The organism is Methanoregula sp. (genome assembly GCF_023227875.1).
GTDB lineage: Archaea > Halobacteriota > Methanomicrobia > Methanomicrobiales > Methanospirillaceae > Methanoregula.
Window position 1 is genome coordinate 1 of the sequence record NZ_JALOCH010000008.1, and the last position, 114,812, is coordinate 114,812.

Here is a 114,812-nt window from a genome sequence, read left to right on the forward strand (position 1 = left end):
CGAGTTCCCCACATGCGTGGGGATGAACCGAGACTTGATGAGATGAGCGCACGACTGAAAATGAGTTCCCCACATGCGTGGGGATGAACCGAAACAGGCGACCGTTGCGAAGCAGACCACGCAGAGTTCCCCACATGCGTGGGGATGAACCGTTCCGGGAGGGAATTACCACGTCCAGTTCGGTGAGTTCCCCACATGCGTGGGGATGAACCGAGCACATCCTCGACGACCTAACGATCGGAGAGGAGTTCCCCACATGCGTGGGGATGAACCGGACAAACGCTGTCGGTGTATCAAGCGGCAAACGAGTTCCCCACATGCGTGGGGATGAACCGGCCTTGGTAAACCATTGGGTTGGTATACCATGGAGTTCCCCACATGCGTGGGGATGAACCGTTTTCACTCCACAGACGGAAAACGAAAACGGAGAGTTCCCCACATGCGTGGGGATGAACCGGCCCCCAGAGATCGGGTCTCACGGCCCTTACAGAGTTCCCCACATGCGTGGGGATGAACCGGCCAGCAGCTGGCTGGGACGGCTGCATCCCCGGAGTTCCCCACATGCGTGGGGATGAACCGGCCGGGGTCGAGTTCGCCATTACGGGTATTCTGAGTTCCCCACATGCGTGGGGATGAACCGGTATATCGGGGACAACTCCACTGGTATCAGGCGAGTTCCCCACATGCGTGGGGATGAACCGATCATTGCGAATATGACAACAGACATGGCGATGAGTTCCCCACATGCGTGGGGATGAACCGGGATATATTCACTTTGTAACCCCTGCTTTATCGAGTTCCCCACATGCGTGGGGATGAACCGCCACCAATTAACGGTGATTGGGTACGAGGAAAGAGTTCCCCACATGCGTGGGGATGAACCGGTCAACGAGAAAGACCTCTCCGCTGCGCAGATGAGTTCCCCACATGCGTGGGGATGAACCGGTTTCGCGAAAAACCCGGCTCCGTGGCACCTGGAGTTCCCCACATGCGTGGGGATGAACCGGAAGACCCTGAACTGTTTGCGTGGGTCAACGAGAGTTCCCCACATGCGTGGGGATGAACCGCGTTATTATTTGCATTCCGTTGTGCTAAATTTGAGTTCCCCACATGCGTGGGGATGAACCGGTAATCCACCGCTTCGTTGCATCGCTCATCTTGAGTTCCCCACATGCGTGGGGATGAACCGGCCATCCGAGACATGGCCCCGATCCAGCTCAAGAGTTCCCCACATGCGTGGGGATGAACCGTTGACCTTGAACGCAGGGTGAACACCGGGACTGAGTTCCCCACATGCGTGGGGATGAACCGTAGGGACCGGCCGGCTCAAGTTCCACACAATGAGAGTTCCCCACACACGTGGGGGCGTGAACTTGAAGACTGCCTTTTCTACCGGTTTCATGTTTTATTTCTGTGTCCGAAAAATTAGTGTTCGCGATAATTTAGTGCCTTGAACTTTTTTTCATCAATCATTGCCGGTCCCCGGCACTGATCAGCTGTTCGTCCACCATCGCACTGACAACCGGCGGCAGATCTCCCCACCGGACCGTCTCGCTGCCCATCAGCGTAAAGATCCCGTCAACTTCATCCGGGTTCACGCGGTCGAACACGCCCCGGTCATCCGGCCGGATCTGGTTGCACACGGACGTTGCCCACGCGTCAGCAAGCGCGACATCGTGCGAGAAAATTGTTACGGCATCCGCGACACCAAACGAGATCGAAGGGCCGACCGTTGCCGATGATGTACAGATGCCAAGCACCCGGTCCTGCGGAGGAACGACAAACGCGATCCGGTTGGAGAGTGCCGCCTCTCCTGCATGGACGCCAACCCTGACCGGCCGGTCCGCGATGAGAGCGATATCGCCGCCGTTGTCAATCACACCAAACAATGCACCGGCTTCCTGCATTGCCTCGACACCGGCCCACGCGATCGTACCGGCGACTGCGGCCATTGGTCCGACGCCAGCCTTTCGCGTTGCGTCCGCCATGCGAACAATTACCTGGTCATTCGAATCCGGAACATACGGACTGAACGTGGCGGCAAAAAACGGATCGCGGGCGATATATGCCTCAAGCACCTGCCGTGCGGCAAGTATCCCGGCCTTTGCGGCGTTTACGTGCACCTGGTCGTCTGCGAGAATTGTCGCAAACGTTTCCCGGAAATGGAACGGTTCCCGGATCATAGCGGCAGGGTCAGCGCCCGGTGCGGGCAGGCATCAATGCACTTCCCGCAGAGGATGCACTTCTCCTCTTCATGCCGGAGTTTCCATGCCGGATCGAACGAGAAGACCTCGCGGGGGCAGACACTGATGCACGCCCCGCAGTCCACGCACTCGCTCTCGTTATAGCTGATACCACGGTCCAGGAGCCGCACCCGGGCACCGAGACTGGTCATGGAGTCCCGGACGAGCTGGCACTGGTCATCGGGGACATCGATCAGCGCTTCACCTTCCGATGAGTCAATGTTTGCCCGTTCTACATTGATCAGGACCCCGGTGTCACGGACCACCTGGGCGATGATCGGTTTCCGGCCCTTGCCCCTCGAGAAGTTCACGAGAAGTTTCATTTCAGCCACCTCCCGCCAAGGAGCTTCCCCAGGTCCATTGCCGTGAGGAGCGCGATGACATGGTGGTCTTTGTCGATAACCGGCAGGGCGCTGATATTGTTCTGCTCCAGTTTCTGGATGGCGATATCAACTGATTCGTCAGGTGCTGCGGTGATCACTTTGGTCTTCATGATGTCCTTCACGAGATGGGCCTTGCCGGGGTTTGCCACTGCCTTTGAGACATCGAACGTGGTGACGATGCCGACCAGCTGGCCTTTTTCATTGACCACAGGCAGGTGGTTGACGTCGCCCTTGAGGAGCTTCTTTGCAGCGGTCTGGATCTCTTCTGACTCGCCGATAGTGATGACGGAACGGTTCATGATGTCCAGGACGCGGGGACCTTTTACGGTCTGGAACATCGGCCGGGCCTGCCGTGCAGGATCGATCGGGCGGGTCGGGAGCGCAAGCTGCATCTTCCCCTGCTCCACCCATTCTTTCAGTTCGCCGGCAACCTTCCGTGCCCCGCGGAAGCTGGAGAGCGAGGACGTCCGCACGTCATCGCCTTCAATCTCCACCGAGCCGCTGCGGAGCTCTGCATACGTTGCCGTCCGCACGGTCGGGCGGGAACGGCTCGGGACACCGTAATCGAGGATATCGACCGATATGTCCTCATCACGGACTGCGGTGGCACGGACCACATCCAGGTCGAGCACTGGCAGCGGCACACCGAGACCGACATACAGGGTCACCCCGTACCCGGTCATGGTCGCTGCCCTCAGGTAGTCCTGCGACATCTGCTTCATGTCACCGGTGACCATCAGCGTGCCAAACCCTCCTGCAGGAGAGTGCTGGGTGCCTTCGCCGATCACCATGCCCGGTGCCCCGCAGAGGAAGATCGGGACGCCGCTGCCGATAAGCCTGAATTTCGGGTCGTTCGATATCGGGTTTAAGAGCCCGGCTCCCGAGAACGAGACATTGCCGGTCCCGGGAAGGAGCGTCCCCATGTACGTGTGGAGGAGACGGTCGGTGGTATTGGTCGCCGCGTTGTAGCGCTGGTACGCATTGCGCGGGTTGCACATGATCGCCTGGTTGAGGTTCTCGAGCAGGAGGTCAGTCGTTATCGTCCTCCGCGGGTAACAGTCCGTGCCGTGGGAGCTGGCCCGGAGTTCCACGGATTTCCCGGCAACCAGGTCCTCGATCACGTGCGCCCCGCCATATTCAGCCTGGAGCGTATCGGACTGCTGCGTGGCCCCGATATACGTGTCTACAGCTGCGAGCCCGCCATATGCCTCGACATTGTTCAGCCAGATCCGCTCCATCCGGATGGGAGGTTCGGCATGGCCGAAGTTGAGGAACGCGCCGGACGAGCACATCGCCCCGAAGGTCCCCGTTGTCACCACGTCAACCTCCTTCAGGGCACCCTGTTCCCCGAGCTCGGCAACGAGTGCGGGCATCTCCTCAGCGGTGACGACCCGGGCACTGCCCTCGCGGATGCGTTCATTGATCTGGCCGATAGTCTTCTGCATATTCAAAAATATGTTTTAATGCATATTTAAACTAATTGCTATTACTTTGAGTAATAAATGCTATTTAATCCCGGAGAGCGATGATCCTGTATGGATGTCAATACCTTCATTGAGGATATGGAACGGCTGGCACCTCCCGAGCTGGCCGAGGACTTCGATGCAGGAAAGATCGGCCTCATTGTTGAAGGCGCCCCGGAATTTTCCACGGTCTGCTGTGCCCTTGACGCGACACCGGCGGTTGTGAAAGAAGCGGTCCGGAAAAACGCCGGCATGCTGGTTGTCCACCACACACCCCTCTGGACCCCCCTGACCTCCGTCACTGGCAGCACCGCGGCGCTGATGCGGGACGTGCTCTCCGCCCGGATGAATATCTGGGTGATGCATACCAACTACGACCATGCCGAAGAGGGTGTGAACGATGCGCTGGCAGAGCTCCTCTCGCTCACGGATACGGTCCCGCTGTCTCTCGGATTGGTTGGTTCCTGCCCGGTCACCCTTGAAGAGATCTCACGCAGGCTCGGGTGTCCCCTGCGGGTCTGGGGAAACCTGACCCGCCCGGGCCGGCTCGCGGTCGTTGCCGGCAGCGGGTTTGACCCGGAGATTCTAACGGAAGCAAAGGAGAAGGGAGCGGATGCATTCCTTTCCGCGGAACTGAAACACTCCATTGCACGTTTTGCTCCCCTCCCCTGCATCGAAGCAACGCACTATGCGCTCGAAGCGCCGGCCATGAAACGGCTCGCGGCCCGGCGCCGGTGGCACTACATCGATGATACCCCGGTGCTCCGCACGGTCCCATGAACGATCTCTGGCAGCACCTCGCGGAGAGGAAGGCGCTCGATTTGGAGATCCGCGGGGAGATCGAGACCGCGTTTGGCACCCGGGGAAAGAAGGCACTCGCGGCAATCGATGACCACAAGGTAATGAAATATCTCGACTTTTTTGTGGTTGAGGGAAGGACTTCGCGGTATATTGTTGAGGATGAATTCTGCACCTGCAGCGACTTCATGTACCGGGGCAGGACCTGCTGGCACCTGCTGGCAGTCCGGATCGCCCGGGCCACCGGAACATACCAGTCTGTTGACAGCTGGTACCAGGACCAGCTGAAAAATTCCCGGTGATAAAATCCGTATTTATGTAAACATACTTAAAAAAATATTTAATACCAGAATTCCCGGCTGGAAAAGGAGACCGGGAAACGCCTGTCAGGCTCGCGATGATCTACCCGAGAAAAAAATACTATGGCCTGACGTGCCAGGATGCACACACGTTTTTGGAGAGATCGCGGCATTCAGACGGATGCTTCAATATCGGTGAGCAGCTGTTTGAGATCGATCCAGATGATCAGTTCGTTCTTCTCTTTCTCTTTCACCTTCACCATACGCTTGATGATGCCGATAATTGCGCTGTCTTCCTTGTTGACTGATGCCGAAGTATAGTCCACCTGGTGACCCTCAAACGTCGATACGGAGGTCACGTCATCGACAAGGATTCCCATCTTTGAGGTGGCGATCTTGTCATCGAGGACAATGATCCTCGACGCTTCGAGCGAGGCGTTACTTTTTTCAGTAATTTTCAGCCGGTGTTTGAGATCAACGATCATCGTGATCTCGCCACGGAGATCGATGATGCCCCGGACATAGGCCGGGACATTGGGTAATTTCGTGATCGTTGTATACTCCACCACTTCCTTGACATCGAACAGGTCGATGGCAAAATGTTCATTTCCCAAAACGAATTCCACGACCTGGATCGATTCGTGTCCCTGTTCTTTTTTTGACATTGCGGATTTTTTTGTCATTGCAACCGGTTCACTTGCTTTCGCACTCATGGGCAACACATCCTGCATCAGTCCACCTTGAATTTACGATTCGCTTCCATCGCGCCTACGGCAACTTCATTGACCGTATGGACCATGCGGGCAATCTCGTCAATGGCCGCGGCGGACTCTTCTGTTGCGGCAGCAGCATCACCGGCTTCTTTTGCTGTATGTTCAATGAGTGTCGCTACTTCAGAGACACTTGCCGTGATCTCTTCGGTTGTTGCAGCCTGTTCCTGGGTTGCTGCGGCAACTTCGGAGGCACTGTTTGCAACGGTCTCGGCTGCTTTCTGGATTGTCCTGAACACTTCAAGGGCCTGCTGTGACTCCCCTACACCTTTCCTGACATGCTCCTGGGCTCCTTCCATACCATCCGCTGCCTTCATGGTCGCAAGGTTGAGCTGGGTGATCATCTCTTCGATCTTTTCGGCACTGGACCGCGATTCCTGTGCAAGGGATTTGACTTCGGAGGCGACAACCGCAAAACCCCGGCCATGTTCACCGGCCCGGGCCGCTTCGATGGCCGCGTTGAGGGCCAGCAGGTTGGTCTGGCTGGCAAGATCGCGGATAAGTACAACGATCTTGCTGATATCGTTCATCTGTTTCCCGATGTCCTTGACAACACCATAGACCTGGTTGGTTCCCACGGATATTTCGGATATGTCCTTGTTGACATTTTCTGCAAGGAGGGCACCGGCCTTGGCCGAACTGTTGGCATTGTTGGCCTGGGTCGATACACTCTCCATGCTTGAGGTGATCTCTTCAACCGCTGCGCTCATATCCTGCATCGCCTTGGCCATCTGTTCGATCCCTTCGCTCGCCTTTTGCGCATTCTCCGAAACAGAACCTGCGTTCTTCGCGATCTGGTTCACGCTCTTGGATGCGTCTTCGACGCTCCGGGTTGCGCTGTCAGAGGTCGTTGTCAGGTTCTGCATCTGGTCGTTTACATTTGTGATGTTCTGCCTGAGACTGACGATAAGGCCGCGGATCCCGTCCCTGAGTTTTACGAGTTGATCGTGTACCTCCTGAGTATCTGTATCGGGTTTTGCGATCTCAAGCCGGACCATCAGGTTACCGGTGGCAGCTTCTTTACAGGTCTCGATGAAATCGTCAACGCCTTTTCCCATGAATTCCTGGATTTTGATGTTCTTTGTGACATTGTTATAGGCAATATAGACGTACTCAAGATTGCCATTCTCATCAAACAGGGGGAGGATCGTCCGTAATACCTCGATCCTGCCGGCAGGGGTATCGAGCGTTGACTGGCCATGAACAACCCGTTTTTTGGATATTGCATCCTGGAATGTCTCTCCGGTATCTCTGACATATTTGATAAGGCCCCGGTCCTTGAAATCGGTGATTTTCAGGGCAAGCACCCTGTCCCGGGAAATGCCGGTAATCGTGCAGAACTGCTCGTTGGTCTTGATATTTTTCAGTTGTTTATCAACAAGCAGCAATGCAAGCGGAGTTTGTTCAAAGATCGCTTCATAGTTTCTGATATCAACCATTTTTTAACACCTGTATATTGTTTTCCTCATCATTCTGGCATGGTTTCTTACGTGGTTCATTGTGATCATTTTCTATATCAACGGCATGTGAGACCTGAAAAATCATGACGGGGTATAATCCCTGTCAGCGGAGGTACGGTCTCTTCGCGGTTTCTTGTCGACAGCTGGAATCTCGATCCTGAACGCCGAGATCTCCTTGTTCACGGAATCAACAATAGTGGTCACATTCTGGATTACCTTGGAGATCTGATCGATGGCAGCTGACGACTCTTCGCTGGCTGCTGCAGCATTGGTTGCTTCGCTTGCCGTATCATCGACAAGACTGCTGACCGTGGTGACACTTGCCGTTACTTCCTGGACCGATGCTGCCTGTTCCTCGGCAGATGCAGCCACATCGCTGATGTTCTTGTTGATGTCGTTGATTGAGTTAACGATCGTGGTGAAGACTTCGAGCGTCTGGGTGAGTGCCGAGCTGCCTTCCCGGACACCTTCATTCGATTTTTCGACCGTATCGACCGCGAGCTGGGTCTGTCTCTGGAGCACATCGATCATCTGCCGGATCTTCTGTGCAGAGTTCTCGGACTCCTCGGCCAGCGATTTGACCTCGGTTGCGACAACGGCAAACCCGCGCCCCGCCTCGCCGGCCCGGGCCGCCTCAATTGCGGCATTCAGGGCAAGGAGGTTGGTCTGGTTTGCGAGGTTTGCAATCAGGATGACGATGTCACCGATCTGGTCCATCTGGGACTTGATGTCAAGGATGATCTGGTTGACATCCGTGGATGACTTGGTGATCCCTGTCATGCCCTTGTCGGCAAGGTTGGCAAGATCGGTTCCTTTCTGTGAAAGTTCCTCGGATTTCCGGGCCAGCTGGGCAACAAGGTCGGCCTTGTTCGCAACTTCCTGGACAGTGGATGAGAGGTCTTCCATGGCCTTCAGGACCTGCTTGATCCCTTCCCCGCTCCGTTCTGCATTGGTGCTGACAACACCCATATTCTGGGCTATCTGGTTTGCTCCTGCAGCTACTTCTTCCACATTTGCACTTGCTGCCTGTGCACCTGCAGTCAGCTCACTGATCTGGTCAGTGACCCGTCCCATCGCACGGGAGACCTGGATACCGACATTGTTGAGGGCTTCCTTGAACCTGATGAATTCGCCCTGGACCTTAAGCTCCTCATTGAAGCGGACGGTGAAATTCTGCTTTGCGTACTCGTCAGAGATGTGCATAGCCTCATTCAGCGGATCGATGACCGCGTCCAGCGTGTTGTTGACACCATCGATGATCTTACGGAAGTCTCCCTGGTGGTTGGACGTATCGGCACGTGTGTTGAGCTGGCCGGCAATCGCGGATTTGCTGAGCATATTGGCATCCTCGATCATCCGGTCGATGGCTTCCATCATGCTGATGAAGGCCGTGGTGAGTTGATCATTCTCGGAACGTTTTCCGGCTCTCTTGAGCTCCCTGAGATCGCTGATATCCCCAACCGCAATGTGGTTGGCGATAGCGGTCACATGCTTGACACGGTCTTCGACCGTGTTGACAGCTGTTCCCACATCGGCAAAGATGCCCTTGTAATTCCCATTGACCGCAACGCTGTAATCGTTGTTGGCCATCCTCTGGAGGACTGCATTGCTCTCGACAAGACCGCCAAGACCGTCAATACAGGTATTGAGGTTGTTCTTGAGCTCGTTGAAGTCCCCGTTATAGGACGCTGTGATCTTAACAGGGATCTCGCCTTTGCTGATCTTGTCCACATATTCAGCGGCCATGTGGAGCGGGCCGATGACCGCGTCAAGAGTATCGTTGACACCTTCGATGATCTTGCGGAAATCTCCCTGGTGCTTCGCTGCATCGGCACGACTGTCAAGCCGCCCTTCCACGGCTGCCTCGCTGAGCATGCGGGCATCTTTCACAAGGAGGTTGATGGCGTCAATGCACTGGTTCAGGTTGTTCTTGAGCTCGTTGAAATCACCCTTGTATTCAGCAGTGATCTTCGACGGGATCTCTCCCTTGCTGATCCGGTCCACGTACTCGGCGGCATTGTTCAGGGGCCCGATGACCGCGTCGAGAGTATTGTTGACACCTTCAATGATCTTACGGAAATCTCCCTGGTGCTTCATCGCATCTGCACGGCTGTCAAGCCGCCCTTCTACGGCCCCGTCGGCAAGCATATGGGCATCTTTCACAAGGAGATTGATGGCGTCAATGCACTGGTTCAGGTTGTTCTTGAGCTCGTTGAAATCGCCTTTATAATTGTCCGTAATCTTCTCTGGGATATCTCCCTTGCTGATCCGGTCCACGTATTTTGCTGCAACCTTCAGGGGCCCGGTGACTGCATCGAGGGTATCGTCAACACCCTGGATTACCTTGCGGAAGTCCCCCTTGTGGCGGGAGGGATCGACCCGGGTCTCAAGTTTGCCTTCAACAGCCGCCTTACTGAGCATGCTCGTATCATGCACCAGAAGGTTGACCGCATCAAAGCACTGGTTCAGGTTATTCTTGATGGTATTGAAATCACCATTGTACTGTGCGGTGATCTTTGGGGGGATATCGCCTTTGCTGATCCGGTCCACTGAGTCAGCAGCCATATTCAGGGGATTGATGACTGCATCCATCGTGTTATTGAGGCCCTTGATCATGATTGCGTAGTCGCCCTGGAATTTCGTGGCGTCCCCGCGGACATCCAGTTTGCCTTCAACCGCGGCAGCACTCAGGGTATTGATCTCGGTGTTCAGGGTCTTGAGGGTGGACACCACCCCGCCGAATGCCTGTGCAACATCATTGATCTCATCCGTGATCTCCGAGTCCTCCGACCGGGTCCCGAGGTCCTTTGCGGTGCCGGCCAGATCCCCGTCCTTGACCCGGCGGCCCAGGTTGACCAGGCTCTCCATGCGCTGGGCAATCGATTTACCAAACCGCATGGCAACAAATGCTCCGATACCGATGCTGATCACAAGGATGAGGATGATGGCATTCCTCAGCATATCTACGGGTCCGGAAAAGTCAGCGGGATCGACACGTGCAATAACAATCCAGTCCGTTGCGGGGAAGTAGGTATAATACGCACGGGCATTCTTGCCATTCCAGGTATAATCGATTTTTGCAGCCTTGTCCGTGACTTTATCCTTGTTGGCGACCATTTCTTTCGAAAAGGGAGTGTCCGGGTTCGTGCCTACCATCGATGCATCGGGATGGATCAGGATATCGCCCTTACCGTTTATGACATAGATATACCCGTTCTCGCCAATCTTTGATTCCTTGATCTCTTTCTTCAGCGGGCCATATACCTCATCTTCCGGAACACCGACAAAGAGAATCCCGATAATCTCACCTGCAGAGTTTTTTATCGGCTCATAGACGACTGCATACTTTTTCCCGACAACATCAGCAGTGCCATAATAGGTCTTGCCATTGACAATGACCTCTTTATACACAGCATCTGAAACGGATGTGCCAATGGCGCGTTTGCCATCTGCCCCGATGACATTTGTTGATACACGGAGGGCCTTGTCACCAACCTTCTGGAAGACGGTCGCCTTCGAACCCATATCCTTCTCAATGGAATCAACCACGACAAAATTATCATTGACCGTCTGGCCGCCATAGGTGATCTTTCCATCACTGATTGACGGCGTCCCATATGCGGCAAACCTGCTCCGCAGAAGGTTAAGGTCTCCATTCAGCCGGTCTTTTGACAAGTCATACGAATTGGAGGTCAGGGCCCGCATACCATTGACCTGCGTGGTCAGCCTCGAATCGAGCTGTTCATTGATAGCACTGCTTGCGGTAATATACGCAACAATACCCAGCACGAGCGTGGGTATGATAACAAGGATCAGGCAGATGATCAGGATCTTGGTCCCGATCTTCTGGCTGTTGAATTTTTTCATGTAATTGTCTAACATATACACATCCTCTCAGGAATAATCAGAATTCGATGATCACACACCTTCTTCCATACACTGTTTTTCTATAACCGGGATCGGTTGTGTGACACTTACATTACAATACAATATGTGTATGGCCCCCGTCGTTTCGCACGACAGCACCCAGCGTCTGTTCAAATGCCTCTGCATAGTACCTGAGTTTCCCCATGGTTGCACCACAATAAATTGTACTATCACCATTTTCCCAAATTAATATTTATACGTTGCGTTCTATGATGATTATTGATGTTAATTATTGGCAACCACCATCAATGATATATATTGTGAATTGACAATAATCTGGTAAGATTTTTTGAGGAAATATGGGACAGGAACACGAGCAGGCCCGGATACGGGATCTCTTAAAGGATAATCCCAAGGGACTGACCATTGAGGAAGTTTCAAAAAAACTCTCACTCAACCGGGCAACTGCGGCAAAATATCTCAACTCAATGATGATATCCGGGCAGGCTGAGCTGCGCGAACTTGGCCGGGCGAAGATCTTCTATCTCTCCGAGCGTCTCCCGATGATCAACATGCTGAGTCTCTCATCAGAACTGATCCTGATCCTTGACCGCGACCTGTTCATCCAGGAAGTGAACGATGCCTTCCTCTCATTTTTCCTCCTGACAAAAGATGAGCTGAAAGGAAAGAAGATCGAACATTCCGGTCTTGCCCCGTATTTTTCGGAAGAATACCGGGCATCCCTTGAGCAGGCACTCGAAGGAACCGGGACCTCCCACGAGGTCCATTTCGAGATCGGTGACAATGACCGGTATTTCAGGATGAAACTGATCCCCCTGGTATTTGAAAGCGGGGGCCGGGCAGCAGGCATGATACTGGAAGATATCTCCGAGATGAAACGTTACCAGCTGGAACTCGAGGAGAAGATCCAGGAACGGACCACGAAACTGCAGACCGAAGTCGAGCAGCATAAACAGGCAGAAGATGCACTCCGCGAGAACGATGCGGTCCTCCAGAGTATGCTTGACGCCACACCGGTCGGGGTTGCACTCCTTGTTGATCGGGTATTTCGTAAGGTCAACAACTCCCTTTGCGACATGACGGGATATTCCGAGAAGGAACTGACCGGGAAAAATACCCGGATAATGTATATTGATGATGCCGAGTACGAGCGGATCAGGAGGGACCTGTATAAGCCGATGGATTACAAGGGTGTCCGTACACTGGAATCCCGGATCCAGAAAAAAGACGGTTCGATCATTGACGTGATGATCAGCCTCAGCCCGTTCGATCCCCGAAATACCACCTCAGGAGTGACGGTAACCGTCATGGACATCACCGAGAGGAAGCGATCTGAAGATGCATTGAAGAGAGCAAGCCACCAGGTCGCGTTACTGAACAGCGTCACCCGGCACGATATCCTGAACAAGCTCACTGCCCTCCGGGGATACATCGGCTATATGAAGAGACATGAACGCGATGAAACACTTACGGAAATCATCAGGAAAGAGGAAAACATTGCGAACCTTATAGAAAAACTGATCATTTTCACGCGGGATTATAAGGATGTCGGCGTCCACCCCCCGGACTGGATTGATATTACCGACACGATCCGGGACGTCCGGGAATCCATTGAACTTGGTATAGTATCCCTCAAGGAAAAAACCGACAATCTTGAGATCTATACCGATCCTCTTATCAGGAAAGTATTTTACAATCTTGTCGACAACTCGCTGCGGCATGGAGGCCATGTCACCGAGATTCGGGTAACCACCCGGGAGATAGATGACCACATAGTCATCATATACGAGGACAACGGCATTGGAATCCCCCTTGAAGAAAAAGAGCAGATCTTCGACCAGGAATACGGGAAAAATACCGGTCTCGGCCTCTTCCTCGTCCGCGAGATCCTCGCAATCACCGGTATGAAAATTTCCGAGACCGGAGTTCCCGGTAAAGGAGCCCGGTTTGAAATAACCGTGCCAAAAGGATCCTACCGTTCCATCGTCAGCTGATTTTTTTGCCCGTAAAAAAGACAGCTCCAAGCAAAACCTAGATTAGCGTTTGCAGTCAAAAGTACTGACGATACGTGGTTTTTACATGCTCGAAGAGGAATACCAGCTCGATTATTTCAAGGCACAGGGGTTCGTCCGCAAGACGTGTAAAGCCTGCGGCGCGGCGTTCTGGACCCGCGACGCTTCCCGCGAGGTCTGCGGCGACGCCCCCTGCGAACCCTATACATTCATCGGCAACCCGATCTTCCGTCCCCACACGCTCGACACGATGCGCGAGGCGTACCTCTCTTTTTTTGAGAGGCAGGGACACACCCGGATCGAACGGTACCCGGTCGTTGCCCGGTGGCGTGACGACATTTACTTAACCATCGCGTCCATCGCGGACTTCCAGCCGTTCGTGACCGGGGGCATTGTGCCGCCACCGGCAAACCCGCTCACGATCTCCCAGCCCTGTATCCGGCTCAATGACCTCGACTCGGTAGGAAAATCCGGGAGGCACCTGACCACTTTTGAGATGATGGCACACCACGCCTTCAACACCCCGTCCGAAGAGATCTACTGGAAGGACCGGACCGTCGAACTCTGCGACCAGTTCATCGCGTCCATCGGGGGAGACATCAACCAGGTCACCTACAAGGAGAACCCCTGGATTGGCGGCGGTAATGCCGGACCGAGCGTGGAAGTGCTGATCGGCGGCCTCGAGATCGCAACGCTCGTCTTCATGAGCCTCGGGCGCCAGAAGACACAGGAGAAGGGCTACGACCTGAAAGGCGAGATGTATTACCCGATGAAACTCCGGATCGTGGACACCGGGTACGGCCTTGAACGGCTGGTCTGGGCCTCAAAGGGCTCCCCCACGATCTATGATGCGGTCTTCCCGGAGATGGTCAGCCATGTCATGGGCCTCGCGGAACTCGACCACATGCTCGGCAACAAGGACTTCGCCAAGATCCTTGCCCTGAATGCAAAATATGCCGGCCTCATGGACATCTCGGGTACCAACCTCTTCAACCTGAGAAAGAAAGTGGCTGCGGCAATCGATATCTCCCCGGACAAGCTGGACAAAATGATCACCCCGGTCGAAAAAGTCTACGCGATTGTCGACCACACCCGGTGCCTTGCCTTCATGCTCGGGGACTGCATCGTCCCCTCCAATGTCCGCGAAGGCTACCTCGCCCGGCTGGTTATCCGGCGCACCCTGCGGCTGATGAATGATCTCAGGATCAAGGAACCGCTTGCCGATCTGATCGAACAACAGTTCCGGATCCTGGGCAACCGTAAGTTCGAGCAGGACATCGCGGTGGTCCGCGAGATCGTTGACCGCGAGACGGAGAAGTATGCGGCCACACTTGAACGCGGCACGCGTATCGTCCAGAAGGTGGCAAAGACCTACAAGGCAAAGAGCCAGCGTGTCCCCCTGTCCGAGGTTATGACACTCTACGACTCCCACGGTATCCAGCCGGAGATGGTCAAAGAGATCGCAGCCAGGGAAGGCGCGGTGGTCGATCTCCCGGACAACTTCTACTCAATCGTTGCAGATATGCACTCCGAGTCGAAGAAAGAGGTCGAGGAAGACAAGACCGCGAAGTACATGGACCGGGTACGGGCACTTCCCCCCACGAAAAAACTCTATTATGAGCAGCCCGCGGACATCGAGTTCGAGGCAGTCGTCCTCGATTTCTTTGACGAGTACGCGGTCCTCGACCAGACCCTTTTCTACCCGGAGGGCGGAGGACAGCCGGCCGATACCGGGACCCTCGTTTCCGCGGAGAGCATGGTCCGTGTCGATGACGTGATCAAGGTCGGCGAGGTCGTCCTCCACCACATCACCGGTGGCGTGCTGCAGCGCGGCGAACGGGCGAAGGGAATGGTCGACGAGGAACGGCGCCTCTCCCTGATGCGCCACCACACAGCCACCCACATCCTCCTCCATGCGTCAAAGGAGGTGCTCGGAGCCCACATCCACCAGGCAGGGGCACAGAAGGGGGCTGATAGTTCCCGTGTCGATATCCGGCACTTCAAGCACATCACACCTGACGAACTCCACCGGATCGAGATTGCTGCAAACCGGATGATCATGACGAGCCAGCCGGTCGAGATCTCGATCGAAGACCGGACCAGGGCCGAACAGAAATACGGATTCTCGCTCTACCAGGGGGGCGTTCCTCCCGGCAGGGACATCCGTGTTGTTAAGGTGGCAGGAGACATCGAGGCCTGTGCCGGTACCCACTGCCAGAACACCGGGGAAGTCGGCATGATCAAGATCATCCGGGTGGAGCATATCCAGGACGGTATCGAACGGATAGAGTTCACTGCCGGTGTTGCTGCAATCTATTATATGCAGCACCTGGAGCAGATCGTCAATACGTCAGCCGACATCCTCTCCGTCCAGCCCGAGAACCTGCCAGCCACGGTGACCCGTTTCTTCACGGAATGGAAAGACCAGAAGAAAGAGGTCGAACGCATGAGCGGGAAACTGGTGGATCTTGAAACGCGGACACTTGTAGCAGAAGTTGTTGGAGGTGTCAACGTTGTCATAAAACGCATCGACCTGCCGCAGAAGGAACTCTCGGCCCTCGCAAGCTCCGTTGCGGAGAAGGGCGGGGTAGCCCTCGTCGCAGGTGGCGGAGAGACCGCACGCGTGGTCCTCGCATCCGGCGACTCCCGCGTGAATGCCGGTGAGATCATCGGCCAGGTCTGCAGCCTCCTTGGCGGCAAAGGGGGCGGCAAGCCCTCGATGGCCCAGGGTGGCGGGCCGGACATCAACCAGCTGGACCTTGCACTGAAAGTCGGACGCGAACGGATCCTTGCTTCACTCCATGACTGACAACGTCCTTGTACTGGAACCGGGCGATGAGCAGGCGCAGAAGATCGGGAAGGCGATGGGCAGCCCGACCGCAGGGGATATCCTCCAGCTGCTGGCGGATGGCCCAAAGAGTCTAACGGACATCTCGGACCGGCTCTCCCTCCCGATGAACACGGCAAAGTACCATGTCGAAAACCTGCTCGGTGCCGGGATCATCTCCGTTGAGGATACAAAATACAGCGTCAAGGGCCGGGAAGTGAAACTCTATTCGCTCACCAACCAGCTCCTGATCGTTGCCCCGCGCCGGTCGGATATCCGGTCGATGCTGCTGAAGTACGCATCGCTCTTCGGGATCGTTGCCGTTGCCTCGCTTGCGATCTCATCGATCCTGCCCCTGGCAGCCACGTGGGGCAAGACAAACGAGGTCTTTGCGACGCAGGAGGCCGTACCCGCCATAGCCCCGGCCGTTCACGACTATGCAGGAGCGAGCCGCGAGGCCGGTAATGTTGTACTAAAATCATCGCTCGACGGGATTGCCGCCGCACCGGCACCTGCCTTTGACCCCGCGATTGCATTTTTCTTTGGCGGGCTGCTCGTGATCATCATCCTGCTCTGCTATGAAGCATGGCTCTGGAAAAAGAGATAGGTTTTAGATAGTTAATCTTTTTTTTATTTTTTTTACTGAAATATTATTGAGCCCGCCGTGTCATCAGCACCATCAGCAGTCCCGCAACTGCAAGGCTGCCCATTACGGTCAATGGTGAGAGTGGGGACTGTTCGGTTGTTGGCCACGGAGTCGGGGCTGTTGTCAGCGTTGTCCGGGTTGTCTTGGCTACTGTTATAGTGGTGGGAATTGCCGTTGTCTGTGTTGTCGGGGTGACTACCGTAAAGGTCTTGGTACCGACATATCCATCAGAGTCGCTGAAATCAACCGTATATTCCCCACCAACGGTGACACTCACTTTCTGGGTAAAAACACCGGCATTGTTCCTGACTTCAGTCTTGGTCTGGATCCACTGCGGCCCAAAAATCCGTCCCTCCGGACCATGGACTTCAAGCTCAACCCCTTTATTTCCCCCATCTTTGATATTCCCTTCAATACGGAGTGCTTCATCAAGGTCCTGGGTGACCGGGGACGTGATCTCAATCTCATTAGACCGGTCGATGATCGTGACAAGCATCATAGTCCTGGAATCGGAGCGGAGCCGTTCCTCATCTGACCCGGTATATTGCATCTCGACCTTGTACTGCCCGCCGGGAAGGCCCGTGGTGTCGGTCACGATATTTATGGTTTTCTGGCTCGACTGGATCGTGATAGGCTGTTTACGGATCTGCGTTGCAGTATAGCCGGACTGGTACAGGACAAGGTTGAATGTTGTGCCCGGGGGGAAGTCGCTGTCAACCGTACATTTCAGGGGAAGACCGGCCTGTACCTCTTCGGGGCAGTTGAGGTAGAGCCCGTACGCGGATACCGGCCCCACGATGCACATCAGGAACAGTGCAATAAGAAAGATCCTTTTCATGTCTAGAGGGTCTTATGTCCGGCATTAAAATATTATCTGTATATCATTGCCCGGACAAAAGAAAGGCTTCCGGGTTTTTAGATCATGCCGATAAAATTTTCCAGCATCCGGAGGCCGGCACTGCCACTCTTCTCCGGGTGGAACTGGACGCCAAACACATTGTTATGAAAGACCGCTGATGAAAATGGGCAGCAGTATTCCGTTGAAGTGAGCGTATATTCCGGTGCCGTATCCGCATAGAACGAGTGCACGAAGTACATATATTCGCCCGGGCGGATGCCGGCAAGGAGGGGGTGGTCCGGTTTCTCCGGCACCAGCGAATTCCATCCCATGTGGGGGATCTTGTACCCGGGCGTTTTCGGGAACCGCTTCACGCGGCCCGGGATCAGGCCGAGGCCGTTGTGGATCCCGTGCTCCTCGCTCGTTTCCATGAGCATCTGCATGCCAAGGCAGATACCCAGCAGCGGGACTTCGCGGGTTGCCTCGACAACCGTTGACTTGAGGGGGCCGAGCTGGTCCATCCCCTCGTGGAATGCCCCGACACCGGGAAGCACGAGCCCGTCCGCAGCGGCAATCTCCTCAGGGTTGTCGGTGATCACGGCCCGTGCGCCCGCCTTCTCCAGCCCCCGGATAACACTCCGCAGGTTCCCGAGACCATAATCAATAATGGCTATCTGCGTCATCGTTTCCCTCTTCCTTCAGCCGCCACCGGCCTTCCGTGATCCATTCCGCGGGCAGCCCGCGGGACTGCTGCCACCCGGACAACTTATCCGTCCATCCCTGCCAGAGGTCCGGGTAGTCTTCAGCGATCATGTGTATTAATGCCATATCACTGGACGGGCACATGAAGCAACCGATCCGGTCCAGCCGGTGCCGGTACAGGACATTGTACGGCGCCTGCTCCCGCAGGATGTACAGCCAGACATGGAGGGCAGTCCAGTTATGGATCGGGGCCGCGGAGAGCTGGGCCCGCACGTTCCGGTTCCTCCAGACCCGCTCGCTCTGCGCCCGGGCTGCCGATTCGTACCGCCTCTGGCCGATGAACGAGAGACATTCTCCCCACCGTTCCGTGATCAGGTTTAAGACCGGCGTCAGCTTGCAGACCTTGCAGCACCAGCGGGCATTGACCGCGGGAGGTCCCTGCTTTTCGAACGTCTCCCAGAAAGTATTGATGCCGTTCGTGCGGAGCACTTCAAGGCCGTACTTTTCCGAGACTTCCTTCACATTCGCGTACGTCTCCGGGAACTCGAGGCCGGTATCGGCAAAGAGAAGCGGGACCCTGCCCACCGCTTTCATCACCACGAGCAGGGTGGCAAGGCTGTCCTTGCCACCGGAGTACGAGACATTCGCAACGAGACCGGGGTTCCGTTCCGCAACCGCTTTTATGAACGCAACGGCTTCTGCTTCCGTATTCTCAAGCACGCGGGCATTTGCCAGGACTGCATCGTCCCATGTGGCTGCACCGGGCACTATCTGAGACCCGATATTGCGCCGGGTCCGGACCACGGAGCCTTTCCCCATAGTCCGTGCCGTGGCAGCGTCGACCTTTGCCCGGCCGACACCAATGCAGGTGCCGTCCCGGGCAAGGATGAAGACCTCGTCACCGGCCCGGACCGAGTCCTCAATGGAGACGAGGCCGGGTGCGAGCACGCTCATGCCCTGGTCGCGGATGAACGGGACTGCATCGTCGCTCACGACCACGACCCGTTTTGTGGGAGTAAAGAGCCGGCACGCCTCGGGCCGGGGCACCGGTTCCCACCGGCGCTCGTCCGGGAAATACCGGATGATGCCGGCAACTCCGCCGCCCGCGATCACTTCTTCCATCCGGTCCTTGTCGGGCACCTTGTTCAGGAGTGCAATATGCCCTTCCGGTATGAGGGGGGCGCCGAAATGCTCCCTATAGATCCGGTTGATCAGTGCAATGTCATCGGGAAATGCCGGTCGTGCATCTCCCGGGGGCGTGACCGGGACTTCCCGGGTCTCGGCACCGCAGCCACAGCGCTTCGCGAGAACCGGGGCATGGCAGGCATCGCACCAGCGGAGCAGGATCTTACCAAGATAGGAAGGGTGCATCTCTCTACCCATACGTGCTCCGGAAATAAAAATGAGCCTGCGCCCCGGATAAAAATCGCTTTACACGCCGGTAATGACATGCCCCGTTGGGGGATTATTGATAAATACCCATCCTTCACACAGGTATGGTAGATATGATCGATACTTGGCTCTTTGCCGCATTCTGCCTCGCACTCCTCATGGTGGGGGCGCTCGTCCGCGTGTTCCGTTCAGCGAAACGGGATGACCGGTACCTCGCCGCGATGGTCGCAGTCATGACCGGTGCAGCAGTGGGACTTACCGTAAGTATCAGCATGGGGACCATGCTCATCCTTGATATCACCATCATCCTTGCACTGCTCTGCATTGCCGGCATCATTGGAAAGGCGAAGTTCTCCGGGGGTGCCGGAGCATGAGCTCGCTTGTTGCCGACATCATCATCTGGATACTTCTTGCCGGAGGGATCGGGTTCGTGGCTCTCGGTTTTATCGGCCTCCTGATCTTCCCGGATATAAAGAGCCGGATGTTCACGGCATCGCGGGCCACGCTGATCGGTGTCATCCTGGTCACCCTTTCAGTCGTCATCTTTGGGATCAATGGTTTTCTTGGAGGAGGGGGAGAGCGGTATACAATCCTCATCATCCACACGGTCTTCCTCTTTGCTATCCTTATGACTGGCCGTGCGGTAATCTCCCGTATCATTTCGGACCTGGTCCCGGGAGCTGATGCGGAAATAAAAGATCCGGCCATCATTCAGGAATAACCGGATACTTTTTTGAATTTTTTCCTGCCATAACCTGTGCAGGTGACGGAATGAACCAGAGTAAAAACAGGGTAAAAACGATTTTTTTTATTTATCGGACTGGAGCCCCAGAAAATTATTCGGGTTCCACCGGTTCAGGGATCGGCTCCATGAAGCAGAGCACTCCGGCAATTCCGAGGATGATTACAGCCGGCATGTAGAGGAAGAGCAGGTTTAAGGACCCTGCGAGCGGGACGGAGAGCGTGATGAAAACCGCGGCAAAGATCAGCATCCACCCGGCAAACCGTGTCTCCTTATTCGCAATGGCCGCACCCATCAGGGCGAGACTGGAGAACAATGCGGTCTGGACCCCGGAGAGTGTCTGCTCGTTACCGACAGCGGAGATGATCACAAAGACTGCGGTCAGGATTCCGAGTAATCCTCCGATCAGCCCAAGAATGAACTGTTTTTTCATAGGTTTACGATGGATGCAGAGAAGAATAAAGGTTGTCTTCCTGTAAACGGGCGGGGGTGAATGGTATTTTTGCAGACCAGTGTGTTCCGGCACTCCACAAAATGCGCGTTCCACCCCGGAGAATTTGGTCATATCCGGGTTACTTAATTGTTCATACGCGCCCTAAATTTAAAACCGGGCATTTTCTGAAGGATTGCGCATTTCATGATGTATTGCTTTGATAATCAGTTTTTATTAAAATAGTGCCGTTTTTCTTTGAATAAAGTGCTGGTTTATACTGATTCTGGGCCTCAAAATGCCATTGCGACCAAAATATTTATTAATAGACAGATTGAGAGAAAATATAACCCTTTCCGGTAGGAGGTGGATACCAACATGGCAGCAGCAAAGAAGGCGGCAGCTAAGAAGCCGGCAAAGAAAGCAGCAACAAAGGCCCCCGCGAAAAAGGCGGCAGCAAAGAAGAAATAATTGTTGCATATTAACCCAACACTTTTTTTGAAAAATTATTATTCTGAGTCCCTGAACGGACAGTATTCTGCTTGATTTTTCCTTGAACCGAAGAGAGTGTTACCGGTGTTCGTTATCCAGTACAGTTGATTGAAAAAGAATAAATGTTAACGGATTTATCACCAGCTGCACATCAGTCATTCTTCCTTCTCTCCAGCGCATCCAGCCGCAGTTCGATGCGGGCAATATCGGCTTTCAATGCCGCCACGGAGTCTCCATTCACGGAAGTTTCCGGACGAGATATATGGATACCGGCCGCGATTTTTTCAACCTGCGCCTCCACCCATTTTTTCCCGTCCATGATAAGCAGTCCAAAGATTGCAATGACAAGAATCATGAATGTCAGCATCAACTGCATTGTCACAATCCCGACGGATGCGAGGAGCACCGCGAGGATTATAAGAAAAATAAAACGTTTCTGTTCCATGATCAACCACATCTCCCTTTCAGTTCCTTTCTCACTATGATGACCACACCGGCCGCAAGGATCGCCGTGAAAAGGATGGACAGCGGAGCGATTCGCCTGGCAGGTACAGTATTCGTAACCGGATATGACGTCGTTGTCCCGGCAATCGCAAATCCCCCATCAGAGGATAGTGCAAGAGCACGGGCATTTTCATCCGACAATCCGCCATAAGTTGCCGTCCAGAGCTCGGTACCGGATTGGTCCATGCAGATGAGCCGGATATCGTCTCCCTTGTCAGCGATCATTGCATAGCCGCCGTCCGGGGTCTCAACCGCCAGTTCCGATCCTTTCAGTCCATACGTCCCGTAATACCAGACATGGTGCCAGAGGACATTCCCGGACCCGTCGGTTTTCACTATCCACGGGCCAATCGGGGAATCACCGCTGAGCGCGTAACCAGTCACCAGGAACCCGCCATCGGACGTTGACAGGACCGCACGCGGCTCTACCTGCGAGCTTTCTGTCAGCGGTCGTGACCACAGGACGGTTCCCCGGGCATCGAGCCTGATGAGCGTGGCTGCGCTTGTGAAATCATCCGCCATAAATCCTTCCCGGGTTGCAAGCACAGCGACATAGCCCCCGTCCTGTGCCCGGTCGATTCCCGGGATATCCTCCTGCCCACTCTCACCGAAGGTTTGTTTCCAGCGGACGGCCCCATCCGCCCCGGTCTTTACGATGATCGCGTCCGGGGAACGGTGCTCCGCTGACTGGAAACTCCCGGAGATAACATACCCGCCATCAGATGAGCGAATGACCTGTGCCCCGTTTCCGATCGGCAGGTCAGGAATGTCTTTTTCCCACTGCCGGGACCCGGCCGCATTGGCACGTATGAGCCACATCGCCTGTGACTTCCAGCCGTCCCGATCATGTTTACCCGTAAGGATGAAACCGCTGTCAGGCAACTGCTCTATGCTATGGATCTCTGAAAGCCCGTCCGATCCGAGGATCACCCGTCCGGTTTTCTGCCCGGTTTCATCGAAGAATGTCAGGACCGCATCGGAATGCATGCCATCATTTACCGCAGATCCCCCGACAAAATACCCCCCACCGTCCAGGGTCAACAGGGTGAACGGCTCCTGCATCCGGTCATCCCCAAAAGTCGTATTCCAGAGTTCATTTCCCTGTGCATCGATCTTAACAAGCCACCCGCTTGGCAGGTATGGTTCACGGTACGTCGTAACGGGGGTTTCGGGCATCACGGTTTCTTCGACCGTTGTCATCCCATACATGTGCCGGCCGGTCTCCGTGCCGGCCGCTGTCATCTCGATAGACCAGACTCCCCACCCTTCACCCGTGCCTGACAAGACAAGCGATCCGTCAGTACGCCGGGACAGACACCAGCTCCCCGACAGGATCTCCGGATCGATCCCGGTAAAGGTCTTATCCCAGAGCACCGTGCCGGCATTGTCCAGATTCACAAGATGGATCTCCCACATCTCCGCTGCGACAGCCTCGCCGACAAGAAACCCTTTTTCAGGAGAAAGGGCAATTGCCATCCCGCGCTCTATCCCTTTGCCGGCAACCTTCCGGTTCCATATCTCGTTCCCTTCTGCATCGGTCTTCACGACCCAGAAATCATCGACAGTGAGCCCCGGGGAGAAGGTTGAACCGGTAAAGATAATCTCGTCTTGGCGGGTGACCACTACCGATCGGGCTTCATCCTGCCCGCTTCCGCCAAACATCTTCTCCCACACGAGATCACCGGCAGAATCGGTCCTGATCAGGAGGGCTTCCTGGAGTTTCCCTGAATTGGTATTCCGGACACCGGCAATGACCAGTCCCCCTTTCGGATATTCAGCAACGGACTCTGCCGAGTCAAAGACTTCACCCCCGTATGTCCGGTTCCAGAGTTCGACCCCTGAACGATCGGTTCTGACGAGCCAGGCCCCCTGTCCCTTATCACTGAAAGCATCGGACGTACCCGCCAGGGCAAATCCCCCGCCACGCATCTCAATGACCGCGTTGATCACACTCGTCCGTCCATTACCGAAGGTCCTGTTCCACAGTTCCCTGCCATCCGCATCGGTCCTGATTACCCATGCTCCTGTGCCGAACGATTCCGTTGACCCGAATACCAAGAACCCTCCATCGGATAAGCCGATGATGCCCCGGGCTTCGTCCTTTTTTTCCCCGCCAAAAGAGCGGTTCCAGATGACAATATCGTTGCTGTTCCTTCTTTCAAGGGTTATATCACCCCCATTGGCAGGCCGATTTATCTGGTCTCCTACCGGCGTCTCATAAGTCCCGGCAAGGACATACCCGCCGTCATCCGTTTTCACAACGCCACGGTAATTGATTAATTGCCCTTCCGCCGCGAGGACCGGCCCGGCACACAGGAGAAGCAGGATCATGACAATGATCAACCGCATGCAGAGTGCCAAGGGACTGCTGCTCATGGTGCCTCACCCGCATCGGCCGGTGACAACCGGGGGTCCCGGCGCATGACAAGGTAATTTCCTGCAACAAATGTACATGCGGCAATAATCATACCCCCTTCTGCAAAGGTCAGTATTGTCAGCGGATCGGATGTGAGACGCTCGCCCAGATCAAATACGGTCGCTATCAGTGAGAGGATAAGGTCTGCGGCAACTGCACCGGCAAGAAGGATGACAGGCTGCCAGTCTTTTGGAATCTCCGCTCCGAAATACTGGAAGGGCACCAGCACGGCAAAGGCCATAATCACCATTGTAATGAGGGAGAAGTTTATGATCATCCTCATGCCGGGAATTCCAAGCAGCATAGTACCTGCAAGAACGAGCACAATCATGGCTGCCGCAGACAGAGCAATGGGGACCAGTCGCCCGGGAATTTTTTTTGTGACCGTCCCAAAAAAGATCGCTACTCCCCCGATACCTGCAGATGGCAGAAGAACGATCAGGGAACCGGTAACCGCGAACAGTATCCACCGTTTCCGGGCATGACCGGCCACGAGACTGCGGACATGCTGCAGGAACAGGATGGCACCGAATACCGCCGCAGCGATCACGATTACTGAAACGAACTGGATGAACTGGGTGACGACATCAACATACGGGATCCATGAGATATCCGTATAAGTCCCCATACGCGGCCCCAGGGTGATGAACATATTGAACATGCTGGTGCAGATGAATGTGATGGTGGTAGCCGCAAAGACTGCATACCACGGTCTTTTCAGGGTGATCTGTTCCCGGATGAGAGGAAACGGCGTTATCGCACCCATCGCGAGGATGCTGAACGTGGGGATAACATGGACAATACTGATGAACGAGCCCAGCAGGAGGAGGTCGTTCGCACTCAGCGAGGTATATATGAACGACTGGAACGGGCGGTCTCCCACCATGAAAACAATCGCTATCGCAACGGGAAGGACCACCCGCAGCCAGATCGTTTGGATCTTTTCAAGAAGACAATAGAAGACGGAGGCAAGGGCTGCGATACAAAGTGCCGGGATAAGGAATATCCCGCTGATGAGAAGGACTGCAAAGAGCATGGATGGGTCAAACAAAGCGGAATACATTACATCACCTTGAGAACGATTTTTACGACAGGATCTGCGTTCGTTGTCATTTCCGGCATCTCCGTACGATCAGGAACCCGGCTGCCAAGATAACGACCCCGAAGATTCCATAAATCAGAAGGTTTGCCCGATCCGGATGATACTCCATTTGCAAAACTGCCACGGATTGTGGCGGGACAAATGCGGACATGTTCCCACGGCCCGGGATTATTGATACGGTCAGGGACTGTTTCATTAATGCAGTTTTTTCTGTATCTGAAAAGCTGGAAAAATAGTCCGGGCAAACTGTTTCCAGATAAGTTCCAACCGATATCTCTCTGGCAGCCAGCGTATTCGAGACGGCAATCATGGATTCATTCAATGTACACTGCCCAAGGTAATTCCCCGGGGATACCGGCTGAATATCTTCCGGCACTTCCCGGAAACCGGCAATTGCGATGGCGGCACTACGTTCACCAAATTGCATGCCTTCATCCGGGTTGCTGAGGTTCGGCACCCGTACCTTCATTTTGGAATACCCTTCCCGGATATCCTTCGGCCGTGATTCAAGGTACCCGGGATTCGTGATATCCAGATATTCTTCTGCCGTCACTTCCTGCCCTGCATGCTGTTGCATCCACGTGGTTACCTGTTGGGAGTGATCACTCTCATCAGTCAGGGCCAACATTGCAATGATCGCCACGACAAAGACAATCATGGCTGCCAGTACCAGGATTATTTTGTTCACGTTCATGGATCATCCCAACGGGTTGTGAGAGCACACGTCCGGTTCTTGTATTTTTTCACGATCAATACCCCTTATATGCGAACAATACACGATCATCGGCATCAATACTCACGAGGATCTTCTCCTGCTCCGCTTTGTCTTCTGCAGTTACAGGATAATTGATATATACCCGTTTCATCGGGATCAGGTTCACGCCCTTAGCCGAAAGCCTCATGATATTTGCCTCATGGGGACTGGCAATTGCGAGAGGGATGATTATCCTCCCATTTCTTTGTTTTGCATCCCGCACAAAATCCCAGTTGCTGTTTATGTTATAGTTGTATACCCCACCGTCTTCCTTAATGAGAGAGAAGGTGCCGTTGTAATCTGCATTCGGAATGTCCAGGCAATATCCATAATCTCCGGAAGGGACATAAGCAGGATAAATTTTCAACTGGTAACCAGAGGAAACATAATCGCAGACGATTTTATCGATGTCTGCATCGCTCATCGCGGCATCCACATAGAACCCCGAGAACCAGTTCGCCCGTTCATGCCATGCCAGTGTAGACGGTGCAAGAGTGGGGCGGGGACCCGGTGCCGGGTACACCGGATCGAAGAGTTCCGGAAAAATGGTTGTCTCAGTCTGGAAAATGTATGTCCCGAGCGTGATGACCTCCGGGCTGGTTAGCGGGCGCTCTCGGGATATACCGGACCGTTCTGCAAACCCGGTCAGGTTCTTCACCTTTTTATCTTCGTTCTCCCATCGTTCGCAGTTGTCGGCAAAATCTTCGGGCGTTACTTCAGAGAAGATAGAGGGATACGCATCCGTTTCGTTCCCCGGGATTGCAGTTCCGGATGAGACTGACAGGGTGTAAGTATCAACCAGGATCCGGTGGACCTCTCGGGTTGCGGGATCATCGATCTCCAGCATGACCGTAACATTATGGCAGCAGTTGTCCCTAAGTGAATACACCGGGCGCACGGAACGCACGATACTGCCGGGATAGTCATGAGCCGCCGTCTCCCGGGCAACCCGTGTCGCGTTCACGAGATCATATTCTGAATGGGCGGTCTCCAGCCCGAACCGGTGCGTGTACAGTCCTTTATTGGCAGTGACAATGATATCGCTGACCGGGACCCCGTCCCGTTCGACACCGAAGATGTAATAGAGTCTCCTCCCTTCGAAGTCCTCTATCACCGCCGGTTCTTTCGTGCTCATGCTGGCGTTTCTCCACGAACGGTCGGCATAACCTTCAGGTCGGTCGGTCACGATGTGCCAGAGTTTCACGAGCGCGTGGTCACGGGCGGTCCCGGCCGGCACCACATTCCCGTTGATCAGCTCGTCTGTGACCGGGCTCACCTCGCGCTTACCTGAAGACACTGATTCTCCTGCTTCGGTACCGGGAGATTTTTCCTGGTAGTACTGCTTCAGGATACTTGCAGTCTGCCCTGAAAGTGGGGTACGGGGATCGATCCCCCGGGCCAGTGCATAGTCCACGATCCTGCTGGAGTTCGAGTCCTGCACCTGCCACTGCATGCGGCGGTCTGCAAAGTCGGTCTCCGGGATCCAGTCAAGGACAGATTGTGCAACGACAGGGCCTTTATAGCCGGGAGGAGACGGGAATGGGATGATCTCATGGGTATAATCATCGATCACGAACGTCTCCTCGCTGCCGGAGGTCTTGTTCTGGATCGTAAACATCGTGCCGGTACGGGGATCGCTGTAGAGGACCGTTGTTTTTGCATGGACCGGGTAGCCCGGAAACTGCTCTTCAACAACGAGTTCTGCCTCGGACATGAGGAGGGACCGGTTCCGGGGTGGGGGTGACTCAAAGATCCGGAACACGCCATGCCCCAGCCGTTTGTCTGCCACGGTCCAGAAAAATCCCGGGGCAATACCGTTGTTTATCAGGTAAAATTCGTAATATAACGGTGCGCCATTGACATCGTAGATGACCGCAGGTTCGGGATCGAGGGCTGCAGAGTTCCAGCCCGGGTTCGCAGCGTACGGGCCTTCGATCGTAAAGCCCCAGAAGACGGAGAGGGTCTGGTTGAATGCTGTCGTGACCGGAACGGTATCGGGACCTGCCCCAGCGGGTAATTCTTCCGGAAGGGACTGAGATAACAAAAGGAGACGGGACCCCGCACTATCCGTACACCCCGCTCCGAGCACCAGCAGCAACGCGATCAGGACAAGGGAATATTTTTTCATTTTTCTCCCATTCACGTTCAGCCGCTGCACCCGGTGCTGTCGCGGGATAGCCACCAGCTCGCGCCAGCCGAGGTCCCATCGTGGACCTGCACGTAAGGCCCGGTGGCGATAAGATGTGTTTGTATCATCCGTTCCGACCCACGTGCCAGCTTGACCGTATGATTCAGTCGCCCCATGGTGCCGTCTTCATTGGTGATCATGGTCTGCTGTGAGCAGATGATCCATGATGGGTCGAGCGAGTATGCCGGGCTCGCGACAACGCGTTCAACCCGCTGCCCGTAGAGTACATAAAATTTCCCTGTCGTCAGGAATGTAGCAAACGCGGTACCCTCAGGAGAGAGGTATATCGCAGTCTGGGTCTTTGTCACAATATACATCGGAGCAGTCCCGTTTGCCGGTGACGGGAGCACCAGGTGGACCCGCTTGATGGTTATGTCATAATCTGACGTGAAATTATAGACGCCCTTCTGCAGGGCATGCCCGGTCGCGTTGGGCCCCATGCGCCGGCTCCCTACCTGTTCGGGTACCAGGGTGAAGGTATGGATCTCTTCACCGGTATCGAGTATCTCTGTCACGCTCGTACCCCGGTCGATGAGAAGGAGCCGTGAGCCCGTAAGCTCATACATCCCGATAATGGAATCTTCGGTCCCGTTGACGTTTGCCCGGATCATGAGACCATCGATGACCTCCTTGCGTGGGAGATAGTCCACCATACGCGGCAGTTCGGGTGCCGGCCCCGGTTCGCCCGCCCCGAATTCATACAGGAAGCTCGTGGCAAACGCGGGCGTGATCATACTGGTTACGGTCATCGGGATGATATCCGGGCTAAAGGTCCCGACAGGAATGCCGGACCATATGCCGGCCGGGATAAAGTACATGTTCGCGACCATGTGTCCCGGGATCCAGAAGAGAGCGCCAAGCCCTGTTATAATGATAATACAAACCGCAGCAATCAGGATCCAGTTTTGTTTTTTATTACCCGGAGAATTCATGATATTCCTCTCATTTTTCCCGAACAACAGCAACCGGCAGACAATCCAAAAGACAACTCCCGCATTGCTCATCCCCTTGTGGCATTGATCAGCAGCGGAAACGGATCGGTGTCAGTTCCCGGTTTGATCCCGTAAAAGATCCAGACCGGGATAACAGTATCCGGTGGCATTGCCTGTCCCGGGGCATTATGGATCTGTGTTTCGAACGTCCCGACATAGTATCCGGATTGCACCCGGGTTACGTGGTAACCGTCAAGACTGCACTGGACCGGCCTGAGCAGGTCACGGGCCCGGAGTTTTTCCATCGCCTCTTCTGCGGATATAACCGGGACTTCACCGGAAAATGCAAGGGTGCTCCAGTCTTTTGAAATATCCAGGAGTTCCCCCTTCTCGCCAACCAGGACCGAGATCCCGGAATTCATCACCGGGGAACCATTGACGTACTGGCGGTACATCACCTGTGTATACTGCGGGTACTGTTCCTCGACGGTTTCCGTCCTGATATTGTATTTTCTCATGAAGACCTGTTCCGTCCTTTCGAGGACCGCATCGGCCGGGAGCCCGCCGTACGCTGCAAGAGCGGCCTCCGCAAGCCCGGGCGCTTCCTCAATGGACGGGATCTGTTTTTTTACAGTCAATGCCGTGCCGGTGCCGGAAGAATACTGCTCAACGGATACCACGCGGTAGAGCGGGACGGTTGCCGGGGATGCGGGCAGCGGGACGTCAAGGGGGATTGTGCGGTCGTATGCCGGGAGATCCGGGGCCGGGTCGGCATTCACCGGAGGGACCAGGGACGCTGACGGGAATCCCGTGATCCCGAGCATGCTGAAGGCAAAGACCATGCACCCGGCAAGAAATACTGCGATGACGAGCCCGCTGCCGACAGCGATCAGTTCACGGGCATTCATGGGATGCCGTGAGACGCAGGCAGGGTACCTGAAATGGTGACCGTACTCCCGACAGGAGAAAAAATTTCCCGGTCACTACCGGAACCTTCCTGAGGTGCGCATGCGGTGATACCGGAAAAGAAGATCGTATCGCCGGGTATCGCGGCGTTTATTTTATAATTCATGTAACAACCAAATCCCTGAATCAAAATTCGTTGGAATTTTATCATATATATAATTTCTAGACATTTACTCTACCGATGGATCAGGAAAAACAAAAAATCCCGGGAGAGGGGGCCTGATCGGTCCCGCACACGTCCCCGCATCACTTCTGAGGTACGCTCCGGGCCAGGACTTTTTGCCAGAGCGGGCGGGAGAAGTTCGGATAGTAACCTCCGGCTGATCCATAGATCCCGTTGCTCATCTTCCAGCCACGTGTCTCCCCGGTATGGAACCATGAGTACCCATCAGAATAAGAATTTTTCTTGGTGCGCCAGCTCACCTTCCAGCTGTTTTCTACACTGACATGGGAACCGATATTCACAACTGCTGATGGCGATGTCGAGTAATCAGCGTAGAACATCATGTGCTGGGGAACCACGACAACCTCCCGGTACTTCATGAGATCAGGGTCCTTGTAGGGGATGATCTCCGTTAATTCTGGTGAGAAATTTACTTTCTGCAGGAAGATGGACTGGTTGCCAATGGGAAGGATGGTCTCCTGGAATTCAAGCGGGGAATTCAGGGGCGTGCGTTCTTCGTGAATGAGCAGGAACTCAGTCCCGTGTGTCTTGTTCGGGTACAACCGGTCAGCGGTCAATTTCAGGTACAGCGGTTGCGAACCATTTACAAAAATTGTCCAGTTGGGGTCCATACCGGGAGGGGACCGGACGAACGCGACCGAGATGTTCTCCCGCGCGAAGAATTCCTCGGTCAGGTAAAACGATCCGGCAACAGGTGAACCATTCTTTATCGGAAGCGGGAGATAGAGGGTCACGTTGGTGAGGGGCACCGTTGAATGGATCATCATCTGGTAGTGCTCGCTTGAGGAAAACTCGTGCGGTTCGGGATTAAAAATGAACCCGTTACTGAGCATGAAGTGTATTATCATGAAGAGTACGATACAGAGCAGGAGCCAGATCCCCGGGTGCCGGATATCCAGGTTCATTCCGTGATGGTCGAACGTGAGAGTAAATAAAAATAGTGAAATGAATCCGGGATTATTCCCACAGATAATCCAGAATACCGGAATAAAAAAACGCTATCTTTTTTGCACCGGCACATGCATGAATCCCTATGGCAGCCACAACCTACATCATAAAACAGCTTGGCATCGAAAGTGTCGGAAAATTCTTTGCGGTCTTCGGACTGGTCTGGGGATTTTTTGGGGGACTCATTTTCGCAGCCGGGGTTACTACAATGGGAGCCGGGATGGGAGTTGCCCCGGTCGGGTTTATGGGAGGCCTTGTCGCGCTGGGACTCTCGACAATTATCGGTGGGGTTTGCGGGTTCATTGGCGGGGCAATCATTGCCATCCTCTACAACATCGTGCTCGGGGCGACCGGGGGTATTGAGATGGACCTGGAAGTGAAGGCATAACGATTTTTTTTAAAACGTTTGAGACAAGGGCAATCGATTGAGATCTTAAAAAATAATTATACAAAATCAGTTCAGGGTCTTCTCTCTTTGATGGCGTGAGAATTCATTCTGTATCGTGAATACGCCAAACCATTGTTTCAGAAAAATTAAACCGTAATAATATTATTATAAAAGATCCCATATCACGTAGCTCATGGTCCGGTTGCATTATATCGACAATCTGCGGTGGATGACGATCCTCCTGCTCTTCCCCTTCCATGCCGCTGCCATATTCTGTGCGGAATGGTACGGCTATTATGTCTCTTCCGGTGACTCGTCCATGGCTGCACACCTGCTTCTGGTCACTTCCGAGCCCTGGATCATGCCGCTGCTTTTCTGTATTGCAGGACTGAGCACGAGATACGCGTTACACAAACGTTCGCCCCGTGCGTACCTGGAAGAGCGTGTCAGGAAACTCCTTATCCCGTTCCTTGCAGGACTGGTCCTTATCTGCCCCGTGATTGCGTATTATGCCTTAAAATTCCACACGGGTTACACCGGCAGCTTTGCCGGTGCATTCGTACATTATTTCACCTCAATCCGGTATAGTCCGGGCATAAACGGGATCATGGGGAATTTCAGCGTTGACCATCTCTGGTTCATCGCCTTCCTGTTCATCTTCTCCGTGGCGGCAATAGGCCTGATCATTCTTGGACGGCGACTCCCACAAGTTCACTTCAGTCACGGTAACGTACCTCTCCCGGTTCTTTGTCTCCTGTTCATCCCGCTCTGGTTCCTGAACCTTGTCGGCTACCACGTGACACGCTATTCCATCCTTGCGTACTTCGCGATGTTCCTGATCGGGTACTACCTGCTCGCGTGCGATCCGGTCCAGGCAACGCTGGAAAAGTACTGGTCAGTCCTCCTTGCTGCATGGGTTGTCCTGGTCATTGGCGTGACATGGACGTACGGAATACTCATGGGACATGACGAAGTATTCTGGGGATACTCTCCTCTCTTCGTGTTGACCGGATGGATCGCCGTTCTTGCGTTCATGGGGACGGGCCGGCACCTGCTTGACCGCTCCAATACCTTCGCAACGTACATGAATTCAGCATCGTACCCGGTGTACATTATTCACCAGCCGGTAATGGTGGCGATTGCGTACTATGTGCTGATGCTCGCAATTCCTCAGGCACTGCAGTACGCGGCCATTGTGATCGGAAGTATCCTGCTGACCTTTACCTGCTACGAGATCCTCAGGAGAATCCCGGGGGTACGGGTGCTGTTCGGGATTGTTGGGCCGGAGAAGAGAACGGCGTGAGTTGCCCAATAATTTTTTCTCTCCCTTTATCGAAAATAATTACGGATATCAGTATTCACAGTTAAGATCCATAAGGATGTTTTTAACAATGCCAGGATCCGCACAACCACCTCTTGCCCGGTTCGTACTGTTCATGATCGCACTCTCGGTTGCCGGAAGTATCGTTGCCGGCGTCCATTATGCGGCCGTTGACCTCCCTGCACAGGAACGCATGAAGACTGCCATGACCGGATACACCCGGTGCACCGGCGGGTGCATCAGCTCGAATGTCATGTACATAACACCGACCGGGCCCCGTAACCCGACCGATGATGCCTGCATGCAGAAATGCCGCGAGGAATATCTCCATCCATGAAGGCGTAACGATTTCTTTTTTGAGAGAACATTTTTAACCGTGAAAATTGAACCTTCCGCTACCCTCTGGATACGAGCATTTTGTAACCTGCGTAGCTGTATTCGTTTATATTAACCCATAAAAGGAAAATAAAATAGTTAGAAATTCCAGGCGGCTTACTTGAGCTTTTTCTCGAGCTTCTTGAGCTTCTTCTTGGCCTCTTGGCTACCCGCAGCAGCCTGCTTCGAGAGCTCTTCTGCCTTGACCTTCTTTGCCTGGTTCAGTTTCACCATCTGTTTCTTACTCGTTGGCATACAATCACCTCGCTACGCCTTTGGCTGATTCTAATTTGCTTTTTTCCTTCTTAAAATATCCCTGTACCGGGATACCAGCCGGTAAAACTTCGAATAAACGAAACGCTGACCTATGATCCTCGTATACTCCCGGAAAACCGTTCTGACTTTCCGTTCGTCCGGGGATGCTTCACTCTGGCCGATAGGAGCTTGATACCATATCTTTTAAGATGATTTTTGAATTCGCTGTTCCACCTGCCGTCGTCATGGATTGCTCCTGGTTGCGACCCTTGCAATCGCCCGAGTGCTCCTATGATCCGACGGGAGTTCTGACGAGCACGAATACCGGGCCGGTACTCTCCGTTACCGGGGTACCTGTTCTGTCGCGCGGACAAAGATTTCATCTTTTAGAACAGGAATCGGACCATGAGAACAGGATGCTGCATGGATAATCGGACTTTCTTAAAACAAGAACGCCTTCGCTCTCCCCATCAACACAAAACAAAACCAGAGTGCGCCGACCGGGACTCGAACCCGGGTTTAGGCGTTGGCAACGCCTAGTGATAACCACTACACTATCGGCGCAGTGTGCTCTACAATGTGGGTAGTCAAACGATTTAAGTATTGCGAAGAACGGGAAATGCGGGCAGTATTTTTTCCTGCAGGGGCCAGACGAACATCACAGGATTTTTGAGCATAATCGCACTATCTTATACCAGATGATCCCCCTCTTTGTGGACTGTTCCGGCAGGCGCATCGTGATCTTCGGAGGGGGCAATGTGGCCGCACGGAAGGCCGCCTATTTTTCAGGAAAGGCCGGTGTTGTGGTGGTGAGCCGGTCGTTCGTACCGGCGTTTGACGAACTGGCGATTCAGCGGCAGGAACGCGATCTCGGAATACTCACCGACCCGGAACTGGACATGCTCATCAACAATGCGTTCCTTGTCATCGCAGCGGTCTCCGACCCGGCGATCAATAACCGGATCGGAAAGATCTGCAAGGTACAGGGCATCCTCTTCAATAACGCTGACGGGGAGAAAGGCGACGTGGTCCTGCCTGCGGTCACGGGCGGGGAGCACTACTCGATCGCGGTCAGCACGCACGGGTCGAGCCCGGCGGTTGCCCGGTTCGTCCGCGAGGAACTCGAAGATGAGTTCCCGACGCTGGACGCAATGATCGTGCTGCAGGAAAAACTCCGGGAAGCGCTGAAGAAGTCCGAGCCGGACCAGATACGGAGGAACGCAGTCCTGCGGGACGTGCTGGACGACCATACGGTCTGGGAACAGCTCATGACCGATGAAGCCGCTGCATGGAATGACGTGCAGAAGAGGTACCTGCATGGCTGAAACCGTTGCACCGCTTGTGATTGCCGGAGTAAGCCACCACACCGCGAACGTGACCACGATCGAGGCGTTCCGGTTCGCAGATGAGGAGGCGTTCCTTACCACAGCACGCGACCGGTTCCCCGGTGTCATCATCCTCCAGACCTGCAACCGCGTGGAGGTGATGGTGGAAGGCGACGAGGCCGGCCTCCGCAGGTTCCTGGAAGAGCAGGGCCGCAGGGACTTTTTTGTCCACGAAAGTGCCGGTGCCCTCCGCCACCTCTTTGCCCTCGCGTCCGGCATCGACTCGATGATCGTGGGCGAGGACCAGATCATAGGGCAGCTCAAGAAGGCACTCTCGGATGCGCAGGAAGCGAATACCGCGAGCCCGTTCCTTGAGACCTGCATCAACAAGGCGGTCCATGTCGGGGTCGAAATCCGGCGCCGGACGCTCATCAACCGGGGCTCGGTCTCGGTCGGCTCCGCAGCCGTCCGCCTGGCCGAGGCGGAGATCGGCACCCTTGCCGGCAAGCACATCCTTGTTGTTGGCAGCGGCGAGATAGGGCTCCTTGTCGCCCAGGCGCTTGCGGCAAAACACCTGACCGCGATGTACGTGGCGAACCGGACCTACAAGCGGGCCGAGATCCTTGCCGGCAAGATCGGCGGGAAAGCGGTGAAGTTTGACGAACTCTACCACTACATCACGCTCTCGGATGTCGTGATCTCCTGCACCGCCGCCCCGCATGCAGTCATAAAAAGAACGGAGCTCGCCCATGCCATGCGGGAGCGCTGCTGGCCACCCGAGGGGCACCCCCGCCCCCTCATCCTTGTCGACATCGCCCAGCCCCGGGACGTGGAGGACGGCGCAGGGACTGTTGACGGTGTCCGGCTCTATACCATCGATGACCTGCGGTCCGTGAACGAGCAGACCATGAGCACCCGGAAGGCCGAGGCGGACCGGGCGCACGGATTTGTTGAGGCCGAGCTCGCCCTCTTCCTCCGGCACCTGAACCGCAGGACCGCGGACGAATACCTTGCCACGCTCCATACCTGGGCCGAGTCCGTCCGGGTCCGGGAGCGTGAACGTGCCCTTGTCCGGCTCGGCTGTACAGATGAGAAAACCGCTGGGGTGGTTGATGACTTAACCCGCGTCCTCACAAAGAAACTTTTAACGGACGCGACCTTCTCCATTCGCACCAGTGCCGAAGTGGGTGACATCGCCGCTGCCGAGGCGCTCGTGAACGCGATCACGAAAGGCGACCCTATTGAAGGAAATCCTCCGCAAGAATAATCCACGTCCGGATCAGTCCGGAATTTTTTTTTTAAAAAAAGGAATCCCGGTCAGGGAATCGGCGAGATTCGCGTGGTTCATTAAAACCACGAGAAGGAGTAGATTCCCATCAGGGAATCTTCGGGATGCTGAGGGTTATCAGACCCGAAGCAAAAGAAGATCCCATTTATGGGATCTTCTGATATGCCTTCTGTGCGATAGCGATCGCTGCCTTGTCGTCCACGACCGGCCCGCTCATCCGGATCACTTCAAGAGTCGTTCCTTTGGAGAAGACGATCTCGACAAAATCCTGCCCGAGGGTATTCTGGTCCGCATTCTCTATCGTGAGCCCTGTTGCAGAAAGGGGGACGGAGGTCCCGGAGGCGGTTGTCACGGCCGGGGGCAGACCCGGGTTCCGGACACCCGCGGCAAATCCCCGGTAGTTCTCACCCAGCCCTGACAGCCGGAGGTCCGTATACACGAGGTCGCTGTAGGAGCGGTCTGTCCTGTTGATATACTCAATGATATCCGGCATGTTGCTCTCCGGGTAGGTGGCGAGAGACTGGAGGACGACAAACGGGGATTTCCCCGGGACCTCTTTTGTATCCGTGTACTCCACAACATACCCGGCCCGCCAGCCGAGGGTTTTGGCAAGGCTTCCCATTTCTGTTGCGTTCTTTTGCCGGGTCACTGTCAGGACATAGCCTTCCGGGAGATCGGTGCGGTCGAGGGAAAGCGAAGAAAGTGAGGTGGCCGGCGAGTACGTGGCCGTTGCGGCAGGAACCGGTGTTGCGGGTGCGCTCGTGTCTGTAGTAGTACATCCGGCAATGGCAAGTGCAGCACACACGAGCAGCGCGAGGATGAGGGAGCCGTGATTGTTCATACTATCCGGTCAATCCGACCGGAAGAAAAAGATTGTGCAGAGGGGACAACGTACCCGCAGATACCGCATTACGGTTGTTCCCGTTCTGTGCCCCGGATACAATAATACCTGTGTTTCAGGCCAAGGGCCCGGGTGACCGGACATGCAGCACAGAGGCACTCCTTTTTCTCAAATGTGCAGGTCGGGCTCCTGCCGATCACGCAGAAGAGCAGGGCATCATCCGCCCGCATACACTCATTGCAGGTCGGACACGGATCGCAGATGCACATCTTCCGGTACTGGTCAATGACGGCCTGCCGGTTTTTGTTCATACCATTTCCCCATCCCCCGTGCCGGAGACACGGACCGATAGTAGTCTCTCTCATACTCCATGATAATTAAACCATACACGCCCGCGGATACTGCATCCATAAATACGATGGATCTCAAAAAATGTATTCAACCAATAACAGGTGGTGGCACACACGAGTATCTTTCCCAAACGCCGGATGAGGCGGACACGCTCACGGAATATCCAGCCGCTCCTGCGCGAGTGCAGCCTCTCGAAGAACGACCTGATCGCCCCCCTGTTCGTTGATGAACAGATCACCACCCCCAAGCCCATCGAGGCAATGCCCGGCCAGTTCCGATACCCGGTCAACGGTATTGCCGGTGCAGCATCGGCGCTCTGGAAGAAAGGGATACGGGCGATCCTCCTCTTCGGCATCCCGAAAGACAAGGACCCGGAAGCAAAGTCCGCGTATGATCCGGAGGGCGTCGTGCAGCAGGCGGTCCGGCGGGTCAAGGAAGACGTGCCGGGGATGGTCATCATCACAGATGTCTGTGCCTGTGAGTACACCGACCACGGCCACTGCGGGATCATCGGGAAGACCCGGGGCGGCACGGACCTGCTCAACGATGCATCGCTCGTGCTGATGGACCGGATCGCGCTCAGCCACGCGGAGGCCGGCGCCGATATTGTTGCCCCCTCCTGCATGCTGGACGGGATGGTCGGATCCATCCGGACGGCGCTGGACGAAGCCGGTTATGACGAAGTCCTGATCATGTCCTATTCCACCAAGTTCTCGTCTGCACTGTACGGCCCGTTCCGGGAAGCAGCGGACTCCGGGTTCTCGTTTGGCGACCGCTCGACCTACCAGATCAATCCCGGGAACAGCCGCGAGGCATTCCTCGAATCGCAGATGGACGCGGACGAAGGGGCAGACATCCTGATGGTGAAGCCGGCGGGGTTCTACCTTGACGTGCTCTCGGAAGTCGCAACAATCGGGCTGCCGGTCGCCGCGTACCAGGTGAGTGGGGAATACTCGATGATCAAGGGCGCCGCCGCGAACGGCTGGCTGAAAGAGAAAGAGACGATCCTCGAGAGCCTCACCTGCATCAAACGGGCCGGGGCGGATCTCATCATCACCTATTTTGCGGGCGAGGTTGCCGGGTGGCTCGATGAAGCATAATGCAAGCAGCGATCTTTTCGAGCTCGCAAAGACCCTGATGCCCGGCGGCGTCAGCAGCCCGGTCCGTGCGATCAAACCGTACCCGTTCTACACGGAACTGGCGGAAGGTTCGCATATCCGGACCGTTGACGGCACCGAGCTCCTCGACTGCTGTATGGCCTACGGCCCGCTGATCCTCGGTCATGCACGCCCGACAATCCGCAATGCGATCGAAGACCAGCTCGGCCGTGGCTGGCTGTACGGCACGCCCACGCCGCTCGAGCCGGCCTACGCGAAACGGATCACCGGTGACCACCCGGGCATGGACATGGTCCGGTTCGTTTCAAGTGGTTCGGAAGCAACGATGGCCGCGATCCGGCTCGCACGCGGTTTTACCGGGAAAAAAGATATCGTGAAGATTGAGGGCGGGTTCCATGGTGCGCATGACGCGGTGCTCGTGAAGGCCGGGTCCGGCGCAACCACGATGGGCGTCCCGGACTCCGCCGGTGTCCTCGCCGATCTCGTGGCCCATACCCGGCAGGTTCCCTTCAATGATCCCGAAGCGCTGGAGGCCATGCTCTCGGCAAACAAGGACATCGCCGCCCTCATCATTGAACCAGTGCAGGGCAATGTCGGCCCCATCCTCCCGCAGGACAACTATCTCCGCGATATCAGGGAAATCACGAAAGCCCATGACGTGCTCCTCATCTTCGATGAAGTGATCACCGGCTACCGCGTCGGTATCGGCGGGGCACAGGTGAAGTACGGGGTAAAACCCGATCTCACCACGCTCGGCAAGATCATCGGCGGCGGCCTGCCCATCGGGGCCTTCGGTGGCCGGCGGGAGATCATGGAGATGGTGGCACCGCAGGGCCCGGTATACCAGGCCGGGACGTACTCCGGCAACCCCCTCTCGCTCGCGGCCGGCATGGCAACGATCGAATGGCTCCATGCGAAACCGGAATTATACCGCGAGCTTGACGACAAGACGCGGGCGCTTGAGGAATCGCTGGACAGGAACGACCGGGGCTCGTTTATCCGGCTCGGCTCGATGTTCAAGTACTTCTTCCGCAGCAGCCCGCCACAGAACTACCGGGAAGTAAAGGAGTGCGACACGGCCGCGTTTAACACGTTCTGGAAGAAGATGCTGGACGCCGGGGTCTTCCTGCCACCCTCGCAGTTCGAGACCAACTTCCTTTCCGCAGCGCACACCGACCACGATCTCACTGCCCTGGCACAGGCGTACAGAACATGTCGATAAGGATCGGGACACGGGGGAGCAAGCTTGCCCTCGCACAGACCGGGACGGTCATAAAGAAGCTGGAATCACTGGATATCGCGGCCGAGAAGATCATCATCAATACGCAGGGCGACACCACCACGCAGGTACCTCTCCACGCGATCGGGGGACAGGGCGTGTTCGTCCGGGCGCTCGATGACGCGATCCTTGATGGAACCATTGACTGTGCAGTACACAGCATGAAAGACATCCCGGCGTACCGGCCGAGCGGCCTCTTCACCGCCGCGATCCTGAAACGCGACTCGCCGGCCGATTTCATTGCCCACCGGGGCGAACTGGCGAATGTCCGCATCATCGGGACTTCAAGCACACGGAGACGCGCCCAGCTCCTCCGCCACGACCCGGATATCACGATTAAGGATCTCCGCGGGAACGTGGACACCCGGATCCGGAAGATGAGTGCCGGCGAATACGATGCAATCATCCTTGCCGAGGCCGGCGTGACCCGGCTCGGGATCCAGATCAAGGGCGAGCCGTTCCCCCCGGAGAAGTTCGTCCCGTCACCCAACCAGGGCACGATAGCGGTGGTCAGCCGGGCCGACCCTTCACTGATGGAAGTCCTCTCTGCACTCGACCACCCGCAGACCCGGACCGATGTGCTGATCGAGCGGGCTGTTATGGAGCAGCTGGGCGGGGGCTGTTTCACGCCGCTTGGCATCTACTGCCGGGCCGGCCACCTCATCGCCGAGGTGCTCTCGCTTGACGGGAAACAGACGGAACGGATCGAGGTCGATGTGACAACTATCGAGCAGGCACGGGCACAGGGCCGCGAGCTGCGGGAAAAGGCGCGGGGCCTTATCGACGAGGCATACAGGCAACTGGGGATTACACCATGAACGGAAAAGTGTACCTTGTGGGCTCGGGTCCCGGGACCGGGGGGCTCCTCACGCAGCGGGGACGCGAAGTGATCGATGCCGCGGATGTGGTGCTGTTCGACCAGTTACCCGGTGAGGAGATCCTTGCCTCCCTCCCGGCCCGGGCCGAGAAGATTGACTGCGGCAAGTATGGCAGGAAGCACACGCTCGAACAGGATGAGATCGAAGCACTGATGGTCGACCGTGCGAAGAAGGGGAACGTCGTGGTCCGGCTCAAGGGCGGCGACCCGTTCCTGTTCGGCCGGGGCGGCGAGGAACTCGAGACCGTCCGGGTCGCGGGGATTCCTGTCGAGATGGTCCCCGGGATCTCCAGCGCCCTTGCCGTCCCCGCATCGGTCGGGATCCCGCTCACCCACCGTAAATATGCCTCGCAGGTCACAATCCTGACCGGCAACGAGGACCCGACGAAGGCAGAGCCGGCCCTTGACTGGGAACTGCTGGCAAAGAGCCGCGGGACGATCGTCATCCTTATGGGTGTTGCTAACCTTGGGAAGATTGCAGCAGTACTGGTGAAACATGGAAAATCCGACACAACCCCGGTCGCCATCATCGAGCGGGGCCTGCGTAAGGACCGGCGGGTTACTGCCGGCACCCTTGCCACGATTGCCGGTAAAGCAAAGAAGGCCGGTGTAAAACCCCCGGCCGTGATCGTAATCGGGGATGTTGTGAACCTGTATGACCCGGCACTGCCGGACCTGATACCGTTTGAGGGATGAAAATGGATATTATTGGCCCTGTCGAAAAGTTTGAAAAGATAGTCTATGCTGCGCTGATGATCATGCTCATAGTGGTTGTTATAGCCGCAATTGTCGATCTCCTCGTGTTCCTCTTCAAATCCCTGTGGATTGACTCCCCCTACCTCCTGGAATCCCACGAAATGCTCCTGGTGCTCGGTGCATTCCTGCTGGTGCTCATCGGCGTCGAGCTGCTTGATACGATCAAGGCATACTTCCGCGAGAACACGATTCACGTGGAGATCGTTGTCCTGCTTGCGATCATCGCGGTGGCCCGTAAAGTGATCCTTCTCGATCCCACCACGTATACAACGACCATGGTAGACGGCAAAACGTTAACCACCACTGCAGCCATGAGCGGTTATGAGTTTGGCATTGAAATGATGGGGATCGGTGTGATCCTGGTCTGTCTTGCTGCAGGCTATTACCTGATCAAGAGGGCCGGGATCGTGATCGGTCCCGGCAGGATCGGCAGGAAAGAAGAGTAATCTGTCGGGAGACCGGCATTCTCTCATCCCGGAAAACAATACCCGGTCATACCAGTTCCCTTTTTTCTTAAACGGTTAACAACGTATCATCTGCACGTAAGAGTACAGCGGTGCCGGATCATTGGTCCTGCATTCCCCCCGAGGTGTGATAACTCCTGAAGTGAATGTTACACTCATGAGATATCGCAAAAAAAAGGTGGGTGTAGCTCCCCCATCATGGTTTAACCAGGTGATAGAGGGTTCTTCGCCATCGCTGCGTCCTGTTCATCGAAATAAGTCTCCAGGAAGACCAGCGACTCCAGGTCAACATCGGCATACGCATCCGGCCCGAACTCGAACGGGTTGTCCATGTCATGGATCAGGAGTAACAGTCCGATGAGCATGGTGCAGACGATTGCAAAGATTGTCGTACTCTCAAACATATTGTCCAGATGAATGAAGAGCATGAGCAGGATGACCCCCCCGGTCGCGAGCTCGGCAAGGGCGTACGCAGCAGGGATGAAATCGGTCCGTATGATCACCTCAATCCGGTTGCAGATCCTGTCGATTGACCCCATCTCGTTCCTGAGTTTTGCGATCAGCGGTGGCGCCACGTTCAGGAACGAGAGGGTCCGCACATCGTTGTTGAGAACATCCATGGCTCGGTTGACCTCCCCAAGGCTGAACCGGTTCTCCCGCAGGCCGTCACGGATCGTGCGGTGGAGGTCACGGAGGTGCTGCCGGAAGACCCGGGCCGGGGCTTCATCGTTAAGCGGAAGGACACAGCTGTCATTGTACAGTGCTTTCAGTGCCGATGCAAGATCACTGCCTGCTTTCTCGCTTTCCTTGAAATCGGTGAATGTGCCGGTGAAGATAATCGCTATCGTGAAAATAGCGCCGGTGATAAAGGCCCCTACAACCCTGTTGACGGGTATGATATCGTAGCCGGCAAGATCGATAGCAGTCCTCAGGAAAAGGAGGGCGAGCATAATCAGGAGGGCCTTGAACATGAGGCCCCATTTCCTTTTGAATTCTGGCTCCATGGTAATCTCTTCACCGTACGGGATTAAAAAGAGGGCGATATATATATCAGGTCCCGGGTTCCGCATCCGCCGGTCAGGCCGGTTTTTCCATCATTTTTTTCCAGATCGCCAACGCCGCGAGATACCCGGTCGAAAACGCGGCCTGCAGGTTGTAACCGCCAGTGTCGCCATCGATGTCCAGCACTTCCCCGGCAAAGAATAGGCCGGGCACGATCCTGGATTCCATCGTCTTCTGGCTGACGTGGTCGAGCGCAACGCCGCCCCGGGTTGCCATCGCAACCGAAAACTCACCGAGCCGTTCAACAACCAGCGGGAATTCCGTGCAGTTCGTCACGAGCCGGTTCCGTTGTTCTGCCGAAAAGTGGGCGCACTTCAGCTCCTCCGGAATGCCGGAGAGTTTCAGCAGTTTCCGGTTCAGCCGCTCCGGGATCGGGTACTTTGCAAGGATCGTGCTCACCTGCCAGCCGGTGTTCCCGGCGGCACGCTTCGCGATGTCGGCGGCAAATTCCTCGCGCCGCATTTCACCGACAAACGAGAGCCGGACCTGATCGCCGGGCTGTATGTCCCGCGAGGCGTCAAGGATCCCCGGGCCGGAGAGGCCGAGGTGAGTGAAGAGGACATCGCCGGTATGGTCCGCGAGTTTCTTCCCGCCACGCCAGACCGAGAAACGCATCCGCTCGAACGAGATCCCGGCAAGGCCCGCGAACGGGAACGGGCGGACCAGCAGCGGGGCAAGGGCCGGTGCGATCTCCGTCACCGGCTGGCCGAGCGCTTCCGCAAAACGGTACCCGTCCCCGGTTGTCCCGCATTTCGGGTACGAGGCACCCCCGGTGGTGATGACAAGGATTCCTGAATGATACTGCCCTGTACGGGTCGTGGTCGTGAACGTCCCGCCCCCATGGGACACGGTCTCCACCGGCTCGCTGCACCGGATGGTCACCCCATGTTTTTTGCATTCTGCAAGGAGGAGCGTGAGCACATCCTCCGAACGCCGGGTCCCCGGGAAGACCTTCCCGGAATCCTCCGTCATCATCGCAAGCCCCCTGCTTTCAAAAAATGTAACAAGATCGCGGTTGGTGAACGACATCAGGGCAGGTTTGACAAATCTGCCATGGTCGCCGTAATGGGTGACGAACTCCCGGATCTCCCCGTCATGCGTGAGGTTGCACTGCCCTGAACCGGCCAGCAGGAGCTTGGCGCCCGGCTTTTCATTCTTCTCAAGCAGGAGGACCCGGCAGCCGGCACCGGCAGCATGGATCGCGCAGAAGAGCCCGGCCGGCCCGGCACCTGCCACCACCACGTCTGCTTCCACATTTATCACTCCTACAGATCAATGCCGGTGCATAGCAGATGAACTGTTCCCCCGGCAACAGTGCGCGGTTTGAGATCTTCACCCCCCGGGTTATTTCCGGTCCGGGGATACATCCCGCCAGGGACCCGCCACCGGCTGACGCGCCCATGTGCAGTTTTTTATTGCGACTGTGCCTACAGCAGATCACTGCATAACCGGTGCCCCCATGATCGATGACCGCGAGAAAAAGACCATCCTCCTTGTTGCCGCACTCGCCAGTTTCCTCGTCCCGTTCACCGGCTCTTCAATTACCGTTGCCCTGCCGGCGATAGCAGCACAGTTCCATGCAGATGCGGTCACCCTTGGCTGGATCACCTCCGCGTACATCATCTCCGCTGCGGTCTTCATCGTGCCGTTCGGCCGGTACGCCGACATCATCGGGCGCAGGAAAGTCTTCCTTGCCGGTGTCCTTATCTACACCATTGCTTCGCTGGCATGTGCGTTTGCTCCGGGTGATGGGCTGTTGATCGCTGCCCGGTTTGTCCAGGGTATCGGGGGTGCGATGCTCTTTGCCACGTCCCTTGCAATTGTCACTCAGGTCTATGGCCCGGGAGAACGCGGGGCGGCGCTCGGCATCATCATCGCAACGGTCTATGCCGGTCTCTCACTCGGGCCGTTCCTTGGCGGGTTACTGACCGATCACTTCGGCTGGCCGTCAATCTTCCTCATCAATGTGCCGCTTGGCCTGCTGACCATCGCACTCACCCTGCAGGGCGTCCGGCACGAATGGGCAGATGCTGCCGGTGAGATGTTTGACCGTTGCGGGGCAGTGATCTATGGCATTATGCTCTTCTGCCTTATCTATGGGATGCTCCTCCTCCCGGACAGTACCGGTGTTGCATGGATTGTCGTGGCACTGGTCGCCGGAGTTGCCTTTGCCGGGTGGGAACGGAAGTCGTCCAGTCCGCTCATCGACCTTTCTGTATTCGCGGACAACCGGACATTCGTCTTCTCCAACATCGCCGCCATGATCAACTATGGTGCAACATTCGGCGTTGGCGTCCTTCTCTCCCTCTATCTCCAGTATATCCAGGGGTTCTCTGCCGAATCCGCCGGGCTCATCCTTGTCGCGCAGCCGGTGGTCCAGATGATCTTCTCGCCCATCGCAGGCAGGCTCTCCGACCGGGTCGAGCCACGGATCGTCTCGACCGCGGGCATGGCACTGACCACGCTGGGGCTCTCGTTCTTCATCTTCCTCACGCCGGTCACGCCGCTCTGGGTAATTGTTGCGAGCCTGATGGTGCTGGGCCTTGGTTACGGCCTCTTCTCCTCTCCCAATACAAACGCGATCATGAGTTCGGTGCAGCAGAAACATCTCAGCATCGCATCCGGCATGAATGCCACCATGCGGTCGTTCGGGCAGCTCATCTCGATGGCGATCGCGATGTTCTGCTTCACGGTCTTCATCGGGGGAGAGACCATTACGCCCGCCATATACCCGTCACTCATGACCAGCGTGACGGTCGCATTCATTGTCTTCACCGTGCTGTGCCTGGCCGGCGTTGCCGCTTCGTACGTGCGCGGGACAATCCATTCCGATGACGCGTAATCCTCGGGATAACCAGGATAAACAAAAAAAGGAGGTCAGTGCACGGAATTGTGCTTTTTCGTGCGCAGGTGCGTGGTGTAATGGTGGCGCAGTTCCTCGGTCTCTTCCGGGGAAAAATCCTTCTTTTTCGTGGCGTGGAGGTGTTTCTCCATCTGGCGGACGATGTGCTCGGCCTCGTGGTGGTCATGGACATCGAGATAGGTCGGGGCCTTTGCCACCTCATAGGCGTGCCCGCAGGTGGGACAGAGTTTCCAGCGCTGGAAATTGTCCACGTAAGTAAATGTCCTGCAGCTCGGACACCGGATTATGAGGTACATACCTATGAGGTCATTCACGCGATCATCATAAAAACATATCGGCGCTACTACCCGGGAGCTATACTGGCGCTTGGAGCGGAAACACGATATGCCGGAATTGATGATGGGGGTTGAGACCCCCATACCCCCTTCAACGATAGACACCGCCGCCCCCGACGGGGCGCCCCCGCGGCGGATCAGTAACTGAAAAGCAATTTAAAAAATTTCGAATTTCTTGATGTCGTGCCAAATATAAGAATATGAATAAACTTGGGTGGCGACAGGATTTGGAATTACATCATTATAAAAATTCACGTAGGCCATTCCATGACAATTATCTCTAAAATTTTCAGGATAATTATACCATTTTGACTTGAATGTCAAATTCTCATCAGATGAATTGTAATAACCATGTTCAACCGCACACCAAGGATCATAATATTTCCATTCTCCATTTATCTCAACTTCAACCCATTGATGATCCCATATTGTTTGAACAGTTCTCGATTTAATTCCAGATTGTGCCGCCATATATGCAAACAAATTAGACAATTCTTGACAGGCACCAACTTTATTGTACGCTATCCAATATGGATCATTTCCGTAGTAAACACCAGAAGGTGTTTGTTGTCGATAATGATGAAATGCAAAAAAATTATTCGTTCGGATCTTATTACTTTCATTATTATAACTAATATAATTTATAGACTGATTGAAGTAATAAAAATTATTCGGTTCCCACAGAGGATCGTACCAATCATGCATCTCCCATCTAAAAATTTCATCCAATTTTAATTCATTATCATCTATTTGTTTCACTTTCTGTAATTCTGATAAAATGATTTCTTCACCTTTTGGATAAATTTCAGATACATATTTTTCCTTGAAAAAGGCATTCGGTTGAAAAATGTTTTTTTCATAATTAGAATTCACAGAAATGATGGGACTATTCGGATATCCAATAATCACATAGGGAAAGAAAAGTGATGAGACGATTATGCATAATGCAATTAGTAGAACAATTAACCAAATTTTTCTTACAATTACATAGATATTCATTACCATTAATCAAACATTATTTGTAATAAATATCTTATAGAAAATTAAAAATGGGGAAATCCATAATGAATAGACCGTATCAATTTCCTTCACTCAATGACGATTCTTTAATGAATTTCTCATTTTTTTTTACTCACTTGCCCCGCCGTGCCTCGGAGAGGCCCTGAGGCGGGGAGCCATCCTTTTTCATAAGGATGAACGGAACCGATCATTTTTTTCAAAAAATAGGATTGTAGAAAAATCCGACCAAATCTTTCGAAATCCACCCACTTCCACAATCAATCCGAAATCCTGATATCGGCTGTTCGTCTCATAAAGATGTGATGACAGGATCAATTCAGGTGCTTGGCGTGCAGGGGCTCCCCCTCATCCAGGCCGGCGACGATGTCGCAGCACTGGTCTGCGAACGCCTACCGGTCATGGATGGCGACATCCTCTGCATCGCTTCCACCATCTACTCAAAAGCGAAAGGATATACCAAATCCCTTGCGGCCATCACGCCCACGGAACGGGCGGTGCGGCTGGGGAAACTGAACGGGGAAGACCCGCGGTTCGTGCAGGCCGTGCTGGATGCCTCCACGGACATCATCATGGAGCACCCGTTCATCCTCTCCGAGCTCTCGTTCGGCCACATCGGGGTCAGGGCCGGGGTGGACCAGAGCAATATCGAGGACGGCATGGTGATCTTCCTCCCGCCCGAGCCGATGGAGGCAGCGGAGGATGTACGAAAGAGGATAAAGGAGATCTCCGGCAAGGATGTCGGTGTGATCATTACCGATACCTGCGGGAGGTCGTTCCGGCGCGGCCAGACCGGCAACGCGATCGGGTGGAGCGGCATGACCGCGATCCGCGACTTCCGGGGCGACACGGACCTGTTCGGCCACGTGCTGAAGATCACGGAGGAAGCGGTTGTCGACGAGATCGCCGGGTTCTCCAACTTCGTGATGGGCGAGAGCGACAACGGCGTCCCTGCAGTCATCTTCCGGAACTGCCCGGCATGGACAGGGCACGACAACCTCTACTTCTCGGGAGAGGAGGACATCACGCGCCGCGTGCTGAAGAAGGAATGGTCCTAAAAAAAGGTTCCCGGTTATCCGGGGAACACGATATTGAACGTCATAATGATGATGCCGATCACGGCGGCGATGACCATCACGGTGACGGGGCTGATATGGACAGCCCGACGGTCCTCGCTCTCATAATAATTGACGAGTCCTGCTGAGGAAAGTAATCTTCCACCTTGCTTCTTTGCCATGCAAATATATTTCATTTTTCGATATATAAAGGAGAGATACGCTCTATGAAAAAAGACCCTCATATTGTCTCCGGAACTGCCTTAGTAGGGGAGGAGCTCGCGCTCATTCCCGCTGATATCGTTATCGAGAACGGGACGATTGCGGCAATCGAGGAGAATCCCCGGGCGCCCCCGGCATGGATCTGCCCGGCGTTCTTCAATGCCCACACGCACCTTGGGGACACTATCGCGATGGACTGCGGGGCGACCGGTGATCTTGTTGCGCTGGTCACCCCCCCGGACGGCCTGAAGCACCGGCTTCTCCGGGCTGCATCCCGGGCGGACCTGGTCGCCGGCATGCGGGCGAGCATGGAAGGGATGGTCGCGGCGGGCACTGCCGGGTGTGCAGACTTCCGTGAAGGCGGGGCGGAGGGTGTGACTGCCCTGCAGGATGCCGGTAAAGGGCTGCCCTTCCGGACAGAGATCTTCGGGCGTGACGGTGGCGAGAAAATCGCCGGGGGCCTTGGGATCAGCAGCGCCCGTGACGTTCCGGACCTTGAACGAACGGTAGCTGCAGCACGAGTGGCGGGGAAAAAAATTGCGTTCCATGCCGGGGAACGGGACGCAGGGGACATCGATACGGCCCTTGCATTCGACCCGGACTTCATCGTCCACGCAACCCATGCAACAAAAGAGCAGCTCAGGCGCTGTGCGGATGAGCAGGTCCCGGTTGTCGTATGCCCCCGGTCAAACTGGACACTCGGTGTCACGGGCTCCTCCCGCCATCCCCCGGTCCGGGTGATGGAGGAACTGGGCTGCACAGTCTGGCTGGGGACCGACAACGTGATGTTCGTGCCGCCGGACCTGTTCGGGGAGATGGCGTTCCTGTCAACGGTTTACCGGACCAGTCCCGTTGCAACTCTCCGTTCCGCTATTGCCGGTTCAGCCCTGGCCGGCGAACCATTTTATATCCGGGAAGGTGCACCGGCAAATTTGTTCGTGTTCCGGCCGGAAAAAAACGCGCTGAATTTCAGCCGCGATCCTGTTACTTCAATCATTAAACGGGCTTCATTTGGCTTGATCGGCACAAATGTTTTTAATTCAGACATCCAATAAAACAGCCATGTTTGTTCTGGGTGATTTTCATGTTTAATACTATTCTTGTAGCACTCGATGGCTCGCCGGCAGGACAATATGCCCTCAACCGGGCAATTGAGATGGCCAAGGCCGGGAACACAAAGCTTCACGCAGCATACGTTGTCGAGACGGGTCTCTTCTCCTCGCTCCCGACCGATAATACCGTGGAGATTATGTACAATGTCCTCCAGAAAGAGGGCGAGGCAGTCATCGATAAGGCAAAGACAGAGGCTGCTTCCCATGGCGTCACCCTCATCACCCACCTCAAGTTCGGCCATGCCGGCAGCGAGATCATCGCCCTTGCCGACACGATCAAGGCCGACCTTGTCATTGTCGGTTCCCATGGTAAGAGCCAGACCGACCGGCTCCTCATCGGATCGGTAAGCACGTTCATCGTCACCCACAGCAAGGTTTCCACGATGGTGGTGAGATCATAACAGACATGATTGTCAGAGACTACATGACATCCGACGTGGTCCACGTCGAAATCCCGGGCAACCGCGATGATGTCCTCAAGATCCTCAAGCGCACGGGAATCTCCGGTGTGCCGGTCATCAAGAACAAGAAGATCGTCGGTATCATCACCCGTAAAGACCTGCTCCGGAAGCCGGAAGAGACCCAGCTCGGGCTCCTGATGACCTCAAAACCGGTCACCATCGACCCGGACATGGAGATCCGCGAGGCCGCCCGCCTCCTTGTCACGAAACACATCCGGAGACTGCCGGTTGTCGAGGACAACCACCTGCTCGGCCTTCTTTCGGTCGCAGACATCATCCATGCCCTTGCCCAGATGAAGATCAAGGACGAGATCAAGGAAAAGTACACCAGCAGCACGTTTGCCCTCTGGGAAGAGACGCCCCTGCCGGTCGTGGGCCGCGTCATGGAAATCTCCGGTGTCGATGCGGTCCCGATCCTCGACAGCGAGAACAGGCTGCAGGGCATCATCTCGGAGCGGGACCTGATCCGGAGCTCGAGCATCGAGGATTCCGTAGGCGTCTCCGACTTTTCGAACGGGACCGATGATGACGAGTGGACCTGGGAGAGTATCCGGGACAACCACACGATCAGTTTCGGCATCTCCAAGGTGCAGCTGCCCAACCGGCCGGTCAAGCTTGCGATGGTCAAGAATGTCGTGGCCGTCCCGCAGAACGCTGAAGTGAGCGAATGTGCACTGAAGATGCGCCGCTCGCGTGTCGACCAGCTGCCCGTCGTGAACGGCGACAAGAAACTAGTGGCCATGCTCTATGACCGTGACCTGATCAAGGCCTTCTGCAACGAAGAGCCTGAATAAAAACCTTTAGAGCCGCATCAACGCGATAAAAATTATCTCTTTTCTTATGCTCACTCTACAGAGTGTAGCCATTCCTTTACCGGGTCTCTTGAAAAATTGTCGTGGGCAAGCATGAAAATGTCTTTAGGAACGGGCGCCGGTCTGACAGAGTTGTCTTAAAAAAAGCCAAACGGTGATGGGATGATGGAGGCTCGCCCGCGAGGAGATGATGAAACGTGGGGCCGACCTGATGTTCGTGGGCTATACCGGCATCAAAAAGTAAAAAGAGATTTTAAAATAACTAATAATTTTAACGTCATTGTATAATTTTAACAACCTTTAAAATTTTTATAGCATTTAACATTTTTAAAAATAAAAAACAAAATATATATAGTTATTGAACGTGAAACCACAAATGCGGCAGTTGAAATTCACTGCCTAATTCAACTCGCTTAAAAGAAAGGACGGACTCACCCATCTTACGAGGATCAGATGAGTCCGTTCCTGCCTGTAAGGCATAATACAATTTACTTCCTCCGCTTATGAAGATTTGTGTCGTGCCTCTGCCGGGCTGAATAGGAGGCATCAGCACATGAAATCATGGAAACCAGACACCATACTGTTCATAACGATGATAACGATCTTGATCCTTATTCCCGCGGTCAGTGCGGACCCGTTATCAAATGGCACGGTAAACGAAAGTCTAACCGAATCAACAATGATACCTGCTGATTATGTTACCGGGTTGAATGTCCAATCCGATACAATGAGTAATAGCAGCACGACGTATGGAGGAGAATCCTCCTCTAATACTACATTTGCAACAGGAAATGCAACCGCTGCAACAAGTCTGGCGGCGTTGGGTTCGCCGTTCATTTTCAATGGGAAATTTGCCAGTCCCCCTTCCGGTGCAAAGTCTGCCCAGGACTACGATCATTATGTATCGTTCACAATGCGTGCAAATTCTCTCGCCCCGAATTATGCGTACGATCTGGTGAACCGCGGTGATCTGTCAGACGGTACACACTGGGTCTATAACATGTACATGTTCGGAACCTCCAGCTCAGGACTCAACGGGCGCATCCAAGTCCTTGGTTATAATCATGTAACGCACAGCTGGGCCGAACTGTCCCCCCTGTCATCACCTCTTTCCCCATTGACGAATTATTCGATCGTCTGGCAGTACAGCAATATCGCGGGAGGGGAACTGTTTGTCAACAATGTTTCACAGGGTCCGGCAACCGGCGGCGGAACGCTGGACACTTCTCTGTCATCCGCATTCCATGTAGGAGAGAACATGTACAATGGGGGTGGACGCCAGCATTCGGCATTCTATGGGACGATTTCGAACGTTTACCATTTCGAGCGGGACCTGGCCCCCGTTGCCAACTTCACCGGCTCGCCCCTTTCCGGCACCGCGCCGTTGAACGTCACCTTCACCGATACCTCAACCGGCTCGCCGACCAATTGGTCGTGGTCGTTTGGTGATGGCAATACGTCGACCAACCGGAATTCGTCGCACACGTATACTGCAGCGGGAACGTACGATGTCAGCCTGACGGCAACGAATGCGGGCGGGAGCGATACGGAGACGAAGGTGGAGTATGTGACGGTAGCGGCGCCGCAGACGACATTTTATGTTTATGCTGAGGGGGTCGGGATGTACCATGGCACGCAGGACGATTTAAGCATGGGAAATCAAACGCCCGGTGATTTTTATAATCTCATTAATGGCCAGTGCGGCACGGTCGATACCGATAAGTGCTGGTACGGGCGGGGGATATACCTCGATGACAATGCCGGCTCAGTACATTGGAGTACTGCGGAACAGGCAAGCAGTTATGCAGATAATGCGGATTTCTCTGTATTTGTCGGGCACGGATGGAATGACGGGATAGTGTTCGGTACACAAAATACAGCCCTTGAATTATCCCGTACAAACATGCAGTTAGGAGGCAACCAGGCAAAATGGGTTACATTCTTTGCATGCGATGTGCTGAACCAGAGCACCCAGACGAATTGGGAATCCGTGTTCAACGGGGTGCATATTGTGAACGGGTTCGATACGCATGGGTTGTTGTACGAGGGGCAGGGAACGAAATATGCGCAGATGTTAACTGGGTTGGGTGGGGGATATGATCGAATGAAAATTCGAGATGCTTGGAGAATGACGTTACAGGAAACAATCAACAAAGAATATATCAAGGGGGCTTACATGTGGGCAAATCCCTGCGGTAACGACTATCTCCCGGGATTCGGGGATTATTGCACATCATCTCCGACAAAGGACCAGAATGGAAATTACGATATCGAATGGGAGAATTTCGAATGTATAACATCATAAGACGGTGATGATGATGAAAAAAGAACATGTTATCGGATTATGCCTGATTCTAGTAATTGCAGGTATTTGTGGGATTGCTTTCTGGCTTCAGCCATCAAGTACACCTCAAAAAATACTGACCAATGAATCTCTTCAAGAACAATTCCAGAGTATTTCCGGTGAAGTGGCGGGAGGATCGTTATCCTATAAAATCGAATTCACTGCCAAGAAACCAAATGCACCGGAAAAGGTTGCCGTATATAAGACGGTTCAGCCGAAGGTGACGAAAACCAATGCCATTGCGTTTGCGAAGAAATTCAATATCACTGATTTCAACGAACCAAAAGAAGGAGACTCAGTTATTTCGGTATCTTCAAAGAATATGACATATCGTGTGATGTTATATAAAAATGGCGGTAGTGTGTATTGGGATTCAGAAAGATCCGATACTCCTAATGGGATCGACATTACAGAAAATCTCCCCACCGATGAAGAAGCAAAGAAGATTGCCACATCATTCCTGAAAGAACGGGATCTTTTACCTGACGGTGCCTTTGTCGGAGGAACAGAACACCGGAAAGTGTACAAATCGAACAAGAGCAACGGATCGAAAACGGTGGTCTGGGAAGATATTCTTGTCTGGTATACCCGCGAAATCAATGGAATGAAGGTCGAAGGAACGCAATTTGAGATCGAGATTGGAGGGCATGGTGATGTGATCCGGTTCTTCTCCAACTGGAAAGATTACGAGACAATCGGAGAATACCCTGTCAAATCCCAAGAATCTTCTATTGAGACCCTGAAACAAAAAGGAATTTCAACCGCAGCCGGTCCGGATAAACCCGACACGATCTCGATCAACGAAATATACTTGGGATATGAAACAACAGCGGTAGCGTACAAGGAAGAATATCTCGAACCGGTTTGGGTGTTCAAAGGGGAAGCGCTGAAGAACGGGACTTCAATCGGGCCGGTAAAGGAATTCGTTCCTGCACTGACTGAAGATTCAAAGAAATCACTTTCATCAATATAATTTTTTCTCCATGAGATTTCTCCTTTCATCTGTTTCAGGCAACCGGTATATCAACAATGTTTCACAGGGTCCGGCAACCGGCGGCGGAGCGCTGGACACTTCCCTGTCATCCGCATTCCATGTAGGAGAGAACATGTACAATGGGGGTGGACGCCAGCATTCGGCATTCTATGGGACGATCTCGAACGTTTACCATTTCGAGCGGGACCTGGTCCCCGTCGCCAACTTCACCGGCTCGCCCCTTTCCGGCACAGCGCTGCTGATCGCGAATTTCACCGATACTAGTATTAACACCCCGACCCTCGTTCCAAGAAAAAATGGTTATCCTGCGCGCTGAATGTTTTTTCAGTGTTCGGCGGAGTGAAAAATAATTCACGCGGTGATGCACCGTTAGAAACCTTTAAGTTTCCCAATATCATTTAAATATTTTAAAGCGCTTTTAGCAAATTTTAGGCGTTTATTTGTTTTTGGGGTGTTAATATGCCTGAACAGTTACAGGAGTCCATGAAGGGAACGACCACGATCGGCATTGTTTTTACCGGGGGGGTCATCCTTGCAACCGAGAAACGGGCGACCATGGGCAGCATGATCGCAAGCAAGAAAGCCAAGAAAGTATACCAGGTCGCAGAACGGATCGGCCTGACCACAGCCGGCGGTGTCGGCGATGCACAGCAGCTTGCACGCATCCTTTCAGTGGAATGCAACCTGTACCAGATCCGCAGGTCCCGCCCGATCACGGTCGGTGCCACGGCAACGCTTCTTTCGAACTATCTCAACCAGAACCGCATGTATCCATACTATGTCCAGCTCCTTGTCGGCGGCACTGACGATAAGGGCCCGAGCGTCTACTCCGTTGATGCAATGGGCGGTGCGACAAAGGAAGAGGAGATCGTGTCAACCGGCTCCGGTTCGCCCATGGCGTACGGTGTGCTGGAAGACCGGTACAAGCCGGACATGAGCGAGGACGAGGCGATCGAACTCTCGATCCGCGGCCTGAAATCCGCGATGAAGCGCGATTCCGCATCCGGTGAAGGGATCCATGTTGTTGTGATCACGAAAGATAAGTACCAGGAACTCAGCGAGGATGCAGTCATGAAATATTCTGCCAAAACCTTCGTATAACTTTTTTAGGACGATTATTTTATGCAAATTGAAGAACGGCTCAAAGAGCTCAAGGAAAAAATCAATACCAAAGTGCCCCGCGGCATTAATGTAACGCAGGTTGAGTTTGAAGGACCGGAACTGGTCATCTATACCGACGACCCCAAGCGGTTTGCCGATGAGGCGGACTTAATCAAGATCCTGGCCCGCGACCTGCGCAAGCGGATTGTCGTCAGGCCCACGATCCTCGAGGACCCGGAAAAAGCCTATAACGAGATCAAGTCCGTTGTCCCGGAAACGGCCGGCATCACCGATATCTTTTTTGATGCCGACACCGGCGAAGTACTCATCGAAGCCGAGAAACCCGGCGTCGTCATCGGAAAGAACGGCACAACGCTGCGGGACATCACGAAGCACATCGGCTGGACGCCCAAGGTTGTCCGGACCCCCCCCATCGAGAGCACCACGGTCAAGCAGGTCCGGCAGTACCTCCGGTCCTCAAACGAGGAACGCAAGCAGTTCCTCCGCACCATCGGCCGGAGGATCCACCGGGACCTCCCGGGAAAGGGAGACGAGACCGCCCGGAAAGACCAGTGGGTCCGGGTCACCACGCTCGGGTGCTGCCGCGAGGTCGGCCGGGCCGCGTTCCTCCTCTCGACACCGGACAGCAAGGTGCTGATCGACTGCGGGGAGAAACCCGATAATGCCGGTGGAACACCATATCTTTATGTACCGGAGATCTACCCACTCTCCGGGCTCGATGCCGTTGTCCTCACGCACGCCCATCTCGACCACTGTGCACTCATCCCCCTGCTCTACAAGTACGGGTACGAAGGGCCGGTCTATGCAACACCCCCTACCCGGGACCTTTCCGTGATGCTCCAGCTCGATTACCTCGACGTGATCAACAAGGAAGGACGCAAGGTCCCCTACTCCTCGAACGAGGTCAGGACCTATATCCGGCACTCCATCACGCTCAACTATGGCAGCGTGACCGACATTGCACCGGACATCAAGCTCACGTTCCACAATGCCGGCCACATCCTCGGCTCCGCGATCGCCCACTTCCATCTCGGCGACGGGATGTACAACATCGCGTTTACCGGGGACTTCAATTATGCGAAGAGCAGGCTCTTCAACCCGGCGATCAACCAGTTCCCGCGGCTCGAAGCGCTCTTCATGGAGAGCACCTACGGCGGCAGTAACGACTTCCAGCAGCCCCGCATGGATGCAGAAGCACGGCTGTACGAAACGGTCAACTCCGTCATCCAGCGGGGCGGCAAGGTAATCATCCCTGCCTTCTCGGTCGGCCGGTCGCAGGAAGTCATGCTTGCCCTTGAAGAGGGGATGCGCACGGGCAAGATCCCGAAGGTGAAGATCTACCTCGACGGCATGATCCGCGAGGCGACCGCAATCCACACCACCTACCCGGAGTACCTGAACACCGAGCTCCGGAACCTGATCTTCCGCGAGGGCATGAACCCGTTCCTTGCCGAGTGCTTCCAGCAGGTGGACAGCCAGGAGCTCCGCGAGAGCGTGATTGCCGGCGACCCCTGCGTCATCATCACGACAAGCGGCATGCTCAACGGCGGCCCGGTCATGGAATACCTCCTGAACCTTGCGCAGGACGAGAAGAACGCGCTCATCTTTGTCGGGTACCAGGCTGACGGCACGTACGGCCGCCGGATCCAGAAAGGCTGGCGCGAAGTGCCGATGGGCCGGAAAGGGACAATCACGATCAACCTCGAGATCGTCACAGTCGACGGCTTCTCCGGCCATTCGGACCGCCGGCAGCTGATGAACTACATCGGCCAGATCTCGCCGCGCCCCGAGAAGATCTTCTGCATCCATGGGGATGAGAACAACACGATCGATCTCGCGAGCTCCATCTACAAGCGCTACCATATCGAGACCCACTCTCCCATGAACCTCGAGACCTACCGTATGGTCTGAAAAGATGGTGTGATGAGATCCCGGATCACCCTTTTTCTCGGCATCTTCTCGGTCATGGCGTTGTCCAACGCCATTGTCCCGGTGCTCCCCGCGTTTGCCACGGGGTCCTCATGGCAGGGGGCCATCTATTCCGCGTATTTCCTCGGTGCCGTTGTCAGCACGCTGCCCTCCGGGATCCTCTCTGACCGGTACGGGCGCTTCGCCATGATGCGCACCGGGCTCATCGTCACCGTCATCAGCGGGGCGATCATCTGCATGACAACGGCAACAGTTCCGGCGCTCGCCGCCCGGTTCATGGAGGGGATTGGTGCCGGGCTGTTCGTTGCCCCGGCGATGTCCTTTGTCAATGCGGACGAGAACCATGCACGGCTGAGCGGCTATCTCATGGCCCTGATGAATGCCGGGCTCGTCCTCGGCCTGATCGTTGCCGGCGTGCTGGCAGAGATATTTCATGAACCCGCGGCCGGGATCATCTTCTTCACCTCACTCACGATCATCCCGGCAATCACCGGCCTGCTCACCCACGAGCCCCGTGTTGCAGCGGCTCCTGCAACCGACCGGGATCTTCCCGCGTTCCTCTCGCTCGTCCGGGAATACCGGTGGATCTGGTATTCATCCATCGTCCTGATCGGCATCACCGGGGTCGTCACTTCCCTCTACCCGAAATTTTCCGGGGCATCCTCTGATATCCTTGGTTACTGGATCGCCGGCATGAGCATAGCGACAATCATCGCGGTGCTCATTATCTCCCGGTTCCCGTTCGATGAGATCCTCGCGATCCGGGTCTCCGCGTTCCTGATGGTGATGGGCGTCATGACCTCGTTCATCTCCCCGTTCGGTTTCCTTGTCCTGGGATTCCTGGCCGGCGTTGTCATGATCGCCCAGATGGCGTTCCTTTCCCGCATCCGCGAGCACCAGGGCATTGCGATGGGGTTGTTCTCCACGATGAGTTATCTGGGGATGGCTTTGCTGCCGTTTATTGCTGGGATTGTTGCGGATGGCGCGGGTTTTTTTGTTGCGTTTTGTGTGACGGCGATCGCGGCGGTGACGGTGGGGGTGAGGAAGTAGGATCTTTCTTTTGGTTCCTCTCGCAATCCAATAATTTTTTTATTGATCAAGCCCGCCTTTTGCGTCGTGATGCCTTTACGGACTCCGGGTCGATGAGTAGGTTAGGGGAATTGATCAGGCTGAAGTAACGGCGATGGCGGCGAGAACAGTCAGAGAGATCACCACCCGGATCCGAGACCATGGGAGACATACACTCTTCGCATCATGAGTCTCCGTCGGAGGCCTTCCCCCGGCAATGTAGATGCAACCCTCCGGGAGGTAATAATTCCCGAAAATGAGGCACTAATTCCCCGTTTTTTCTCATTTTCACGTCGGAGAAGAGAGGCCGTATTTAGCCGCTTTTAGAGGGGCGAAGAGGGTCCGGATCGACCATAAGGAGCGGAAAACGAAAAGAACCCCTGTTTTGGGGGTCGGAGGGGTTTCGTCGAAACCCCTACGAGAAGAGGGGAGGCGAAGCCGACCTTCGACTTTGTGAAACATGACAGGGCAGGGCTGAACGATAAGAAGACGAAGTCTTCGACCTTGGGCTTACAACGGAGAAGCGGGGTTTCACATCGTAAAAAATATCTCCTCGGGATCCCGGCACCGTCACTTAGCGAGGATCAGCACAATGTTGGAGACCTGCACCCCCGGTTCTGTCCATCCGGGCACGCAGCAGCCCCGGATCGCCCATTTTCATCAATGCCGGACCGGCCTGTTTCGGGGGTTTTTGGGGGAAGTGTTCCGGAAAACCCCTATGCGATCCCCTTTTGAAAAAAAGGGCAGATATCCGCAGAGAAAAACCGGCCTGTTTAGAACCTGTTTCCCTTGAGGAGAGGTAGCTGCCGCGATGTTCTGGTCGCGGGAGGGTGGAGATGAAGAAACCCGGGTTTGGAAGATCCCGTGTCCAGAGCAGATGTTCATCGGCCAGATCTCCCCCTCCCACCGTTTCCGCGACATTTGGAGGCATTATCGCCTGCTAATTCGGATTTCACCGACGAGAGATGGAGAATCGTGAACATCTGCCGGACCCCCTGTTCTGCAAAAAACTCCAGGAGTTTTGTATCAAACAAGGGGTTGTCGGATCCCAATCCGGGCCCGTATAGACCTCTGTTCCGGAAAAATGGTGAATCAGAGCCCGTAACGTGCCCGGATTCGGAAGGTTGTAAACTCAAAAAAAGAGTGTTTGGGGGAGGGGATTTCAGGGATGAGGTGCACAAATTTTCCGGCAGATTTTTGAATGGGTTTGGCAGCGGAATTTTTTTCGACAGGGAAAAAATGCCGGAAAAAGTTTTAAAAAAAGTTCCGGGAAAATTTTCCACCCACAAGAGATAATTTACCGGGCCCGAGAAAAGATTCCCCAAAATATTTTTAGGGATTTCACCGGAGAAAATTTGCATTGTAAAAAATTTAAAAACATTTCTTCCGGATATCGGAGGATCCCTATTGCCTGCATGTTTTCTCCCCTCACAAATGTCAACAGAAACCGTTCATCAGAAAACAGGCCCGGAGATTTTGTTGAGATGCATTATGCTGGACCGGGTTTTCTTCCGGTCCGGGAAAAATTCCGGAGAATAGTGAGAGAAAAATTTCCGGCCCAGCATAAGTATAATATTCTCAGGCTACGATTGTTTTTCATGACAGAAGTCCCGCGGATTGTTCTTGATCCGTCAGTACTTGCCGGAAAACCCATTATCCGGGGGACAAGGATCTCGGTCGATTTTATTCTTGAACTCCTTGCATCCGGGTGGACTGAATCCGCCGTATTGCACGAATATCCCGGACTCGGACGTGACGATATCCTTGCGTGCATCCGGTATGCACAGGAGATCGTCCGCGACGAACGGGTATACGCTACGCCGCATCAGGGAAAGAGCACCGGATGAAACTGCTTGCCGACGAAAATATTTCATCATCGGTCGTCAGGGCGCTGGCAGAGGAAGGATATGATATTCTCTGGGTTCGGACCGAGGCACCCGGTATCTCTGATCTGGACGTCATGAGACTGGCCTGCCGGGATAACCGGCTTATCCTGACCTATGACAAGGATTTTGGCGAACTGGTGGTAAAAGAAAATCTCTGTCCATCTGCCGGAATCATCCTCCTGAGGTTGCCTCTCAAAAACCCGGCGCACATAGCACCATGTATTCTTGATATCCTCAAATCACGTACTGACTGGGAGGGCCATTTCTCAGTAATCGAAGAAAAAAGGATCCGCATGAGGCCGCTTCCTTCGCGATGAATCAGGTACATGAAACACAATTCACGGCAATCATGTTACGGGACGGCTTAATGCGGTCCGCGAATTTTTTCTGAAGAGATTTTGATATGCCACCAGTGCAAATATCTACGGTGTTTCGGTCAGGATTTAATAAACAGTACCGGAGAGTGGTGGTACCTTGATCCTGCAATATATTGAGAAAGCTCTTGGTCATGCACGGTATGAGATCATCGGGGACGATGAACCCTATTACGGCGAGATCCCGGAACTCGCAGGAGTCTATGCCACCGGAAAAACTCTCGAAGAATGCCGGGCCAACCTGATGGAAGTGGTTGACGGCTGGATTATTGTCCGGCTGCGGCGGGGCCTGCCCATTCCCCCAATAGATAACTGCACCATTGAAGAAGTAGTAAGGCTGGATCAGAGTGTCCGGGTATAAGCTTCTTCCGGTCCCGTGGACGGAACTTGTCTGTAAAACTCAAGACTTTTGATTTGGCAGCCCGGTCCCCAACCACCTCCTGAAACGGGCCCGTTCCTTTTAAAAAACAATACATTCATCTGCGATCAGGGGAAATTTCGTCATGAGATTATGCAGTCAAAAACACTGATCCTGATCATTCTTGCCATGCTGCTGCTCGTCCCGTCAGTCCATGCCGAAGACGCCCTCGACTGGACAACCAGGGGACTGGCGGCCCTTGACGCGGGGAAATATGCGGAGGCGCTCACGTATTTTAATAACGCCCTCGCGATCGAGAAGAATTTTACCTCGGCGCTGTCGGGAAAGGCAGTTGCCCTCAATGCACTTGGCGATTACACGGGCGCCCTGGATGCCGCAAACCAGGCCCTCGCAATCCGGTCGCAGGACAAAAACGGCCTCAGCGCAAGGGCCCTTGCGCTCTTCAGACTCCAGAGATACGAGGAGGCGGTGGTTGCCTATGAAGACCTGTACGCCGTCCAGATCAATAACCCGGACGCCTGCTACAAACAGGCATATGCCTACCAGATGCTGAACCAGTCGGTAAGCGCGGTTGTTGCCTACAAAAAATGCACGGTCATCGATCCCGTGAATATGGAGTTGTGGAACAACCTCGGCATCGTGTATATGAACCTGGGGCAATATGAAGACGCACTCTCCGCATTTGACCGGGCGACCAGTATAACGATCAAGAATGCAACGGTCTGGAACAACAAGGGAAAAACACTCGCGGCACTGGGCAGGCCGGCCGATGCAACCGAATGTTTCAGTAAGGCACTCGGGATCGATCCGGGCTTCACCGAGGCGCTGGATAACCGGGAGAGCATGCGAGGAAAATTCCAGACATTCAATTACAGTGAGACGGCAACGGTCACCCCCACGATGAGCCGGCTCGGGACCTATTATACCACGGCAACCCCGTCCCTGACAATGACAACCGTTGCCCCGGCCGCAGAAGAGACCCTCCGGCAGACACCGGTCTCCACCGCAACGGTGGAAACGAAGACAACATATGCCCCGCTCTCCCCGCTCACGGCACTGGGAGCCCTTGCAGTCATTGCCGGTCTTGCAGCGAGGGCAGGGAATAAGAGAAAATAATTTTCAGATTCTTTTTTTGGGATCCGGACGGGTCACTGGTCCAGAAACCGGTTATTCAGCGTTTCATTATCCATAGCCGGAACCGGGAAAAACTGAAGAACGTTGTGGAAACAGGGCGTTAATTCAGCGGGACATCTCCCGCGTAGTGTCGCATGATGCCACTATAAATACCGGTTGCTTTTTCCAGCGAATCGATCGAGACACGCTCGTTCACCGCATGCAGGCCCGAGATCTCACCGGGGCCGTACTCGATCACGCTGAACCCGCACTTCCGGAGGTGACGGGCATCGCTTGCCGCCCACTGGACAATGGGGAAGACGGTCCCGCCCCAGGCACGTTCAATTTCCCCGCAGGTAACGGCAACAAGCCGCGACGAGGGGTCGGCGATGGAAGGCTCGAAGGACTCCTGCGTTATTACCGTTCCCTTTCCGGCATGGGCTGATATACCGGCAAGGAGGTCCGGGATCGGACATCCCCACGGAATCCGCATCTCGAGCTCGAGCCCGCAGTGCTGGGCCACGATATTGGACTTCTCGCCTCCCTCAATCACCCCCGGGTTGAAGGTCAGTCTCTTCAGGACGTCGCTCACGCCCGCGATCTTCAGTTCCTGCCCGAGTATTTCCGATGATCGGGAAATAATTTCCTGCAGGGGATGGCCAACCGGATAATCAGTATCGTAAAGGGTCCTCACGTACGCAAGGAACGTCATCGCTTCCATGATGGCGCTCGTACCCACCGCCGGGTAGAGCGACCCGTGGGCCGGGACACCATTGAACGTAATATGGAGCCGGCAGAGCCCTTTCTGCCCGATTGTCGGATGACGGGCCGGCGTGGGTTCGGCAATGATACAGTCGCATGGCGGGATCACATTTCTGGCGAGCAGGTAGCGGGTCCCGTTCTCCCCCCCGGTCTCTTCATCGCAGACAAATGCCAGCGTTGCCGGTACCTCTTCACCCCCATCCGCGAGGTTTTTACAGGCAGAGAGGACCGCGGCGCACCCGCCCTTCATGTCCGTGGCACCCCGGCCCCAGACATACCCCTCATCAATCGCACCGGAGAACGGGGGCCGGCTCCAGCCGGTATCGAGCGCTGGAACGACATCCACATGCCCGCAGAACATCAGCGTGGCGTCCTTTTTTATGGCAACAAGGTTCTCCATGCCGTCACCATTGCCGGAGACAGATGAGCGGATGCCAATGCCATCAAGAAAGTCACGTATGTATTCGATCGCCTCATCGGTCCTGCCCGGGGGGTTCTCGCTCCTTATTTTAACAAGGTCTGAACAGATGCAGCTGACATGCATGGTGAAGGCTCATGAGTAAGTATCAGTGGTCGGCACAATACGCGGTGAAGAGAGTGCCAAGCGAGGCATCCGCGTACAGGCTTTTTAGGAATTCCGTATCGAAGAACTCATCGATGACCGCGAAGAAGAAATCCGGGGAGAGGGGTCTCTTGCTGTCCGGGTCGGGCACGATCCGGAAACTCCGGTAACTCGCCGGGTCTTCGGTATCGTAGATCATCTGCCAGAGCGAGGGCAGTACCTTGAATTTTTCCGGCTTGATCTCCCGGAGCCAGTTGACAAAGCCGGGGAATTTTGCCCGGTCGCCTTTCTTCTCCTCATCAATCCGCCAGCGCAGGTACTCGGCGCCGATGATATTCTTCGGCGACCCGAAATTATAGGCAAGGATTCCCGCGGTATAATCGATATGGGCGAGGGAGTCGATGAGGTAGAAATAAAGGACCTTGTCAAACCCCCCCGTGTCCTGGAGCATCAGGGACTTGCTGTAAAGGTAGTCAAGAACGGCGAGGTATTCATTGTCTTCTTCCATATTCGATACGTTCGATGCGGGATTGTAAAAACATTCTCCTGTTGCACCGGAGACGGTATCGTTGTAAAAATGGACCGGGTTTTCCGGGGGATCAATCATACTCCCGGAAATCCTGAAAGTTATCAGGGTTCGAAGAGCCTGATGGCTCTTCTCGTTTCTCGGGTCTGATGATCCTCAAAATTTCAAAGGCTGGTTTTTACCAACCTTCTCATTGTCGAGGATAATGCCAACATCTCCAAACCTGACTGAAGAGAAGAATACATCCAGAGTAGGGGTATTGTTTTGCGAAGATTTTTTGGTTAGGTCTCCCTTCTGCATCACGCTGGCATATTTTTTTAATTCTGTATTTTTTTCACAAAAAAACCCGGTCTGATAAAAAACCCGGCCAAAATAATCACTTATAGTACGGTTCCCTCAGCGACACCGCTTTCCGGAACAGGTCTTCAAGCTCGTTCCCGCTCTTCCCGCGGATATCAACATGGTTGTCCGTCCGTAGCAGGCAGGGTTTCAGCTTCCCGTCCGATGTCACACGGAGCCGGTTGCAGAATCTGCAGAACTCGGAGTTGTGGAGCGGGCGGACCACCTCGACCTCGGCACCGTCAAGGCAGTACTTCTTCCGGTGGTGCATCCGGCGCGTGATGATCGTTTTTGAGCGTGCCGCAAGCGAGTCCTCAAGGCCGTTCAGTTTCGAGTGGTGGTCGCAGTCATTGAAGTCCATCAGTTCGATGAGCTGGAGGATCAGGTCACGGTTCCCCCGGATATACGCAAGGAAATCATCAACCTCTGTGTCATTGATCCCTTCGAGCACGACCATGTTGATCTTGATGGGGGTGAGGCCGGAGTCGATAGCAACCTTCATGCCGTCTAAGACCTTCCCGAGCTGGTCAAAACCGGTGATCCTCTGGTACGTCTCCGGGTTGATGCTGTCAATGCTCACGTTCACCCGCTTCATCCCCGCGGCTTTGAGGTCATGGGCATACCGGGAAAGGAGGATCCCGTTCGTGGTCATCGAGGACTCCATGCCCGGGGGGACGGCGCGGACGATATCAATGATGTCCTTCCTCAGGAGAGGTTCGCCACCGGTGAACTTGACGCTCCTGATCCCGAACTTAGCCGCAACCCTGAGGATCTCCGCTACCTGTTCGAGCGGGAGTTCGGCCTCGGGCTTCACCTCGCCCTCGCGGTGGCAGTAGATACACTTCAGGTTGCATCTTGACGTGAGGCTGATGCGGAGGTTGGTGATCGGGCGGTCATAGGGGTCTTTCAGTACCATGGGGCGGGCTCATCCCTTGAAATTTTTCGCAACGATATAGAGTTCCGTGCTTCCCTTCCGGGTGGATTTTGTAATACAGGTCTTGACGGAATAAAAGTGTTCCTTTGTCATCGCGTAGAGTTCCGGGAAGTCCGTGCCCTGGAAGGATTTCACCGCGAAATTGCCGCCCTGTTTTAAGACCTTGCAGGCAAATGCCAGTGCCTGCTCGTTCAGTTCGATGATCCGGGCCTGGTCGTAACTCTTGTGCCCGGATAGCTTAGGGGCCGCATCGCAGAGGACAACATTGACAACATCGAGCAGGGACCTGACCTGCTCCAGCACTTCGGGGTCGTTGAGGTCGCCAACGATTGTCTCCACGCCTTTGAGTACGGCAATGGGATTGAGGTCGATGCCGACCACCCGGGCGCCCGTGAGCTCCCGCTCCACCTGGAGCCAGCTCCCGGGTGCAGCACCGAGATCGACGATATTGTCATCCGTCCGCACGATCTCGAACTTTTTCTGTATCTCGAGGAGCTTGTAGGCTGCCCGGGAACGGTACCCTTCCTGTTTCGCCCGGATGTGCGTCTTGTCATATCCCCATTGTGAACCCATGGTACCGATCATTCCCGGTTAAAAAACCTTGATATTGGGTTAAAACCCAAAACACTATAATTAAAGTATGACGATATACTGTATTAGAGTTTGTTAAGGGGTAACCGATGTTAAAAGCAACCATTGATGCAGACATGTTCAGGGAAGCAATCGAAGCAATCTCGGCCCTCATCCCTGAGTGCCGCCTGCATACGGACGAGAGCGGGTTCACCACGAGGGCCGTTGACACGGCAAACGTGGCGATGATCTCCCTCACGCTCAGGAAAGAAGCGTTCGATTCGTATAAGGCAACGCAGAGCCAGCTGGGTATCGACCTCATGAAGATGAAGAACATCTTCGGGATGGCCGGGAAGGGCGACCTGATCAGCATCGAGATGGCTGACAACGCCCAGAAGATGTCGGTCTCGGTCCACGGCTACCACTACTCGATCACGCTCCTCGACACGAACACGATCAGGAAAGATCCGAACCCGCCCACCATCAACCTGCCGGGCCGGATTGTGATCAAGGGCGAGGACCTCAACAACGCGATGAAGGCCGCGGCCGTGATCTCGGACAAGATCGCGCTCGGGATCAACCCCAAGGACCAGACCTTCTATCTCATTGCCGAAGGCGACACCGATCACATCCGCCGGGAATTCACGAAAGACGAGCTCGTCTCGCTTACCCCGTCGGAGGCCCGCTCGCTCTTCTCCCTCGATTATCTCAAGGACATGGGCAAGGTCATGAGCCATGCGGCCGAAGTCGAGATCTTCCTTGGCATCGACCACCCGGTCCGGTTCGCGTTCGATATCGCGGGCGGCAACGGCCATGTCGAGTACCTCCTCGCGCCCCGTATCGAGGCTGACTGATGGAGCATGCTCCAACGACCAAGGAACTTTCCCACTTTCCCTTTTTAAAAAAAGCACAGGACCATATCCGGCATTCCCCGCCACTTGAGCAATTATTGAAAGAAGAAAGGGGACAGATTCTCGTTAATCTGGCAGTGAAACGGATCAACCAGGCCCTGTCCTCAAAAAAGACATTTGTTGCCCACTTCCAGTACCGCGACGAAGATGAGATCGCCAGTTACGTCTTGTCGCGGATCATCGTGTCATGCATCAGGGACAAGCAGCTGTACGACCGGCTGACCCGGTACGAGGCTGAGCGCGCTTACCATTTTCTCAATACAGAGACCGGCTCAGAGAACGAGAGAGGCTGGAACGAGAACGCCGTTATCGATGATGACAACAACAGTGCCATAGCCAGTTATCTCGCAGCGGAGTTCAGGATCGATCTCTCGAAAGAGCAGATGCCCCTTACCGATTATGTCGAGATTGTCGCGGTATTGCATGACCCGAGGTTCAAACTGGTCAATCGCCGGGTTGCAAACGGGCTTGTGCAGATAAAAAAGGGAGAACTCCTCGAACTGTTACGGGAACGCATCCGCGTGATCCTCCGGCGGGACCTCCCCTACAATGTACCAAAAGGGATCTGCGAACAACTTTCTCCAATAGCAAATCTCATCAAAAAAGAATACCAGGAGCAGATGCTCCAGCAGTTCGGTGCGATCGAGGAGAGTGCATTCCCGCCCTGCATGCAGGCGCTGGTCACGGCACTGACCGCAGGCACCAACCTGACCCATGCAGGCCGGTTCTCGATCACCACGTTCCTCCACACGATCGGCATGGACGTGAGCGGCATTGCCGGGCTCTATGCCCGTTCACCGGACTTTGATCCTGAAAAAACAATGTACCAGGTGGAGCACATCACGGGCCGGGGCGGGTCGGGCACCGAGTATACGGCGCCGGCCTGTGCCGCCATGCGCACGACCGGGCTGTGCGTCAACCGGGACACGCTCTGTGAAAAAGTCAGCCACCCGCTCAGTTACTACAAGGTAAAAAAGAGGGACATGAGCCGTAAAGGGCCAAAAAAAGCAGAAGGGGAGAGCGGAGAAAATCCTCCGGCACCGCCTACGTAATCTTCTCGTTCACCAGGTATCCTGCACCGGACAGGAAGATCATGAAGCCGATGATTGCCGCAAGGTATGCCAGCGATACAAAACCCGGCAGCACCATCGGCAACACGGCAAGTAATACGATCAGGATAATAAAGGCGGTCACGCCGATGACCACATCAAGGAGTCGCGCATCCATTCATACTCTTTTCGACACGGGAGGATATAGGTTTACCGACCCCCTGTCCTCAGCCATTACAAAAACACGTATCGTTCCCTGGTACAACATCACTGTCATGGACAAAACAGCCTCGCTGGCACTTCTCCGGACCCATATCCATGACGAACACCTCGTCCGCCACTGCCGTGCAACCGGTGCGATCATGAAGAGTGCGGCCCGTCATCTCAGGGAGGATGATGCAGCATGGGAGCGGATCGGGATCCTGCATGATATTGATTTCGAACAAATCCATGGCGACTCGAAGAATCCGGGTGGTTCTTCTCGATTCGGGATTCTGACGAATCCCTCGTACATGCAGCAGCATGGTGCTGTGGGAAAAGAGATCCTCCTGCTCCACGGGATCGATCCGGACGAGGCTGAGATCATCCGGAGGCATAATCACCTGCTCTTCAACGGGTCCTATACGCGACCGGTGGAGATCGTGCTCCAGGCGGCCGACAGTATCTCGGGGCTCATCACTGCCTGTGCTCTGGTGAAGGGCGGTCACCTTTCCGATGTCTCGGTAAAGACGATCACCAGGAAAGCAAAGGAGAAGTCGTTTGCGGCCGGCTGTGACCGGGACCGGATTGCTCTTATCGCGCCGGTCATTCCTCTCCCTGAATTTTATGGTATTGCACTCTCAGGCATGATGGAGATCCGGGGCGAGCTGGAGCTGAGCTGATCATCTCCGGGAACTCGGGCGTAATCATCTTAATTATACCTCGCCCTCCAAGAGTACTGTGATGGATCCGGTCTCTGAACGCAATGCAGTCCTTGCCCGGCTGGAGCATGCGGTTGCCCTGCTCACGCAATCGATGAGTCCGGAACTGGTTCCTCCTGCCGGCGCACAGGTCGGCTACGCGATCCGGGGGGCCCGGGACAAGAACGGCATCGCAGCCGTTGAGGACAGGATATCCGGCCCGGCCGGGGCCATGAAGACCGGCGGGCCCTGTTTATTCGGCACGGACGAAGAGATCGCCCGGGTGATCCTGACCGTGATGCGATTCGATCCCCGCCGGAGATGTGCAGCACTGCTCCGGTATTCCGACCGGGCACTGAAGGTGCTGGACGAGTCCCTGTTCCTTGAAGCGGTATCCTTTGATGCAACCAAAGCCCCGCCGGGCATCAGCACCATGGACTGGGGGGTGGCTTCATGCTGCAAAGAGGAGGTCCCCGACGTGATTTATTCCCGTGGCAGCCGTGACACCGGAGCCGTGCTCATTCTTCTTGGCGAGGATCCGGCCGGCGTTGCAAACAATATCATTATCTGCTCTAACCGCATTTAAATTATAGAATTCTTGAGGAATCTCACATGGGAATTAAGCCGTCATATATCAAGAACATTGGAACAGAACTTCTGAAACAGCAGAGGGATTACTTCTCGGGCAGTTTCGATGAGAACAAGGTGCAGCTCAGCTCGTCCGCCGTCATCAGCAGCAAACGCGTCCGGAACCGCATCGCCGGATACATTACAAGAAAAATAAATACCAAAAGACACGCATAATCCTATTTATGTTCGAAGGTGTCCTTCCGGCAATAATAACCCCTTTTAAAAGAAACCCTGCAATGGGCCTGGACATCCCGGGTCTTGAGCAAAACATCGGATTTCTTATGTCCCGTGGCATCCACGGGATTGTACCCTGCGGTTCGACTGGCGAGTCTGCAACGCTCACGTTCGAGGAACATGAGAAGGTCATTACGGTCACGGTCGACAAGGTCAATGGCAAAATCCCCGTGCTTGCCGGCACGGGTTCCAACAACACTGCCGAGGCAGTGCGCTTGACGAAGGCGGCAAAGGACATCGGTGCGGACGGCGTGCTCGCCATCAGTCCGTACTATAACAAGCCGAACCGGTCCGGCCTCATCAAGCACTACACGAAGCTTGCGGATCTCGATATCCCGGTGATCATGTACAATGTCCCGGGACGGACCGGCCAGAACCTTGAGCCCGATCTTGTTGCAGAACTCGCACAGCACCCCAACATTGTCGGGGTCAAAGAAGCGAGCGGCAACATCGGCCAGATCTCCCGGATTATCGAAGAGACGCAGGACGAAGACTTCCTGGTCATCTCCGGGGACGATAATATCACCCTCCCGATCCTTGCACTCGGGGGGGCGGGCGTCATCTCCGTTGCGGCGAACGTGGACCCGGCGCGGATGGTCGCGATGTACGAGGCGATGAAACACGGGGATTACCAGAAGGCGCTCGTGCTCCACTACGCACTGTCGCCACTTCTCCGCTCCATGTTCATCGATACGAACCCAATCCCGGTCAAGAAAGCAGTGGAACTGATCGGTCTCGCAGGAGGACCGGTCCGGCTCCCGCTCGATGAACTGGATGCAAAGAAGACCGAACAACTCAAGAAGATCCTCCAAACGATCCCGAAAGGTGCAGTGAAGGCGGCACCCAAAAAGGCACCGGTTAAAAAGGTTGTGAAGAAACCAGCCACCAGAAAAGCCGTACCGAAGAAAACCACAACCCGGCGCACGCTCAGGTGATCCGATCATGATCAAGGTGGTTATCTGCGGAGCCTCGGGAAGAATGGGGCAGACCCTCGGGCGGATGGTGCACGATGCACCGGACATGGAGCTTGTGGGCGGGATCAATCTCAGGACCAGCTCCTTTTTCGGTGCCGATATCGTGGAATCAAAAGATGCCGATGCCCTGTTAAAGAAGACAAAGGCGGATGTTGTCATCGATTTTACAATAGCGAGCGCGGCTGTCGGGAACGTCCAGATGGCGGCGAGGAACAACTGCGCCCTCATTGTCGGCACCACGGGTATCTCCTCCGAACAGCGGGCCGAGATGGAGAAAGCGATAACCGGCCATGTCCCGGCAGTCATATCCACCAACTTTTCGATCGGGGTTGCCATCTTCCAGCAGCTTGTTAGGGAATCGGCACGGCTCTTAAAAGACTATGATATCGAAGTGATCGAGGCGCACCACCGTAACAAGAAGGATGCACCGAGCGGGACGGCAAAGACGATCCTCCAGATCATCGAAGAGGAGGCCGGTGCCCGAATGAAGCAATACGGGCGCGAGGGTATGACCGAGCGTCAGGACGAGATCGGCGTGCACGTAATCCGTGGCGGGGATATCGTGGGCGATCACAAGGTGATGTACTCAAAGAACTTCGAGACGATCGAGCTCTCTCACCGGGCCTACGACCGCTCGGTCTTTGCCAGCGGAGCTCTCGTTGCAGCCCGCTGGGTTGTCGGGAAGAAGCCCGGTATCTACGGCATGAGCGATGTGCTCGGCCTGAAAAAGTAATTCTCCTCTTTTTTTAAGGTTTTTTCTGGTTTCTTTCCGCCTGATTTTTGTATGTAAGAATAGTAACCCTTTTTTTACCCATAAAAGAAACATATAGAACGGAGTGAACGAGTTGGCAGCAATCGTTGACAAAGATAAATGTACCGGCTGTGAAACCTGCGTGAGCGAATGTCCCGCATCCGCAATCGCCATTGATAGTGAGAAAGCAAAAGTGGACAAAGACATGTGTGTGGATTGCCAGACCTGTGTCGACGTCTGCCCATCCGAAGCCATCAGCATGGAGTAAAGGGTCATGGTTGCTGTTGTCGATGAGAAGAAATGTACCGGCTGTGAAACCTGCGTCAGCGAATGCCCCGCATCGGCAATTGCCATGGAGAACGAGAAGGCAAAGGTCGACAAGGACATGTGTGTCGACTGCCAGACCTGTGTCGACGTCTGCCCGTCCGAAGCGATTCATATGGAATAAACCGGTTACCACCGGCCCTGTTTTTTATCATTTAAGCGTGATCCTGCACCATGCCGGGGAATCCGATCCGTTCCCGGTGATCCGGATCTACTGGTGCAACAAGAGCCTGTGTGCCTGCACCACCGGTCGTTCCGGGCCTGAAATAATTATAAAAAACAATGTTTTTATCATCCTAAGTGAAATGGGATTTTGCAACCCGCCAATATTCTAAAAGAACGGGGAAAACAAACATACACAGGACCTGTCATCATGATCAATGTTGGAGTGCTCGGTGCTACGGGCGCGGTTGGTCAGCGATTTGTTGAACTTCTAGCGGATCATCCCTGGTTCAAACTCACGACGCTTGCCGCTTCCGATCGCAGTGCGGGAAAACCCTATGGAAAAGTTGTAAAATGGCGGCTTGATACGCCATTTCCGGAGAATATCGGGAAGATCAAGGTCGTTTCGATATCCCCGGGTGCAATGAAGAATGTCGATCTTGTCTTTTCTGCCCTGCCGGCAGACATTGCGTCTTCGGTTGAGACAAAATTTGCCGATGCCGGTTTTGGGGTCTGCAGCAATGCAAGCTCCCACCGGATGGAGCCAACGATCCCGCTCGTGGTGCCGGAAGTCAACCCGGAACACCTGGGCCTCATCGATGTCCAGCGGGAGAAAGGACGTGACGGGTTCATCGTAACGAACCCCAACTGCTCCACCATCATGATGGTGACGGCCCTTGCCCCGCTGAAGCAGTTTAAGTTCACGGATATCAGGGTGGCGACCATGCAGGCGATCTCCGGTGCGGGATTCGAGGGTGTCGCGGCAATGGCGATCTACGATAACGTGATCCCCTATATCGGCCAGGAAGAGGAGAAGATGGAAACGGAAGCGCTCAAGATCATGGGCACGCTGAAGGGCAAAAAGATCCAGAACGCCCCCTTCAAAGTCAGCGCCAGCTGCCACCGCGTCCCGGTAATCGACGGGCACACGATGGCGATCTGGGCGGACATCCGGCAGCCGCTTGACAAGATCCGTAAGGCATTCCGCGATTACAAGCCCCCCATCAGGGGACTCCCTACCCAGCCGGCTGAATCGGTCCACTTCTTTGAGGAGGACCAGCCGGACCGCCCGCAGCCACGGCTCGACCGTATGCGGGGCAGGGGCATGACCGTCTCGGTCGGACGGCTCCGCGAAGGTGTGCGGTTCGTGGCCATGGGACACAACACGATCCGGGGCGCCGCCGGTGCCAGTGTACTGAACGCAGAGCTGATCACGAAGAAGAAGTATCTTTAAAACAGGGGGAAACCTATGCAGCCAAGAGAGAACACAGTATTCGTTGGAAACAAGCCCGTCATGAACTACGTGCTTGCCGTGGTGACCCAGTTTAACAATGGTGCCACCGAGGTGGCGATCAAGGCCAGGGGTAAGGCGATCTCACGGGCGGTCGATACTTCAGAGATCGCACTGAACCGTTTCCTTGAAGGGGTCACAAAAAAAGAGATCCTGACCTCCACGGAAATTATCGACACGGATTCCGGCAAGACCAACGTATCTTCGATCGAAATTATCCTTACCAATAACAAATAATGTTTTTTCCATACCGCCCATTCCCCGCTGATCGAAGAGACCCGGGACCGGTTATTCCAACCCAAAACCATTTAAGCCGACTTCACGAAATTATTATGCTATGCGAGCCCGTGCGGTCGCCCTGATATTACTCCTATCCATATGCATCGCGGCTCCCGTATTCGCGGCAGAGGAGGAACGGTACGGGTATCTCAAGATATCCGACATTGATGTCCAGCTCGATAACGGCACGGCCCTCATCCATGTCAACTATACCGTTGATGAGGGAACGCAATTCATCTTCTTCTTATTCGGCAAACAGGATCTCAAGAACAAGCTGCTGAAGATCCTGAATTACGAAGATGCCCGTATAACGCAAATCGACCTTTCGAGTGCTGAATTTTCCGTTGACCAGGCATCGGTCTCGTACGGTGACGGGATTTACTGGTATCCCGCTCACGACTTCAATGTTGTTATCCCGAATCTCACGGTCAAATCTCCCCAGGTAACACGGAATTTCAGCATGGTACGGCAGTTCCCCGAGGGGATCGGTTATTTCGCCCATGATGAAAACGTCCCACCGGACAGTCCTCCACAACAGTAAGTATCCATGTCAATTATCGGTCAGGTAATTTCCCGATCTTTTTTTTGTTTTTCTCCAATGGCGGTACTTTTTCTGAAGTAAACGACAACCCGTCTGAAACCTGTTTCATTAGTGGCCGTTCATGATGTTTTACAGACAGGTATTCATTCATATTTCCAATTCGTTGATCTCCACATCAGGGCGAGAACCCGAACCCGACAATAGATCAGGTAATTACTCAAATAATACAACTGAATCAATGGCAGAACCGGGAACAGAATAAAAAGAAAATAGTAACTACAAGAGAGATCAGGTCAGATGACCTCAATGATCTCCTGTTTCTGCTGCCCGACAATCTTCTGGTTGACGTAATACTGGATTGCCACGCCGACAACTGCCGAGATGATCCCGCTGATGGTGGACCACAGGATGTATTGAGAGATGGTTTCAGACGAGAGGGGAAAATCCGGTACTCCCTGGATCGAGATGGTGTAGATACTGGCCGCATAGAGAATAAGACCGATTGCCGTGACAAAGAACGGGAACACGATCACCTTGCCCAGGTTTTCGCGTTCGTTCTGGTACACATCAATGATAACCCCCACGGAAAGCACAAGACCGGCAAAGATGAGCCACTCAAATGCCCCATAGATGAATGTCATGAGGTACGTGACAAGCCCAAGGCTGCTGTCAGCGGAATAATAGATCAGGACATTCTGGAACCCGATGGTTAACCCGATGATGAGGAGGAGGATCGTGGTCGTATAGGTGACAAACGAAAAACGCCCCCGTGACAGGGAAACCCTGAGGGCAGCGGTAACCCCGTGGACAAGTTCGTCAAACCCGAATCCCTTGTAGAGCAGGAAACACCCGATAACACCGATAACGACAATGGTCGCCCATTCTGGTTTGTCGAGCAGGTATGCGATGGCATACAGCAGCATGGCGAGGCCGATCGGGATGAAGACCATACGGGAGATCTTCGGGTCATCGAATAATTTTTTCAGGATATAGTAGGTGCCTTCCAGGTTGGGCATCTGGTTAACGATCACCCGCTTGATACTGGAGACCGGGATCCTGGACTGGATGATCGGGATCACATACTCGTCCTCGGCCCCGTCCGTCACTAGGACACAGTTCGTTACCCCGGTCTCTTCAACAACCTTTGCGAGTGACGTGGCAATCCTGCGATCTCCCTCAATCATATGCAGGTGATTGCCGGCAATAACTGCGATGGCGACATCCTCGCCGTTTGCGGTCAGTTCGTCAAATATCTTGACCGCGGAAAAGATCGCGTTGACATCAGAATCCTCGGGGTCGGTGAGTGCCAGTGTATTTGCCGCCTCAAGACATGCCGCACGGCCAATGCACGGGCTGTCAATTTTTGCCTTCCAGCCGATGTCATCGTCACGGTCGACACTCAGGACCAGTGTCCGCCCCTGTGTCATTATATCTATAAAAACGCCGTAAATCTATTAAATTATTCCTGACACAGAGTAAAAAGAGATTAAATAAAAAATCAGAGGAGTTTTGACCGCTGGAGGAGCAGGAGATCGTCGGTGGTGAGTTTCTCACCAGCACGGAAGTTCTTAAAAAGGGTCTCAGCCTCTTTCCGGACAGCTTTCTGTTCCTTGGTGACCTTGACTTTCTTGGTCTTCTTGCGCAGGCCTGATATGACCTTATCGTAATCGCGGAGCTCCTTCTGGCAGGCAATAAAGAACTTGTGTTCTGCATCCGCAGATTCCTGTGCCTCGACAAAACTCTTGTGGCTCGCATCTGCGGCTTCACGGGACTTGTCAGCCTTGCGGTAGGACTCGACCATGAGGTCGTGGTGCTTCTGCGCCAGCTCGGCGACTTCCGTCACCTTTGCGTGGAGGTCTGATGCGGCCTTCCGAAAATCGCGGGCTTCGGTGATCTTGGTGCGCATCTCCTTGTTCTGTTCGAGCTCGGCTTCCTGTTCCCGCACCTGGCCCTTCATCTGCTTGATCTTCTCGATCAGCTCGCGTTCCTTGTCGGTGGTGAAGACCTCGGTCTGCTGGCGGTACTCCATGTACTCGATCTGCTTCTGGAGTTCCTTGACACCGCGGTTCTTCTGCGTGCCGTGCTCTTTCTTGAACGATTCAATGTCTTCAAAAAGGACATTGGCCTTGTCGTTCATCTCGTTGCGCTGGGCCTTTATATCCAGGACTTCCTGGTTGTATTTGTCCCTGAGATCCTTGTTCTTCTGCGCCTCTTCGACAAACTCGCGGGTCTGGTTGTTTAAGGTATTACGCTCGCGGGCGAACTTGCTTGCATTCGCATTCAGTTCGTTGCGGCGGTTTTTGTGTTCTTCAGACTCGGCAAGGGTTTTTTTTCTCTTTTCCATCAGGTCATTCAACATGCGTTACCAACTCCTCATCAGATTCTCCATTCACAGGAGGTGCACACTCTTTCGTATGAGGTTTTTGCGAGCACAAGATCCGTATGATTACGGCGTTCTGGTCCACCCGGATAATAACTCTGCATACAGGATGCAGGACGAAAAACACCAGAAAAGGATAACAGCGCAGAATTCAGGCAAGACCTCGGATCGAAGTCTTTGTTCAACACTCTGTTCATGATGTTCAGCTCCCGATACCGGGGCGGGATCGTCCACAGGATCTCACCCCCATCCTCCCAGCGAAGGATTAATTCGAATGTACTATATTTTAAAGGAGTGGAGGATTATTAAGTGTTTCGCCGGTTACCGGCAGCGAACATACCCAACGTGCCGGACAGGGGGACCAGCAGGAAAATAATTTTATAAAATGGCGTAGGTTGCCGGGGGAATGCCTTTCCCCCCACAAGAAGAGACTATCATGATGACACCCTGCCGGAGTCATCGTCGTATTTGCATCAGTCCTGCGAGATCCTGCCAACCGGAAGATGGCCGTTCATGATGAATGCTGCCCGCTGTTCCTTTGTCATCACCGGAACAACGCCCGACTTCAGCTTCACGACATGCTCATGAAGCGCTTCACGCAGTACCGAACGGACCGGTATTCCCCGTGACTGGAGAAAATCCAGATCGCTCTTAAAGAGCTTGGCACTCTGCAAATTCACTTCCCTTACCGGTGTATCCTCTGTAACAAACCTTCGGGATGCCATATGAAACTCCTGTTCCTGCCACAAGACTTCGGGTCGTAAGGGTATTTGTATTCCCGGCCCCGGAGCCATTCTATGAGAATTTTTTCAAAAAGGGTGTTGGTCGTTGGGATGGACCAACAGTTCCTGGATTTCTGGTTTTGGAATTTTGTGATTGGTTCTATGGTGCGTGGTGTTGCTTAACCGACCCATTCAAGGACGCCGCCGCCACTTGGCTGGTCCCTGCCGCTCCTGCGCTGTACGGGCATCTCGACTGCCTTGGGGTTGGAGCGCTTGCACTCGATATCCTGAACCATGGTCTTGTAGGACTGGCGTGTCCCGAGGATCTGTGCGCTCTTGACGCCGGTCATGATGGCGAGTACCCGGATCTTTCCTTCCATGTCGCTCCTGACGCGGGCGCCCCAGATGACATCTGCGTGGGGGTCGAGCTCGTACGTGAGCGAGGTTGCGACTTCTTCTGCATCCTGCAGGGTGAGGTCAGTTCCACCGGTGATGTGGATCAGGCTGCCGGTTGCGCCGCGGTAGTCGATGTCGAGCATCGGGTTGGACAGGCACTCGCGGACAACGCTCTCTGCCTTGTTCTGTTGCTTGCTCTCACCGACGAGCATGACAGCGACGCCACCCTTGGACATGATGGCACGGACATCTGCGTAGTCGATGTTGATAAGTGACGGTTCGGTAATGGTCTCGGAGATGCCCTTGACGGTCTCACCAATGAGCTGGTCCATGACGGAGAATGCCTGGCCGAGCGGGAGGTTCGGGACGAAGTTCTTCAGCCGGTTGTTGTCGAGGACGATCACGGAGTCTGCTGCTGCTGCAAATGCCTCAAGACCCTCTTCTGCACGGATCAGGCGTGCCTTCTCAACCTGGAACGGGTAGCTGACCATTCCGACAACGATTGCGCCCTGTTCCTTTGCGATCTGTGCTACAACGGGTGCGGAGCCGGTACCGGTACCTCCTCCCATACCTGCCGTGATGAAGACAAGGTCTGCCGATTCAAGAATTGCCTCGAGTGTCGGGCGCGCCATCTCAGCTGCGCGTTTCCCGACATCAGGGTAGCCACCGGCACCGAGACCTTTGGTCAGGGACTTCCCGATGAGGATGCGCTTGTCGGCCTGGATCATGTCCAGGTGCTGCTTGTCCGTGTTGATCGCAATGGTCTCTGCACCGGAAACACCCATGTGGTGGATACGGTTGACCGTGTTGTTCCCTGCGCCTCCGCAACCGATGATGACAATTCTTGGCTGGCCAACAAAATCATCTTCCATTGCGCTTGCGTTGCCGGACTGTTTTACCTCTTTTTCAAGTTCGGCGTTTTTTAGTGCGTCGTTAATAATACTCTGCATGTCTTCTACCCTCTCAAACCTTGAATGAAACCTGGTCACTTTCCTTAAGGACACGACTTGCTCGTTTTTCAACAAGTTCACGGACCGCGGCCCTGACCGCTTCTGATACATTGGGGTACTCCCCAGAGTCGACCATCTGCTGGAGCAGATTGATCTGCTGTTCGGGTAACCGGAGCGTGATCCTTTGCATCATTGTATCTCACATTTCTGACATATGTCTGGCTTTTGTCGTCCATATGTCAGACAAAGAGAACCCTTGTGTCTGACTTAACCAGATGATTCAAAATAAAGCACCTATCTATATATACTTTTTTCTTTGCTCTGCGCAACGGCTTCACAACGCATTTAAGACAGATAATCCAAGTATTTTAGAAATAGAGCGGATTTTTATGGTTGTTGACTTTCCTAAACGGGTCGTGCATGGGGGGACGGGAAAGCGGCAACAGGAAAAAACCAGCAAAAAGGTGCTGGATTTCAGCGCGAGCGTGAATCCCTCCCCGCCACGGTTCACATGGGAACTGGATCCTGATCGTCTTGCGGCATATCCGGATGACACGTACAGCGAGCTCAAAGACCGGATAGGCAATGTTTTCCACCGCGACCCTTCAGAGATCTGTGTTGGCAATGGCTCGATCGAACTGATCAGGGTCTTCTGTTCCGTGCTGTTCCGGCATTCATCGAATAACAGGTCCTTCTCCCTGGAGCCCCCGACATTTGGTGAATATGCGTTGTCAGCCAGCCTTGCGGGAGCAACCCAGGCACGCGATCCATCCGCTGCTGCGGTCACCTTCTTCTGCAATCCCAATAACCCGACTGGACTGTTAACACCGAAGACAGAGGTCCTCAGACACCTTCATGCAGCCACAGAACACGGGGGAATGCTCTTCTGTGACGAGGCATTCATCGAACTTGCGGATCCCGGCGAGAGCGTTGCTGACGTCATCGATCCCTCCCTTTTTGTATTACGGTCGCTCACCAAATCGTTCTCCGTGCCGGGGATCAGGTTCGGGTACGGCTTTGGCGATCCGGCGTTCATAGAAAAGATCGAGACTGCCCGTTCACCCTGGTGCGTGAATGCGTATGCCGAGGCCTATGCAATGGAGGCACTCCTGCACATGGACGATCTTGCCGTATCACGGGACGTCATTGAGAAGGAACGTACCCTGCTGGCCTCAGGATTGCAGGCCCTGGGCATGCGCTGCACCCCGTCCCAGGTAAATTACATCCTCGCGGATTACGGTAAGAACGTTGCAGGCCTTTGTGAAATGCTGGCCCAAAAGGGAATTCTTGTCCGTGATTGTACATCATTCGGGCTGCCTACGTCTATCCGCGTCGCCGTAAGGACACGGGATGAAAACCGGATACTAATTGAGGCACTGGCCGCATGCGTGCTCTGATCATGGCCGGCGGGGCCGGGAGCCGGCTCAACCTCGGGGAAAAGCCACTCATCCTGATCAACGGACAACCGATGATCGCCTACGTGATCAAAGCGTTCCAGCTGGCGGGGTGCGAACCGGTAGTTGCCGTGTCCCAAAAGACACCCATGACCGCGAACTGGTGCCGGGCCCGGGATATTCCTGTCTGCAGGACAGAGGGCAGCGGTTTTGTGGAAGATATGGTCCATGCAATCCGGGCACTGGATGAGGAAAGACCACTCTTCATCTCCGTTTCCGATATACCGTGTATCACCGGGGACACAATCAAATCCATTGCAGGGGCTTATGATACCGCGGGAAGAGATGCCCTGTCAACGTGGGTCCCGGCCAGCCGGGTTCATTCCTGTCATGGCGGTATGCCGTACCGCGAGCAGATCAATGGTATCGAGGCATGTCCTGCCGGGATCAACATACTTCGCGGGGACCGTGCTGGTAAAGTCCAGGATGAATTCCCCCTTCTTCTGGATGAGCCATGCCTTGCCCTGAATGTGAACACACGCGCAGACCTTGATGACGTAGAAACGTACCTGAAGAATATAAAATAACGAAAATTACTCTTCCGGAGATTGTTCGCAATCTGATTACATCCCAATTTGCGGCAATCCACTCAAAATACGGATAATCCTGCCATATTTTTCAGGAATGCATATTAAGGATCATCGCCCAAGATCACAGTATTATGGTGGAATCGCAGGAGATCGAGCTGCGGGGCCATATCATTGACTCCGGTATCATGACGCAGCTCTTTGACCGGGTCATGGACATGGGAGGAAATTTCGAGATCCTTGTCTTTGATATTGGCAAGGAAAAGACCGACCCGAGTTACGCACGTCTCCGCATCACCGCATCCAGCAGGAAAAACCTGCAATCCATCCTGTCCGAAGTGCACCGGCTCGGCGCCCGCCCGCTCGAGGTGAAGGATGTCCACCTGGTCGCAGCCGATGCAGACCGGGTCGCCCCCAGGGGGTTCTACACGACAAGCAACCACCCGACCAATATAAAATATGCTGGCGAATGGATCCCGGTCGGAGCAATCGAGATGGATTTTCTCATCGTTGTAGACCCGGAAAATAAGACTGCACGATCCGTGGCCCTCGGGAAAATCCGGAAAGGAGACCTTGTCGTGGTCGGCGAACAGGGCGTGAGCGTCCAGTATCCCGAGCGCCCCCGCGAGCAGAGCACGTTTGAATTCATGCACGGGACGGTCTCATCAGAACGGCCCAGCGAGACCCTGATCGCAAAGATTGCAAAAGAGATCCTCGATATCCGGAAAAAAGGCGGTAAGATCGCCGTTGTTGGCGGCCCCGCGATCATCCATACCGGCGCGGGTAAGGCACTTGCCGGCATGATCCATAACGGGTATGTCAATGTCCTTTTTGCCGGCAATGCCCTGGCAACGCACGATATCGAATACAACCTGTACGGGACTTCCCTTGGCATGGACATCTCCACCGGCAACCCCGTGATGGGGGGCCACAAGCACCACATCTATGCGATCAGCGAGATCATGCGGGCCGGATCGATAAAAAAAGCGGTAGACACCGGGGTCATCAAGGGCGGGATCATGTATGAGTGCGTGAAGAATGACATCCCGTTTGTCCTCGCGGGATCGATCCGCGATGACGGCCCCCTGCCGGACGTGATACAGGACAGCATGGTTGCACAGGACGCGATGCGGAAACATATCGAGGGGTGCAGTATGGTGCTGATGATCGCAACCCTCCTCCACTCCATTGCGGTCGGCAACTGTCTCCCCTCCAGCGTCAAGACGGTCTGCGTGGATATCAATCCTGCACACCTGACAAAACTGATGGACCGCGGGACGACCCAGGCAATCAGCATCGTCTCGGATGCCGGCACCTTCCTCCCCCTGCTCGCACGCCAGCTCGAAATCCAGAGCGGGCAAGCCAGAAAATAATTATTTCTCTTTTATTATCGTGTCAGCGGCATGCAGTACGGCTTTTCCCGGGCAAGGACATATTCCCACTCTGCCCTGCAACCGCATTCCGTTTCCAGCAATGCACCGATAAGATCGCGATCGCCGTTGAGCGAATAGTCGCGGATCCCGCTGACAAGCTCGTAATCGCACGTGCCGCAGTTGTGCGGGCCGCGTTTCTGGCCGCCGCCAAGCGGGTCGCAGGTCATGTGGACGGGTGAATTCTTCAGGAGCGTGAGAACCGTCCAGAGATAGGGTGGCCGGTATGCACCCCGTTTCCAGTAGAATTCCAGTTCCGTATTCCGCTGGACCGTGCAGGGATTCATGGAGATCATCTCTGCATGGGGGACCACGTCCTGTACCGTGGTCTCCATGTCCTTTGCCGCTTCCCGCTCCGTTAAGAAGAGCGGCTTTAAGAGGAGATATGCCTTCACGCCGGCGCCAGCGGCGTGGGCGGTTTTTGCTGCTATAGTGAAATCAGAAAAACTGAACCCCTTGTTGATGCATTTTTCCCGGATCGTATCGCTGCTCGTCTCAAGGCCGATGGCACAGTACAGGGGAGTCTTCCAGGTCCCGTCGTCGATACCCTCGATGAATCCCCTGAATGTATCTTCCTGCACGAACTCCGGCCGGGTCTCTGCGATGACGAGCTTGCCGCGGAATGCCCCGGCAACATCGGCAAGAAACGCCGGGGGGACTTCGGCAGGGTCAAAAAAACTCCCTGAGGTGAAGATCTTCACCATACGGTATTCTTCGGATTTATTCTCCCGGGCAACCCAGGCCAGCTGGGCACGGAGATGGGAGAGGAGTGCATCGCAGCTCTGTTCGCCATAACGCTCGTGCCGGTAACTGCACATCCGGCACTTTGACCAGCTGCAGCCACCGCTTTTGAAGATAATGGTGAGGCAATCGAGCAGTTCGTTGCCGTACCGCTCTTTTCCCCGCCAGCAGGCAAGCGGTTTTTCAGGTAATTCAGAAATCATTAACATCCTATTAGTTGATCTGATATAGATGAAAAAGATCGTCCTGTTATTGATAGGACTTCTCTTTCTGTCGGGCACGGTTTCGGCGTATAAGGTATATATTGACGCGCCGGATTCCCTTGCTGTCGGAAAACCCCTTGTCGTGACCGGTTCAACTACAATCGGCGTCGGGACTACCATCGATGTCGTGCTGTATCACCAGATGACGACAACGTCCCAGATAAAACGGTTGCCGGTGACCGTCCAGTCCGACAAAACATTCAAGGCGATTTTTGATACCACCGGCCTGAAACCGGGCATGTATAAGGTCGAGGTCCCCTCACCGGGCAGCGGAGATTCCATTTCCATGCGACTCGTTACCCTGTATGACCGGTCTGAAGAGATCACGATGACCTACCCGCTCACCCAGAGTTTTACCGGGAAGATCTATATTGCCGGGGAGATCAAGGGACTCGAGGATTCCGGCATCCAGATCGAAGTGATCGACCCCTATGGCCTCGTGGTATTCGGCCCGCAGTACATCAATACCGATAATAACGCACATTTTGCTGCTGAAATACCGATCGATTTGCCCGGCACCTACGAGGTCAGTTTCATTGATTCAAAAGGGTACATCGGGTCACGGACAATTACAACCCTCACCGAGGGGGGAACTGCCCCGGCATATACCCCGATAACAACCGGTACAGGAAACCTTGTTGTGCTCTCTGCACAATCGCGTTCGTCACGCGATTCACCGGCATATTTTATCGTCAGCACCGGCACCGGGCCGGTCACGCTGTATACGTCGAAATCCCTTGACTGGGTGATCGAGTACATCGACGATCTCGGTGTCCTTCACATGGTGAACGACCGGGGGGAACAGACCGCGGAAAAGGTATTATTCCAGGGCAACGGAAAGACCATCTACGTCAAAGTTTATCCCTATATGTATGCGGTCGCCGACAATGTGATCCTGTATGGCGAGAATGTCAATTCCGTTGAGATAAGCCCGACCGTGCCTGCCCCCTTTGAGGCCGCAGGATCCGGAGAGACAACTCCCCGGGCGGCACCGGTAATTCCGGTAATCCCGGTCCTCGCGGCGGGACTGGCAGCGGTACTCCTCGCCCTGAAAAAAGCGGACTAAAAACTCTCACCGGCATTCACTCCCCACCGGATCAGAATTGCCCCGCGATCCATTCGATATAAGAAGCCTTTTTTATATCCCGAAACCAACATATGGAGCACTGCCGGGGTAGTCTAGTCCGGGAAGGCGGTAGCCTTGAAAGCTACTGGTGCCCTGCACCTCAAGAGTTCAAATCTCTTCCCCGGCGTTTTGCACATTTTGTCAGGTAACGTTCCTGCACCGTTTCAGGTATTTTTTAGATGAGTTTCTCCTCCGCTGACCTGCAGGTCACGGCGGTATCGATATCATCGTTTTTATGTGGTTGGAACGCCCATATGAGCTGTCAGATACAAGAGTGGATCATCAATGTGTGTTGCAGTTCCCGCGGAAGTCATTGAAATAAAAGAGGGAAACATCGGTCTCGTGGACTATGGCGATCTCCGGCAGGAAGTCCGGCTCGATCTCGTTGACGTAAAGGTCGGCGAGTTCGTGCTCGTTCATGTCGGGTTTGCCATCCAGCGGCTTTCCCGCGAAGAGGGACTGGAGACACGTGAAATTTTCAAACAGGTCTACGCGGCACTGGAGAACTGATGCACGAGTATTCGATCGCGTATGACCTGTATGCAACTGCACGTACGGCAGCGCACGAACACAAGGCAACAAAAGTAAAAAAGATCAATGTCGACATCGGCAAGATGGCGATGGTGAACCCGGAACAGGTCGTGTACCTGTTCGATACGATCAAGGAAGACGATCCCCTTTTTTTGCAGGCAGTGCTGGAATGCCACGAAGTCCAGCCGGAGACACGATGTCCCTGCGGATATTCAGGCAGCGAGATCTATGTCTGCCCGAAGTGCGGGGCGCTGCCGGAACTGGTGAAGGGCAGGGAGATCGTTGTCACAAACGTAGAAATCGAGGTGGATGACTGACATGAAAGTCAACATGATGCACGGTGCCGGCGGCGAAGTGATGGGCGAACTACTCCAGACGCTCACAAAATTTACGCACAATAATGCCGGAGGGATCGGACTTGAGGCCATGGACGACGGGGCCGTCATCCCGTTCGGGGGAGAAAATCTTGTCTTCACCACCGATTCCCATGTTGTCCGCCCCATCTTTTTCCCGGGCGGCGACATCGGCCGGATCTCGGTCTGCGGGACTGTCAACGACCTTGCCATGATGGGGGGCCGCCCAATCGCGCTCTCCTGCGGCATGATCCTTGAGGAAGGCTTCGAAACCACCGACTTGGAACGGATCGTTGCCTCCATGGACGAAGCGCTCGGGGAGGCAGGAGCGAGCATTGTCACGGGGGACACCAAGGTCGTGGAACGCGGTGCACTCGATGGTATCGCGATCAATACCGCAGGGATCGGCATTGCAAAGACGATAGTCCGGGACAACGGGCTTGTCCCCGGCGATGTGATCATCGTCTCGGGAACGCTGGGCGATCACGGCCTTGCGATCATGGCCCACCGCGAAGGGTTCGACCTGGGAGAACAGATCCTCTCGGACGTGGCCCCGCTCTCGAACATGATGGAGAAGGTACTTGAGGCAGGCACCATCCACGCGATGAAAGACCCGACCCGCGGCGGGTTTGCAAGCGCCATCAACGAGATGGCACGGAAGGGCGGCGTCTGTGTGCGTATCAGGGAAGAACAGGTCCCCATAAGGAAGAGCGTGAAGAGCGCTGCCGCAATGCTCGGCATCGACCCGCTCGAAGTGGCAAACGAAGGAAAAGTGGTCATGGGCATCCCGGCAGCGGATACCGAGGAAATCCTTGCAGCCCTCCGGTCCCACAAGTACGGGAAAGATGCAACCATTATCGGTACCGTGTCCAAAGGGGCGCACGTGATCATGGAAACTGTAATCGGTGGCGAACGCTTTATCGAACCCCCGATGGGCGACCCGGTCCCCCGGGTCTGCTGATTGTTTCAGACGTTTCAAATTTTCCGGGTGAGATCTTCTTCCGGTTTTTTCAAGGAGAGTCAGGTCTTTTTGGGTTCCGGTTCACTATGCTCGGAAACAGAGCGGAAATGTTCCCGGGGGATGCCGATGACAAACCGGGCTCCCTGGCCGGGCGTCCCGGTCTCACGAATCGTAAGATTCGTTATTGCCAGGATCTCCCGCGAGAGGAAGAGGCCAAAGCCGGTATTCTTGTAATATTCCCGCCGGAAGATCTTCTCTTTCTCGGCCTCCGGGATACCGACCCCGTTATCTTCGATGATGATGTCAAGACTGTCCGCCCGTTCAACGGTTCTGAGGGAGACCTCCGTCACATGTTCCCCGTGACGGATAGAATTCTCGATCAGGTTATAGAACACCTTCTCAAGCAGGGGGTCGGCATAGATCTCGTAGGGTGGGATATTTGCACGGATAAAGATTGCACGGGAATCGATGCTCGCCGTTGCAAGGGCAACGGTCTCGGCTACATTATGCCAGTGGGGTGAGTATACCCCGATGTTCTGGTAATCACGGGTAAAGAGGATCTGGTTCCGGATCGCATTTGCTGCCGTTTCCTCTTTTACCAGGTATTTCATCAGGTTGGGATCCTTCGTGTCCTGTTTTGAGATCTCGAGAAAGCCGAGGAGGGCTGTCAGCTGGTTGAGGATATCATGTCGCGTGACGTTGTTGAGCAGGTTCAGTTTCTTGTTCGCCTGCGTCAGGGCTTCCTGTGCCAGCTTGTTGTCCGTGATATCAACCACGGTACAGATGACACCGGGCTCACCGGTCTCTGCGGCCGAAACGAGCGCCCACCGCATGCTCCCGTCCCATGCCCGGAACCGGACCTCGATATCGCCGACTCTCCGCAGGTCCCGTACTTTGTTGATGAAGTTCTCCCGCTCCTCCCGGTCCGGGATGAGATCCGGCAGGGATTTTGTCATCAGATCATCGCATTCGTACCGGATCATGTGGGCAAATTTCCGGTTCGCGTCACGGATCCTGAAGCTCTGACGGTCATAACTGAAGACACCGGCCTGCGAGTTGTAGTATGCACCGCAGCTCTTCTCACCTTCCTTGCGATAGACCTGGGAATAGGTTGAGATGAGGACGCCCAGCGAGACAAAGATATAGAACCAGACCGTGGCAAGCGTGTAGGTCTTGATATCCGGTATCCCGATGAGAACGACGAGGAGAAGGTACAGCCAGCCGACAGCAACGGTACCGTATATGCTCAGGTTCGGGCGGGCAAACGCGATCAGGATAAGCGGGATGAGATAAAAGTACGGGAAGACATCATAAATACCCCGGCTTAAACTGGCATAGGTGATGACAACAGCGGCGAGGATGCTTGCGATGATACAGACATCGAAGAGCATCTGCCTTTTCCGGGTCATCGGCCGCATTGTCATGGTTTCTGTATGAAATCCTCCCGGGGTTAGTGGATTATGCAGAAGTAGGGATCCAAGATATTTAATGATTGTCCGACTGCAAAATAAGCAAAAAACGGCTTATTCGGGTTTTTTTGCAATAAATCCCATTAAAAGTTCGAGTGCGGCAAGTTCCCGTTTGCCCCCGCATTTCCGGATGATGCCGGCATGGTAATCGATCAGTTCCTTTAATTTTTTGTCACGGGTCCTCTGGTACCGGGTTGCATGCACGGTTGCATCGATGATATTGCCAAAGCCCCGGTTGACCGGACGGATGACCGCTTCTTCGATGATCTCCTTTTTCAGCGTGAGGGAAACCACGAGCGCGTCCGTTGTTGTGCGCTCGATCGTTGCGGTGAATGCAGCCCACGCATCTGCCCCGGCCAGGCGCTGCATGGTGATGCCACCTACCGGTTCGTTGACGAACATTTCATGGGGGAGGTCCCCGAATGCAGTCTTCACGTACAGGACCGGGTCATGGATGATGTTTGCAACAAGCCACCCGTCCTTCCGGATGTTTTCTGCCGTATGGCTCCCGGCAAAGAGCACCATCGTCATCTTTCCGTCCCGGAGATGGATGCCCATCGGTGCCGCATTGAACGACGTGGTCGCAATAATTTCGTTGATCCCGCCTTTCAGGAGTCCCATGACCATCCTTCCCCGAGGGCAATAAAGATGGACGCAATGAGGATATCGGCAGTTGATCCCGGGTTGATATCCCTCCGGATGCACTCCGCATCGAGGTCCTCTGCCGACCTCCTGCCCTCCAGCACGTCCCGGGCCGCCATCATCGTCTCCCGTGCAACATCGCCGCCGTGCTTTTTGACGATGAGCGTGTCCGGCTCGGTTGCAAGGAGTGTCAGGAACGTCCGGACAACAGCATCCCTGCCCGGCCCGATCTCCCTGAGCAGGTCGGCACCCCGCCGGGTCAGGTGAAAGCCCGTCACCCATTCGCGGGCAACCATGTCGTTTTTCGCGGAGTGCTCCATCACATCCAGGAGGGACATGTCGCGCTCGCGGATGAGCGTGAGCGTGTGGGGGTCATTGACGTCGAGCTCGTCCGTTGCGTGCATCTTCACGGACGTCATCGCGAAGGCCTTGTAAAACGCAACGGCATCGGATGAATCGGTCTTTGCAACTGCCGCGAGGGCCCCCGCGATATCCTTCCCGTAGAGCAGCGGGATGAGCAGGATGAATGCGCCGAAGTGCGTGTTCCCCCCGTCATGGCAGTTGGTATCGCGGACCGCGTGCTTGATGATCTCGCCAATCCTCCCCTGCCCCCGCTCTGCCTCTTCAAACGCCGGCCGGGCAAAGATGGTGGACGCAAGAAAGTGCTCCAGCCGCGTCTCCGGGTAATCATGGCAGCGGTCCACGTTTCCCGGTTTGGGGTAGGCCGAGACCTCGAGCATCATGGCGAGCTGCGCACGTTCAACTGCGTTCATCCGGAGACACGTCATGGAATATACGCCCCATTATGGTATCAGAGAGATCGCGTTTCTGCCGCATATACTCTTTCCTTGAGAGGCCCGCCTGCTTTAAGGTCATGTCCCGGAACATGCAGGGAGACGAGGTCTTGCAGCACCAGGCAAGGCTGCCAAAACAGGTCTGGCTCCCGGTATCAAGAGGGGTCCCCTTCACCCCATTCAGTTTCATCTGGATGTATTCATCGCGGGGCAGGTCGATTCTCGACAGCATCGGGATGAGCGGGCATTCCTTCACCGGCATACAGCAGAAGGTAAGCGCCCGTATATCACCACCGCGGCAGAGCTGCTTGGGGGAATTATACCACCCCTCTTCGTCCGCATACCGCGTGATCGCGGCATCGAGCCCCGCAAGCGTCCTCTCATCGGACTGCCGGGCAAGCGAAACAATGTCCGCCCCGTGGGAGAGCATGTCCCGCATCCGGTCGAAATTGTTGATCGAGTTGTTGGCAATGATCATCAGCGGGCAGCTGTTCCGGATCTGCCGGAGTTTTGCCGTGCCGGAGTCCATGAGGTCCACGTGGAGGATGTCCGCACCTGCGTGCCAGAGGTTCTCTGCAAGGACCCGGTCATCGTCCGCAACACCGGACCGGATCTTCACCGAGACCGTGACGCCCTCCTCTTTCAGCGCCCGGACCTCGGCAAGGAGTTTCTCCGTGTGCCTCAGGTAGTATTCGCCAGCACCTGCTTCGACCATCGCCGGCTGGCGGCAGTGCGCATCGATCTCGTACACAACAGCTGTCCCGAGTGCCCGTGCAACCGCACGGAATGCCTCCGGCGAACTCCCGCGGAGGCTGACCCCGGGGATCACGCTGCTGTCCGCCATCTTCGCAACCTGCGCCTTCAGCTCGGCAACCGGGTCTTCGAAAATGAACTCCTTCCGGTCACCTTCTGATGCCACAGACCGGGCGGCCTCCATGGTCGGCCGGTCAATGGAATACCCCCCGATAAAACCAAGACCGATATGATCAGCCCGCTCAAGCAGGTAGGCCGCATCCACAATGCCGGCCATAGACGCAATCGCTACCGGCGTCCTGACCACACGGTCGTTGATGAGCAGCCCGAAGCGATCGAATGCATCCATCATAGATTCATATTCGTTGAGTATGCCGGATGAAATTACTTTGGGTTTGTCCGGGTTCATGCGCACGCTTCATCCCATGCGAACGAAGAGAGCATGGGATTTTATGAGGCGTTGCATGGACCCGGACCAGAGAAGACCCGTAGTGAAGCGAAGGGTCTTCGAATATATTGTTCGCATGTTATCATGCCCGCTGGCAGGTGAAGCGAACCACAGGATTATTTGATGAGGGGCTTGGACCCGGACTGGAGAATGCTGAGGGTCATCAGACCCGAAGCAGGAGAAGAACGAAGTTCTTCGAAGACCGCGAGCGAAGGGTCTTCGAATATATCGTTCGCATGTTATCATGCCCGCTGGCAGGCGAAGCGAACCACAGGATTATTTGATGAGTGGCATGGACCCGGACAGGAGCAGAATTGCAAAGTTATTCTTCGACCCGTTAAAGAGTCATGAGAGTCCTACATCTTCTCCAGCACGTACCCGCCTTTCGAGCGTGACAGCGCAACTCCCGCCCGGGCATCGTCAACCGTGATCCCCTTGTTCTCCTTAAAATGTGCGACAACGGTTGCCCACGGGATCAGAAACGCCTCGCTTGGTTTTCCCGGCCCCTGCCGGAACTCCACGGCAAGGTACCCGATCCGCCCGGTCTTTGCAAGGAAGTCCGAGATCGCGTCGACCTGGTGGACATTTTTCTTATCGGAATGGAAGTGCTGCGAGAAATAGAGTTTCCTGTCAATGATCGACTTGCATTCGATCGACAGGTAATACGAGGGGTTGAGCGAATCAACGAGCACGTCCACGTACTGGCTCGTGAATTTGTGCTGCTTGAGCCGGTACGCAAAGCCCTGGATATGGTGGGCAACAAAAAAACGGTTCAGGCAGTGGACGATCTCCCGCTCGAAATCACTCATTGGTTACCGGTGCGATGCCCGCAGAGAAAAAACCCGTTGGTACGGGTTAATAACATGAAATCAGGATCCCCCGGCAACGAGGTCCCCGCGGTCGCGATCAAAACAAGAAAGTTATTACGATTACAGGTATATTTTCATACTAAGTGTTTTCTCATGCTGGTTTTTCGGCATACGGGAAGTCGAACACAAATCAGGCGGATTTATTCAAAAAAACGCCTGAACACCATCACATCGGAGTTACATACATGAGCAAGAAGGGAATGTTACTCGTAGGGCACGGAAGCACGATGCCCTATAACCAGGAACTCGTTGAGAAGACTGCTGCCTTCATCAGGTCGAACAATGCCGATTTTATTGTCAAATGCGGTTTCATGAACATGAACAAGCCGACGATCAAGGAATCGATGGAGGCATTCAAAACCGAGCCGATCGATGCGCTGGTCGTCGTCCCCCTCTTCCTTGCAAAGGGTGTTCATATCGAGAAGGACATTCCCGGCGAGATCGGCCTGCCCGAAGGGACCAAGAAAGGCAATTTCGTGCTCAATGGCAAGACGATACCGCTCGTGTATGCCGACCCGATTGGCAGCGACCCCCTGCTCGCCGACCTCATGGTCAAGAAAGCGAATGCAGCGCTCTCCAACCTCTGACCTTTTTTATGCAGATCCTGGTGCTGGACACGATCCACGGCGGGAACGCAATCGGCGATGCTTTTCTGTCGCGTGGTGATAACGTCGATCTCGTGGACGTGTACCGCGGCGAGAGTCCGGTCACTGTTGAGACAGCCCTTTCCCGGCCCTATGACCTGATCGTTGCTCCCGTGCATCTCGATCCAGACTACCCGCTGCTGAAAGCGGCCCGGGTGCCGGTGATCACCCACCATGAAGCCGTGCGGCAGCTTGTTGGCAATAACGTACCTGAAGTGATGGTGGAGATCACGGGCGCACGGGGCAAGACGACGACCGCACACGCCCTCGCCTCGCTGATGCCGGGCAACGGGATCCTGCACACCTCCTCCGGCACCTTCCGGTTCCCGGAAAAAATTCTTATCTCCCGGTCCAGCATCACACCCGGCTCGGTGCTCGCATCAGTGAAACTCGCGCTGGAGATCAATGGATGGTTGATCGCCGAGGAGTCGCTCGGCATCACCGGTGCCGGATCGCTTGGGATCATCACGTCCGCTGATGACTACCGTTTCGCTGCGGGAAAAAAATCCGCAATCGAGGCCAAGACCGCATCCACAGGACACTGCCGGCGCCTCCTGCTTGCGGAAAAAATCCCGTCCGCCCGCACGGGGGGTGTCGTCCATATCGAAGATGTCGCATCATGCGAGGGAGCGGAATGCACCATCACACGGGAAGGTACCACCCGCCGGTTCACGAGCCCTCTCCTTGCGCTGCCGGCGTACCGCGACTCCCTGGTGCTTGCAGCCGCTGCAGCCGCGATGATGGGGATCGATCCCGCTCCGCTGGCATCATTCACCGCGCTCCCCGGTCGTATGTCGGCCCGGTATGATGGCGATGTGCTGGTTGTCGATAACGCGAACAGCGGGACGAACGCTGACACGACCATCGATGCGGCGCAGTACGCACGGAATGCATCCGGCAGGGACGAGATCACGCTGGTCATCGGCCAGCAGGAAGGCGACGGGGCGGTCTGCGAAGGATTCGCGTACGACCAGCAGCTCGCTGCGATCGAAGCGATCCGCCCGGTCCACCTGGTACGGGTCGGCCGGGTCCCGGACAACAGCACACCGGAAGAACCGCGTCATGTCCCGCAGACCACCGCCCGCGTGGAAACACTTCAAGAAGGTTATACCATGGCACGACAAAAAACAACACAGGGATCGGTTGTCCTTGCCGTCAAGACCTGGAGATGAGTGATCAGATGAAGTACATGCACCCCCGCCCGAGTTCGATCGTTGCCGCCCTCTATACTGCCCGCGACCTCAAGGCCGATGTCGCGATCCTGCACGGCCCCTCCGGCTGCTCGTTCAAGCACGCCCGGCTACTGGAGGAGGACGGCATGCGGGTCCTCACCACCTCCCTTGCCGACAACGAGTTCATCTTCGGCGGCCAGAAACCACTCGAAGACGTGCTCCGGTATGCCGAGGACACGTTCCACCCGGAACGCATGGCGGTCGTGGGTACCTGCGTTGCGATGATCATTGGCGAAGACCTCCAGTCAGCCATTGAAGGGTCGGGGATCACTACACCGACCATTGCCGTGGATATCCATGCCGGATATATCGAGAACATCGCCGGCGTGATCTCGACACTCGAAGCGGCCTGCGAGGCCGGCTGGATCACGGAAGAGGAACTGACCCGGCAGCGGTACATGATGAACAAGGCAAACGAGGTCGAGCGTTTGCGGGGTGCCGCCTCACAGCCGTACATCGAAGCCTCCCGCGGCGACCTCAAGCATAAAGCTGCACAGGAACTCCTCCGGCTTACACGTTCCGGCGCAAAAGGGGTCGCGATCCTGAACGCGAAGAAGGAGACCGCGTACATGTTTGTCGATGCGCTTGTCGCGCTCCATGACGTCTGCCCGGACGCGGACGTGACCTACATCGTCAACCTGGAACAGCGAGGACTTCCCAAGACCCGGGCGGACGCGGAGCGGATCGCAACGGAACTTGCGGCCCGCGGCGTGAAGGCGGAACTGGTCGGGGCGCTGGACGAGTACGGCGCAAACGGCGATGCACTGGGGAGACGGATCCAGGAGATCCGGCCCTCATTCGCACTGATCACCGGTGTCCCCCACGCGATCCCGCCGGAGTTCACGAACGGGATCGAGTGCTTCTCCATCACGAACGGCCCGCGGCAGGTGGCACCGCTCCGCGCAATCGGGCACCGGCACGTGATGGTCGAGATCGACCTGCACCCGAAGACCCTCGGCGTCCGCTCGATTGTGGAGAGCGAGTTCGGGGCGGTCCTCCGGAGCCTCACATGAAGGCCGTCCTGATCACCGGTGACCGTTCCGGCAGCGGCAAGACCAGCATTACGCTCGCCCTTGCGGCCCTCCTCTCGAAGAAGAACAAGGTCCAGACCTTCAAGGTCGGGATGGACTACATCGACCCGTCGTACCTTGCAGCGGTCTCGCACCGGCCCTGCCGGAACCTTGACAGCTTCACGCTCAATAACGATCAGGTGCAGGGCATCTTCCGGTTCGGGTGCCGGGGCGCTGACATCGCCCTTGTTGAAGGAGTCCGGGGACTGTACGAAGGCGCAGAAGCACTGGACGACACCGGCAGCACGGCAGCCATTGCAAAGGCACTCGACCTGCCGGTCGTGCTCGTGGTCTCGGCCCAGAGCATCACGCGGAGTGCCGCCGCAATTGTCAAAGGGTTCCAGACATTCGACCCGAAGGTCCGGATCGCAGGGGTCATTCTCAACAACATCAAGGGCGGGTCCCACAAGGCAAAGGCTGTTGCGGCAATCGAGCATTACTGCAACGTACCGGTCATAGGCGCCATCCCCCGCATGGAGGAGATGCAGCTCGCGATGCGCCACCTCGGCCTTGTCCCGTACCGCGAGGGTTCCGGGCGGGGCGACTTCGATGCACGCATCGACACGATCACAAACATGATCGGGCAGTACGTTGACCTTGACCGGCTCCAGTCCCTGATGAAAGAGATCCATCCTGCCGGTGACACGCCCACACTCTTCGACAAAATCCCTGCACCCGACATAAAAATCGGGGTTGCACTGGACGAGGCCTTCAATTTCTATTATGCCGACCTCTTCGATATCCTCGCGACCTGTGGAGTAAAGACCGTCCCGTTCAGCCCGGTCCACGACCGGCTCCCGGACGCGGACGGCTACATCATCGGCGGGGGATACCCGGAACTCTTTACAAAGGAACTCGAAGCGAACGACCGGATGCGGGAGGCCGTCCGCGAGATCTCCCGGAACGGCACGCCCGTATATGCCGAATGCGGGGGGCTGATGTACCTGACCGGGCGCATGGTGCTGAAGAAAGGCTGGCAGGGCAGTGCTGACGAGCAGACCTCGGCAATGTGCGGTGTATTCAGAGGTGAGACCCGGATGCCGGCCAAGCGTGTTGTCAGTTACGTGGAGGGCACAAGCGGCCCGGATTCCCCGATGGGCAGCGCACCGTTCCGCGGCCACGAGTTCCACTATTCCGAGGTCGTGCTGGGCAACGACACCAAGTTTTCTTATACGCTCTCGCGGGGCATCGGCATCCGGGACAACCTTGACGGTGCCGTCTCCGGTAATACCATTGGCAGTTATACGCACCTGCACCCGGTGGCAAGTGCCGGGATGTTCCGGCACTTTGCGGAACTCTGCAGAAAAAAGATCTGACCGGCCGGCCCGGCAGCATTACAGGATACAGGTAGTTGTTCCCACATTTTCGTAGTCCATGATTTGATCCACAAATGAACTCATCTGTGACAATATCACGGGGTCGAGTCCTTTTTCGGCACAGAGAAAGACGCCGGATACATCAGAGAGTTTCAGCTTGTTGACAACAAAATGCAGGAATTTCGAGGCGATTACTGAAGGAATGTGGATGAGCAGCATGCTGACGGAATCGAACATGATGCATTTTTTCCCCGCGGGCATCTGTTTTATGAGTTCCGTGATGGCGATGCCAAGGTCGGTGAGGTTCGACGGGTTCGTGACGTATTTCACTTTCGGACCGGGGGTGCATTCCCCGCCGGAATACTGGGTCACTGCATCGATCACGTAATAGGCATCGGGGGTGATGCCTTCCTTTGCGTATATCTTGGCAAGGACCTTGTTGGGTTTGTTGACCGTAACGATAAGGGGGTTACAGCCACTTTCTATGATCTTTTTCATGACCAGCAGATTCATCTCCGGGACATTCTCCGGCTGGGCAAGCATGAGGCAGAGCGTGCTTTCTGCCGGTTCGTCCGCGTGTGTCTGTGCGTCCATCTGCGGTCACTTCTCTATCAGAAAGTCCCGGAACTCCGGGGGGATATCCGTGGGCTTTTCCCCGACCGCTTTTGCCTGGAGTTCTTCCAGGTTCTTTACGATCTGGCTCAAATTGTTGGCATGGAGCTGGAGCTGCATCCGGATATCCTCCGCGTCGTAGTCGCTGCCTGACACCAGGACTGCAAGCTGGTTAAAGTCCTCGTGCATCAGTTCCAGCGGTTTCTTGACCCGGAGGATCGATTCCGAGAGGTACGCGATGAGGGCGATATGGCGTTCCTCTGCCTTTTTCCGGTCGAGTATGTCGATGAAACTCTCGATCAGGTATTCCCTGCGGTTAATGCTAACCTTCGTCACGGTCTTGAGGATGGGGATCTTTTCGTCGTTCTTGTTGATGATTACCTGCTCCAGGTTGCGGACCTCCTGGTGAAGGTCGGTGGTGGGGCACTCCCCGCGCTTGACCGGGCAGAGAAACTCGTGGCACACGCTGCCGAGGAGTTCCTCCTTGCTCCTGCCGGTGATGAACTCGGCAAGAGGATTGGCGTCAACGATCCGGTGGGCTTCCGGGTCGATGATCAGGATGCCCGTCTGGATCTTCTCGAATATCTTCCGGAACACGTCGCCGGAAGGCAACGTGCAGGTGGGGTCGCTCATCAGTCCCAGGGATTTTTGTGTCATGCGAAGGTCACATCCCTTTCCGGCATGATACCGGCTGTAGTGTGAAATAACCTGCTGGATATATATCAACATTTGTGCTGCCCCGGGAGCGGTGCACATGCCGGTCCGGTTGACGGTGCACCCGAGGCCACTGTTCCGGCATCGGCGCCGGCTGATGGATCAGACCGGCCGGCCGCTCACTTCGTTCGCGTGCAGGTTATAAGCGTAACCAGCCAGTCGCTCCGCTCCCACGTCGCTTACTAACGTAAGCGACCGCTCGCTACGCTCGCGAGCTGGTTACTGGCGTAACCGGCCAGTCGCTCCGCTCCACGTCGCTTACTAACGTAAGCGACCGCTCGCTACGCTCGCGAATAAAAGAAAAAACTACAAAACCTCCGCCCCCCCATACACATTTCATGATCATTTATCTGGATGGGAAATACCTGCCGGAAGAACAGGCCCGGATCTCGGTCTTTGACCACGGGTTCCTGTACGGGGACGGGGTGTTCGAGGGGATCCGTTGTTATAATGGCAGGGTCTTCCGGCTAAAAGAGCACATCGACCGGCTCTATGACTCGGCAAAGACGATCGATCTCACGCCCCCGGTCCCAAAGGAAGAGATGATTGAGGCGATCTGCGAGACGCTCCGCAGGAACAACCTGACCGATGCCTATATCCGGCCGATCTTCACCCGGGGTGTCGGCGACCTCGGGCTTGACCCGCGGAAGTGCCCGAAGGCCTCGGCCGTTGTCATTGCCGTTACGTGGGGCGCAATGTACGGCGACCTGTACGAGAAGGGCCTGAAAGCCATCACGGTCTCGGTCCGGCGCAACCCGGCGGAGTGCCTGCCCCCGAATGTCAAGAGCCTGAACTACTTAAACAACATCCTTGCGAAGATCGAGGCGAACTACAAGGGCGGCGACGAGGCGATCTTCTTTGACACGAACGGCTACCTCTCGGAAGGTTCCGGTGACAACCTCTACATTGTCAAGAACGGCGAGATCATCGTGCCCCCCACGCTCAACAACCTCCGGGGGATCACCCGGCTGGTCGTGCTCGAGATCGCAAAATCGCTCGGCATCACGGTACGGGAGCAGAACCTCGGGTACTTCGACCTGTACACGGCCGACGAGCTGATCTGTTCCGGTACCGCAGCAGAAGTTGCCCCCATCACCTGGTGTGACGGGAGGACGATCGGTTCCGGGAAACCCGGCCCGGTATTCCGGCAGCTGGCCGCTGCATTCAAGCCCATAACCGAGAAAGAAGGCTACCCCATCAATAAGAAATAATTTTTTGTTGCTCTTTTCGTTTGCCGGATTTCCTCTCGGGCCCTGTTTGCCGGGACCAGCCGGATATGCTTGCTCCATAACCTATTTATGACGTTACGAGAAATTAGGTAGGACAGCGCGCTGCTATAGTGTAGTCCGGCCAATCATGTCGGCCTTTCACGCCGACGACTGGGGTTCGAATCCCCATAGCAGCATCTTCTTTTCAGACCAGAATCCCCAAAGGTTTTCCAACGCATTCTCCCAGCGTCAGCTTAATCCATATGCACACGGATTTCGCCGGTGCAATGAGAAAAGGGATTGATCCTGCACCCACCAGTCGAGACCGGGCATTCCACTGCCAGAAAGCGGAGTATGCAGATCATTCTATCGACAGGGCTACAGCAGAAAAACGCCTAACACCGGAAGATGCCCAATTGATCCGGGCATTTATCTCGGAGTTGAAAGCTACAAGGGGGATCAGTACCGGTCGGGCGAATAAGATCATTTTCACGCTCATCACGTGGAGACGGTACCTTCCACCCTTCAGAACTGCCTGCATTACCGATCTCTACTTGGGGATCAACAAACTGAAAGATGCAAGGATTCAGGGCCGGCCCTACAAGCAGAACACCCAGAGAGATTTTCTGAATTTCATCAAGCGATTTTTCCTCTGGATGATCAAGCACCAGTATTCCCTGCTAATGAAGGACGATATCCGGGAGATTAAGGTGCCCCGGACGGACACGATGACCAAAACCGCCGAGATGATGCTCAGCGATGATGAAGTCCATAAAATGATAGATGCCTGTATGAGCTCTCGTGACAGGGCATTGCTCGCGATGTTGTACGAAGGCGGTTTTCGTATCGAAGAGATTGGGACAATGACATGGGGCCAGATCAAGGTTGATGATTATGGTATCATCATCAATACCAACAAGAAGACTGAAAAGCCCCGGTACGTCCGGCTCGTAGCTGCTACGCCGTATTTCGCCCAATGGAAAAATGATTACCCGTATGCTATATCATCCGAAGGTCTGGTTTTCACGTCTCACAAGCGCCTTCCGCTCCGCTACGAGGGGATAGCTCTTCAGTTGAAAAAGATCGCAGCGCGCGCCGGTATTCGGAAGCGAATCACGCCGCATTTGTTCCGGCATTCGAAAATCACGTCGATGGTTCGGGAAGGGTATAACGAGACCATCATTAAAAAAATGATGTGGGGGAACATTCGGACGGGGATGTTCGAGACGTACTGCCACCTGTCGGATGCCGATGTTGATGATGAAGTTTTAGCCAAGCAGGGCATCCGCAGAAAGGACGAGAAGAAACAGCGAGCTATGGAGGCTCGCCAGTGTCCCCACTGTTCGACAGTGAATGCCCCCACCGATGAGTACTGCCGTACCTGTGCCAAACCCCTGACGGCAGAAATTGACCTGTCAATGGAAGAGATCAAACGAGAGATTGAGAAGACCCCGGAATTTGCAAAAATTATGGAAATGATCCGGCACAATATTTCAGTTGCCGGCTGATTTTTCTTTTTTCATATAGCGTTTTAACAGTGCAGGGAGTTTATCCGGTTGCGTCCGGGTTGTTGTATCCATCCCCATTACAGAATCCAGAATCCGTTTGTTTTCCGCCGTTTCTTTCCGCATTATCCCGAAAAGGAACATCTGAAGATCCCTTTCTACAACGCCATCCGGATTGGTTTCCATCCAGTCCTGAAAAATACAAAACCTGAACACTTCCAAGAGGCGGTTATCAGTACTTACTACCTCATTGGTATCGAAATTCAGAGAGAATTTTTGGCATACCCACCCGATGTTGCTTGATGGAGTATCCCATGGATATAGCGTCTCTGTGGTAACTGGATTAAGCAAACAGAACTTGAAGAACGTAGGGGAGGCCAGTAACAGAAGCTGGAGAAGTTCCTCATTCTTTTCCTCTCCTTCGAGAATCCGCTTGTCGATAATCAGTTCCCGGAGCCATGTGCTTTCCCGGAATTTTGGGCGGAGTTCCTCATAGTAATCAATACCATAGCATACCGTTCCTAGGTGATCAAAATCCCGGTATAATCGATAGCCGGTTCCTTTCCGCCATCGTGATCCTTCCGGACGGTAATCCTCAATCGCCTCGATAATTCCCTCTTCCACGAGCGCGTCCAGCTGTCTGCTGACATACCGGTACTTGTTATCGGTTGTACCGCTAAAACCGCAATAGTCGGCAATCCCGCCGGTGTTTGCCACATCGTTGTCAAGCAAGCACGCGACAATCAGCTTCTTGATATTCTTTTTCGGTTCCTTGCCCTTCGTATCTTCACTCATATAATCACGTTTCCCCATTACACCACAATATGAATAAACCTTGTGTTGTAATGACCCGTGATGCCGCCCGACGGAGATGCTGCTTAGGATAACGTCTGAAAGTCAAAAATGTGGACTAATCTATGCTGGATACCGCACTTTTTTTAGCATTCTTGTGATCTAAAAAAGCCCCATTTCTATCTCAAATTTTGAAAATACGTTATAAATGAGCCTTATTTGGGAAGAGGACTAATAAGTAATTGTTGAGTTACATGCCAAAAATTACCCTGAACCAATTACAGCATCTGCCTGAACTGCATCGGCTCGTTTGCGAACAGTTGATTCGGAAGGGATCGTGGCAGCTGATCTTGGACGCCGAAGAAAAACCGTCAGATCTTGATGTAATCCCAATCTCAATGAGGTGAAACGATGGGAACGGGTTTGCGCGGGTACGGGTGGTACAAGTGGGACTTGCTGATGGAGGTCTACTATGCGTTTGAAGCAACGGAATTTACCTACGCGGCAGCGGCCATGCTCCCCGGGTTCGACAGAAAGACGTACATGTCTCTGTATTACGACGGGTTAATCCTCAAAAAAGCCCAGGGGCTGCCTTCCAAATGGAAACTGAGCGATGCTGCCATCAGCTCAATTATCGGGAGCAACCTGCCTGATGATGCTGAGTTGGAATCGGAGATTACTCTCCAAGCCCCTCGCCGCTCCAAACGCGCTTTACTACATTCCGAGGCATTTGTCCAACAGATCCTCGAAGCGGTTGATTTTTTTTCAAAGCCTGAGGTGATATCATGAAATGAGCAGCAAGTCGAAAACACGGTTTGATCGATATTTGACTAATGTTAAAAGGTGGTAACGATGGGTGATGCAAAAAACAAACTAGAACTACAAGTCAACGACCTTGTTCTCATGAACGTCGTTGGTGTTGGAGAGGACGGGCCAATCTTCGGGGTCATTGACCGAGTAGGAACAATGGAGCTCCTTGGAGAGGAGGCCGTAACATCTCCGGTAGTGGAGAGCACAAACGAACAGGCAACGACAAAGACCGCAGAAGCTGAAAAGCCGGGAAACGAGGGAGGTTCCTCAGGACAGGTGGCTACCTCGGTAATTGCTGAATTGGAAGCCCGGCGGGCTGCTCTGGATGCTGCGATTCAGGAGTTGAAGCGGGGCGATGGAATCAAAGATATTCCACAATTACAACCAGATTCTGTTATACCACCAACACAATAGCAAGTGTGATAGACTGATTATTAATCATGCAAATTTTTAGCGAGCAAAATTATTTAGATAATTAAAATTTTTTATTATTTAAGTAATCTTATTTTTGCAAAACACACCACAGTTTTCTTCGAATCTGCCCCATCATTAAGGAATTGTGCATTCTCAACAACAAGGTAATACTTTCCTTGCGCAGGAAGCTGATAATTACGAGTGAATGCTACTACGTTCTTTTGAATGGTTCCCTTAAATGAGGCTTTGTTTCCCTTTTCAAATCCATTCAGGTATATGTCGAGATTTTCCTGATCCATAATTAGAACATCAACCGGGGAGGTACAAGATGAGACGTTTATCGAAAATGTATACCCCTTATCCCCGGCAAGGAGGTAATACTCTACGTGATCGTATTCAACAACAATCATCCTTGATAAAATGGGGATCGAATCGACAACCGATGTATCAGCAACATCTGTCTCGGGTACATAAGTACTCATATGCTGAACACCTTTAACAGCAACAACAGCGGCCTTAGACTCAACCGCTGATTCTGCAACTCTCGCACATCCCGCTGAGAAAATGAAAAACAGTACCAGAATAACACATGCAATCGACATTAAACCCTTTTGATTTTTAGTAATCATACAGTTTGTTTTGGAAAAGACCATTTCATTTTCTCCATTAATTGCCTTTAAATGAATTCAAAACCCCGTCAAATAGGACTTGAGCATCATCCTGACTCTTGTAACTTGCAGTCAGTATCATAAAAGTTCGTTGACTCGGAAGATCCTCCCATATGGCCATGAAATTATAACTCATTTTCCCATTCTCTGTCATATCATGGCCATTCATCGTCACAAAATACACTGTATTTCCAGAATGTGTTGTCGTTTGAATTGAACTCATTTGGAGATCTGGGTTTTCTGCAAGGAGCTCAGTATACAGTGATGCAAATATCTTTTGAGCGGAATCACGCGATAATGAATCCTCTTTTAGGAACCATAGAACCCCAATCCCTTCATCATCAGAATTGTCGAATTGAAGCATTCCGTTATAATATGTTGCCTCTGAATACCCTTCGGCACTCGTGTTTAATGGAAGAGATGAAGGGTGGTTAAAGGATATCCCATAATTCGAGTATTTCACCCACTGATAGTTCGAATCACTTCCCGCCATCCCAAAAATAAATGCTGCAAAAATTGACAATACGATTGTTATTGCAATGGGAGCACCGATAATTGCGGCAGCCCACGATAACACACCCCAATTTTCACTTGCAGGATGTGCTTTCTTGATAATCCAGTAGATTACATAGGTGATGATTAAAAAAATAATATACATTATAATAAAAACAATCAATGCCGTAACTATAGATGCGATACTAAAAGATACACCGTCCTTAATCTGACTAGTTAAAGTGGTGATGAATGCGAAAATCGCGGATAATCCTGCTACAACGTTAACACCGGTTGTTGATCTTTCTGATGATCCCTCATGAGAAGTCGATTTGACTGAGTTATCAGTACGTTGAATTTTTTTCAGGGTAATATTTCGATTTGTTGTGGCCATTGCATAATTTGGATCGATCCTTAATGCACGCTCATAAGCTACAATTGCCTCTTGATATTTACCGAGATTATCAAGGGCTACCCCTTTATTGTTCCAGATAACTTGGTCTTCTGGAGTTTTCGAAAGAATGATATTATATACAGAAACTGCCTCTGCATATTTCCCAAGTTGAAAAAGAATGGAGCCTTTCCCTTTTAATGCATCAATGTTACTTGGTTTAAGGGCAAGGACAGACTCAAACATCGAGAGAGCTTCTGCGTATCGTTTAGCCTTTATTAGATCCTCACTTGATTTCATTAGTGTGGAGACCGTTCTTTGGTCTTCCATCAGAGCCTCATATGCTTCATTAATCTTTTTAAATCTCTCCTCTGAACCTCGTTCCTTGCATACATCTGGGTGATACCTTTTTACAAGGTTTCGGTAAGTATTTTTAATCTCATTATCATCAGCATCACGAGACACACCAAGAATTGAATAATAGTCAATCATAGCAATCAATTTGATAAATATTCGAAAAATGCCGTCAGATATCTCCCTTCAAAATTCATAGAATGCATCTTTCTTTGAGGAGCGCGAAAATAAACTGGAATTTTTCCATTTTTTTGTTTTATTTATTGAGATCATATTCATAAGAAAGGTGAACGTTTTCAATAAAAATAAAGGTATTCAATTGAATCCCACATGACCTACATAAGGTGATATTGAAATATGCCAAGTATTTTTTGATAATGCCACGACAGAAAGGAAAGTCAAAAAACCAACTAAGTTATCGCATTCCTTCTGATGTAGAATTAAAAATGGATAAACTAATTGCAAATAAGGAATTCAACACTCGATCTGATATTATTTCAACAGCAATTCGCTTTTATTTGGATCATCGAGAGTTCAATATTGAGGAAGAAATTGAAAGTTATCTCAATTCTGAAAAAGGTGAGAGGTATATTAAAAACCAAATTGAAAAATGCCAAAATGCCACATAGCTTTCTCCTCTTTTGTAATAAGTAAAATATAGAACCGGGATATACCGATATTGATCATATTTGTAATACATTTATCCACTATTATCGACCGTATCTCTCCGTATATTTCACGTCGGAGTGATCACATAAAAATTTCATACACTTATACCTACATTTACTCTGGTTATAGGGAAATCATGAAAAAAATATTGAGTACAATACGTTTTTCTCCGTTCTTGTTATCAGCCAAGAAAAAATGCAGTCTCCAAAAGTGTTAATATGATCACAAGCTGATTGTAATCTGAGCCAAAGGAGGTTCACATTTATGAAAAAAGGCCAGAATCAGGGGGATTCTGGTTCTGAAAAAAATCGCTCCATAGCAGCATCCTTTTCTCAGGTTAGAGTCCCTAAGGATACCTTTTTCCGTACGATCACGAACACGTCTGACGTGACACCGGCACGAAAACAGCAGGCACCAACCCGGCATATGCGTCCGTTCCACAATCCGAAGACCGTGTATGCCGATCACTCCATCACTAACGCCACCAGCCGGGGAAAACTGACCGCTGACGATGCCCGGCTGATCCGTGAGTTCATCGCAGAGATCAAGGCCACAAAAGGCATCGGGGCCGGGAGGGCCAACAAAATCATTTTCACGCTTGTCGGATGGCGGGGTTTCATCGGCCCGTTCCAGGCGAACACGATATCTGACCTGTACCTCGGCGTCGAGAGATTGCGGGAAGCCCGGCAATACAACGGCGCCCCGTATAAGCAGAATACCCGACGGGATTTTTTATTGATCCTGAAGAGGTTTTACCAGTGGTTAGTGGCAAATGGGTACTCATCCGTACCTCCTGACAAGATCAACCAGATCAAGGCACCTGCCAGTGACAGAATGACCAAGACGGCCCAGATGATGCTGACGGAAGAGGAGATCCGTGCCATGATCGAAGCCAGCCAGAATTCGAGGGACAGAGCGATCATCGCGACGTTGTACGAAGGCGGGTTCAGGTGTGAGGAGATTGGCCGGCTTACGTGGGCACAAATAAAATTTGACGAGTACGGCGCGGTCGTCAACGTCGACGAGAAGACCGGGCGGCCGAGATACATCCGTCTCATCTCATCCAAACCATATCTCATTCAGTGGCAGAACGATTATCCCTTTGCGGCCACACCCGATGCGCTGGTCTTCATCTCCTTCCAGCGTCTGCCGCTCCAGTATGCCGCCGTTGCAATGCAGCTCCGGAAAATCAGTAAACGCGCGGGCATTCAGAAGAAAATCACGCCGCACCTGTTCAGACATTCCAGAATCACCGAGATGATCAGGAAAGGGTATAATGAATCGACCGTCAAGAAAACCATGTGGGGTAACATCAACACAACGATGTTCCCGACATATCTTCATTTGACCGACGAAGATATCGACAATGATGTTCTCGCGATGCAAGGTATAACAAAAAGAGACCAGCATCGTTCAGTTGCCATGGACGTGCAGGAGTGCCGGAACTGCCATACTATCAATGCCCCGACGTACCGGTTCTGTGAATCGTGCGGGAAGCCCCTGAACGATGATGTCCAGATGAGCATGGAGCGCCTGAAACATGATATTGAGCACACTGCTGAGTACCGGATGATGCTGGAGGTTATCCAGCAGAAACTGGCAGCGGGAGCTTAACTTTTTTTCAAGAAATTATTGTTTGAGGAAGGTCCTGCCCTTCTCATGACTGATTCCCAAATCCTCCCTGAGGCTCAGGAGTATCTCTGCGGGCTTGACCCGAAGCCGTGGATTCTGAAACCCACCATCCTTGGTCTTTTCCACGGCGTCCCGATATGCAGCAAGCTTTGCAAGCACGGGTTCAGGAATCTGGTTATTATTTTTCCTGCTGGCATCGACTATCCCTGTCAACAATTCTGACATTGCTATCGAGTTGAGATAATCGGTAATCTCGTTTTTATACCGCACCCGTTTCAAGAGCATCTTCTTCAAAAACTCCCGAGTTTTTTCGGGCACCTCGTGCAACATCATCTTATCGAGGTTTTCTTTGAACATGCAGTAGATAAACAGGTCATAAACCGCAGCATTTGAAAGATAATACTGAGCTAAGACGGGATCATAAAGTCCTGTATCCCGGGATCTGATCATCGGCTGGAGGAACAATGGTTTCAAGGTCAGGATGAGATTACTTGATATTTCATACTGGAGACATAACTCGAAAAAAACCCTGGACATCTTTAACATGGTTAAAAGATCTTTTTCAGATATTTTCTCCGACTTGTAAAACCGCTGCTCGTAAATGAACTCAGCTATCCAGTCACTGTCCCGCATATCTTCTTGTATACTAACGAATTCAGGATCGTTGTAGATTGCCCACAGGACACGAAAATTTCGTTTGATGGAATAAACCGGCCCCATCCCCTTGAAGGGATCTTTTGCCCCGGAATGAATTTTCTTTTCAATATATCCCCGGTCTTTAAGATTTTTCAGGGGGCGCCAGATATGCGAATATTTGTCTTTTCCTTTGCCATCGAGTTCGCACATTTCCGTGATATGACTGACAGCCATGGCCTCATAACAAAAGAGCAAACGCATGATCTGTTGCCGGCGTTTCTGGTTCTCTCTTTTACTGGTCTTGTCCTCTTTTTGTGACAAGTCCTGTTCAGGTACTAATTCATCATCGGGTTCTCCTTCTTCAGACATATGAACACCATTTAGATATTTTCTGTTGATAATCCCAATTAAACCTACAAACTATTAAACATTATGTTTAGATTTTTAACAATTTTAACTTATCTAATATCTACAAATTCTTTTAAATTTGCAATTGGACACAAATTTCTTGCATATTTCAAAAAATACGTCAATATCCGCCAATAAATTATTGCCCCCGAGCTAAGTCTCCTTGGGAACACGATGAAAACGAGGCAGGTAACCTTCGAACAGCGGGCACATCTCGATGACCTACATCGGCTCGTCCTGGATGAACTTTGCCAGCGTTATCCCGACGAATGGGAGCTCGTTGATTCGGTCCCCCCGTCCGCCAAAGGCAGACGGATAAAACCAAGATAGCGGAGGGATTGAGGATTCCAACGGGATTACGAGGCTTTGCGGCCTCCACACGCGATGCAGTTTTTAAGATCAGAGAGGTGTTTGGCAGCTCAGAATTCCATTATCGTCACGCCATTGAGAGATGCCACATCACCCGCAAGCAGTTTGGAAAACTCCGGACTGACGGCATCCTGGTTAAGAATGGAAGCCACTGGCCTGCACGTTGGAGACTTGCTCAGCGATATCTCTCGACACCGCCTGAGCCACACCCTTCCACCTCTCTTACGGAAGTGAAATGATTGACAGAAAAAAGTGTAGATAATGAGGTTACACTCCGGTGTAAGCCAAAGGATCCCTCGGATCCTGAAACGTTAGTTTGTCGAATAGTGTCAGGGCCGGCAACTTCCGTAAAGGAGCCGGCTCCTGAAGCGTTGTCAAAGACCCCGCAGCCCAATCCCCCTGTCGCAGACACGCGGGCACCGGTTATTTCCGACAATTCCCTTCAGCAGGATGACGTGACACTGACCGTGCGCAGAGTAAAGAGGGACGGGAAGGTTGTTATTGAAGTCTTTGAGCCGGATGCATGCCCTGTGAAAACAGCGGACACATCATCCGGTTCCAAGCCCGAACCCAATCACACCGCTGATGAGCAGAAGAGACTTGAGCTCACGGGATGTGATGGGAAGCACTGTACCATATCCAAGTTCAAGGCATTCAAAAAGAAGAAGCAGGCCATTAAGGATGCCAAGGGCGGGGGAGGGGAGTGATACCCATCTCCTTCCTTTGGACATTCCATCGGGTTTGTTTTAGTGAGAATAAGAGGTGTAGCAATGGCTCTGTGTCGCCCGTATTGTAAGGATATTATTTCAAATGGATATGTTTATAGATCATTAAATAAATTATTAACTACTATGGGAGATGAAGGCGGGGCAATTGGGATAATTATTGCTGCTATTATCATTGTGATAATTGTTGTTATGATCATTTCAGTGATCATTGCGATTAGTGCCGTTATTGGAACTTTGTTTGGGGGAGGCACTGCAGTATCTAATTATTATAAATCTTTTCGTAGTAATGTAGCACTTCGGTAACTATGGAAAATTTATTTTATTGATGTGATTCTCATGATAATTCAACCTGCACGTAAAAGCTATTATTTTGAAAAGGGGTATACGGACTTATTTAATACAATTAAAGGCGCCTGGACAAATAACAAGACATCAGCAACTCATTATTGGTCCGAACTAAAAAATGTAAATAGTAATCCCAATTGTAGTGGATGGGAAAAACTTTTCAAATCCGTATTATATATATTCGCAACACTCGCTGTTGTAATCGTTGGTACAATTGTTACGATCTTAATAAGCATCATCCACATTCTCGTATTAATCTGTGTAATGATTTTAATATATATAGGATTTTCAATAATTTGGGGAATTGATCGAATTTATCTTATCCGGAACCGGATTTTTTCACCGTGCACAGTTTGTACTAAGAGTTCAGAATTCCTCATTCCAACGTATTTATGCCCAAAATGCGGGAGAGAACATACAAGATTAACACCAGGCGTTTATGGGATCCTCAAACGCGAGTGTAACTGTGGCACGTTGCTTCCAACAACGTTTTTCAATGGCAGGAAAGATCTAAAAGCGATATGCCCAAATCCAGAATGTAAAGCCCCGATTTATGGTAGAGAGTCGATGCCGATATGTATACCTGTTGTTGGTGGGCCAGCGGTTGGGAAAACCGTTTTTATTACGGCGTTCGTAAAGAAATTTGTTGAATCGATTGTTCCTGCAAGCAATTGGGAGATTGAGCAATATAGTCCAGAAAAAGAAAAACTTATTGAGAGTATCATAAAAAATTACAATGACGGCAGAGTTACTAAGACTATCGATAGAAGTGCCATCACATTTAATTTTTTTCTGAAAAGTAAAAACGGTCTTTGGCATACTGAAAAATTATTTTTTATTTATGATATAGCTGGTGAAGTATTCGGCGGAGAAATTGAAGACCGATTACAAAAGCAATATTTGTATTGTCATGGAGTTGTTTTTATCATTGACCCCTTTTCAAGTCCGGATGTCATGAACGATTATTCATCAAAAATCTCTCCTTCAGATATAACACAAATTAGCCAAACTAATCCAAATGATGCATTGGATATTTTTATTCAGAAACTTCAAGACATTGCCGGGCTTTCTCCAAGTGATCTTTCAAAAGTTCCAATTGCGGTTGTTATAAATAAAACAGATATTGCGGGATTACATAGCGTATTCGATAAAACTGCTCTAACAGAAATTATCACAAGAACACCAAAAAAGAAGCTTAACTATAGTGATGCTCAAGATGTAGCTTGTAGAGAATTCCTTAAAAGGAATGGAATGGGGAATCTGGTTCAAACAATTGAGATGAAATTTAAAACTCACAAATTTTTTGATTGTAGTGCCTTGGGCCACTCAATTGGGCAAGGATCGTTTAAACCATTGCATGTCATGGATCCAATGAGATGGCTTCTTTCAAAAATTGATAAGGATATTGCAAAAAGTTGGAGGCAGCCTGAAGATGACTGAACAAGGCAGTTCACAAGAGGATCTGACAGATGCTGAGATCCTTCCCGATAAGAAAGGAGGCTTTCCTGAAAACGAGATTCTCGACTCCCCTCCACGAGATAATATAAATCCTGATACAACCACTGGATCCCCCTCTCCAATTAGTGGATCAGGTACCCATCAGGCTCCGGATGTGAAACCTGATCATGAGTTTTCTTGTCAGACCCCCGGCAGCGAAGAAAAACTTTTAGGACAGATCCAAAAGTTACAGCAGGCACTGGCAGAATCAGCCCGACGTGAAGAGGAGCTGGTTCACTTGGTAAATGAACAGAACCGGTTGTTCAAGGTCCGTTTCTCCCAGGATGAACAGAAAGAGAAGATGATTGACAAAATGCATGAGGAATTACAGAAACTGAAATCAGATCTCTACAAAAATCTGGTCAGGCCTGTTCTGGGGGATGTACTTCGTATCAGGGATAATATGCGCAGGATGGAAACAGATCTTAATAAAAAATATCCTGATGGTATGGTTCCAATCAAGATTTTTTCAGATTATAGTCTTGATCTGGCAGATTTACTCGAAGATCATGGCGTTGAGATTTTTGAAGAAAAGGCCGGGACACCATTCATTCCGATAAAACAAAAAGTGATCACCCGCGTTGCAACCGGCAACAAGGAACTCACCGGGATTATTAGCCGTACTATATGCAGTGGCTACATATATAATGGCCAAGTAATCTCTCCACAAAAAGTGGATGTATATTATTTCGAAGAACCAAAGCAAAACGTTGATCCTGGTGATGAGACAACTCAACCGAATTAAGGAGGAAAACATGTCTGAATTATTAAAGCTGTTTGGCATTGATCTTGGGACTACCTATTCCTGTATTGCATATGTCGATGAAACCGGAAGACCTGTAATTGTGAACAATTCCGAAGGAACACCAACAACCCCTTCAGTTGTGTATTTTGAGTCAGCACAAAATATTGTTGTGGGGCAGGTCGCAAAGGATACCGCTGAGATTGAACCACAAAAGACTGTGCAATTTGTGAAGCGGCAGATAGGGAAGGTTAAGGAAGTATATAAGCTCGGAGAAAAACCGATCTCTCCTGAAGAGGTCTCATCGCATATTCTCAAAAAGGTTGCACAGGACGCAGAGAAGGAACTGGGGGCACCAGTGAAGGATGTGGTGATTACCTGTCCGGCATATTTTGGTGATGAGGAAAGGAATTCGACAAAAGACGCCGGAATCCTCGCAGGTTTCAATGTCCTTGCTATTATTAATGAACCCACCGCAGCTGCGCTTTCCTATGGTGCAACATTGGGTGGGGCAGAAAAAGTGCTTCTGGTTCTGGACCTTGGTGGCGGGACATTTGATGTCACCATCCTGAAAGTAGGAAAATCCATTGAAACTGTTTGTACGGGCGGGGATTACAACCTCGGTGGCAAGGACTGGGATGACAGCATTATCCGGTACCTCAAAGATGAGTTTTCAAACCAGACCGGGTGCACTGATGATATCACGGAGAATCTCGAAACCCTGCAATCATTACGGGCATCTGCAGAAAAGGCCAAAATACAGTTGAGCGGGAAAGAGACAACAACCATAACCGTCCAGCATGATGGAACACGAGCAAGGGTTGAACTCAGCAGGGAGAAATTCAATACCCTTACCGCAAACTTACTCAGCCAGGTCATTTCTCTGACAGATGATGTAATCAGACAAGCCCAGGAAAAAGGGATCAGTAAATTTGATGAGATAATCCTGGTTGGTGGGTCCTGCCGGATGCCTCAGGTTATGGAGGCTGTAAAAAGCAAATATGGGATGGATCCCAAACTGCAGGACCCTGATGCCGCTGTTGCCAAAGGTGCTGCTTTATATGCAGTCATGAAAAAGAAGGGGGAAATCGATTCCGCTCCCCCGTCTGAAAGTAAAGAGCCGATACCCAGCCTGCCTCCAATACGGTACGGAAATGGCGATCAGTTACCCACAATCACGGATGTTACAAGTAAGACGTTTGGTGTTGAAGCAGTCGATAAACAGAAAAAACCCTTCATCTCAAATCTGATTATGCGGGACACCTCCATTCCGACAGAAGTAAGCAGAACGTATGGAACCGTTGATCCCAACCAACCCTCTGTAAGCATTAAGATTTATGAACATGCGAGTTATGACTCTGAAATGGCTCTCCCAAAAGACGCTGAAAGCCTTGTAATTGGCCAGACAGAGCTTACCCTTCCCCCGAACCTGCCCGCGGGTGCACCGATTAAAATCACTTTCAAACTCAATGAAAATGGGATTTTGGAAATTTTTGCATTGGATCTTACCGGAAATCGTTCAGTAACTGCAACAATCGAACGAAAAAGCAGTCTTACCAAGGCCCAGCTGGATGAGATCAAGGAACGCAACAAAGGTATCATGGTTACCTGATCCATCTCCATTTTTTGGGTTTTTTATTTGTAAGTAGGGATATTTATGGGCCTGTCTGTCGGTATTGATCTGGGGACAACGTTTTCTGCCGTGGCCTATGTGGATAAAGAATCAGGTCGCCCCAGAATTATTAAAAATAAATTTGGGAAAAACATTACCCCGTCAGTTTTGTGCTTTCACGAGGATTGTGTTCTGTATGGTGATGAGGCCAAAGAATATCAGTCACAGGGTGATCCAAATGCAATCGCCTTTTTTAAACGACGGATGGGTGATCAACACTTCCAGGTCGCCTATTATGGGAAAAACTACAATGCCGAAGCGCTTTCAGCGATACTCCTTGAAAATCTTATAAAAGATGCAGAAAACCAAATATCTGAAAAGATTACAGATGCCGTGATAACTGTCCCGGCATATTTCAATAACAGTCAGCGTGAAGCAACGATCCGTGCCGGGAAACAGGCAGGGGTGAACATAATCTGCATCATCAATGAACCTACGGCAGCTGCGTTTGCGTACGGGCTGAACAACAAGGACCATGATATGACAATCCTCGTCTATGACCTTGGTGGTGGAACGTTTGATGTCACCCTTGCAAAGGTAACCGCCGATGCAATAACCGTTCTTGGGACAGATGGGGATCACGAGTTAGGCGGAAAAAACTGGGATGATGCAATTGCACGATATCTTGCGAACTGTTTTCTCGAAGAACACGCTATCGATATTTTTGAGGAGTCTGTCGATTATAATGAACTGATGGTGGACATCGAAAAAGCAAAAAAGCGATTAAGTTCTGCGGAAAGTACAAAAATCTCGCTTTCCTGTTCAGGAAAAACCAGTACCTATGAGATTTCACGGGTCCAGTTTGCTCACCTCACCTCACATCTGATGAACCAGACCCGTAGTCTCACAGAAGGATTACTAGAAGAAGTAAATTTGTCCCAGAACGGGCCGCTGACCTGGAGCGGAATCGATGGTGTTCTCCTGGTTGGTGGCTCTACCAGGATGCCGATGGTCTCAGAGTATATCCGAAAGATGACGGGCGGGGAACCGTTATCCGGTATAAATGTTGATGAAGCCGTTGCCCTGGGAGCAGCTATCCGGGCAAACATTGACCTGGAGGGGAAGGCACTCAAGTCTCTTGCTTCAGGTTTATTAGAGGATAGTCGCCCCAGTGAAATCCTGTATGGGCTTCCGGGGGCAAAGGCAATCCGCGATGTAATTTCCCATAGTCTTGGAATAATCGCAGCAAATGAAGATAATACAAAATTTGTAAACCGGATAATCCTCAAGAAGAACACACCTGTTCCTAATACTCAGACGCGACCTTTTTCCATCAGTACGAAAAAAGGTGGGACGCATGAGGTTGAGGTCTTCATGCTTCAAGGTGAAAGCGAATTTCCCCTGAACTGCTCAATTTTGGGAAAATATGTTTTTTCTGGTATTGAATACACAGGAAAATCAAAGTCTGTACTGGATATCTCCTACTATTATACCCAGAATGGAACAGTCGAAGTATCTGCAGTCCAACGTGAGAATGGAAAGCCCCTTGCACTTCGGATCGAAGAAATTCCCGGTGACATGTCATGGGTTAACCAGTCCCCGAATGAATTGGCGCTTGCACAGAGAAAAAGTGAGATGACTACGATCTTTTTTGCTATTGACCTCTCCGGAAGCATGGTCGGTCAACCTCTGGCCGAAGCAAAAAAAGCAGCACATAATTTTGTAAAGGAGATGGATCTTTCCTGTACCAATATCGGATTAATTGTGTTTGCCGACTCTGTCCGGGTTATCCTGGAGCCGAGCCGTGATATTAAGGCAATAACCCGTGGCATCGATTCATGGAAAATGTCTATGGTAGGATATGGTAATTATGCGGAGCCGTTTACAGAATGCCTTGGGATGCAGACGCGATCCGCGATGAAAAACCTGCTGATGCTGAAATCCCCGAATGAACACCCTGTCTTCGTCATTGTCTTGACAGATGGTGTATGGCAGGATCAGGGGCATGCTGTTGTACAGGCAAAGTCCTGTCACATGGCAGGAATTCAGGTAATCGCTATTGGTTTTGGAAGTGCGGATAAAGGGTTTCTCAGAAAGATATCATCGACTGATGAAAGTGCATTATTCACCAGTCTTAATGATCTTTCATCATCGTTATCAAAGATTGCACAGGCAATCACAGAGCATGAACCTGGTACCAATATCCATTTGCTGAATTGAATAACTTGCTGTCGGAATTAAACTGCCCACTGGTGTGAAAATGAAAGAAAATTACTTCAAATTGCTTGGATTATCCTTCGATCCACCTGAAACAAATACGGCAGTAATCACTTCTGCAATCGAAAAGAAACGGGCAGAATGGAACCAGCTGACCTTGAGTAGTCCGAATCCCCAGAAATATTCTCTGCTCGTCAGCAAGCTCGATGAAATCAAGCAAGTAATGCTCGATGCCAATTCCCGTTTGAATCATCTCAACGAAGTAAACAAGATCGAATTCGCTGAACTGGACTCACTTCTGGCACACCTTTCAGTTAAGGGACATATTGAGCAAAAGGAGATTGATGGACTATCAAAAAAATTTGGATTTGCCAGAAAAACCATTGAAAAACGAATCACTGTTAAGATTATTGCGAATCAGGGATCGACAAGTTGTGATCAGAAACAGGAACCCGATCCGGTCATTATCCGTCAGGTAGAGGATAATCTGAAAAATTACAACCAGTTCCATAGCACAGAACCGCCGATCAATACGTTATATGAATTCATCGCGCTCATCACAAAAAAACCCGAACTGGCGGGAGCACCAGCTGATGAATTAAGAAAAAATGCGGAAGCAAAGACTCAGGAATACCAGCGTTCGGGAACCGCATCCGATGAAAATATCATAATCAAGAACTTATGCGCCCAATGCGGGGTCCTGTTTTGCAATGAAACTGAAAAGAAAAAATATGATAATTATCTGGAAGGCCAGAAACTGAAAGGGATCTATGCCCAGATAGATGACCTTGGAAAAATCAGTGATACCAATCTTACGAATGGGAAAACCGTTCTCAGTATTATTAAAAAAATATCTGAGGTGTCCAATTCCAGCGAAGAGGCTAAACGAGTATTTGTTGACTATTGTAAAAAGAAAAAATACGTGTTTGCCCTTCCCACCGATGACAGTATTCAAAAAATTCATCAGTGTTTTTTTTGTGGTGTTGCATATGTTCAGGATCAAACAGCGGTCAAATGTACAAA

Annotated in this window: 117 protein-coding genes, 3 tRNA genes and 1 CRISPR repeat array (1 of these 121 running past the window's edge); of the genes, 71 read left to right on the plus strand and 49 right to left on the minus strand. The window is 53.3% G+C overall.

What is annotated here, in order from left to right; genetic code table 11:
• Position 1 precedes the first annotated feature (1 nt).
• Positions 2-1,373: a CRISPR direct-repeat array (repeat unit 29 nt; unit sequence GAGTTCCCCACATGCGTGGGGATGAACCG).
• A gap of 96 nt (positions 1,374-1,469) precedes the next feature.
• Genes M0R30_RS09475 through M0R30_RS09485 form a run of 3 tightly spaced genes read right to left on the minus strand, consistent with a single transcriptional unit; the run spans position 1,470 to position 4,071 of the window.
• Entirely contained in the window at positions 1,470-2,183 is a 714-nt protein-coding gene (locus M0R30_RS09475) for a UPF0280 family protein (protein ID WP_292546233.1), read from the minus strand.
• Complete coding sequence (locus tag M0R30_RS09480) at positions 2,180-2,566, minus strand: 4Fe-4S binding protein (RefSeq protein WP_292546235.1); 387 nt, start codon at positions 2,564-2,566, stop codon at positions 2,180-2,182. Before M0R30_RS09480 ends, M0R30_RS09475 begins: the two co-directional genes overlap by 4 nt.
• Positions 2,563-4,071: a homocysteine biosynthesis protein gene (locus M0R30_RS09485; protein WP_292546237.1), complete on the minus strand. Its 1,509-nt coding sequence runs from the start codon at positions 4,069-4,071 to the stop codon at positions 2,563-2,565. The genes M0R30_RS09480 and M0R30_RS09485 overlap by 4 nt, the downstream gene beginning before the upstream one ends.
• A 90-nt stretch (positions 4,072-4,161) precedes the next feature.
• Between M0R30_RS09485 and M0R30_RS09490 the strand changes: the two genes are divergently transcribed.
• Positions 4,162-4,869 carry a Nif3-like dinuclear metal center hexameric protein gene (locus tag M0R30_RS09490; protein WP_292546239.1) on the plus strand — a complete coding sequence of 236 codons (708 nt, stop codon included), beginning with the start codon at positions 4,162-4,164 and terminating at the stop codon, positions 4,867-4,869.
• The gene (locus M0R30_RS09495; RefSeq protein ID WP_292546241.1) at positions 4,866-5,189 is read left to right on the plus strand and encodes an SWIM zinc finger family protein; all 324 of its coding nucleotides are present in this window, start codon (positions 4,866-4,868) and stop codon (positions 5,187-5,189) included. The genes M0R30_RS09490 and M0R30_RS09495 overlap by 4 nt, the downstream gene beginning before the upstream one ends.
• A gap of 170 nt (positions 5,190-5,359) precedes the next feature.
• On the opposite strand, the gene M0R30_RS09500 is transcribed toward M0R30_RS09495, so the two are convergent.
• The 3 genes from M0R30_RS09500 to M0R30_RS09510 all read right to left on the minus strand — a co-directional run bounded on the left by M0R30_RS09500 (position 5,360) and on the right by M0R30_RS09510 (position 11,298).
• The gene (locus M0R30_RS09500; RefSeq protein WP_292546243.1) at positions 5,360-5,899 is read right to left on the minus strand and encodes a chemotaxis protein CheW; all 540 of its coding nucleotides are present in this window, start codon (positions 5,897-5,899) and stop codon (positions 5,360-5,362) included.
• 17 nt (positions 5,900-5,916) lie between these two features.
• Complete coding sequence (locus M0R30_RS09505) at positions 5,917-7,395, minus strand: methyl-accepting chemotaxis protein (RefSeq protein WP_292546245.1); 1,479 nt, start codon at positions 7,393-7,395, stop codon at positions 5,917-5,919.
• Between the two features lie 102 nt (positions 7,396-7,497).
• Positions 7,498-11,298, minus strand: coding sequence for a Cache 3/Cache 2 fusion domain-containing protein (locus tag M0R30_RS09510; protein ID WP_292546247.1), 3,801 nt, complete (start codon positions 11,296-11,298; stop codon positions 7,498-7,500).
• Positions 11,299-11,642: 344 nt separating this feature from the next.
• Here M0R30_RS09510 and M0R30_RS09515 point away from each other — a divergent pair, with 344 nt between their 5' ends.
• The 3 genes from M0R30_RS09515 to M0R30_RS09525 all read left to right on the plus strand — a co-directional run bounded on the left by M0R30_RS09515 (position 11,643) and on the right by M0R30_RS09525 (position 16,750).
• Positions 11,643-13,298, plus strand: a complete 1,656-nt coding sequence (locus M0R30_RS09515) for a PAS domain-containing sensor histidine kinase (protein WP_292546249.1) — start codon at positions 11,643-11,645, stop codon at positions 13,296-13,298.
• 85 nt (positions 13,299-13,383) lie between these two features.
• Positions 13,384-16,125, plus strand: a complete 2,742-nt coding sequence (alaS, locus tag M0R30_RS09520) for an alanine--tRNA ligase (RefSeq protein ID WP_292546251.1) — start codon at positions 13,384-13,386, stop codon at positions 16,123-16,125.
• On the plus strand, positions 16,118-16,750 hold the full coding sequence (locus M0R30_RS09525; protein ID WP_292546253.1) for a helix-turn-helix domain-containing protein: 633 nt from the start codon (positions 16,118-16,120) through the stop codon (positions 16,748-16,750). Before alaS ends, M0R30_RS09525 begins: the two co-directional genes overlap by 8 nt.
• A 43-nt stretch (positions 16,751-16,793) precedes the next feature.
• Here M0R30_RS09525 and M0R30_RS09530 read toward each other — a convergent pair whose 3' ends face one another.
• The 3 genes from M0R30_RS09530 to M0R30_RS09540 all read right to left on the minus strand — a co-directional run bounded on the left by M0R30_RS09530 (position 16,794) and on the right by M0R30_RS09540 (position 19,700).
• Positions 16,794-17,627, minus strand: a complete 834-nt coding sequence (locus M0R30_RS09530; protein ID WP_292546254.1) for a hypothetical protein — start codon at positions 17,625-17,627, stop codon at positions 16,794-16,796.
• Positions 17,628-17,704: 77 nt separating this feature from the next.
• Entirely contained in the window at positions 17,705-18,310 is a 606-nt protein-coding gene (gene hisH, locus M0R30_RS09535; RefSeq protein WP_292546256.1) for an imidazole glycerol phosphate synthase subunit HisH, read from the minus strand.
• Complete coding sequence (locus M0R30_RS09540) at positions 18,288-19,700, minus strand: phosphoadenosine phosphosulfate reductase family protein (RefSeq protein ID WP_292546257.1); 1,413 nt, start codon at positions 19,698-19,700, stop codon at positions 18,288-18,290. Before M0R30_RS09540 ends, hisH begins: the two co-directional genes overlap by 23 nt.
• A 134-nt stretch (positions 19,701-19,834) precedes the next feature.
• Here M0R30_RS09540 and M0R30_RS09545 point away from each other — a divergent pair, with 134 nt between their 5' ends.
• Together M0R30_RS09545 and M0R30_RS09550 are read left to right on the plus strand one after the other, a co-directional pair.
• Positions 19,835-20,095: a hypothetical protein gene (locus M0R30_RS09545; RefSeq protein ID WP_292546258.1), complete on the plus strand. Its 261-nt coding sequence runs from the start codon at positions 19,835-19,837 to the stop codon at positions 20,093-20,095.
• The gene (locus M0R30_RS09550) at positions 20,092-20,442 is read left to right on the plus strand and encodes a monovalent cation/H(+) antiporter subunit G (protein ID WP_292546259.1); all 351 of its coding nucleotides are present in this window, start codon (positions 20,092-20,094) and stop codon (positions 20,440-20,442) included. Before M0R30_RS09545 ends, M0R30_RS09550 begins: the two co-directional genes overlap by 4 nt.
• A 115-nt stretch (positions 20,443-20,557) precedes the next feature.
• On the opposite strand, the gene M0R30_RS09555 is transcribed toward M0R30_RS09550, so the two are convergent.
• The 9 genes from M0R30_RS09555 to M0R30_RS09595 all read right to left on the minus strand — a co-directional run bounded on the left by M0R30_RS09555 (position 20,558) and on the right by M0R30_RS09595 (position 31,336).
• Complete coding sequence (locus tag M0R30_RS09555; RefSeq protein ID WP_292546260.1) at positions 20,558-20,896, minus strand: hypothetical protein; 339 nt, start codon at positions 20,894-20,896, stop codon at positions 20,558-20,560.
• A gap of 640 nt (positions 20,897-21,536) precedes the next feature.
• A complete protein-coding gene (locus M0R30_RS09560) occupies positions 21,537-21,830 on the minus strand; it encodes a hypothetical protein (protein ID WP_292546261.1) in 294 nt (97 codons plus the stop codon).
• Positions 21,831-21,832: 2 nt separating this feature from the next.
• A complete protein-coding gene (locus M0R30_RS09565) occupies positions 21,833-24,265 on the minus strand; it encodes a hypothetical protein (RefSeq protein ID WP_292546262.1) in 2,433 nt (810 codons plus the stop codon).
• Positions 24,262-25,368: a hypothetical protein gene (locus tag M0R30_RS09570; RefSeq protein WP_292546263.1), complete on the minus strand. Its 1,107-nt coding sequence runs from the start codon at positions 25,366-25,368 to the stop codon at positions 24,262-24,264. Before M0R30_RS09570 ends, M0R30_RS09565 begins: the two co-directional genes overlap by 4 nt.
• 46 nt (positions 25,369-25,414) lie before the next feature.
• Positions 25,415-26,101 carry a hypothetical protein gene (locus M0R30_RS09575; RefSeq protein WP_292546264.1) on the minus strand — a complete coding sequence of 229 codons (687 nt, stop codon included), beginning with the start codon at positions 26,099-26,101 and terminating at the stop codon, positions 25,415-25,417.
• A 55-nt stretch (positions 26,102-26,156) separates the two neighbouring features.
• A complete protein-coding gene (locus M0R30_RS09580; RefSeq protein WP_292546265.1) occupies positions 26,157-28,343 on the minus strand; it encodes a hypothetical protein in 2,187 nt (728 codons plus the stop codon).
• A complete protein-coding gene (locus tag M0R30_RS09585) occupies positions 28,307-29,281 on the minus strand; it encodes a hypothetical protein (RefSeq protein ID WP_292546266.1) in 975 nt (324 codons plus the stop codon). The genes M0R30_RS09580 and M0R30_RS09585 overlap by 37 nt, the downstream gene beginning before the upstream one ends.
• A gap of 68 nt (positions 29,282-29,349) precedes the next feature.
• Positions 29,350-30,189 (minus strand): hypothetical protein, encoded by an 840-nt coding sequence (locus M0R30_RS09590; RefSeq protein WP_292546267.1) that lies wholly within the window; start codon positions 30,187-30,189, stop codon positions 29,350-29,352.
• A gap of 304 nt (positions 30,190-30,493) precedes the next feature.
• A complete protein-coding gene (locus tag M0R30_RS09595; RefSeq protein ID WP_292546268.1) occupies positions 30,494-31,336 on the minus strand; it encodes a hypothetical protein in 843 nt (280 codons plus the stop codon).
• A 128-nt stretch (positions 31,337-31,464) separates the two neighbouring features.
• On the opposite strand from M0R30_RS09595, the gene M0R30_RS09600 reads away from it, so the two are divergent.
• From M0R30_RS09600 to M0R30_RS09610, 3 genes are all read left to right on the plus strand, one after another.
• Complete coding sequence (locus tag M0R30_RS09600; protein ID WP_292546269.1) at positions 31,465-31,767, plus strand: hypothetical protein; 303 nt, start codon at positions 31,465-31,467, stop codon at positions 31,765-31,767.
• A 193-nt stretch (positions 31,768-31,960) separates the two neighbouring features.
• On the plus strand, positions 31,961-33,070 hold the full coding sequence (locus M0R30_RS09605) for an acyltransferase family protein (protein ID WP_292546272.1): 1,110 nt from the start codon (positions 31,961-31,963) through the stop codon (positions 33,068-33,070).
• Positions 33,071-33,158: 88 nt separating this feature from the next.
• Positions 33,159-33,425: a hypothetical protein gene (locus M0R30_RS09610; RefSeq protein ID WP_292546274.1), complete on the plus strand. Its 267-nt coding sequence runs from the start codon at positions 33,159-33,161 to the stop codon at positions 33,423-33,425.
• Positions 33,426-33,580: 155 nt separating this feature from the next.
• Here M0R30_RS09610 and M0R30_RS09615 read toward each other — a convergent pair whose 3' ends face one another.
• Both M0R30_RS09615 and M0R30_RS09620 read right to left on the minus strand, forming a co-directional pair.
• Positions 33,581-33,718, minus strand: a complete 138-nt coding sequence (locus M0R30_RS09615) for a hypothetical protein (RefSeq protein WP_292546276.1) — start codon at positions 33,716-33,718, stop codon at positions 33,581-33,583.
• A 492-nt stretch (positions 33,719-34,210) separates the two neighbouring features.
• Positions 34,211-34,282 (minus strand) — tRNA-Gly (locus M0R30_RS09620).
• A 134-nt stretch (positions 34,283-34,416) separates the two neighbouring features.
• Between M0R30_RS09620 and M0R30_RS09625 the strand changes: the two genes are divergently transcribed.
• On the plus strand, positions 34,417-35,043 hold the full coding sequence (locus M0R30_RS09625) for a bifunctional precorrin-2 dehydrogenase/sirohydrochlorin ferrochelatase (RefSeq protein WP_292546282.1): 627 nt from the start codon (positions 34,417-34,419) through the stop codon (positions 35,041-35,043).
• The gene (gene hemA, locus M0R30_RS09630; protein WP_292546283.1) at positions 35,036-36,310 is read left to right on the plus strand and encodes a glutamyl-tRNA reductase; all 1,275 of its coding nucleotides are present in this window, start codon (positions 35,036-35,038) and stop codon (positions 36,308-36,310) included. Before M0R30_RS09625 ends, hemA begins: the two co-directional genes overlap by 8 nt.
• Positions 36,311-36,476: 166 nt before the next feature.
• Here the strand turns inward: hemA and M0R30_RS09635 are convergent, their stop codons facing one another.
• A complete protein-coding gene (locus M0R30_RS09635; RefSeq protein WP_292546285.1) occupies positions 36,477-37,172 on the minus strand; it encodes a hypothetical protein in 696 nt (231 codons plus the stop codon).
• 68 nt (positions 37,173-37,240) lie between these two features.
• Entirely contained in the window at positions 37,241-37,483 is a 243-nt protein-coding gene (locus tag M0R30_RS09640; protein ID WP_292546287.1) for a DUF2769 domain-containing protein, read from the minus strand.
• 159 nt (positions 37,484-37,642) lie between these two features.
• On the opposite strand from M0R30_RS09640, the gene hemB reads away from it, so the two are divergent.
• From hemB to M0R30_RS09665, 5 genes are read left to right on the plus strand one after another with little or no spacing between them, the layout of a single operon-like run.
• Positions 37,643-38,623, plus strand: a complete 981-nt coding sequence (gene hemB, locus M0R30_RS09645) for a porphobilinogen synthase (protein ID WP_292546475.1) — start codon at positions 37,643-37,645, stop codon at positions 38,621-38,623.
• Positions 38,613-39,863, plus strand: coding sequence for a glutamate-1-semialdehyde 2,1-aminomutase (hemL, locus tag M0R30_RS09650; protein WP_292546289.1), 1,251 nt, complete (start codon positions 38,613-38,615; stop codon positions 39,861-39,863). The genes hemB and hemL overlap by 11 nt, the downstream gene beginning before the upstream one ends.
• A complete protein-coding gene (gene hemC / locus M0R30_RS09655; RefSeq protein WP_292546291.1) occupies positions 39,854-40,738 on the plus strand; it encodes a hydroxymethylbilane synthase in 885 nt (294 codons plus the stop codon). Before hemL ends, hemC begins: the two co-directional genes overlap by 10 nt.
• Positions 40,735-41,493, plus strand: coding sequence for a uroporphyrinogen-III C-methyltransferase (gene cobA / locus M0R30_RS09660; RefSeq protein WP_292546293.1), 759 nt, complete (start codon positions 40,735-40,737; stop codon positions 41,491-41,493). The genes hemC and cobA overlap by 4 nt, the downstream gene beginning before the upstream one ends.
• A 2-nt stretch (positions 41,494-41,495) precedes the next feature.
• Positions 41,496-41,999: a phosphate-starvation-inducible PsiE family protein gene (locus M0R30_RS09665; RefSeq protein WP_292546295.1), complete on the plus strand. Its 504-nt coding sequence runs from the start codon at positions 41,496-41,498 to the stop codon at positions 41,997-41,999.
• Positions 42,000-42,220: 221 nt separating this feature from the next.
• Here the strand turns inward: M0R30_RS09665 and M0R30_RS09670 are convergent, their stop codons facing one another.
• Together M0R30_RS09670 and M0R30_RS09675 are read right to left on the minus strand one after the other, a co-directional pair.
• Complete coding sequence (locus tag M0R30_RS09670; protein WP_292546297.1) at positions 42,221-43,021, minus strand: hypothetical protein; 801 nt, start codon at positions 43,019-43,021, stop codon at positions 42,221-42,223.
• Positions 43,022-43,094: 73 nt separating this feature from the next.
• Positions 43,095-44,333 (minus strand): NAD(P)/FAD-dependent oxidoreductase, encoded by a 1,239-nt coding sequence (locus M0R30_RS09675; RefSeq protein ID WP_292546300.1) that lies wholly within the window; start codon positions 44,331-44,333, stop codon positions 43,095-43,097.
• Positions 44,334-44,502: 169 nt separating this feature from the next.
• Here M0R30_RS09675 and M0R30_RS09680 point away from each other — a divergent pair, with 169 nt between their 5' ends.
• Positions 44,503-45,921 carry an MFS transporter gene (locus M0R30_RS09680; RefSeq protein WP_366513126.1) on the plus strand — a complete coding sequence of 473 codons (1,419 nt, stop codon included), beginning with the start codon at positions 44,503-44,505 and terminating at the stop codon, positions 45,919-45,921.
• A 35-nt stretch (positions 45,922-45,956) separates the two neighbouring features.
• Here the strand turns inward: M0R30_RS09680 and M0R30_RS09685 are convergent, their stop codons facing one another.
• Positions 45,957-46,238, minus strand: a complete 282-nt coding sequence (locus M0R30_RS09685; protein WP_292546302.1) for a DUF1922 domain-containing protein — start codon at positions 46,236-46,238, stop codon at positions 45,957-45,959.
• Positions 46,239-46,433: 195 nt separating this feature from the next.
• Positions 46,434-47,150: a transglutaminase domain-containing protein gene (locus M0R30_RS09690; protein ID WP_292546304.1), complete on the minus strand. Its 717-nt coding sequence runs from the start codon at positions 47,148-47,150 to the stop codon at positions 46,434-46,436.
• A gap of 449 nt (positions 47,151-47,599) precedes the next feature.
• Between M0R30_RS09690 and M0R30_RS09695 the strand changes: the two genes are divergently transcribed.
• On the plus strand, positions 47,600-48,352 hold the full coding sequence (locus M0R30_RS09695; RefSeq protein ID WP_292546306.1) for a coenzyme F420-0:L-glutamate ligase: 753 nt from the start codon (positions 47,600-47,602) through the stop codon (positions 48,350-48,352).
• 14 nt (positions 48,353-48,366) lie between these two features.
• Here M0R30_RS09695 and M0R30_RS09700 read toward each other — a convergent pair whose 3' ends face one another.
• The gene (locus tag M0R30_RS09700) at positions 48,367-48,531 is read right to left on the minus strand and encodes a preprotein translocase subunit Sec61beta (protein ID WP_292546308.1); all 165 of its coding nucleotides are present in this window, start codon (positions 48,529-48,531) and stop codon (positions 48,367-48,369) included.
• A gap of 45 nt (positions 48,532-48,576) precedes the next feature.
• Between M0R30_RS09700 and M0R30_RS09705 the strand changes: the two genes are divergently transcribed.
• The 14 genes from M0R30_RS09705 to M0R30_RS09770 all read left to right on the plus strand — a co-directional run bounded on the left by M0R30_RS09705 (position 48,577) and on the right by M0R30_RS09770 (position 62,168).
• Positions 48,577-49,626 (plus strand): amidohydrolase family protein, encoded by a 1,050-nt coding sequence (locus M0R30_RS09705; RefSeq protein ID WP_292546310.1) that lies wholly within the window; start codon positions 48,577-48,579, stop codon positions 49,624-49,626.
• Between the two features lie 29 nt (positions 49,627-49,655).
• Positions 49,656-50,084: a universal stress protein gene (locus M0R30_RS09710; RefSeq protein WP_292546312.1), complete on the plus strand. Its 429-nt coding sequence runs from the start codon at positions 49,656-49,658 to the stop codon at positions 50,082-50,084.
• Between the two features lie 5 nt (positions 50,085-50,089).
• Positions 50,090-50,938 carry a CBS domain-containing protein gene (locus M0R30_RS09715; RefSeq protein ID WP_292546313.1) on the plus strand — a complete coding sequence of 283 codons (849 nt, stop codon included), beginning with the start codon at positions 50,090-50,092 and terminating at the stop codon, positions 50,936-50,938.
• A gap of 745 nt (positions 50,939-51,683) precedes the next feature.
• The gene (locus tag M0R30_RS09720) at positions 51,684-53,261 is read left to right on the plus strand and encodes a DUF6345 domain-containing protein (RefSeq protein ID WP_292546315.1); all 1,578 of its coding nucleotides are present in this window, start codon (positions 51,684-51,686) and stop codon (positions 53,259-53,261) included.
• A 13-nt stretch (positions 53,262-53,274) separates the two neighbouring features.
• Positions 53,275-54,273, plus strand: a complete 999-nt coding sequence (locus M0R30_RS09725) for a hypothetical protein (protein ID WP_292546316.1) — start codon at positions 53,275-53,277, stop codon at positions 54,271-54,273.
• A gap of 10 nt (positions 54,274-54,283) precedes the next feature.
• Positions 54,284-54,610: a hypothetical protein gene (locus tag M0R30_RS09730; protein ID WP_292546318.1), complete on the plus strand. Its 327-nt coding sequence runs from the start codon at positions 54,284-54,286 to the stop codon at positions 54,608-54,610.
• Positions 54,611-54,753: 143 nt separating this feature from the next.
• The gene (gene psmB / locus M0R30_RS09735; protein WP_292546320.1) at positions 54,754-55,395 is read left to right on the plus strand and encodes an archaeal proteasome endopeptidase complex subunit beta; all 642 of its coding nucleotides are present in this window, start codon (positions 54,754-54,756) and stop codon (positions 55,393-55,395) included.
• Positions 55,396-55,416: 21 nt separating this feature from the next.
• Positions 55,417-57,327 (plus strand): beta-CASP ribonuclease aCPSF1, encoded by a 1,911-nt coding sequence (locus tag M0R30_RS09740; RefSeq protein WP_292546322.1) that lies wholly within the window; start codon positions 55,417-55,419, stop codon positions 57,325-57,327.
• Positions 57,328-57,339: 12 nt separating this feature from the next.
• Positions 57,340-58,395: an MFS transporter gene (locus tag M0R30_RS09745; RefSeq protein ID WP_292546324.1), complete on the plus strand. Its 1,056-nt coding sequence runs from the start codon at positions 57,340-57,342 to the stop codon at positions 58,393-58,395.
• Between the two features lie 993 nt (positions 58,396-59,388).
• Positions 59,389-59,709: a hypothetical protein gene (locus tag M0R30_RS09750; protein ID WP_292546327.1), complete on the plus strand. Its 321-nt coding sequence runs from the start codon at positions 59,389-59,391 to the stop codon at positions 59,707-59,709.
• A gap of 302 nt (positions 59,710-60,011) precedes the next feature.
• On the plus strand, positions 60,012-60,260 hold the full coding sequence (locus M0R30_RS09755) for a DUF433 domain-containing protein (protein ID WP_292546329.1): 249 nt from the start codon (positions 60,012-60,014) through the stop codon (positions 60,258-60,260).
• The gene (locus M0R30_RS09760; RefSeq protein WP_292546331.1) at positions 60,257-60,616 is read left to right on the plus strand and encodes a DUF5615 family PIN-like protein; all 360 of its coding nucleotides are present in this window, start codon (positions 60,257-60,259) and stop codon (positions 60,614-60,616) included. The genes M0R30_RS09755 and M0R30_RS09760 overlap by 4 nt, the downstream gene beginning before the upstream one ends.
• Positions 60,617-60,773: 157 nt before the next feature.
• On the plus strand, positions 60,774-61,034 hold the full coding sequence (locus tag M0R30_RS09765) for a type II toxin-antitoxin system HicB family antitoxin (RefSeq protein ID WP_292546333.1): 261 nt from the start codon (positions 60,774-60,776) through the stop codon (positions 61,032-61,034).
• 150 nt (positions 61,035-61,184) lie between these two features.
• The gene (locus tag M0R30_RS09770; protein ID WP_292546335.1) at positions 61,185-62,168 is read left to right on the plus strand and encodes a tetratricopeptide repeat protein; all 984 of its coding nucleotides are present in this window, start codon (positions 61,185-61,187) and stop codon (positions 62,166-62,168) included.
• Between the two features lie 118 nt (positions 62,169-62,286).
• Here M0R30_RS09770 and M0R30_RS09775 read toward each other — a convergent pair whose 3' ends face one another.
• From M0R30_RS09775 to M0R30_RS09790, 4 genes are all read right to left on the minus strand, one after another.
• Positions 62,287-63,471: a M20/M25/M40 family metallo-hydrolase gene (locus M0R30_RS09775; RefSeq protein ID WP_292546336.1), complete on the minus strand. Its 1,185-nt coding sequence runs from the start codon at positions 63,469-63,471 to the stop codon at positions 62,287-62,289.
• Positions 63,472-63,493: 22 nt separating this feature from the next.
• Entirely contained in the window at positions 63,494-63,997 is a 504-nt protein-coding gene (locus tag M0R30_RS09780; RefSeq protein ID WP_292546479.1) for a hypothetical protein, read from the minus strand.
• A 394-nt stretch (positions 63,998-64,391) separates the two neighbouring features.
• Entirely contained in the window at positions 64,392-65,270 is an 879-nt protein-coding gene (moaA, locus tag M0R30_RS09785; RefSeq protein ID WP_292546337.1) for a GTP 3',8-cyclase MoaA, read from the minus strand.
• 9 nt (positions 65,271-65,279) lie between these two features.
• On the minus strand, positions 65,280-65,861 hold the full coding sequence (locus M0R30_RS09790; protein WP_292546338.1) for an RlmE family RNA methyltransferase: 582 nt from the start codon (positions 65,859-65,861) through the stop codon (positions 65,280-65,282).
• A 107-nt stretch (positions 65,862-65,968) separates the two neighbouring features.
• Here M0R30_RS09790 and M0R30_RS09795 point away from each other — a divergent pair, with 107 nt between their 5' ends.
• On the plus strand, positions 65,969-66,712 hold the full coding sequence (locus M0R30_RS09795; protein ID WP_292546340.1) for a DNA polymerase sliding clamp: 744 nt from the start codon (positions 65,969-65,971) through the stop codon (positions 66,710-66,712).
• Positions 66,712-67,821: a DNA primase large subunit PriL gene (locus M0R30_RS09800; RefSeq protein ID WP_292546342.1), complete on the plus strand. Its 1,110-nt coding sequence runs from the start codon at positions 66,712-66,714 to the stop codon at positions 67,819-67,821. Before M0R30_RS09795 ends, M0R30_RS09800 begins: the two co-directional genes overlap by 1 nt.
• Here the strand turns inward: M0R30_RS09800 and M0R30_RS09805 are convergent.
• Positions 67,814-67,996, minus strand: a complete 183-nt coding sequence (locus M0R30_RS09805; protein ID WP_292546344.1) for a hypothetical protein — start codon at positions 67,994-67,996, stop codon at positions 67,814-67,816. The two genes, M0R30_RS09800 and M0R30_RS09805, sit on opposite strands and share 8 nt — an antisense overlap.
• A 97-nt stretch (positions 67,997-68,093) precedes the next feature.
• Here M0R30_RS09805 and M0R30_RS09810 point away from each other — a divergent pair, with 97 nt between their 5' ends.
• From M0R30_RS09810 to M0R30_RS09855, 10 genes are all read left to right on the plus strand, one after another.
• Positions 68,094-68,699 carry an HDIG domain-containing metalloprotein gene (locus M0R30_RS09810; protein WP_292546346.1) on the plus strand — a complete coding sequence of 202 codons (606 nt, stop codon included), beginning with the start codon at positions 68,094-68,096 and terminating at the stop codon, positions 68,697-68,699.
• A gap of 61 nt (positions 68,700-68,760) precedes the next feature.
• A complete protein-coding gene (locus tag M0R30_RS09815) occupies positions 68,761-69,303 on the plus strand; it encodes a thiamine-phosphate synthase family protein (RefSeq protein ID WP_292546348.1) in 543 nt (180 codons plus the stop codon).
• 26 nt (positions 69,304-69,329) lie between these two features.
• A complete protein-coding gene (locus tag M0R30_RS09820) occupies positions 69,330-69,521 on the plus strand; it encodes a 30S ribosomal protein S17e (protein ID WP_292546350.1) in 192 nt (63 codons plus the stop codon).
• Positions 69,522-69,529: 8 nt separating this feature from the next.
• Entirely contained in the window at positions 69,530-70,516 is a 987-nt protein-coding gene (gene dapA / locus M0R30_RS09825; protein ID WP_292546352.1) for a 4-hydroxy-tetrahydrodipicolinate synthase, read from the plus strand.
• Between the two features lie 7 nt (positions 70,517-70,523).
• A complete protein-coding gene (dapB, locus tag M0R30_RS09830; RefSeq protein ID WP_292546354.1) occupies positions 70,524-71,288 on the plus strand; it encodes a 4-hydroxy-tetrahydrodipicolinate reductase in 765 nt (254 codons plus the stop codon).
• Positions 71,289-71,400: 112 nt separating this feature from the next.
• Positions 71,401-71,574, plus strand: a complete 174-nt coding sequence (locus tag M0R30_RS09835; protein WP_292546356.1) for a 4Fe-4S binding protein — start codon at positions 71,401-71,403, stop codon at positions 71,572-71,574.
• A 6-nt stretch (positions 71,575-71,580) separates the two neighbouring features.
• Positions 71,581-71,754, plus strand: a complete 174-nt coding sequence (locus M0R30_RS09840) for a 4Fe-4S binding protein (RefSeq protein WP_292546358.1) — start codon at positions 71,581-71,583, stop codon at positions 71,752-71,754.
• A 249-nt stretch (positions 71,755-72,003) separates the two neighbouring features.
• On the plus strand, positions 72,004-73,026 hold the full coding sequence (gene asd, locus M0R30_RS09845; RefSeq protein ID WP_292546359.1) for an aspartate-semialdehyde dehydrogenase: 1,023 nt from the start codon (positions 72,004-72,006) through the stop codon (positions 73,024-73,026).
• Positions 73,027-73,041: 15 nt separating this feature from the next.
• The gene (gene albA / locus M0R30_RS09850; protein WP_292546361.1) at positions 73,042-73,320 is read left to right on the plus strand and encodes a DNA-binding protein Alba; all 279 of its coding nucleotides are present in this window, start codon (positions 73,042-73,044) and stop codon (positions 73,318-73,320) included.
• A 100-nt stretch (positions 73,321-73,420) separates the two neighbouring features.
• Positions 73,421-73,903 (plus strand): hypothetical protein, encoded by a 483-nt coding sequence (locus tag M0R30_RS09855; protein ID WP_292546363.1) that lies wholly within the window; start codon positions 73,421-73,423, stop codon positions 73,901-73,903.
• A 293-nt stretch (positions 73,904-74,196) separates the two neighbouring features.
• Here M0R30_RS09855 and M0R30_RS09860 read toward each other — a convergent pair whose 3' ends face one another.
• From M0R30_RS09860 to M0R30_RS09880, 5 genes are all read right to left on the minus strand, one after another.
• Positions 74,197-75,330, minus strand: coding sequence for a DUF373 family protein (locus M0R30_RS09860; RefSeq protein WP_292546365.1), 1,134 nt, complete (start codon positions 75,328-75,330; stop codon positions 74,197-74,199).
• A gap of 71 nt (positions 75,331-75,401) precedes the next feature.
• Positions 75,402-76,262 (minus strand): phosphoserine phosphatase, encoded by an 861-nt coding sequence (locus M0R30_RS09865; protein WP_292546366.1) that lies wholly within the window; start codon positions 76,260-76,262, stop codon positions 75,402-75,404.
• A gap of 494 nt (positions 76,263-76,756) precedes the next feature.
• Positions 76,757-77,008 carry a hypothetical protein gene (locus M0R30_RS09870; protein WP_292546368.1) on the minus strand — a complete coding sequence of 84 codons (252 nt, stop codon included), beginning with the start codon at positions 77,006-77,008 and terminating at the stop codon, positions 76,757-76,759.
• Positions 77,009-77,184: 176 nt separating this feature from the next.
• Positions 77,185-78,351, minus strand: coding sequence for a cell division protein FtsZ (gene ftsZ / locus M0R30_RS09875; RefSeq protein ID WP_292546369.1), 1,167 nt, complete (start codon positions 78,349-78,351; stop codon positions 77,185-77,187).
• 13 nt (positions 78,352-78,364) lie between these two features.
• Positions 78,365-78,544 carry a type II toxin-antitoxin system ParD family antitoxin gene (locus M0R30_RS09880; RefSeq protein ID WP_015285751.1) on the minus strand — a complete coding sequence of 60 codons (180 nt, stop codon included), beginning with the start codon at positions 78,542-78,544 and terminating at the stop codon, positions 78,365-78,367.
• Between the two features lie 196 nt (positions 78,545-78,740).
• On the opposite strand from M0R30_RS09880, the gene M0R30_RS09885 reads away from it, so the two are divergent.
• The 3 genes from M0R30_RS09885 (at position 78,741) to M0R30_RS09895 (ending at position 81,705) form a co-directional block, all read left to right on the plus strand.
• Positions 78,741-79,748: a histidinol-phosphate transaminase gene (locus tag M0R30_RS09885; RefSeq protein ID WP_292546370.1), complete on the plus strand. Its 1,008-nt coding sequence runs from the start codon at positions 78,741-78,743 to the stop codon at positions 79,746-79,748.
• Positions 79,736-80,332, plus strand: coding sequence for an NTP transferase domain-containing protein (locus M0R30_RS09890; RefSeq protein ID WP_292546371.1), 597 nt, complete (start codon positions 79,736-79,738; stop codon positions 80,330-80,332). The genes M0R30_RS09885 and M0R30_RS09890 overlap by 13 nt, the downstream gene beginning before the upstream one ends.
• Before the next feature lie 134 nt (positions 80,333-80,466).
• On the plus strand, positions 80,467-81,705 hold the full coding sequence (locus tag M0R30_RS09895) for a TIGR00300 family protein (protein ID WP_292546372.1): 1,239 nt from the start codon (positions 80,467-80,469) through the stop codon (positions 81,703-81,705).
• A gap of 14 nt (positions 81,706-81,719) precedes the next feature.
• On the opposite strand, the gene M0R30_RS09900 is transcribed toward M0R30_RS09895, so the two are convergent.
• On the minus strand, positions 81,720-82,706 hold the full coding sequence (locus tag M0R30_RS09900) for an archaeosine biosynthesis radical SAM protein RaSEA (RefSeq protein ID WP_292546374.1): 987 nt from the start codon (positions 82,704-82,706) through the stop codon (positions 81,720-81,722).
• A gap of 28 nt (positions 82,707-82,734) precedes the next feature.
• On the opposite strand from M0R30_RS09900, the gene M0R30_RS09905 reads away from it, so the two are divergent.
• The 5 genes from M0R30_RS09905 to hypE all read left to right on the plus strand — a co-directional run bounded on the left by M0R30_RS09905 (position 82,735) and on the right by hypE (position 85,737).
• Positions 82,735-83,832, plus strand: a complete 1,098-nt coding sequence (locus tag M0R30_RS09905; RefSeq protein WP_292546375.1) for a hypothetical protein — start codon at positions 82,735-82,737, stop codon at positions 83,830-83,832.
• Positions 83,833-83,934: 102 nt separating this feature from the next.
• Positions 83,935-84,019: transfer RNA gene (locus tag M0R30_RS09910), tRNA-Ser, on the plus strand.
• Positions 84,020-84,177: 158 nt separating this feature from the next.
• Complete coding sequence (locus M0R30_RS09915; RefSeq protein ID WP_292546377.1) at positions 84,178-84,402, plus strand: HypC/HybG/HupF family hydrogenase formation chaperone; 225 nt, start codon at positions 84,178-84,180, stop codon at positions 84,400-84,402.
• A complete protein-coding gene (locus M0R30_RS09920) occupies positions 84,402-84,740 on the plus strand; it encodes a hydrogenase maturation nickel metallochaperone HypA (RefSeq protein WP_292546379.1) in 339 nt (112 codons plus the stop codon). The genes M0R30_RS09915 and M0R30_RS09920 overlap by 1 nt, the downstream gene beginning before the upstream one ends.
• Before the next feature lies 1 nt (position 84,741).
• The gene (gene hypE, locus M0R30_RS09925) at positions 84,742-85,737 is read left to right on the plus strand and encodes a hydrogenase expression/formation protein HypE (RefSeq protein WP_292546481.1); all 996 of its coding nucleotides are present in this window, start codon (positions 84,742-84,744) and stop codon (positions 85,735-85,737) included.
• 59 nt (positions 85,738-85,796) lie between these two features.
• Here the strand turns inward: hypE and M0R30_RS09930 are convergent, their stop codons facing one another.
• The 5 genes from M0R30_RS09930 to M0R30_RS09950 all read right to left on the minus strand — a co-directional run bounded on the left by M0R30_RS09930 (position 85,797) and on the right by M0R30_RS09950 (position 90,652).
• On the minus strand, positions 85,797-87,161 hold the full coding sequence (locus M0R30_RS09930) for an ATP-binding protein (protein ID WP_292546381.1): 1,365 nt from the start codon (positions 87,159-87,161) through the stop codon (positions 85,797-85,799).
• Between the two features lie 99 nt (positions 87,162-87,260).
• Entirely contained in the window at positions 87,261-87,827 is a 567-nt protein-coding gene (locus M0R30_RS09935) for a DUF447 domain-containing protein (protein WP_292546383.1), read from the minus strand.
• Positions 87,815-88,621, minus strand: a complete 807-nt coding sequence (locus M0R30_RS09940; protein WP_292546384.1) for a triphosphoribosyl-dephospho-CoA synthase — start codon at positions 88,619-88,621, stop codon at positions 87,815-87,817. The genes M0R30_RS09935 and M0R30_RS09940 overlap by 13 nt, the downstream gene beginning before the upstream one ends.
• The gene (locus M0R30_RS09945; RefSeq protein ID WP_292546483.1) at positions 88,608-89,747 is read right to left on the minus strand and encodes a methanogenesis marker 9 domain-containing protein; all 1,140 of its coding nucleotides are present in this window, start codon (positions 89,745-89,747) and stop codon (positions 88,608-88,610) included. Before M0R30_RS09945 ends, M0R30_RS09940 begins: the two co-directional genes overlap by 14 nt.
• A gap of 452 nt (positions 89,748-90,199) precedes the next feature.
• Positions 90,200-90,652 carry a Holliday junction resolvase gene (locus M0R30_RS09950; protein WP_292546386.1) on the minus strand — a complete coding sequence of 151 codons (453 nt, stop codon included), beginning with the start codon at positions 90,650-90,652 and terminating at the stop codon, positions 90,200-90,202.
• 245 nt (positions 90,653-90,897) lie between these two features.
• Here M0R30_RS09950 and cfbA point away from each other — a divergent pair, with 245 nt between their 5' ends.
• Genes cfbA through cfbB form a run of 4 tightly spaced genes read left to right on the plus strand, consistent with a single transcriptional unit; the run spans position 90,898 to position 94,974 of the window.
• A complete protein-coding gene (cfbA, locus tag M0R30_RS09955; RefSeq protein ID WP_292546388.1) occupies positions 90,898-91,299 on the plus strand; it encodes a sirohydrochlorin nickelochelatase in 402 nt (133 codons plus the stop codon).
• An 8-nt stretch (positions 91,300-91,307) separates the two neighbouring features.
• Positions 91,308-92,528, plus strand: a complete 1,221-nt coding sequence (cfbE, locus tag M0R30_RS09960) for a coenzyme F430 synthase (protein WP_292546390.1) — start codon at positions 91,308-91,310, stop codon at positions 92,526-92,528.
• An 8-nt stretch (positions 92,529-92,536) separates the two neighbouring features.
• Complete coding sequence (gene cfbD, locus M0R30_RS09965) at positions 92,537-93,601, plus strand: Ni-sirohydrochlorin a,c-diamide reductive cyclase catalytic subunit (RefSeq protein WP_292546392.1); 1,065 nt, start codon at positions 92,537-92,539, stop codon at positions 93,599-93,601.
• A complete protein-coding gene (gene cfbB, locus M0R30_RS09970) occupies positions 93,598-94,974 on the plus strand; it encodes a Ni-sirohydrochlorin a,c-diamide synthase (RefSeq protein WP_292546394.1) in 1,377 nt (458 codons plus the stop codon). The genes cfbD and cfbB overlap by 4 nt, the downstream gene beginning before the upstream one ends.
• Positions 94,975-94,992: 18 nt before the next feature.
• On the opposite strand, the gene M0R30_RS09975 is transcribed toward cfbB, so the two are convergent.
• A complete protein-coding gene (locus M0R30_RS09975) occupies positions 94,993-95,568 on the minus strand; it encodes a hypothetical protein (RefSeq protein ID WP_292546396.1) in 576 nt (191 codons plus the stop codon).
• Positions 95,569-95,574: 6 nt separating this feature from the next.
• Entirely contained in the window at positions 95,575-96,243 is a 669-nt protein-coding gene (locus M0R30_RS09980) for a PAS domain S-box protein (protein WP_292546398.1), read from the minus strand.
• 395 nt (positions 96,244-96,638) lie between these two features.
• Between M0R30_RS09980 and ilvE the strand changes: the two genes are divergently transcribed.
• The 3 genes from ilvE to M0R30_RS09995 all read left to right on the plus strand — a co-directional run bounded on the left by ilvE (position 96,639) and on the right by M0R30_RS09995 (position 99,016).
• Complete coding sequence (gene ilvE / locus M0R30_RS09985; RefSeq protein WP_292546400.1) at positions 96,639-97,511, plus strand: branched-chain-amino-acid transaminase; 873 nt, start codon at positions 96,639-96,641, stop codon at positions 97,509-97,511.
• Positions 97,512-97,630: 119 nt separating this feature from the next.
• Positions 97,631-97,705 (plus strand) — tRNA-Glu (locus M0R30_RS09990).
• A 90-nt stretch (positions 97,706-97,795) separates the two neighbouring features.
• Complete coding sequence (locus M0R30_RS09995; protein ID WP_292546402.1) at positions 97,796-99,016, plus strand: tyrosine-type recombinase/integrase; 1,221 nt, start codon at positions 97,796-97,798, stop codon at positions 99,014-99,016.
• Here the strand turns inward: M0R30_RS09995 and M0R30_RS10000 are convergent.
• On the minus strand, positions 99,002-99,808 hold the full coding sequence (locus tag M0R30_RS10000; RefSeq protein ID WP_292546404.1) for a hypothetical protein: 807 nt from the start codon (positions 99,806-99,808) through the stop codon (positions 99,002-99,004). The two genes, M0R30_RS09995 and M0R30_RS10000, sit on opposite strands and share 15 nt — an antisense overlap.
• 408 nt (positions 99,809-100,216) lie before the next feature.
• Here M0R30_RS10000 and M0R30_RS10005 point away from each other — a divergent pair, with 408 nt between their 5' ends.
• Positions 100,217-100,594, plus strand: coding sequence for a hypothetical protein (locus M0R30_RS10005; protein ID WP_292546406.1), 378 nt, complete (start codon positions 100,217-100,219; stop codon positions 100,592-100,594).
• Between the two features lie 63 nt (positions 100,595-100,657).
• A complete protein-coding gene (locus M0R30_RS10010; protein WP_292546408.1) occupies positions 100,658-101,029 on the plus strand; it encodes a hypothetical protein in 372 nt (123 codons plus the stop codon).
• Between the two features lie 74 nt (positions 101,030-101,103).
• On the opposite strand, the gene M0R30_RS10015 is transcribed toward M0R30_RS10010, so the two are convergent.
• On the minus strand, positions 101,104-101,682 hold the full coding sequence (locus tag M0R30_RS10015; RefSeq protein ID WP_292546410.1) for a hypothetical protein: 579 nt from the start codon (positions 101,680-101,682) through the stop codon (positions 101,104-101,106).
• 13 nt (positions 101,683-101,695) lie between these two features.
• Positions 101,696-103,072, minus strand: a complete 1,377-nt coding sequence (locus M0R30_RS10020) for a DnaJ domain-containing protein (protein ID WP_292546412.1) — start codon at positions 103,070-103,072, stop codon at positions 101,696-101,698.
• Positions 103,073-103,311: 239 nt separating this feature from the next.
• Between M0R30_RS10020 and M0R30_RS10025 the strand changes: the two genes are divergently transcribed.
• Both M0R30_RS10025 and M0R30_RS10030 read left to right on the plus strand, forming a co-directional pair.
• Positions 103,312-103,563, plus strand: coding sequence for a hypothetical protein (locus M0R30_RS10025; RefSeq protein ID WP_292546414.1), 252 nt, complete (start codon positions 103,312-103,314; stop codon positions 103,561-103,563).
• A 427-nt stretch (positions 103,564-103,990) separates the two neighbouring features.
• Positions 103,991-105,217 carry a site-specific integrase gene (locus tag M0R30_RS10030; protein ID WP_292546416.1) on the plus strand — a complete coding sequence of 409 codons (1,227 nt, stop codon included), beginning with the start codon at positions 103,991-103,993 and terminating at the stop codon, positions 105,215-105,217.
• 15 nt (positions 105,218-105,232) lie between these two features.
• Here M0R30_RS10030 and M0R30_RS10035 read toward each other — a convergent pair whose 3' ends face one another.
• Positions 105,233-106,240, minus strand: coding sequence for a hypothetical protein (locus M0R30_RS10035; protein ID WP_292546418.1), 1,008 nt, complete (start codon positions 106,238-106,240; stop codon positions 105,233-105,235).
• Positions 106,241-106,974: 734 nt separating this feature from the next.
• Between M0R30_RS10035 and M0R30_RS10040 the strand changes: the two genes are divergently transcribed.
• From M0R30_RS10040 to M0R30_RS10070, 7 genes are all read left to right on the plus strand, one after another.
• The gene (locus tag M0R30_RS10040; protein ID WP_292546420.1) at positions 106,975-107,355 is read left to right on the plus strand and encodes a hypothetical protein; all 381 of its coding nucleotides are present in this window, start codon (positions 106,975-106,977) and stop codon (positions 107,353-107,355) included.
• A 63-nt stretch (positions 107,356-107,418) separates the two neighbouring features.
• Positions 107,419-107,679: a hypothetical protein gene (locus M0R30_RS10045; RefSeq protein ID WP_292546422.1), complete on the plus strand. Its 261-nt coding sequence runs from the start codon at positions 107,419-107,421 to the stop codon at positions 107,677-107,679.
• Positions 107,680-107,712: 33 nt separating this feature from the next.
• Positions 107,713-109,161, plus strand: coding sequence for a hypothetical protein (locus M0R30_RS10050; RefSeq protein WP_292546424.1), 1,449 nt, complete (start codon positions 107,713-107,715; stop codon positions 109,159-109,161).
• Positions 109,154-109,963: a nucleotide exchange factor GrpE gene (gene grpE / locus M0R30_RS10055; RefSeq protein WP_292546426.1), complete on the plus strand. Its 810-nt coding sequence runs from the start codon at positions 109,154-109,156 to the stop codon at positions 109,961-109,963. The genes M0R30_RS10050 and grpE overlap by 8 nt, the downstream gene beginning before the upstream one ends.
• A complete protein-coding gene (locus M0R30_RS10060) occupies positions 109,941-111,572 on the plus strand; it encodes an Hsp70 family protein (protein WP_292546428.1) in 1,632 nt (543 codons plus the stop codon). Before grpE ends, M0R30_RS10060 begins: the two co-directional genes overlap by 23 nt.
• Positions 111,573-111,617: 45 nt before the next feature.
• On the plus strand, positions 111,618-113,792 hold the full coding sequence (locus M0R30_RS10065; protein WP_292546430.1) for an Hsp70 family protein: 2,175 nt from the start codon (positions 111,618-111,620) through the stop codon (positions 113,790-113,792).
• A 40-nt stretch (positions 113,793-113,832) separates the two neighbouring features.
• A protein-coding gene (locus M0R30_RS10070; RefSeq protein ID WP_292546432.1) for a zinc ribbon domain-containing protein crosses the window boundary here: on the plus strand, positions 113,833-114,812 show its 5' portion. 2,032 nt of this gene lie beyond the right edge of the window; only the first 980 of its 3,012 coding nucleotides appear in the window; it begins with the start codon at positions 113,833-113,835; its stop codon lies off the right edge, out of view.

Coding starts and splice junctions, on each gene's coding strand:
- M0R30_RS09475 (WP_292546233.1), bottom strand. CDS start 2,183: ATGATCCGGGAACCGTTCCATTTCCGGGAAACGTTTGCGACAATTCTC.
- M0R30_RS09480 (WP_292546235.1), bottom strand. CDS start 2,566: ATGAAACTTCTCGTGAACTTCTCGAGGGGCAAGGGCCGGAAACCGATC.
- M0R30_RS09485 (WP_292546237.1), bottom strand. CDS start 4,071: ATGCAGAAGACTATCGGCCAGATCAATGAACGCATCCGCGAGGGCAGT.
- M0R30_RS09490 (WP_292546239.1), top strand. CDS start 4,162: ATGGATGTCAATACCTTCATTGAGGATATGGAACGGCTGGCACCTCCC.
- M0R30_RS09495 (WP_292546241.1), top strand. CDS start 4,866: ATGAACGATCTCTGGCAGCACCTCGCGGAGAGGAAGGCGCTCGATTTG.
- M0R30_RS09500 (WP_292546243.1), bottom strand. CDS start 5,899: ATGAGTGCGAAAGCAAGTGAACCGGTTGCAATGACAAAAAAATCCGCA.
- M0R30_RS09505 (WP_292546245.1), bottom strand. CDS start 7,395: ATGGTTGATATCAGAAACTATGAAGCGATCTTTGAACAAACTCCGCTT.
- M0R30_RS09510 (WP_292546247.1), bottom strand. CDS start 11,298: ATGTTAGACAATTACATGAAAAAATTCAACAGCCAGAAGATCGGGACC.
- M0R30_RS09515 (WP_292546249.1), top strand. CDS start 11,643: ATGGGACAGGAACACGAGCAGGCCCGGATACGGGATCTCTTAAAGGAT.
- alaS (WP_292546251.1), top strand. CDS start 13,384: ATGCTCGAAGAGGAATACCAGCTCGATTATTTCAAGGCACAGGGGTTC.
- M0R30_RS09525 (WP_292546253.1), top strand. CDS start 16,118: ATGACTGACAACGTCCTTGTACTGGAACCGGGCGATGAGCAGGCGCAG.
- M0R30_RS09530 (WP_292546254.1), bottom strand. CDS start 17,627: ATGAAAAGGATCTTTCTTATTGCACTGTTCCTGATGTGCATCGTGGGG.
- hisH (WP_292546256.1), bottom strand. CDS start 18,310: ATGACGCAGATAGCCATTATTGATTATGGTCTCGGGAACCTGCGGAGT.
- M0R30_RS09540 (WP_292546257.1), bottom strand. CDS start 19,700: ATGCACCCTTCCTATCTTGGTAAGATCCTGCTCCGCTGGTGCGATGCC.
- M0R30_RS09545 (WP_292546258.1), top strand. CDS start 19,835: ATGATCGATACTTGGCTCTTTGCCGCATTCTGCCTCGCACTCCTCATG.
- M0R30_RS09550 (WP_292546259.1), top strand. CDS start 20,092: ATGAGCTCGCTTGTTGCCGACATCATCATCTGGATACTTCTTGCCGGA.
- M0R30_RS09555 (WP_292546260.1), bottom strand. CDS start 20,896: ATGAAAAAACAGTTCATTCTTGGGCTGATCGGAGGATTACTCGGAATC.
- M0R30_RS09560 (WP_292546261.1), bottom strand. CDS start 21,830: ATGGAACAGAAACGTTTTATTTTTCTTATAATCCTCGCGGTGCTCCTC.
- M0R30_RS09565 (WP_292546262.1), bottom strand. CDS start 24,265: ATGAGCAGCAGTCCCTTGGCACTCTGCATGCGGTTGATCATTGTCATG.
- M0R30_RS09570 (WP_292546263.1), bottom strand. CDS start 25,368: ATGTATTCCGCTTTGTTTGACCCATCCATGCTCTTTGCAGTCCTTCTC.
- M0R30_RS09575 (WP_292546264.1), bottom strand. CDS start 26,101: ATGAACGTGAACAAAATAATCCTGGTACTGGCAGCCATGATTGTCTTT.
- M0R30_RS09585 (WP_292546266.1), bottom strand. CDS start 29,281: ATGAATTCTCCGGGTAATAAAAAACAAAACTGGATCCTGATTGCTGCG.
- M0R30_RS09590 (WP_292546267.1), bottom strand. CDS start 30,189: ATGAATGCCCGTGAACTGATCGCTGTCGGCAGCGGGCTCGTCATCGCA.
- M0R30_RS09595 (WP_292546268.1), bottom strand. CDS start 31,336: ATGAACCTGGATATCCGGCACCCGGGGATCTGGCTCCTGCTCTGTATC.
- M0R30_RS09600 (WP_292546269.1), top strand. CDS start 31,465: ATGGCAGCCACAACCTACATCATAAAACAGCTTGGCATCGAAAGTGTC.
- M0R30_RS09605 (WP_292546272.1), top strand. CDS start 31,961: ATGGTCCGGTTGCATTATATCGACAATCTGCGGTGGATGACGATCCTC.
- M0R30_RS09610 (WP_292546274.1), top strand. CDS start 33,159: ATGCCAGGATCCGCACAACCACCTCTTGCCCGGTTCGTACTGTTCATG.
- M0R30_RS09615 (WP_292546276.1), bottom strand. CDS start 33,718: ATGCCAACGAGTAAGAAACAGATGGTGAAACTGAACCAGGCAAAGAAG.
- M0R30_RS09625 (WP_292546282.1), top strand. CDS start 34,417: ATGATCCCCCTCTTTGTGGACTGTTCCGGCAGGCGCATCGTGATCTTC.
- hemA (WP_292546283.1), top strand. CDS start 35,036: ATGGCTGAAACCGTTGCACCGCTTGTGATTGCCGGAGTAAGCCACCAC.
- M0R30_RS09635 (WP_292546285.1), bottom strand. CDS start 37,172: ATGAACAATCACGGCTCCCTCATCCTCGCGCTGCTCGTGTGTGCTGCA.
- M0R30_RS09640 (WP_292546287.1), bottom strand. CDS start 37,483: ATGAACAAAAACCGGCAGGCCGTCATTGACCAGTACCGGAAGATGTGC.
- hemL (WP_292546289.1), top strand. CDS start 38,613: ATGAAGCATAATGCAAGCAGCGATCTTTTCGAGCTCGCAAAGACCCTG.
- hemC (WP_292546291.1), top strand. CDS start 39,854: ATGTCGATAAGGATCGGGACACGGGGGAGCAAGCTTGCCCTCGCACAG.
- cobA (WP_292546293.1), top strand. CDS start 40,735: ATGAACGGAAAAGTGTACCTTGTGGGCTCGGGTCCCGGGACCGGGGGG.
- M0R30_RS09665 (WP_292546295.1), top strand. CDS start 41,496: ATGGATATTATTGGCCCTGTCGAAAAGTTTGAAAAGATAGTCTATGCT.
- M0R30_RS09670 (WP_292546297.1), bottom strand. CDS start 43,021: ATGGAGCCAGAATTCAAAAGGAAATGGGGCCTCATGTTCAAGGCCCTC.
- M0R30_RS09685 (WP_292546302.1), bottom strand. CDS start 46,238: ATGTACCTCATAATCCGGTGTCCGAGCTGCAGGACATTTACTTACGTG.
- M0R30_RS09695 (WP_292546306.1), top strand. CDS start 47,600: ATGACAGGATCAATTCAGGTGCTTGGCGTGCAGGGGCTCCCCCTCATC.
- M0R30_RS09700 (WP_292546308.1), bottom strand. CDS start 48,531: ATGGCAAAGAAGCAAGGTGGAAGATTACTTTCCTCAGCAGGACTCGTC.
- M0R30_RS09705 (WP_292546310.1), top strand. CDS start 48,577: ATGAAAAAAGACCCTCATATTGTCTCCGGAACTGCCTTAGTAGGGGAG.
- M0R30_RS09710 (WP_292546312.1), top strand. CDS start 49,656: ATGTTTAATACTATTCTTGTAGCACTCGATGGCTCGCCGGCAGGACAA.
- M0R30_RS09715 (WP_292546313.1), top strand. CDS start 50,090: ATGATTGTCAGAGACTACATGACATCCGACGTGGTCCACGTCGAAATC.
- M0R30_RS09720 (WP_292546315.1), top strand. CDS start 51,684: ATGAGTAATAGCAGCACGACGTATGGAGGAGAATCCTCCTCTAATACT.
- M0R30_RS09725 (WP_292546316.1), top strand. CDS start 53,275: ATGAAAAAAGAACATGTTATCGGATTATGCCTGATTCTAGTAATTGCA.
- M0R30_RS09730 (WP_292546318.1), top strand. CDS start 54,284: ATGAGATTTCTCCTTTCATCTGTTTCAGGCAACCGGTATATCAACAAT.
- psmB (WP_292546320.1), top strand. CDS start 54,754: ATGCCTGAACAGTTACAGGAGTCCATGAAGGGAACGACCACGATCGGC.
- M0R30_RS09740 (WP_292546322.1), top strand. CDS start 55,417: ATGCAAATTGAAGAACGGCTCAAAGAGCTCAAGGAAAAAATCAATACC.
- M0R30_RS09745 (WP_292546324.1), top strand. CDS start 57,340: ATGAGATCCCGGATCACCCTTTTTCTCGGCATCTTCTCGGTCATGGCG.
- M0R30_RS09755 (WP_292546329.1), top strand. CDS start 60,012: ATGACAGAAGTCCCGCGGATTGTTCTTGATCCGTCAGTACTTGCCGGA.
- M0R30_RS09760 (WP_292546331.1), top strand. CDS start 60,257: ATGAAACTGCTTGCCGACGAAAATATTTCATCATCGGTCGTCAGGGCG.
- M0R30_RS09770 (WP_292546335.1), top strand. CDS start 61,185: ATGCAGTCAAAAACACTGATCCTGATCATTCTTGCCATGCTGCTGCTC.
- M0R30_RS09775 (WP_292546336.1), bottom strand. CDS start 63,471: ATGCATGTCAGCTGCATCTGTTCAGACCTTGTTAAAATAAGGAGCGAG.
- M0R30_RS09780 (WP_292546479.1), bottom strand. CDS start 63,997: ATGGAAGAAGACAATGAATACCTCGCCGTTCTTGACTACCTTTACAGC.
- moaA (WP_292546337.1), bottom strand. CDS start 65,270: ATGGTACTGAAAGACCCCTATGACCGCCCGATCACCAACCTCCGCATC.
- M0R30_RS09790 (WP_292546338.1), bottom strand. CDS start 65,861: ATGGGTTCACAATGGGGATATGACAAGACGCACATCCGGGCGAAACAG.
- M0R30_RS09795 (WP_292546340.1), top strand. CDS start 65,969: ATGTTAAAAGCAACCATTGATGCAGACATGTTCAGGGAAGCAATCGAA.
- M0R30_RS09800 (WP_292546342.1), top strand. CDS start 66,712: ATGGAGCATGCTCCAACGACCAAGGAACTTTCCCACTTTCCCTTTTTA.
- M0R30_RS09805 (WP_292546344.1), bottom strand. CDS start 67,996: ATGGATGCGCGACTCCTTGATGTGGTCATCGGCGTGACCGCCTTTATT.
- M0R30_RS09810 (WP_292546346.1), top strand. CDS start 68,094: ATGGACAAAACAGCCTCGCTGGCACTTCTCCGGACCCATATCCATGAC.
- M0R30_RS09815 (WP_292546348.1), top strand. CDS start 68,761: ATGGATCCGGTCTCTGAACGCAATGCAGTCCTTGCCCGGCTGGAGCAT.
- M0R30_RS09820 (WP_292546350.1), top strand. CDS start 69,330: ATGGGAATTAAGCCGTCATATATCAAGAACATTGGAACAGAACTTCTG.
- dapA (WP_292546352.1), top strand. CDS start 69,530: ATGTTCGAAGGTGTCCTTCCGGCAATAATAACCCCTTTTAAAAGAAAC.
- dapB (WP_292546354.1), top strand. CDS start 70,524: ATGATCAAGGTGGTTATCTGCGGAGCCTCGGGAAGAATGGGGCAGACC.
- M0R30_RS09840 (WP_292546358.1), top strand. CDS start 71,581: ATGGTTGCTGTTGTCGATGAGAAGAAATGTACCGGCTGTGAAACCTGC.
- asd (WP_292546359.1), top strand. CDS start 72,004: ATGATCAATGTTGGAGTGCTCGGTGCTACGGGCGCGGTTGGTCAGCGA.
- albA (WP_292546361.1), top strand. CDS start 73,042: ATGCAGCCAAGAGAGAACACAGTATTCGTTGGAAACAAGCCCGTCATG.
- M0R30_RS09855 (WP_292546363.1), top strand. CDS start 73,421: ATGCGAGCCCGTGCGGTCGCCCTGATATTACTCCTATCCATATGCATC.
- M0R30_RS09860 (WP_292546365.1), bottom strand. CDS start 75,330: ATGACACAGGGGCGGACACTGGTCCTGAGTGTCGACCGTGACGATGAC.
- M0R30_RS09865 (WP_292546366.1), bottom strand. CDS start 76,262: ATGTTGAATGACCTGATGGAAAAGAGAAAAAAAACCCTTGCCGAGTCT.
- M0R30_RS09870 (WP_292546368.1), bottom strand. CDS start 77,008: ATGGCATCCCGAAGGTTTGTTACAGAGGATACACCGGTAAGGGAAGTG.
- ftsZ (WP_292546369.1), bottom strand. CDS start 78,351: ATGCAGAGTATTATTAACGACGCACTAAAAAACGCCGAACTTGAAAAA.
- M0R30_RS09880 (WP_015285751.1), bottom strand. CDS start 78,544: ATGATGCAAAGGATCACGCTCCGGTTACCCGAACAGCAGATCAATCTG.
- M0R30_RS09885 (WP_292546370.1), top strand. CDS start 78,741: ATGGTTGTTGACTTTCCTAAACGGGTCGTGCATGGGGGGACGGGAAAG.
- M0R30_RS09890 (WP_292546371.1), top strand. CDS start 79,736: ATGCGTGCTCTGATCATGGCCGGCGGGGCCGGGAGCCGGCTCAACCTC.
- M0R30_RS09895 (WP_292546372.1), top strand. CDS start 80,467: ATGGTGGAATCGCAGGAGATCGAGCTGCGGGGCCATATCATTGACTCC.
- M0R30_RS09900 (WP_292546374.1), bottom strand. CDS start 82,706: ATGATTTCTGAATTACCTGAAAAACCGCTTGCCTGCTGGCGGGGAAAA.
- M0R30_RS09905 (WP_292546375.1), top strand. CDS start 82,735: ATGAAAAAGATCGTCCTGTTATTGATAGGACTTCTCTTTCTGTCGGGC.
- M0R30_RS09915 (WP_292546377.1), top strand. CDS start 84,178: ATGTGTGTTGCAGTTCCCGCGGAAGTCATTGAAATAAAAGAGGGAAAC.
- M0R30_RS09920 (WP_292546379.1), top strand. CDS start 84,402: ATGCACGAGTATTCGATCGCGTATGACCTGTATGCAACTGCACGTACG.
- hypE (WP_292546481.1), top strand. CDS start 84,742: ATGAAAGTCAACATGATGCACGGTGCCGGCGGCGAAGTGATGGGCGAA.
- M0R30_RS09930 (WP_292546381.1), bottom strand. CDS start 87,161: ATGACAATGCGGCCGATGACCCGGAAAAGGCAGATGCTCTTCGATGTC.
- M0R30_RS09935 (WP_292546383.1), bottom strand. CDS start 87,827: ATGGGACTCCTGAAAGGCGGGATCAACGAAATTATTGCGACCACGTCG.
- M0R30_RS09940 (WP_292546384.1), bottom strand. CDS start 88,621: ATGAACGCAGTTGAACGTGCGCAGCTCGCCATGATGCTCGAGGTCTCG.
- M0R30_RS09945 (WP_292546483.1), bottom strand. CDS start 89,747: ATGATGGATGCATTCGATCGCTTCGGGCTGCTCATCAACGACCGTGTG.
- M0R30_RS09950 (WP_292546386.1), bottom strand. CDS start 90,652: ATGAGTGATTTCGAGCGGGAGATCGTCCACTGCCTGAACCGTTTTTTT.
- cfbA (WP_292546388.1), top strand. CDS start 90,898: ATGAGCAAGAAGGGAATGTTACTCGTAGGGCACGGAAGCACGATGCCC.
- cfbE (WP_292546390.1), top strand. CDS start 91,308: ATGCAGATCCTGGTGCTGGACACGATCCACGGCGGGAACGCAATCGGC.
- cfbD (WP_292546392.1), top strand. CDS start 92,537: ATGAAGTACATGCACCCCCGCCCGAGTTCGATCGTTGCCGCCCTCTAT.
- cfbB (WP_292546394.1), top strand. CDS start 93,598: ATGAAGGCCGTCCTGATCACCGGTGACCGTTCCGGCAGCGGCAAGACC.
- M0R30_RS09975 (WP_292546396.1), bottom strand. CDS start 95,568: ATGGACGCACAGACACACGCGGACGAACCGGCAGAAAGCACGCTCTGC.
- M0R30_RS09980 (WP_292546398.1), bottom strand. CDS start 96,243: ATGACACAAAAATCCCTGGGACTGATGAGCGACCCCACCTGCACGTTG.
- ilvE (WP_292546400.1), top strand. CDS start 96,639: ATGATCATTTATCTGGATGGGAAATACCTGCCGGAAGAACAGGCCCGG.
- M0R30_RS09995 (WP_292546402.1), top strand. CDS start 97,796: ATGAGAAAAGGGATTGATCCTGCACCCACCAGTCGAGACCGGGCATTC.
- M0R30_RS10000 (WP_292546404.1), bottom strand. CDS start 99,808: ATGAGTGAAGATACGAAGGGCAAGGAACCGAAAAAGAATATCAAGAAG.
- M0R30_RS10005 (WP_292546406.1), top strand. CDS start 100,217: ATGGGAACGGGTTTGCGCGGGTACGGGTGGTACAAGTGGGACTTGCTG.
- M0R30_RS10010 (WP_292546408.1), top strand. CDS start 100,658: ATGGGTGATGCAAAAAACAAACTAGAACTACAAGTCAACGACCTTGTT.
- M0R30_RS10015 (WP_292546410.1), bottom strand. CDS start 101,682: ATGGTCTTTTCCAAAACAAACTGTATGATTACTAAAAATCAAAAGGGT.
- M0R30_RS10020 (WP_292546412.1), bottom strand. CDS start 103,072: ATGATTGACTATTATTCAATTCTTGGTGTGTCTCGTGATGCTGATGAT.
- M0R30_RS10025 (WP_292546414.1), top strand. CDS start 103,312: ATGCCACGACAGAAAGGAAAGTCAAAAAACCAACTAAGTTATCGCATT.
- M0R30_RS10035 (WP_292546418.1), bottom strand. CDS start 106,240: ATGTCTGAAGAAGGAGAACCCGATGATGAATTAGTACCTGAACAGGAC.
- M0R30_RS10045 (WP_292546422.1), top strand. CDS start 107,419: ATGGCTCTGTGTCGCCCGTATTGTAAGGATATTATTTCAAATGGATAT.
- M0R30_RS10050 (WP_292546424.1), top strand. CDS start 107,713: ATGATAATTCAACCTGCACGTAAAAGCTATTATTTTGAAAAGGGGTAT.
- grpE (WP_292546426.1), top strand. CDS start 109,154: ATGACTGAACAAGGCAGTTCACAAGAGGATCTGACAGATGCTGAGATC.
- M0R30_RS10060 (WP_292546428.1), top strand. CDS start 109,941: ATGAGACAACTCAACCGAATTAAGGAGGAAAACATGTCTGAATTATTA.
- M0R30_RS10065 (WP_292546430.1), top strand. CDS start 111,618: ATGGGCCTGTCTGTCGGTATTGATCTGGGGACAACGTTTTCTGCCGTG.